This is a genomic window from Burkholderia sp. F1, from assembly GCF_050813845.1.
GTDB classification, from domain to species: domain Bacteria; phylum Pseudomonadota; class Gammaproteobacteria; order Burkholderiales; family Burkholderiaceae; genus Burkholderia; species Burkholderia ubonensis.
Map to the genome: position 1 here is coordinate 3,046,730 of NZ_CP172421.1, position 112,223 is coordinate 3,158,952.

At 67.4% G+C, this 112,223-nt stretch carries 103 protein-coding genes, 1 tRNA gene and 2 pseudogenes (2 of these 106 running past the window's edge); 58 read left to right on the top strand and 48 right to left on the bottom strand.

What is annotated here, in order from left to right; genetic code table 11:
- The 14 genes from upp to ACFIMZ_RS14395 form a co-directional block, all read left to right on the top strand.
- Positions 1-602: the 3' portion of a uracil phosphoribosyltransferase gene (upp, locus tag ACFIMZ_RS14330; protein WP_431820082.1), read on the top strand. The gene continues 49 nt to the left of window position 1, outside the view; 602 of the gene's 651 nt are visible here — the last part of the coding sequence; the start codon falls outside the window, past its left edge; the stop codon is at positions 600-602.
- 246 nt (positions 603-848) lie between these two features.
- The gene (locus ACFIMZ_RS14335) at positions 849-1,577 is read left to right on the top strand and encodes a YebC/PmpR family DNA-binding transcriptional regulator (protein WP_431820083.1); all 729 of its coding nucleotides are present in this window, start codon (positions 849-851) and stop codon (positions 1,575-1,577) included.
- Between the two features lie 105 nt (positions 1,578-1,682).
- Positions 1,683-2,960 (top strand): phosphoribosylamine--glycine ligase, encoded by a 1,278-nt coding sequence (gene purD / locus ACFIMZ_RS14340; protein ID WP_431820084.1) that lies wholly within the window; start codon positions 1,683-1,685, stop codon positions 2,958-2,960.
- A gap of 115 nt (positions 2,961-3,075) precedes the next feature.
- A complete protein-coding gene (hemF, locus tag ACFIMZ_RS14345; protein ID WP_431820085.1) occupies positions 3,076-3,999 on the top strand; it encodes an oxygen-dependent coproporphyrinogen oxidase in 924 nt (307 codons plus the stop codon).
- On the top strand, positions 3,990-4,745 hold the full coding sequence (locus ACFIMZ_RS14350; protein WP_431822499.1) for a nicotinate-nucleotide adenylyltransferase: 756 nt from the start codon (positions 3,990-3,992) through the stop codon (positions 4,743-4,745). The genes hemF and ACFIMZ_RS14350 overlap by 10 nt, the downstream gene beginning before the upstream one ends.
- A 4-nt stretch (positions 4,746-4,749) precedes the next feature.
- A complete protein-coding gene (gene rsfS / locus ACFIMZ_RS14355; RefSeq protein ID WP_431820086.1) occupies positions 4,750-5,193 on the top strand; it encodes a ribosome silencing factor in 444 nt (147 codons plus the stop codon).
- 9 nt (positions 5,194-5,202) lie between these two features.
- The gene (gene rlmH, locus ACFIMZ_RS14360) at positions 5,203-5,673 is read left to right on the top strand and encodes a 23S rRNA (pseudouridine(1915)-N(3))-methyltransferase RlmH (RefSeq protein WP_084904637.1); all 471 of its coding nucleotides are present in this window, start codon (positions 5,203-5,205) and stop codon (positions 5,671-5,673) included.
- A 51-nt stretch (positions 5,674-5,724) separates the two neighbouring features.
- Positions 5,725-6,357 carry a Maf family protein gene (locus ACFIMZ_RS14365; RefSeq protein ID WP_431820087.1) on the top strand — a complete coding sequence of 211 codons (633 nt, stop codon included), beginning with the start codon at positions 5,725-5,727 and terminating at the stop codon, positions 6,355-6,357.
- An 8-nt stretch (positions 6,358-6,365) separates the two neighbouring features.
- Entirely contained in the window at positions 6,366-7,835 is a 1,470-nt protein-coding gene (rng, locus tag ACFIMZ_RS14370; protein WP_431820088.1) for a ribonuclease G, read from the top strand.
- Between the two features lie 87 nt (positions 7,836-7,922).
- Positions 7,923-8,318 (top strand): hypothetical protein, encoded by a 396-nt coding sequence (locus ACFIMZ_RS14375; protein WP_431820089.1) that lies wholly within the window; start codon positions 7,923-7,925, stop codon positions 8,316-8,318.
- A gap of 62 nt (positions 8,319-8,380) precedes the next feature.
- Complete coding sequence (locus ACFIMZ_RS14380; protein WP_431820090.1) at positions 8,381-8,716, top strand: YggL family protein; 336 nt, start codon at positions 8,381-8,383, stop codon at positions 8,714-8,716.
- Between the two features lie 451 nt (positions 8,717-9,167).
- Positions 9,168-10,124, top strand: coding sequence for a PRC-barrel domain containing protein (locus tag ACFIMZ_RS14385; protein ID WP_431820091.1), 957 nt, complete (start codon positions 9,168-9,170; stop codon positions 10,122-10,124).
- Positions 10,121-11,383 carry an MFS transporter gene (locus tag ACFIMZ_RS14390; protein ID WP_431820092.1) on the top strand — a complete coding sequence of 421 codons (1,263 nt, stop codon included), beginning with the start codon at positions 10,121-10,123 and terminating at the stop codon, positions 11,381-11,383. Before ACFIMZ_RS14385 ends, ACFIMZ_RS14390 begins: the two co-directional genes overlap by 4 nt.
- A gap of 40 nt (positions 11,384-11,423) precedes the next feature.
- The gene (locus ACFIMZ_RS14395) at positions 11,424-11,987 is read left to right on the top strand and encodes an FUSC family protein (RefSeq protein ID WP_431820093.1); all 564 of its coding nucleotides are present in this window, start codon (positions 11,424-11,426) and stop codon (positions 11,985-11,987) included.
- Positions 11,988-12,057: 70 nt separating this feature from the next.
- Here ACFIMZ_RS14395 and ACFIMZ_RS14400 read toward each other — a convergent pair whose 3' ends face one another.
- Both ACFIMZ_RS14400 and msbA read right to left on the bottom strand, forming a co-directional pair.
- Positions 12,058-12,438 carry an RcnB family protein gene (locus ACFIMZ_RS14400; protein ID WP_431820094.1) on the bottom strand — a complete coding sequence of 127 codons (381 nt, stop codon included), beginning with the start codon at positions 12,436-12,438 and terminating at the stop codon, positions 12,058-12,060.
- Positions 12,439-12,543: 105 nt separating this feature from the next.
- Positions 12,544-14,325 (bottom strand): lipid A export permease/ATP-binding protein MsbA, encoded by a 1,782-nt coding sequence (msbA, locus tag ACFIMZ_RS14405; RefSeq protein ID WP_431820095.1) that lies wholly within the window; start codon positions 14,323-14,325, stop codon positions 12,544-12,546.
- A 178-nt stretch (positions 14,326-14,503) separates the two neighbouring features.
- Between msbA and ACFIMZ_RS14410 the strand changes: the two genes are divergently transcribed.
- From ACFIMZ_RS14410 to ACFIMZ_RS14420, 3 genes are all read left to right on the top strand, one after another.
- A complete protein-coding gene (locus ACFIMZ_RS14410; protein WP_431820096.1) occupies positions 14,504-15,256 on the top strand; it encodes a glycosyltransferase family 2 protein in 753 nt (250 codons plus the stop codon).
- 108 nt (positions 15,257-15,364) lie between these two features.
- Positions 15,365-16,207, top strand: a complete 843-nt coding sequence (locus tag ACFIMZ_RS14415; RefSeq protein WP_431820097.1) for a glycosyltransferase family 2 protein — start codon at positions 15,365-15,367, stop codon at positions 16,205-16,207.
- A gap of 134 nt (positions 16,208-16,341) precedes the next feature.
- The gene (locus ACFIMZ_RS14420) at positions 16,342-17,625 is read left to right on the top strand and encodes an O-antigen ligase family protein (RefSeq protein ID WP_431820098.1); all 1,284 of its coding nucleotides are present in this window, start codon (positions 16,342-16,344) and stop codon (positions 17,623-17,625) included.
- A gap of 164 nt (positions 17,626-17,789) precedes the next feature.
- Here the strand turns inward: ACFIMZ_RS14420 and ACFIMZ_RS14425 are convergent, their stop codons facing one another.
- Positions 17,790-18,965 (bottom strand): glycosyltransferase family 9 protein, encoded by a 1,176-nt coding sequence (locus ACFIMZ_RS14425; RefSeq protein WP_431820099.1) that lies wholly within the window; start codon positions 18,963-18,965, stop codon positions 17,790-17,792.
- A gap of 94 nt (positions 18,966-19,059) precedes the next feature.
- Positions 19,060-22,593 (bottom strand): DNA polymerase III subunit alpha, encoded by a 3,534-nt coding sequence (gene dnaE / locus ACFIMZ_RS14430; RefSeq protein WP_431820100.1) that lies wholly within the window; start codon positions 22,591-22,593, stop codon positions 19,060-19,062.
- 233 nt (positions 22,594-22,826) lie between these two features.
- On the opposite strand from dnaE, the gene ACFIMZ_RS14435 reads away from it, so the two are divergent.
- Both ACFIMZ_RS14435 and gluQRS read left to right on the top strand, forming a co-directional pair.
- On the top strand, positions 22,827-23,690 hold the full coding sequence (locus ACFIMZ_RS14435; RefSeq protein WP_431820101.1) for a sulfurtransferase: 864 nt from the start codon (positions 22,827-22,829) through the stop codon (positions 23,688-23,690).
- Between the two features lie 22 nt (positions 23,691-23,712).
- On the top strand, positions 23,713-24,609 hold the full coding sequence (gene gluQRS, locus ACFIMZ_RS14440; protein WP_431820102.1) for a tRNA glutamyl-Q(34) synthetase GluQRS: 897 nt from the start codon (positions 23,713-23,715) through the stop codon (positions 24,607-24,609).
- 201 nt (positions 24,610-24,810) lie between these two features.
- Here the strand turns inward: gluQRS and ACFIMZ_RS14445 are convergent, their stop codons facing one another.
- The 3 genes from ACFIMZ_RS14445 to purT all read right to left on the bottom strand — a co-directional run bounded on the left by ACFIMZ_RS14445 (position 24,811) and on the right by purT (position 28,335).
- Positions 24,811-26,307: a DEAD/DEAH box helicase gene (locus tag ACFIMZ_RS14445; RefSeq protein ID WP_431820103.1), complete on the bottom strand. Its 1,497-nt coding sequence runs from the start codon at positions 26,305-26,307 to the stop codon at positions 24,811-24,813.
- A gap of 351 nt (positions 26,308-26,658) precedes the next feature.
- A complete protein-coding gene (locus ACFIMZ_RS14450) occupies positions 26,659-27,039 on the bottom strand; it encodes an MliC family protein (RefSeq protein WP_431820104.1) in 381 nt (126 codons plus the stop codon).
- Between the two features lie 81 nt (positions 27,040-27,120).
- Positions 27,121-28,335, bottom strand: a complete 1,215-nt coding sequence (gene purT / locus ACFIMZ_RS14455; RefSeq protein ID WP_431820105.1) for a formate-dependent phosphoribosylglycinamide formyltransferase — start codon at positions 28,333-28,335, stop codon at positions 27,121-27,123.
- 217 nt (positions 28,336-28,552) lie between these two features.
- Between purT and ACFIMZ_RS14460 the strand changes: the two genes are divergently transcribed.
- Together ACFIMZ_RS14460 and ACFIMZ_RS14465 are read left to right on the top strand one after the other, a co-directional pair.
- A complete protein-coding gene (locus ACFIMZ_RS14460; protein WP_431820106.1) occupies positions 28,553-29,098 on the top strand; it encodes an META domain-containing protein in 546 nt (181 codons plus the stop codon).
- A 173-nt stretch (positions 29,099-29,271) separates the two neighbouring features.
- Positions 29,272-33,980 (top strand): annotated as a pseudogene (locus tag ACFIMZ_RS14465) (DNA translocase FtsK).
- Between the two features lie 80 nt (positions 33,981-34,060).
- On the opposite strand, the gene ACFIMZ_RS14470 reads toward ACFIMZ_RS14465, so the two are convergent.
- On the bottom strand, positions 34,061-35,236 hold the full coding sequence (locus ACFIMZ_RS14470; protein WP_431820107.1) for a lactonase family protein: 1,176 nt from the start codon (positions 35,234-35,236) through the stop codon (positions 34,061-34,063).
- Positions 35,237-35,480: 244 nt separating this feature from the next.
- On the opposite strand from ACFIMZ_RS14470, the gene ACFIMZ_RS14475 reads away from it, so the two are divergent.
- Positions 35,481-37,310: a glycoside hydrolase family 15 protein gene (locus tag ACFIMZ_RS14475; protein ID WP_431820108.1), complete on the top strand. Its 1,830-nt coding sequence runs from the start codon at positions 35,481-35,483 to the stop codon at positions 37,308-37,310.
- 213 nt (positions 37,311-37,523) lie between these two features.
- Positions 37,524-38,984, top strand: coding sequence for a polyhydroxyalkanoate depolymerase (locus ACFIMZ_RS14480; RefSeq protein ID WP_431820109.1), 1,461 nt, complete (start codon positions 37,524-37,526; stop codon positions 38,982-38,984).
- A gap of 78 nt (positions 38,985-39,062) precedes the next feature.
- Here the strand turns inward: ACFIMZ_RS14480 and ACFIMZ_RS14485 are convergent, their stop codons facing one another.
- On the bottom strand, positions 39,063-39,695 hold the full coding sequence (locus tag ACFIMZ_RS14485) for a TetR family transcriptional regulator (protein WP_059612959.1): 633 nt from the start codon (positions 39,693-39,695) through the stop codon (positions 39,063-39,065).
- A gap of 154 nt (positions 39,696-39,849) precedes the next feature.
- Between ACFIMZ_RS14485 and rsxB the strand changes: the two genes are divergently transcribed.
- Together rsxB and nth are read left to right on the top strand one after the other, a co-directional pair.
- A complete protein-coding gene (gene rsxB, locus ACFIMZ_RS14490; RefSeq protein ID WP_431822500.1) occupies positions 39,850-40,815 on the top strand; it encodes an electron transport complex subunit RsxB in 966 nt (321 codons plus the stop codon).
- Positions 40,812-41,456 (top strand): endonuclease III, encoded by a 645-nt coding sequence (gene nth / locus ACFIMZ_RS14495; protein WP_431820110.1) that lies wholly within the window; start codon positions 40,812-40,814, stop codon positions 41,454-41,456. The genes rsxB and nth overlap by 4 nt, the downstream gene beginning before the upstream one ends.
- A gap of 46 nt (positions 41,457-41,502) precedes the next feature.
- On the opposite strand, the gene ACFIMZ_RS14500 is transcribed toward nth, so the two are convergent.
- On the bottom strand, positions 41,503-42,429 hold the full coding sequence (locus ACFIMZ_RS14500) for a DMT family transporter (protein WP_431820111.1): 927 nt from the start codon (positions 42,427-42,429) through the stop codon (positions 41,503-41,505).
- A 205-nt stretch (positions 42,430-42,634) separates the two neighbouring features.
- Between ACFIMZ_RS14500 and ACFIMZ_RS14505 the strand changes: the two genes are divergently transcribed.
- The gene (locus tag ACFIMZ_RS14505; protein WP_431820112.1) at positions 42,635-43,069 is read left to right on the top strand and encodes a DUF1841 family protein; all 435 of its coding nucleotides are present in this window, start codon (positions 42,635-42,637) and stop codon (positions 43,067-43,069) included.
- A 90-nt stretch (positions 43,070-43,159) separates the two neighbouring features.
- Here ACFIMZ_RS14505 and ACFIMZ_RS14510 read toward each other — a convergent pair whose 3' ends face one another.
- Together ACFIMZ_RS14510 and ACFIMZ_RS14515 are read right to left on the bottom strand one after the other, a co-directional pair.
- The gene (locus tag ACFIMZ_RS14510; protein WP_084904731.1) at positions 43,160-43,519 is read right to left on the bottom strand and encodes a c-type cytochrome; all 360 of its coding nucleotides are present in this window, start codon (positions 43,517-43,519) and stop codon (positions 43,160-43,162) included.
- A 40-nt stretch (positions 43,520-43,559) separates the two neighbouring features.
- On the bottom strand, positions 43,560-43,919 hold the full coding sequence (locus ACFIMZ_RS14515; protein WP_010091098.1) for a c-type cytochrome: 360 nt from the start codon (positions 43,917-43,919) through the stop codon (positions 43,560-43,562).
- Positions 43,920-44,163: 244 nt separating this feature from the next.
- Between ACFIMZ_RS14515 and ACFIMZ_RS14520 the strand changes: the two genes are divergently transcribed.
- The 5 genes from ACFIMZ_RS14520 (at position 44,164) to ACFIMZ_RS14540 (ending at position 49,258) form a co-directional block, all read left to right on the top strand.
- Positions 44,164-45,006 carry an AAA family ATPase gene (locus ACFIMZ_RS14520; RefSeq protein ID WP_431820113.1) on the top strand — a complete coding sequence of 281 codons (843 nt, stop codon included), beginning with the start codon at positions 44,164-44,166 and terminating at the stop codon, positions 45,004-45,006.
- Between the two features lie 25 nt (positions 45,007-45,031).
- Positions 45,032-46,207: a vWA domain-containing protein gene (locus ACFIMZ_RS14525; RefSeq protein ID WP_431820114.1), complete on the top strand. Its 1,176-nt coding sequence runs from the start codon at positions 45,032-45,034 to the stop codon at positions 46,205-46,207.
- Between the two features lie 41 nt (positions 46,208-46,248).
- On the top strand, positions 46,249-47,457 hold the full coding sequence (locus ACFIMZ_RS14530; protein ID WP_431820115.1) for a benzoate/H(+) symporter BenE family transporter: 1,209 nt from the start codon (positions 46,249-46,251) through the stop codon (positions 47,455-47,457).
- 208 nt (positions 47,458-47,665) lie between these two features.
- The gene (gene tal / locus ACFIMZ_RS14535) at positions 47,666-48,619 is read left to right on the top strand and encodes a transaldolase (protein ID WP_431820116.1); all 954 of its coding nucleotides are present in this window, start codon (positions 47,666-47,668) and stop codon (positions 48,617-48,619) included.
- A 186-nt stretch (positions 48,620-48,805) separates the two neighbouring features.
- A complete protein-coding gene (locus tag ACFIMZ_RS14540; protein ID WP_431820117.1) occupies positions 48,806-49,258 on the top strand; it encodes a VOC family protein in 453 nt (150 codons plus the stop codon).
- 63 nt (positions 49,259-49,321) lie between these two features.
- Here the strand turns inward: ACFIMZ_RS14540 and mctP are convergent, their stop codons facing one another.
- The 3 genes from mctP to ACFIMZ_RS14555 form a co-directional block, all read right to left on the bottom strand.
- Positions 49,322-50,872, bottom strand: coding sequence for a monocarboxylate uptake permease MctP (mctP, locus tag ACFIMZ_RS14545; protein ID WP_431820118.1), 1,551 nt, complete (start codon positions 50,870-50,872; stop codon positions 49,322-49,324).
- Positions 50,869-51,111 (bottom strand): DUF3311 domain-containing protein, encoded by a 243-nt coding sequence (locus ACFIMZ_RS14550; RefSeq protein WP_431820119.1) that lies wholly within the window; start codon positions 51,109-51,111, stop codon positions 50,869-50,871. The genes mctP and ACFIMZ_RS14550 overlap by 4 nt, the downstream gene beginning before the upstream one ends.
- A 202-nt stretch (positions 51,112-51,313) precedes the next feature.
- Entirely contained in the window at positions 51,314-52,231 is a 918-nt protein-coding gene (locus ACFIMZ_RS14555; protein ID WP_431820120.1) for a spermidine synthase, read from the bottom strand.
- 157 nt (positions 52,232-52,388) lie between these two features.
- On the opposite strand from ACFIMZ_RS14555, the gene ACFIMZ_RS14560 reads away from it, so the two are divergent.
- Positions 52,389-52,643, top strand: a complete 255-nt coding sequence (locus ACFIMZ_RS14560; RefSeq protein WP_431820121.1) for a hypothetical protein — start codon at positions 52,389-52,391, stop codon at positions 52,641-52,643.
- 21 nt (positions 52,644-52,664) lie between these two features.
- Here the strand turns inward: ACFIMZ_RS14560 and ACFIMZ_RS14565 are convergent, their stop codons facing one another.
- The 3 genes from ACFIMZ_RS14565 to htpG are packed head-to-tail and all read right to left on the bottom strand — an operon-like array spanning position 52,665 to position 55,635.
- Positions 52,665-53,141, bottom strand: coding sequence for a DNA-deoxyinosine glycosylase (locus ACFIMZ_RS14565; RefSeq protein ID WP_431820122.1), 477 nt, complete (start codon positions 53,139-53,141; stop codon positions 52,665-52,667).
- On the bottom strand, positions 53,141-53,728 hold the full coding sequence (locus tag ACFIMZ_RS14570) for a chorismate--pyruvate lyase family protein (RefSeq protein ID WP_431820123.1): 588 nt from the start codon (positions 53,726-53,728) through the stop codon (positions 53,141-53,143). The genes ACFIMZ_RS14565 and ACFIMZ_RS14570 overlap by 1 nt, the downstream gene beginning before the upstream one ends.
- 8 nt (positions 53,729-53,736) lie before the next feature.
- Positions 53,737-55,635 carry a molecular chaperone HtpG gene (gene htpG, locus ACFIMZ_RS14575; protein ID WP_431820124.1) on the bottom strand — a complete coding sequence of 633 codons (1,899 nt, stop codon included), beginning with the start codon at positions 55,633-55,635 and terminating at the stop codon, positions 53,737-53,739.
- 273 nt (positions 55,636-55,908) lie between these two features.
- Here htpG and ACFIMZ_RS14580 point away from each other — a divergent pair, with 273 nt between their 5' ends.
- Positions 55,909-56,394, top strand: a complete 486-nt coding sequence (locus ACFIMZ_RS14580) for an AAA family ATPase (protein ID WP_431820125.1) — start codon at positions 55,909-55,911, stop codon at positions 56,392-56,394.
- Positions 56,395-56,509: 115 nt separating this feature from the next.
- Here the strand turns inward: ACFIMZ_RS14580 and ACFIMZ_RS14585 are convergent, their stop codons facing one another.
- Entirely contained in the window at positions 56,510-57,967 is a 1,458-nt protein-coding gene (locus ACFIMZ_RS14585) for a PLP-dependent aminotransferase family protein (RefSeq protein WP_431820126.1), read from the bottom strand.
- Positions 57,968-58,192: 225 nt separating this feature from the next.
- On the opposite strand from ACFIMZ_RS14585, the gene ACFIMZ_RS14590 reads away from it, so the two are divergent.
- From ACFIMZ_RS14590 to ACFIMZ_RS14620, 7 genes are all read left to right on the top strand, one after another.
- Positions 58,193-58,879: a VOC family protein gene (locus ACFIMZ_RS14590; protein ID WP_431820127.1), complete on the top strand. Its 687-nt coding sequence runs from the start codon at positions 58,193-58,195 to the stop codon at positions 58,877-58,879.
- Between the two features lie 33 nt (positions 58,880-58,912).
- Entirely contained in the window at positions 58,913-59,821 is a 909-nt protein-coding gene (locus ACFIMZ_RS14595) for a DMT family transporter (protein ID WP_431820128.1), read from the top strand.
- 153 nt (positions 59,822-59,974) lie between these two features.
- Positions 59,975-61,156, top strand: coding sequence for a PLP-dependent aminotransferase family protein (locus tag ACFIMZ_RS14600; protein WP_431820129.1), 1,182 nt, complete (start codon positions 59,975-59,977; stop codon positions 61,154-61,156).
- Between the two features lie 41 nt (positions 61,157-61,197).
- The gene (locus tag ACFIMZ_RS14605; protein WP_010091080.1) at positions 61,198-61,656 is read left to right on the top strand and encodes a RidA family protein; all 459 of its coding nucleotides are present in this window, start codon (positions 61,198-61,200) and stop codon (positions 61,654-61,656) included.
- Between the two features lie 10 nt (positions 61,657-61,666).
- Positions 61,667-62,548, top strand: coding sequence for a PhzF family phenazine biosynthesis protein (locus ACFIMZ_RS14610; RefSeq protein ID WP_431820130.1), 882 nt, complete (start codon positions 61,667-61,669; stop codon positions 62,546-62,548).
- 220 nt (positions 62,549-62,768) lie between these two features.
- Positions 62,769-65,108, top strand: a complete 2,340-nt coding sequence (locus ACFIMZ_RS14615) for a bifunctional diguanylate cyclase/phosphodiesterase (RefSeq protein WP_431820131.1) — start codon at positions 62,769-62,771, stop codon at positions 65,106-65,108.
- 182 nt (positions 65,109-65,290) lie between these two features.
- A complete protein-coding gene (locus ACFIMZ_RS14620) occupies positions 65,291-66,493 on the top strand; it encodes a chromate transporter (RefSeq protein ID WP_431820132.1) in 1,203 nt (400 codons plus the stop codon).
- A 7-nt stretch (positions 66,494-66,500) separates the two neighbouring features.
- Here the strand turns inward: ACFIMZ_RS14620 and ACFIMZ_RS14625 are convergent, their stop codons facing one another.
- A complete protein-coding gene (locus ACFIMZ_RS14625; RefSeq protein ID WP_431820133.1) occupies positions 66,501-66,938 on the bottom strand; it encodes a multidrug/biocide efflux PACE transporter in 438 nt (145 codons plus the stop codon).
- Positions 66,939-67,050: 112 nt separating this feature from the next.
- Between ACFIMZ_RS14625 and ACFIMZ_RS14630 the strand changes: the two genes are divergently transcribed.
- Positions 67,051-67,935 carry a LysR family transcriptional regulator gene (locus tag ACFIMZ_RS14630; protein ID WP_431820134.1) on the top strand — a complete coding sequence of 295 codons (885 nt, stop codon included), beginning with the start codon at positions 67,051-67,053 and terminating at the stop codon, positions 67,933-67,935.
- A gap of 12 nt (positions 67,936-67,947) precedes the next feature.
- On the opposite strand, the gene ACFIMZ_RS14635 is transcribed toward ACFIMZ_RS14630, so the two are convergent.
- From ACFIMZ_RS14635 to ACFIMZ_RS14655, 5 genes are all read right to left on the bottom strand, one after another.
- Positions 67,948-68,406, bottom strand: a complete 459-nt coding sequence (locus ACFIMZ_RS14635) for a CopD family protein (protein WP_431820135.1) — start codon at positions 68,404-68,406, stop codon at positions 67,948-67,950.
- Positions 68,407-68,656: 250 nt separating this feature from the next.
- Positions 68,657-70,978: a DNA topoisomerase IV subunit A gene (gene parC / locus ACFIMZ_RS14640; RefSeq protein ID WP_431820136.1), complete on the bottom strand. Its 2,322-nt coding sequence runs from the start codon at positions 70,976-70,978 to the stop codon at positions 68,657-68,659.
- Positions 70,979-71,036: 58 nt separating this feature from the next.
- Positions 71,037-73,019 carry a DNA topoisomerase IV subunit B gene (locus tag ACFIMZ_RS14645; RefSeq protein ID WP_431820137.1) on the bottom strand — a complete coding sequence of 661 codons (1,983 nt, stop codon included), beginning with the start codon at positions 73,017-73,019 and terminating at the stop codon, positions 71,037-71,039.
- A gap of 274 nt (positions 73,020-73,293) precedes the next feature.
- Entirely contained in the window at positions 73,294-75,240 is a 1,947-nt protein-coding gene (locus ACFIMZ_RS14650; protein ID WP_431820138.1) for an ATP-binding cassette domain-containing protein, read from the bottom strand.
- A gap of 210 nt (positions 75,241-75,450) precedes the next feature.
- Positions 75,451-75,858, bottom strand: a complete 408-nt coding sequence (locus ACFIMZ_RS14655; RefSeq protein WP_431820139.1) for a DUF4399 domain-containing protein — start codon at positions 75,856-75,858, stop codon at positions 75,451-75,453.
- Positions 75,859-76,057: 199 nt separating this feature from the next.
- On the opposite strand from ACFIMZ_RS14655, the gene ACFIMZ_RS14660 reads away from it, so the two are divergent.
- Both ACFIMZ_RS14660 and ACFIMZ_RS14665 read left to right on the top strand, forming a co-directional pair.
- Positions 76,058-76,240 (top strand): rubredoxin, encoded by a 183-nt coding sequence (locus tag ACFIMZ_RS14660; protein WP_006398668.1) that lies wholly within the window; start codon positions 76,058-76,060, stop codon positions 76,238-76,240.
- A gap of 126 nt (positions 76,241-76,366) precedes the next feature.
- A tRNA-Arg gene (locus tag ACFIMZ_RS14665) sits at positions 76,367-76,441 on the top strand.
- Between the two features lie 204 nt (positions 76,442-76,645).
- Here ACFIMZ_RS14665 and eco read toward each other — a convergent pair.
- Positions 76,646-77,146 carry a serine protease inhibitor ecotin gene (eco, locus tag ACFIMZ_RS14670; RefSeq protein ID WP_431820140.1) on the bottom strand — a complete coding sequence of 167 codons (501 nt, stop codon included), beginning with the start codon at positions 77,144-77,146 and terminating at the stop codon, positions 76,646-76,648.
- Between the two features lie 140 nt (positions 77,147-77,286).
- Between eco and ACFIMZ_RS14675 the strand changes: the two genes are divergently transcribed.
- Complete coding sequence (locus ACFIMZ_RS14675; RefSeq protein ID WP_431820141.1) at positions 77,287-77,679, top strand: hypothetical protein; 393 nt, start codon at positions 77,287-77,289, stop codon at positions 77,677-77,679.
- A 225-nt stretch (positions 77,680-77,904) separates the two neighbouring features.
- Here the strand turns inward: ACFIMZ_RS14675 and ACFIMZ_RS14680 are convergent, their stop codons facing one another.
- On the bottom strand, positions 77,905-78,327 hold the full coding sequence (locus ACFIMZ_RS14680; RefSeq protein ID WP_431822501.1) for a hypothetical protein: 423 nt from the start codon (positions 78,325-78,327) through the stop codon (positions 77,905-77,907).
- 116 nt (positions 78,328-78,443) lie between these two features.
- Between ACFIMZ_RS14680 and ACFIMZ_RS14685 the strand changes: the two genes are divergently transcribed.
- Together ACFIMZ_RS14685 and ACFIMZ_RS14690 are read left to right on the top strand one after the other, a co-directional pair.
- The gene (locus tag ACFIMZ_RS14685) at positions 78,444-78,824 is read left to right on the top strand and encodes a DUF5594 family protein (protein ID WP_431820142.1); all 381 of its coding nucleotides are present in this window, start codon (positions 78,444-78,446) and stop codon (positions 78,822-78,824) included.
- A 165-nt stretch (positions 78,825-78,989) separates the two neighbouring features.
- Positions 78,990-80,357: an MFS transporter gene (locus tag ACFIMZ_RS14690; RefSeq protein ID WP_431820143.1), complete on the top strand. Its 1,368-nt coding sequence runs from the start codon at positions 78,990-78,992 to the stop codon at positions 80,355-80,357.
- A 25-nt stretch (positions 80,358-80,382) separates the two neighbouring features.
- On the opposite strand, the gene ACFIMZ_RS14695 is transcribed toward ACFIMZ_RS14690, so the two are convergent.
- From ACFIMZ_RS14695 to ACFIMZ_RS14705, 3 genes are all read right to left on the bottom strand, one after another.
- Positions 80,383-80,976: an AAA family ATPase gene (locus tag ACFIMZ_RS14695; RefSeq protein ID WP_431820144.1), complete on the bottom strand. Its 594-nt coding sequence runs from the start codon at positions 80,974-80,976 to the stop codon at positions 80,383-80,385.
- Positions 80,969-82,387, bottom strand: coding sequence for an alpha,alpha-trehalose-phosphate synthase (UDP-forming) (otsA, locus tag ACFIMZ_RS14700; protein ID WP_431820145.1), 1,419 nt, complete (start codon positions 82,385-82,387; stop codon positions 80,969-80,971). The genes ACFIMZ_RS14695 and otsA overlap by 8 nt, the downstream gene beginning before the upstream one ends.
- A 163-nt stretch (positions 82,388-82,550) precedes the next feature.
- A complete protein-coding gene (locus tag ACFIMZ_RS14705) occupies positions 82,551-82,748 on the bottom strand; it encodes a hypothetical protein (protein ID WP_431820146.1) in 198 nt (65 codons plus the stop codon).
- Positions 82,749-83,035: 287 nt separating this feature from the next.
- Between ACFIMZ_RS14705 and ACFIMZ_RS14710 the strand changes: the two genes are divergently transcribed.
- On the top strand, positions 83,036-83,587 hold the full coding sequence (locus ACFIMZ_RS14710) for a hypothetical protein (protein ID WP_431820147.1): 552 nt from the start codon (positions 83,036-83,038) through the stop codon (positions 83,585-83,587).
- Positions 83,584-84,078, top strand: a complete 495-nt coding sequence (locus ACFIMZ_RS14715) for a hypothetical protein (RefSeq protein ID WP_060232119.1) — start codon at positions 83,584-83,586, stop codon at positions 84,076-84,078. Before ACFIMZ_RS14710 ends, ACFIMZ_RS14715 begins: the two co-directional genes overlap by 4 nt.
- 472 nt (positions 84,079-84,550) lie before the next feature.
- Here the strand turns inward: ACFIMZ_RS14715 and ACFIMZ_RS14720 are convergent, their stop codons facing one another.
- The 7 genes from ACFIMZ_RS14720 to ACFIMZ_RS14750 form a co-directional block, all read right to left on the bottom strand.
- Positions 84,551-85,555 carry a hypothetical protein gene (locus tag ACFIMZ_RS14720; protein WP_431820148.1) on the bottom strand — a complete coding sequence of 335 codons (1,005 nt, stop codon included), beginning with the start codon at positions 85,553-85,555 and terminating at the stop codon, positions 84,551-84,553.
- A gap of 63 nt (positions 85,556-85,618) precedes the next feature.
- Positions 85,619-86,074 carry a hypothetical protein gene (locus tag ACFIMZ_RS14725; protein ID WP_431820149.1) on the bottom strand — a complete coding sequence of 152 codons (456 nt, stop codon included), beginning with the start codon at positions 86,072-86,074 and terminating at the stop codon, positions 85,619-85,621.
- Positions 86,075-86,090: 16 nt separating this feature from the next.
- Positions 86,091-87,050 carry a hypothetical protein gene (locus ACFIMZ_RS14730; protein ID WP_431820150.1) on the bottom strand — a complete coding sequence of 320 codons (960 nt, stop codon included), beginning with the start codon at positions 87,048-87,050 and terminating at the stop codon, positions 86,091-86,093.
- Positions 87,051-87,122: 72 nt separating this feature from the next.
- Positions 87,123-87,575, bottom strand: coding sequence for a hypothetical protein (locus ACFIMZ_RS14735; protein WP_431820151.1), 453 nt, complete (start codon positions 87,573-87,575; stop codon positions 87,123-87,125).
- Positions 87,575-88,549, bottom strand: a complete 975-nt coding sequence (locus ACFIMZ_RS14740; RefSeq protein ID WP_431820152.1) for a DUF4150 domain-containing protein — start codon at positions 88,547-88,549, stop codon at positions 87,575-87,577. The genes ACFIMZ_RS14735 and ACFIMZ_RS14740 overlap by 1 nt, the downstream gene beginning before the upstream one ends.
- Positions 88,539-89,921: a DUF2169 family type VI secretion system accessory protein gene (locus ACFIMZ_RS14745; protein WP_431820153.1), complete on the bottom strand. Its 1,383-nt coding sequence runs from the start codon at positions 89,919-89,921 to the stop codon at positions 88,539-88,541. The genes ACFIMZ_RS14740 and ACFIMZ_RS14745 overlap by 11 nt, the downstream gene beginning before the upstream one ends.
- Before the next feature lie 7 nt (positions 89,922-89,928).
- Complete coding sequence (locus tag ACFIMZ_RS14750; RefSeq protein ID WP_431820154.1) at positions 89,929-92,064, bottom strand: type VI secretion system Vgr family protein; 2,136 nt, start codon at positions 92,062-92,064, stop codon at positions 89,929-89,931.
- 133 nt (positions 92,065-92,197) lie between these two features.
- Here ACFIMZ_RS14750 and tssF point away from each other — a divergent pair, with 133 nt between their 5' ends.
- Positions 92,198-94,075, top strand: coding sequence for a type VI secretion system baseplate subunit TssF (gene tssF, locus ACFIMZ_RS14755; RefSeq protein WP_431820155.1), 1,878 nt, complete (start codon positions 92,198-92,200; stop codon positions 94,073-94,075).
- Here the strand turns inward: tssF and ACFIMZ_RS14760 are convergent, their stop codons facing one another.
- The gene (locus tag ACFIMZ_RS14760; protein ID WP_431820156.1) at positions 94,076-94,648 is read right to left on the bottom strand and encodes a hypothetical protein; all 573 of its coding nucleotides are present in this window, start codon (positions 94,646-94,648) and stop codon (positions 94,076-94,078) included.
- A 22-nt stretch (positions 94,649-94,670) separates the two neighbouring features.
- Positions 94,671-95,048 (bottom strand): DUF3592 domain-containing protein, encoded by a 378-nt coding sequence (locus ACFIMZ_RS14765; protein WP_431820157.1) that lies wholly within the window; start codon positions 95,046-95,048, stop codon positions 94,671-94,673.
- 97 nt (positions 95,049-95,145) lie between these two features.
- On the opposite strand from ACFIMZ_RS14765, the pseudogene ACFIMZ_RS14770 reads away from it, so the two are divergent.
- A pseudogene (locus tag ACFIMZ_RS14770) lies at positions 95,146-95,291 on the top strand (transposase); the annotation flags it as partial.
- A 59-nt stretch (positions 95,292-95,350) separates the two neighbouring features.
- Here ACFIMZ_RS14770 and ACFIMZ_RS14775 read toward each other — a convergent pair.
- The 3 genes from ACFIMZ_RS14775 to ACFIMZ_RS14785 form a co-directional block, all read right to left on the bottom strand.
- Positions 95,351-95,728 carry a DUF3592 domain-containing protein gene (locus tag ACFIMZ_RS14775; protein WP_431820158.1) on the bottom strand — a complete coding sequence of 126 codons (378 nt, stop codon included), beginning with the start codon at positions 95,726-95,728 and terminating at the stop codon, positions 95,351-95,353.
- Positions 95,729-95,998: 270 nt separating this feature from the next.
- Positions 95,999-97,339: an ABC transporter ATP-binding protein gene (locus tag ACFIMZ_RS14780; RefSeq protein WP_010091057.1), complete on the bottom strand. Its 1,341-nt coding sequence runs from the start codon at positions 97,337-97,339 to the stop codon at positions 95,999-96,001.
- Positions 97,340-97,361: 22 nt separating this feature from the next.
- Entirely contained in the window at positions 97,362-99,116 is a 1,755-nt protein-coding gene (locus tag ACFIMZ_RS14785; RefSeq protein WP_431820159.1) for an ABC transporter permease, read from the bottom strand.
- Positions 99,117-99,605: 489 nt separating this feature from the next.
- Here ACFIMZ_RS14785 and ACFIMZ_RS14790 point away from each other — a divergent pair, with 489 nt between their 5' ends.
- Positions 99,606-99,872: a hypothetical protein gene (locus ACFIMZ_RS14790; RefSeq protein WP_431820160.1), complete on the top strand. Its 267-nt coding sequence runs from the start codon at positions 99,606-99,608 to the stop codon at positions 99,870-99,872.
- A 43-nt stretch (positions 99,873-99,915) separates the two neighbouring features.
- Here ACFIMZ_RS14790 and ACFIMZ_RS14795 read toward each other — a convergent pair whose 3' ends face one another.
- Together ACFIMZ_RS14795 and ACFIMZ_RS14800 are read right to left on the bottom strand one after the other, a co-directional pair.
- Positions 99,916-101,229, bottom strand: a complete 1,314-nt coding sequence (locus tag ACFIMZ_RS14795; protein WP_431820161.1) for an ATP-binding protein — start codon at positions 101,227-101,229, stop codon at positions 99,916-99,918.
- The gene (locus ACFIMZ_RS14800; RefSeq protein WP_431820162.1) at positions 101,213-101,938 is read right to left on the bottom strand and encodes a response regulator; all 726 of its coding nucleotides are present in this window, start codon (positions 101,936-101,938) and stop codon (positions 101,213-101,215) included. The genes ACFIMZ_RS14795 and ACFIMZ_RS14800 overlap by 17 nt, the downstream gene beginning before the upstream one ends.
- Positions 101,939-102,161: 223 nt before the next feature.
- Here ACFIMZ_RS14800 and ACFIMZ_RS14805 point away from each other — a divergent pair, with 223 nt between their 5' ends.
- The gene (locus ACFIMZ_RS14805; RefSeq protein WP_431820163.1) at positions 102,162-102,713 is read left to right on the top strand and encodes a periplasmic heavy metal sensor; all 552 of its coding nucleotides are present in this window, start codon (positions 102,162-102,164) and stop codon (positions 102,711-102,713) included.
- Between the two features lie 103 nt (positions 102,714-102,816).
- On the opposite strand, the gene ACFIMZ_RS14810 is transcribed toward ACFIMZ_RS14805, so the two are convergent.
- On the bottom strand, positions 102,817-103,515 hold the full coding sequence (locus ACFIMZ_RS14810; RefSeq protein WP_431820164.1) for a pirin family protein: 699 nt from the start codon (positions 103,513-103,515) through the stop codon (positions 102,817-102,819).
- A gap of 384 nt (positions 103,516-103,899) precedes the next feature.
- Here ACFIMZ_RS14810 and ACFIMZ_RS14815 point away from each other — a divergent pair, with 384 nt between their 5' ends.
- The 4 genes from ACFIMZ_RS14815 to ACFIMZ_RS14830 all read left to right on the top strand — a co-directional run bounded on the left by ACFIMZ_RS14815 (position 103,900) and on the right by ACFIMZ_RS14830 (position 107,081).
- A complete protein-coding gene (locus ACFIMZ_RS14815; protein WP_029226388.1) occupies positions 103,900-104,676 on the top strand; it encodes an ABC transporter substrate-binding protein in 777 nt (258 codons plus the stop codon).
- A 207-nt stretch (positions 104,677-104,883) separates the two neighbouring features.
- Complete coding sequence (locus ACFIMZ_RS14820) at positions 104,884-105,573, top strand: ABC transporter permease (protein WP_431820165.1); 690 nt, start codon at positions 104,884-104,886, stop codon at positions 105,571-105,573.
- Positions 105,570-106,283 carry an ABC transporter permease gene (locus ACFIMZ_RS14825; RefSeq protein WP_431820166.1) on the top strand — a complete coding sequence of 238 codons (714 nt, stop codon included), beginning with the start codon at positions 105,570-105,572 and terminating at the stop codon, positions 106,281-106,283. The genes ACFIMZ_RS14820 and ACFIMZ_RS14825 overlap by 4 nt, the downstream gene beginning before the upstream one ends.
- A gap of 18 nt (positions 106,284-106,301) precedes the next feature.
- Positions 106,302-107,081, top strand: a complete 780-nt coding sequence (locus tag ACFIMZ_RS14830; protein WP_060182791.1) for an ABC transporter ATP-binding protein — start codon at positions 106,302-106,304, stop codon at positions 107,079-107,081.
- Between the two features lie 78 nt (positions 107,082-107,159).
- Here ACFIMZ_RS14830 and ACFIMZ_RS14835 read toward each other — a convergent pair whose 3' ends face one another.
- Positions 107,160-107,672: an N-acetyltransferase family protein gene (locus ACFIMZ_RS14835; RefSeq protein ID WP_431820167.1), complete on the bottom strand. Its 513-nt coding sequence runs from the start codon at positions 107,670-107,672 to the stop codon at positions 107,160-107,162.
- Positions 107,673-107,801: 129 nt separating this feature from the next.
- On the opposite strand from ACFIMZ_RS14835, the gene ACFIMZ_RS14840 reads away from it, so the two are divergent.
- Entirely contained in the window at positions 107,802-108,746 is a 945-nt protein-coding gene (locus ACFIMZ_RS14840; protein ID WP_431820168.1) for a LysR family transcriptional regulator, read from the top strand.
- Positions 108,747-109,237: 491 nt separating this feature from the next.
- Positions 109,238-110,320, top strand: a complete 1,083-nt coding sequence (locus ACFIMZ_RS14845) for a porin (protein ID WP_431820169.1) — start codon at positions 109,238-109,240, stop codon at positions 110,318-110,320.
- 128 nt (positions 110,321-110,448) lie between these two features.
- On the opposite strand, the gene ACFIMZ_RS14850 is transcribed toward ACFIMZ_RS14845, so the two are convergent.
- Entirely contained in the window at positions 110,449-110,787 is a 339-nt protein-coding gene (locus tag ACFIMZ_RS14850; RefSeq protein WP_017333848.1) for a P-II family nitrogen regulator, read from the bottom strand.
- A gap of 65 nt (positions 110,788-110,852) precedes the next feature.
- Positions 110,853-112,223, bottom strand: partial view of an NAD+ synthase gene (locus ACFIMZ_RS14855; protein WP_431820170.1) — the 3' portion only. 315 nt of this gene lie beyond the right edge of the window; only the last 1,371 of its 1,686 coding nucleotides appear in the window; its start codon lies off the right edge, out of view; it ends in the stop codon at positions 110,853-110,855.

Here is a 112,223-nt window from a genome sequence, read left to right on the forward strand (position 1 = left end):
TGATCCAGCACAAGCTGACCCACATGCGCGACAAGGACACGTCGACGCGCACGTTCCGCGAGCTGCTGCGCGAAATCACGCTGCTGATGGGCTACGAGATCACCCGCAACCTGCCGATCACGACCAAGCGGGTCGAAACCCCGCTCGTCAAGATCGACGCGCCGGTGATCGCCGGCAAGAAGCTCGCGATCGTCCCCGTGCTGCGCGCGGGCGTCGGGATGTCGGACGGCCTGCTCGACCTGGTCCCGTCGGCGCGCGTCGGCCACATCGGCGTGTACCGCGCGGACGACCATCGCCCGGTCGAGTACCTCGTGCGCCTGCCGGACCTCGAGGACCGGATCTTCATCCTGTGCGACCCGATGGTCGCGACCGGCTACTCGGCCGTGCACGCGGTCGACGTGCTGAAGCGCCGCAACGTGCCGGCCGCGAACATCATGTTCGTCGCGCTCGTCGCCGCGCCGGAAGGCGTCCAGGTGTTCCAGGACGCGCATCCGGACGTGAAGCTGTACGTCGCGTCGCTCGACTCGCACCTGGACGAGCACGCGTACATCGTGCCGGGCCTCGGCGATGCGGGCGACCGGCTGTTCGGCACGAAGAACTGAAGGGACGGCCATCCGGGGCCGGTGATCCGGGGGCCGGCCGTCCGGCCCTCCGCCGGTTTCGCGGTGGGCAGGCCCCGGCCATTTGGCCATGCGCGACGGCCCCAAGCGGACGCCCGCCGCGTGATAAAATCTCGCTCCACTCGACACGCGCGGCCCCCGCGGCTTCACGCCCGCCCGAACGGCCGCCGATTCAACGACACATTGGCTTAAACGCCCGCGCAGAGCGCCCGGGCGACGGAGAAACGTATGGCTGGTCACTCGAAATGGGCCAACATCAAGCATAAGAAGGCAGCGGCCGACGCGAAGCGCGGCAAGATCTGGACCCGCCTGATCAAGGAAATTCAGGTCGCGGCGCGCCTCGGCGGCGGCGACGTCGGCTCGAACCCGCGCCTGCGTCTCGCGGTCGACAAGGCGGCCGACGCGAACATGCCGAAGGACAACGTGAAGCGCGCGATCGATCGCGGCGTCGGCGGCGCGGACGGCGCGAACTACGAGGAAATCCGCTACGAAGGCTACGGCATCAGCGGCGCGGCGATCATCGTCGACACGCTGACCGACAACCGCACCCGCACGGTCGCGGAAGTGCGCCACGCGTTCTCGAAGTTCGGCGGCAACATGGGCACCGACGGCTCGGTCGCGTTCATGTTCGATCACGTCGGCCAGTTCCTGTTCGCGCCGGGCACGTCGGAAGACGCGCTGATGGAAGCGGCGCTCGAGGCGGGCGCGAACGACGTCAGCACGAACGACGACGGCTCGATCGAAGTGCTGTGCGACTGGCAGGAATTCTCGAAGGTGAAGGACGCGCTCGAAGCCGCGGGCTTCAAGGCGGAACTCGCCGAAGTGACGATGAAGCCGCAGAACGAAGTCGAATTCACCGGCGACGATGCGGTGAAGATGCAGAAGCTCCTGGACGCGCTCGAGAACCTCGACGACGTGCAGGAGGTGTACACGAACGCCGTCGTCGTCGAGGAATGAGATGCCTGCCGCCGTGCCTCGTTCGCGGCGGCGGCCCGACCGATTATCGCGGCCGGCGCGCCTGAGCGTGCCGGCCGCCCTGTTTTCCAGTCTGCGGGGAATCCCATGAAACTACTCGTCGTCGGTTCCGGCGGCCGCGAACATGCGCTGGCGTGGAAGCTCGCGCAGTCGCCGCGCGTCCAGATGGTCTACGTCGCGCCCGGCAATGGCGGCACGGCGCAGGACGAGCGCCTGAAGAATGTCGACATCACGTCGCTCGACGCGCTCGCCGATTTCGCGGAAAGCGAAGGCGTCGCGTTCACGCTCGTCGGCCCGGAAGCACCGCTCGCGGCCGGCATCGTCAACCTGTTCCGCGCGCGCGGCCTGAAGGTCTTCGGCCCGACCCGCGAAGCGGCGCAGCTCGAAAGCTCGAAGGATTTCGCGAAGGCGTTCATGAAGCGCCACGGCATCCCGACCGCCGACTACGAGACCTTCTCCGACGCGGCCGCCGCGCACGCGTACATCGACGCGAAGGGTGCGCCGATCGTCGTCAAGGCCGACGGCCTCGCCGCGGGCAAGGGCGTCGTCGTCGCGATGACGCTGGACGAAGCGCATGCGGCCGTCGACATGATGCTGTCGGGCAACAAGCTCGGCGATGCGGGCGCGCGCGTCGTGATCGAGCAGTTCCTCGACGGCGAGGAAGCGAGCTTCATCGTGATGGTCGACGGCAAGCACGCGCTCGCGCTTGCATCGAGCCAGGACCACAAGCGCCTGCTCGACGAGGACCGCGGCCCGAACACGGGCGGCATGGGCGCGTATTCCCCTGCCCCGATCGTCACGCCGCAGATGCACGCGCGCGTGATGCGCGAGATCATCATGCCGACCGTGCGCGGGATGGAGAAGGACGGCATCCGCTTCACGGGCTTCCTGTACGCGGGCCTGATGATCGACAAGGACGGCAATCCGCGCACGCTCGAGTTCAACTGCCGGATGGGCGACCCGGAGACGCAGCCGATCATGGCGCGCCTGAAGAGCGATTTCTCGAAGGTCGTCGAGCAGGCGATCGCGGGCACGCTCGACACGGTCGAGCTCGACTGGGACCGCCGCACCGCGCTCGGCGTCGTGCTGGCCGCGCACGGCTATCCGGACGCGCCGCGCAAGGGCGACCGCATCAACGGCATCCCGGCCGAGACCGAGCAGGCGGTGACGTTCCACGCGGGCACGACGCTCGACGGCGACAAGCTGACGACGTCGGGCGGCCGCGTGCTGTGCGTGGTCGGCCTCGCTGACTCGGTGCGCGAGGCGCAGCAGCATGCGTACGAAACGATCAACCAGATCAATTTCGAAGGCATGCAGTACCGCCGCGACATCGGCTACCGCGCGCTGAGCCGCAAGAGCGCGTAACGTTGGCAACCGGCGCCCCGCTGACGCGGCCGCGCCCTCCTCTGCCGGGCTTCGATAGAATGCCCGGCAGATGCATTTATTACGCCCGCTTTTCCGAGGGGCATTCAGTCCAGACATGACCGATTCGACCTACGACGTGGAGCGCGTGCGCGCCTACCTTCAGGGCCTGCAGACCCGCATCGCCGACGCGCTCGGCGCGCTCGACGGCACGCCGCTCGCGACCGACGCGTGGCAGCGCGGCCCCGACGAACGCCTGCGCGGCGGCGGCTGCACGCGCATCCTCGAGGACGGCCACGTGTTCGAGCGCGCCGGCATCGGCTTTTCCGACGTGGCGGGCGACGCGCTGCCGCCGTCGGCAAGCGCGGCGCGCCCGCAGCTCGCGGGCCGCGGCTTCGAGGCGCTCGGCGTGTCGCTCGTGCTGCACCCGCGCAATCCGTACTGCCCGACCGTGCACATGAACGTGCGGATGCTGATCGCGACCAAGCCCGGCGAGGCGCCGGTGTTCTGGTTCGGCGGCGGCATGGATCTGACACCGATTTACGGCTTCGAGGACGACGCGCGGCATTTCCACCAGACCTGCAAGGACGCGCTCGATCCGTTCGGCGCGGACCTGTATCCGCGTTTCAAGAAGTGGTGCGACGAGTATTTCTTCCTCAAGCACCGCAATGAAGCGCGCGGCATCGGCGGGATCTTCTTCGACGATTACGCGGAGCCCGGTTTCGAACGCGCGTTCGAGATGATGCAAAGCGTCGGCGACGCGTTCCTCGCCGCGTACCTGCCGATCGTCGAGCGCCGCCGCGACACGCCGTACGGCGAGCGCGAGCGCGCGTTCCAGGGCTACCGCCGCGGCCGCTACGTCGAGTTCAACCTCGTGTTCGACCGGGGCACGCTGTTCGGCCTGCAAAGCGGCGGCCGGACCGAGTCGATCCTGATGTCGATGCCGCCCGTCGCGAACTGGCGCTACAACTGGCAGCCCGAGCCGGGTACGCCGGAAGCGCGCCTGACCAGCGACTTCATCGTGCCGCGCGACTGGGTCTGAGCCCCGCGCCACTGCAACGAAAGGGACCCGTTCTGGACCACACCACCCGCCCCGCCCCGCTGCCGCGCCCGCTCTTGCGTCGCATAGGCCTGCTGGGCGGCACGTTCGACCCGATCCACGATGGTCATCTCGCGCTCGCCGGCCGCTTCGCCGACGTGCTCGGCCTGACCGAGCTCGTGCTGCTGCCCGCCGGGCAGCCGTACCAGAAGCGCGACGTGTCGGCCGCCGAGCATCGCCTGGCGATGACGCGCGCCGCTGCGCAATCGCTCGTGCTGCCGGGCGCGACGGTCAGCGTCGCGACCGACGAGATCGAGCACGCGGGGCCGACCTATACCGTCGACACGCTCGCGCGCTGGCGCGCGCGCGTCGGCGCGGACGCGTCGCTGTCGCTCCTGATCGGCGCGGACCAGCTCGTGCGGCTCGACACCTGGCGCGACTGGCGCCGGCTGTTCGACTACGCGCACATTTGCGTGTCGACCCGCCCCGGCTTCGATCTCGCCGCGGCGCCGCAGGCGGTCGCGCAGGAAGTCGCCGCGCGGCTCGCCGGCGCCGACACGCTGATGGCCACGCCGGCCGGGCGCATCCTGATCGACACGACGCTCGCGTTCGACATCGCCGCGACCGACATCCGCGCGCACCTGCGCGAATGCATCGCGCGCCGCGCACAAATGCCCGACGCATCGGCCGAGCACGTGCCGGCCGCCGTCTGGGCCTATATTCTTCAACATCGTCTCTACCAATCCTGAATCCATGGATATCCGCAAACTGCAGCGCGTCATCGTCGACGCCCTCGAAGACATCAAGGCGCAAGACATCAAGGTCTTCAATACGAGCCACCTGACCGAGCTGTTCGATCGCGTAATCGTCGCGTCCGGCACGTCGAACCGCCAGACCAAGGCGCTCGCGTCGAACGTGCGCGACAAGGTCAAGGAAGCCGGCGGCGACGTCGTCAGCTCCGAAGGCGAGGACACCGGCGAATGGGTGCTCGTCGATTGCGGCGACGCGGTCGTGCACATCCTGCAGCCCGCGCTGCGCCAGTACTACAACCTCGAGGAAATCTGGGGCGACAAGCCGGTGCGCATGAAGCTCGGCGGCGGCAAGGCCCCGAACGGCGCGGCTGCAGAGGCCGAAGACGAAGAAGACGAGGAAGAAGTCGCCCGTCCGGCACGCAAGACGCCCGCCCGCCGCCGCTAAGCCGTTCCGATGAAGCTCTTCATCCTCGCGGTCGGCCACAAGATGCCCGGCTGGATCGCATCCGGCTTCGACGAGTACACGAAGCGGATGCCGCCCGAGCTGCGCATCGAGCTGCGCGAGATCAAGCCCGAGCTGCGCTCGGGCGGGCGCAGCGCCGAAAGCGTGATGGCCGCCGAGCGGCAGAAGATCGAGGCCGCACTGCCGAAGGGCGCGCGAATCGTCGCGCTCGACGAGCGCGGCCGCGACTGGACTACGATGCAGCTCGCGCAGGCGCTGCCCGGCTGGCAGCAGGACGGCCGCGACGTCGCGTTCATCATCGGCGGCGCCGACGGGCTCGATCCGGAGCTCAAGGCGCGCGCCGACCTGCTGCTGCGCATCTCCAGCATGACGCTGCCGCACGGGATGGTGCGGGTGCTGCTCGCCGAACAGCTTTACCGGGCGTGGAGCATCACGCAGAATCACCCCTATCACCGCGCATGACGCGTCGTCCTCGCGACGCGCGCGCCGCGCGCCCCACGAGATAACGACACCATGCCGTCCAGCGTTTCCCGCGAACTCTTCCCGACCCTTTACCTCGCTTCGCAAAGCCCGCGCCGCCAGGAGCTGCTGCAGCAGATCGGCGTGCGCTTCGAACTGCTGCTGCCCCGCCCCGACGAGGACGCCGAGTCGCTCGAAGCCGAGCTGCCCGGCGAGGCCGCCGACGACTACGTGCTGCGCGTGACCGTCGCGAAGGCCGATGCCGCGCGTGCGCGCCTCGTCGCGAGCGGCAAGCCCGCCGCGCCGGTGCTCGTCGCCGACACGACCGTGACGATCGACGGCGCGATCCTCGGCAAGCCCGCCGATCCCGCCGACGCGCTCGCGATGCTCACCCGCCTCGCGGGGCGCGAGCACGAAGTGCTGACCGCAGTCGCCGTGATCGACGCGGGCGGCGCGCTGCTGCCGCCCGCGCTGTCGCGCTCGTCGGTGCGCTTCGCCGCCGCGTCGCGCGACGCGTTCGCGCGCTACGTCGAGACCGGCGAGCCGTTCGGCAAGGCCGGCGCCTACGCGATCCAGGGGCGCGCGGCCGAGTTCGTCGAGCAAATCGCCGGTTCCCATTCAGGTATCATGGGTCTGCCCCTTTTTGAGACCGCGGCGCTGCTTCGCACCGCGCGCATCGACTTCTGAATCGCACCATGAACGAAGAAATCCTGATCAACATCACGCCGCAGGAAACGCGGGTCGCACTCGTCCAGCAAGGCGCGGTGCAGGAGCTTCACGTCGAGCGCACGCTGTCGCGCGGACGCGTCGGCAACATCTATCTCGGCAAGGTCGTGCGCGTGCTGCCCGGCATGCAGTCGGCGTTCATCGACATCGGGCTCGAGCGCGCGGCGTTCCTGCACGTTGCCGACATCTGGCAGCCGCGCCTGAACGGCGAACCGCACACGAGCGCGCCGCACCAGCCGATCGAAAAAACCGTGTTCGAGGGCCAGACGCTGATGGTCCAGGTCATCAAGGACCCGATCGGCACGAAGGGCGCGCGGCTGTCGACGCAGGTCAGCATCGCGGGCCGCACGCTCGTCTACCTGCCGCAGGAGCCGCACATCGGCATCTCGCAGAAGATCGAGAGCGAGGCCGAGCGCGAGGCGGTGCGCGCGCGCCTGACCGCGGTGATCCCGGCGGACGAGAAAGGCGGCTACATCGTGCGCACGATCGCCGAGGACGCGACCTCCGAAGAGCTGGCCGGCGACGTCACGTACCTGCGCAAGACCTGGGCGACGATCGTCGCCCAGGCGCAGCGGCTGCCGGCGACGAGCCTGCTGTACCAGGATCTCGACCTCGCGCAGCGCGTGCTGCGCGATTTCGCGAACGACGACACGTCGCGCATCCAGGTCGATTCGCGCGAGACGTACCAGCGGCTCGCCGAATTCGCGACCGAGTTCACGCCGGCCGTGAGCCCGAAGCTGCACCACTACACCGGCGAGCGGCCGCTGTTCGACCTGTACAACATCGAGACGGAGATCCAGCGGGCGCTGTCACGGCGGGTCGACCTGAAGTCGGGCGGCTACCTGATGATCGACCAGACCGAGGCGATGACGACGATCGACGTGAACACGGGCGGCTACGTCGGCGCGCGCAACTTCGACGACACGATCTTCAAGACCAACCTCGAGGCCGCGCACACCATCGCGCGGCAGCTGCGGCTGCGCAACCTCGGCGGGATCATCATCATCGACTTCATCGACATGGAGAACGCCGAGCATCGCGACGCGGTGCTCACCGAGCTGAAGAAGGCGCTCGCGCGCGACCGCACGCGCGTGACCGTCAACGGCTTCTCGCAGCTCGGGCTTGTCGAGATGACGAGGAAGCGGACGCGCGAATCGCTCGCGCACGTGCTGTGCGAGCCGTGCCCGACCTGCCAGGGCAAGGGCCAGGTGAAGACGTCGCGCACCGTGTGCTACGACATCCTGCGCGAGATCCTGCGCGAGTCGCGGCAGTTCAATCCGCGCGAGTTCCGCGTGATCGCCGCGCAGCAGGTGATCGACCTGTTCCTCGACGAGGAATCGCAGCATCTCGCGATGCTGATCGACTTCATCGGCAAGCCGGTGTCGCTGCAGGTCGAGTCGAATCTGAGTCAGGAGCAGTACGACATCGTGCTGATGTGACGCACGGCGCACGATGCCCTGTCGACACCCCTGCGCGCGAGGGTTGGTTACAATCCCGCGCTGAGTCCGCACACGGGTAACCGCGCCATGAAGTCCATCATCGCCTCAACCTTCGTCGCCGCGCTCGCGTTCACGAGCGTGCCGGCAACGGCCGAAACGTCGGCCGCCAGCGACGCGTCGCAGCAATCGTGCGCGATCGCGACCGTCACCGGCGTCGGCGGATCCGCGCAAAGCCTGCGCGAATATCTCGCGACCCCGGAAAAGTATCGCTACCTCGCCGACCATCCATTCGATTGCAAGGTCTCCGAGGACAGCCGCACGTCCGGCTGCACCGGCGTCACGTATCTTCGGCACGAGCGGGTCAGCGTGTACGACGACAGCGACGAGCAGACGCTGGTCGTGGTCGCGCGCGTGGAACTCGAGCGCGGAACATACCCGGTGATCATCTCCGTGCCCAGGAAGGATGTGCAGTGCGTGAAGTGAGCGCACGCACTCCCGCTGCACGAAGCCTCTTTTTCCATCCCTACAGGCATTTATCAAGCACCATGAGCAAGCAACACAACCGCCGCCAGCGCAAGAAACTCCACATCGGCGAATTCCAGGAGCTGGCCTTCTGCGCATCGGCCCAATACCGCACCGAGCTGAGCGACCTCCAGCGCGGCGAACTGATCGACGCATTCATCGACTTCGTCGAGGCGAACGGGCTGCTGACCGTCGCGTCCGCAGACGAAGGCGTCAGCGCCTACGTGATTTCCGGCGCGCCGCGCGGCACGACGACCGACGCGGACCGCGAGTCGGTTCGCGCGTGGCTCGAGGCCCGGCCCGAACTGGCCGACGTCGCCGTCAGCGACTTCTCGGACGCGTGGTATCCGGAGGCGTAAGCCTTCGCGCATGCGTCGCCCGGAGCGACGCACACGAATCTCGTCACGAGCATCGGCAACGCCGGCGCGGGCGCCGGCACGACGCTCGCGAAGACAGGCAGCGGGCGGCGCGCGCCCGTCACGACCGCGCCTGCGGGCCGGTCAAGTAACCCCTTCGCAGCCCGTGCGCAGTCGTTCGGCATGACGCAGGGGCTGCCGGCCGCTGCGACGCCATGTCGCACGGCCCGGTGCGCCGGCCTTCCGGCTCCGGTCGCCGCGATGCGGCGGCGCCGGCGCGTACGTCGCCGCACGCGGTTTTCACGCGCCGATTCACGTCGATCGCCCCCCGTTCTTCGGCCTTTCCCGCGAGACACGGTAAACTCTCCCCTCGCGTGGTGCGCCGCGCGCACCCGCCTTCCATCGCCAGCCGCGTGCCTCCGGGCCCGCCCCCGACCCTTGGAGTGAGTTTTCAATGAGCGGCGGATATCCGCTTCACGCGTCCCGCATGTCATTCCCGTCCACGACGTTCTTCCCGATCCTCGCCGCCGCGCTGCTGTCGGGCTGCGGGCTGCTGCCGACCCAAAACCCGCCCGCGCCGATCAGCGAGGCGCTCGTCGAGCCGGTCGAGGAAACCGCCGGCGAACCGTTGACGATGCCGCCCGTGCCCGCGCCGGTCCAGCCCGAAGCCGAGGCGCCGAAGAAGCCGCACCGCGAAGTCGCACGGCCGAAGCCGGTCCAGCGTCCGGAATCGCCGCCGCCGGCGCCGCCCGCGCCGGCTCCGCTCGTCGCGACGCGCACGCTCGACCGCAACGAGGTCCACGCGCTGCTCGACAGCGAGGTGCGGCGGCGCGGCGGCAAGGTGATCGGCCGCGCGGTCGACATGGTGACCGACCCGAGCGGCAAGCCGCGCGAGATGATCGTCAACCTGCAGGGCTTCATGGGCGTCGGCGACCGCAAGGTCAGCTTCCCGTGGAGCGTGTTCCGCTTCCTGCCGGGCGGCAAGCGCGAGCCGATCGTGCTCGACGTGCCGTCGGGCGAGCTGCCGCAGGCCGCCCGGCCGAAGGCGGTGCCGCTGTCCGGCTCGTCCGCCGCGTCGCCGGCCACGCGCCTGCCGATGCTCGACAGCGACGTCGAACGGCCGAACGGCACGAAGATCGGCCGCGTCGTCGACGTGCTGATCGACCGCGACGCTCAGCCGCAGGCGGTCGTGCTCGACCTCGGCGGGCTCGTCAACACGGATCGCCGCTCGATCGCCGCGAACTGGGCCGCGCTGCGCTTCGTCACGCGCGACAGGACGCTGCGCCCGCAGCTCGACCTCAACGACGCGCAGATCAAGGCGTCGCCGCCCTACGCGGCGGACAAGCCGCTCGTCGCCGTCTCGCCGCCGCCCGCCCCCGCGCCGGCCTCGTCTGCGAGTGCCACGCGATGACGATCCACCAGACCGTCAGCGTGCGCAGCCTCCGGGCGCTCGACTGGCTCAACTTCTTCGTGGCAAACGTTCAAACGGGCTTCGGTCCGTTCATCGCGTCGTACCTCGCGTCGCACAAGTGGACGCAGGGCGAAATCGGCATGGTGCTGTCGATCGGCACGATCAGCGCGATGGTGAGCCAGGTGCCGGGCGGCGCGGCCGTCGACGCGCTGAAGAACAAGAAAGGCGCGGCCGCGTGGGCGATCGCCGCGATCATCCTGTCCGCGGTGCTGCTGGCCGCCAGCCCGACGATCGTGCCGGTGATCGCGGCCGAGGTGTTCCACGGCTTCGCGAGCTGCATGCTGGTGCCGGCGATGGCGGCGATCTCGTTCTCGCTGGTCGGCCGCGCGGACCTCGGCGACCGGCTCGGCCGCAACGCGCGCTGGGCGTCGATCGGCAGCGCGGTCGCGGCGGGCCTGATGGGGCTCACCGGCGAATACTTCTCCGCACGCGCGGTTTTCTGGCTGACTGCGGTGCTCGCGCTGCCCGCCCTGTTCGCGCTCGCGATGATCCAGCCGACCCATACGGTGATCCCGCACGGCGGCGCCAAGCACGACGACAAGGACGACGGCGAGGAGCGCGAGACGCTGCTCGAGCTGCTGCGCGACCGGCGGATGCTGACCTTCGCCGCGTGCGTCGTGCTGTTCCACCTGTCGAACGCGGCGATGCTGAACCTCGCGGCCGGCGAAGTGACGGCCGGCATGGGCGAGAACGTGCAGCTCGTGATCGCCGCGTGCATCATCGTGCCGCAGGCGATCGTCGCGATGCTGTCGCCGTGGGTCGGCCGCTCCGCGCAGCGCTGGGGCCGCCGGCCGATCCTGCTGCTCGGCTTCTCGGCGCTGCCGGTGCGCGCGCTCCTGTTCGCCGGCGTGAGCAGCCCCTACCTGCTCGTGCCGGTGCAGATGCTCGACGGCATCAGCGCCGCCGTGTTCGGCGTGATGCTGCCGCTGATCGCCGCGGACGTCGCGGGCGGCAAGGGCCGCTACAACCTGTGCATCGGCCTGTTCGGCCTCGCGGCGGGGATCGGCGCGACCTTCAGCACGGCCGCGGCCGGCTATGTCGCCGATCATTTCGGCAATGCGGTCAGCTTCTTCGGGCTCGCCGCCGCAGGCGCGCTCGCGGTGCTGCTGGTCTGGCTCGGGATGCCCGAAACGCGCGTCGAGAACGGCGACGATCAGGCCGAGGCGTCCGCCCCCGCGTCGCCCGAACAGGCGCACTGACGCTCGGCGCCCGCGTCACCCGATTCATGGCAGCCAGACGATGAATACGCTCAGGACACTCAACGAAACCCGGCAGCAGATCCAGCAGTCGATCTTCGACCTGTTCAAGGGGCTGTCGCTGCGCCAGCGGCTCGCGCAAGGCGGGCTGATGGCGCTGCAGGCCGTCTGCGGCGCGTGCCTCGCATACGGCATCGGCCGCGCGCTGCACACCGAGCAGGCAGTCTGGGCCGCGATCACCGCGATCGCGGTCACCCAGCACAATTACGCGGACACGATGTCGCTGTCGCGCGACCAGTTCATCGGCGCGATGGTCGGTGGCGTGCTCGGCTTCGCGGGCGCTGCGCTCGGCGGCGGCGGCCACGACATGCTCGCCTATGCGATCGCGGTCGCGGTCGTGATCGTCTGCTGCTGGTGCGTGAACGTCGGCAGCGCGGCGCGGCTCGGCGGCGTCACCGCGACGATCGTGATGCTGTTTCCGGGCAGCGGCCCGCTGTGGGACATTCCGCTCGTGCGGCTCGGCGAGGTGACGCTCGGCACGGTGTGCGCGCTCGTTGTTTGCTGGGCGACGTCGAGGATCGAGCGGCGCTGGCTGGCGCGCCCGTAGCGCGGCAACGGGGAAGGAAGGGTTCGCCGGGCGCGGACGCGCCCGGCTGGCGCGAGCGGTTACGGGCCGGTTACGGGCCGACCCGCAGCACGACGCCCGAGCCGATCTGCACGAGCAGGTAGTCCCCGCCGATGCCGACCCAGTGATAGCCGCGCGGCGGCGCGCTCAGGCGATAGCCGCGCCAGTCGTCGACTACGTACTGGCGGTCGCGGAATTCGTCCGGCAGCCGGTCGCCCTTGTGCCATTCGCGGCGCGGCTCGTCCGCCCAGCGCGGCGGTGCATCGTCGCCGCGCCGCATCTGGCCGGGCGGCATGTGCTTCGGTCCATGACCATGCTGCATCCCGGGGCCGCCGTGGTGGCCGTTCTCTTGCTCGTCCTGGGCCATCGCGAGCGGCGCCGTGAAAGTCGCCGCGATCAATGCGACAAACATCATGCGGTGCGTCTTCTTCATGCGTTCCCTCCGTGTTGTTCGGGCGAATGAAACGACTGCGGACTGCGCAGTGAAGACTACCACGCCGGCATGACGGCAGACGCGCGGCCGCTCGCCGCGCGCCCGTCAGGCCGCCTGCTGCTGGTACTGGATGCGGTGCAGGTGCGCATACAGGCCGCCGTGCCGCAGCAGTTCGTCGTGGGTGCCCTCTTCGGAGATCTTGCCGGATTCGAGCACGAGGATGCGGTCGGCGCGCTCGATCGTCGACAACCGGTGCGCGATCACGAGCGTCGTGCGGCCTTCCATCAGCCGCTCGAGCGCCGCCTGCACGTGGCGTTCCGATTCGGAATCGAGCGCCGACGTGGCTTCGTCGAGGATCAGGATCGGCGCGTCCTTGTAGATCGCCCGCGCGATCGCGAGACGCTGGCGCTGGCCGCCGGACAAGCGCATCCCGTTGCCGCCGACGACCGTATCCAGCCCGTCGGGCATCGCGGCGACCGCGTCCGCGAGGTTCGCCGCCTCGAGCGCGGCCTGCACGCGCGCGCGATCCGGCGTGTGTCCATAGGCGACGTTCGCGGCGATCGTGTCGTTGAACAGCACGACGTCCTGGCTCACCATCGCCATCTGGCTGCGCAGCGCATGGATGTCGTAGTCGGCGATCGGCACGCCGTCGAGCAGAACCGAGCCGCCGGTCGGATCGAAGAAGCGCGGCAGCAGGTTCACGAGCGTCGTCTTGCCGCTGCCGGACGGCCCCGCAAGCGCGACCATCTCGCCCGGCGCGACCTTGAACGAGATCCGGTCGAGCGTCGGCCGCTCGGCCGCGCCGTAGTCGAACGTCACGCCGCGGAACTCGATCTCGCCGCGCGCGTTCGCGAGCGGCCGCCCGCCGCCGCTCGGCTCGGCCGGCTCGTCGATCAGGCCGAAAATCAGCTCGGCGGCCGTCATCCCGCGCTGCAGCGGCTGGTTCACGTCGATCAGGTGCTTGAGCGGCGAGATCACCAGCAGCATCGACGTCACGAACGCCACGAAGCCGCCGACCGTCGTCTGGTCGTTCGTCGATTGAAAGACCGCGATCGTGATCACGACCGCCAGCGCGATCGACGCGAGAAACTGCGTGATCGGCTGCGCGAGACCGCCCGAGACCGTCATCCGCATCGCATAGCCGCGCAGGCGCTTGCTCATCGCGGTAAAGCGGTCGATTTCGTACGGCTCGCCGTTATGCACCTTGACGACCTTGTAGCCCCCGACCGTCTCCTCGACGATGTACGACAGCTCGTTGGTGAGCGTCTGGTGCTCGCGGTTCAGGCGGCGCAGCCGGCGGTTGATCTTGCTGACGAGCCAGCCGATGCCCGGCAGGATCACCGCGACGATCAGCGTGAGCCGCCAGTTCAGGTAGAACAGGTAGCCGAGCAGGAAGATCACCGTCATCGAGTCGCGCACGAGCGTGACCATCACGCCCGTCAGCACGGAGAGAATCTGGTTGACCTCGAAGACGATCGCGTTGATCACCGTGCTCGCGGTCTCGCGCTGGAAGAACGACGCGCTCGTATGGATCATTCGCTGGAACATCTCCAGGCGCAGCTGCAGCAGGATGCGGTTCGATACGTAGCTGAGCAGGTAACCCGACGCGTACTGCGACACGCCGCGCACGAGCGCGAGGCCGATCACCGCGATCGGCACGTACCACTTCGCGCGGTCGCTGCCGTGCGCGCCAAAGCCGTGGTCGAGGAGCGGCTTGAGCAGCGCCGGAATCCCGGCTTCCGTCGCCGCGACGACGCCCATCGTGACGACGGCGAGCAGCACGATGCCGAGGAGCGGCTTGACGTACGGCCACAGGCGCTTGAAGACCGTGACCGGCGACGTGCCGCCGGCGTTCAGCGATTTGCGAAGAGTGTTCTGGGTTTCCAAGGCAATCCTTCTTGAGCCGCGGCGCGGCGCCCGGGCGGGTTTCGACCGGAACTCCGACCCCGCCGGGCGGGTGCCGAAAAGGCCCGATATTATAGCCGCACACCCTTGCCGGCACGGCCGGCCGCCGGGCCGCGGGTATACTGCCGCTCACCGTTCCACCCGCAAGTCCGACGATTTCATGGCAGAACCCACCCTCGGCGTCGCCCTCATCGCCCTCAACGCGTCCGCGCGGCTCGCGCAATGCCTCGATGCGCTGGCCTTCGCCGACGACATCGTCGTGATCGACGGCGGCAGCACCGACGACACCGTCGCGATCGCGCAGGCGCACGACGCGCGCGTGATCGTCGCGCGCGACTGGCCCGGCTTCGGCCCGCAGAAGAACCGCGCGCTCGACGCGCTGGCCACCGACTGGATCCTGTCGCTCGACACCGACGAGATCGTCAGCCCCGAACTCGCGCAATCGATCCGCACCGCGATCCGGACGCCGGCCGCGCGGGTCTACGCGCTCGACCGGCTGTCGAGCTTCTGCGGCCAGTGGGTCCACCACAGCGGCTGGTATCCGGACTGGGTGCCGCGCCTGTTCCGCCGCGGCAGCGCGCGCTTCTCTGACGATCTCGTGCACGAGCGGCTCGTGTTCGACACGCCCGCGCAGCGCCTGTCCGGCAAGCTGATGCACTACTCGTACGAGGATTTCGAGACCGTCGTGCGCAAGCTCGACGCATACTCGACGGCCGGCGCGCGCCAGCGCCGCGCGGCCGGCCAGCGCGGCGGCTTCGGCAAGGCGCTCGCGCGCGGCGCGTGGGCGTTCCTGCGCACCTACGTGCTCCGGCGCGGCTTTCTCGACGGGCGCGCGGGCTTCATGATCGCGATCTTCAACGCGGAGACCGTCTACTACCGCTTCCTGAAGCTCGGCCACGAGCCGGCGCGCTGACGCCGGCGGCGCCCGCCCCGCCGGGCGTTACAATGCCGGCCTGCCCGCGCGGCGCGCTTGCCGACGAGGCCGCGCCGCCCGACACGACGACCACCGAATCCGACCGCCATGTTCTCCATCATCATCCCGACCTGGAACAACCTGCCGTACCTCAAGCTTGTCGTCGACAGCCTGCGCCGCCACTCCGCGCACGAACACCAGATCATCGTGCACGTGAACGACGGCTCGGACGGCACGCTCGACTGGGTGCGCAGCGAAGGCATCGAGCATACGGCGTCGCCGGCGAACATCGGCATCTGCCATGCGGTGAACCTCGCCGCGGCGCGCGCGACGCGCGACTATGTCGTCTACATGAACGACGACATGTACTGCCTCCCCGGCTGGGATGCCGCGCTCGTGCGGCGCATCGAGCAGATGCCGACCGACCTGTTCATGCTGTCCGGCACGATGGTCGAGCCGGTCGACACGCGCAACCCGTGCGTCGTCGTCGGCGATTTCGGCCGGGACGCCGAGCATTTCGACGCGGCGGGCCTCGTCGCGGCCGCGCCGAAGCTCGCGCGCGCCGACTGGCTCGGCTCGACCTGGCCGCCCACGCTCGTGCACCGCGACTGGTGGAACCGCATCGGCGGCTACAGCAGCGAGCTGTCGCCCGGGATGAGCAGCGACAACGACTTCTCGATGAAATTCTGGGACGCCGGCTGCCGGATCTTCCTCGGCGCCGGCGACAGCCTCGTCTACCACTTCCAGCAGAAGAGCACCGGCAAGATCGTCAAGAACAACGGACGCCGCCAGTTCCTCAACAAATGGGGGATGACGCAGGCGACCTTCGACCGCTACTACCTGCATCGCGGCGAACCGGCCGGCACGCGCGTCGCGCTCGACACGCCGGCAGTCGTCGGCGGCCTGAAACGCGCGCTGCTGCGCTCGCGGATCAAGCGCGCGTTCAGCTGATCCGGCCCCGTCAACCGTCCGGAAACGCCCGGCGGTTCGCGTATACTTCGTGGTTTGGCCCGGCCCCCGCTGCCGGGACGCACGGCGGGCGGCACCGTGCTGCGTGCCGCCGCCGGCCCAACCGACAGGTTCCGATGCTATCGTTCTCCGCCCCCGCGTCGCGGCGCCTGGCCGCCGCCCGCGCATTCGCCGTCGCCGCGCTGTGCATGGTGCCCGTGTCGACCGCGCTGACCAACGTGTTCTGCGCGCTGTTCGCGGTCGCGCTCGTCGTCACGCCCGAGTTCTGGCGCAATCTGCGCTCGTTCGTCACCCACCCCGCATCGCTCGCGGCGCTGCTCGTGCTCGCCGCGCTGGCCGCGAGCGTCGCGTATACGGTCGCGCCGCACGACAAGGCGTGGAACTGGGTTGCGAAGTACGACAAGCTGCTGTTGCTGCCGCTTGCGGTGATCGCGTTCCGCCGTGCGGCGAACTGGGCGCCGATCGTGCGGCGCTGCTGGTTCGGCACGCTGTGCGCGATCCTCCTGCTGTCGACCACCAACTATCTCGGACTGACCGCGATCGGGCCCGCGCACGCGGCCGACTTGCCGATCTCGCGCGCGTGGGTGTTCAAGAACCACATCGCGGCCGGCATGTTCGGCGCGCTGCTGTTCTACCAGGCGGCCGATCTCGCGCTGTCGGCGCGCACGGCGCTGACGCGCGCCGCCTGCGCGGGCATCGCCGCGTGGTCGCTCGTCAACGTGTTCGTGATGCTGCAGGGACGCACGGGCCAGCTGATCGCACTGCTGCTGATCGGCGTCGTCGCCGTGCGCTTGCTGCTGGTGCTGCGCCGGCAGTCGCCGCTGCGCGCGGGCCTCGCCGCGGGCGCGCTCGTCGCGGCGGCGGCCGTGCTCGGCGTCGCCATAGGCACGACCCACGGCGGGCGACTCGCGCAGGTTGCGTCCGAGGTGCGGGAATACCGGCAGAACGACGCCGTCACGTCGACCGGGCTGCGGCTCGAGTGGTACAAGAAGGGGCTCGAGCTGTATCGCGCGCGGCCGGTGATCGGCTACGGCGCGGGCGGCCTCGAGTTCGAATTCCAGAAGCTGGCGGCCGGCAAGAGCGCCGCCGAAGGGCAGCTCACGTCGAATCCGCACAACGAATACCTGCTGATGGCCGTCCAGCTCGGCACGCTCGGCCTGCTGCTGTTCGTCAACCTGATCGCGCAGATCGCGCGCGGCAGCCTCGCGCTCGATCCGCGCTCGCGGCACCTGCTACTCGCGTGGCTCGCGATCTTCACAATCGGCAGCGTCGCGAATTCGCTGCTGCTCGACTTCGCCGAAGGCCACCTGATCGTGCTGCTCGCGGGCATCCTGCTCGGCTGTGCCGAGCGCGGCGAGTCGCTGCCGCGCGAGACGTCGGCGATCCGGCACAACACTTAGCGCCGGTTCACGTCGCGCGCGGGCTCGCGCCGCAGCCGCGCGATTCAGTTCGATTCAGTTCGATTCAGTTCGATTCAGTTCGATTCAGTTCGATTCAGTTCGATTCAGTTCGATTCAGTTCGATTCAGTTCGATTCAGTTCGATTCAGTTCGATTCAGTTCGATTCAGTTCGATTCGGCGCGCCGCAGCCGCGACGTGTCGACGACCGCCGCCGCATCCGGCCCGTTCAGCCCGAGCATCTCGGCCGCCGCGGCCTTCACGCGCTGCGCGCCCAGGTTGACGAGGCAGTCGCTGCGGCTGTCGACGTGGCGCTCGCATCCCTCGTGCCGGCATGGCACGCAATCGCCCTCTCCCTGCAGCAGCCAGACGTTCCCGTGCCGCCCCGAGCCGCGCAGCGGCCACGGGTTCTCGGTCGCGGGCCAGTGCTGCGGCCACGGCCCCCAGCGCACGGGATCGGACGGCCCGAACAGCGCGATCGTGTCGGTGCCGGTCGCCGCGGCGACGTGCGTTGCGCCCGTGTCGGGACCGATGAACAGCCGCGCGCGCCGCACGAGTTCCGCGCTTTCGCCGAAGGTCAGGCGGCCGACGAGATTCAGCACGTCGCCGCCCGCCTCGGCCGCGACCCGCGCCGCATACTCGCGCTCGCCGTCGGCCGGACCGCCCGACAGCGCAACCGCGAAGCCATGCCCGCGCAGCCAGTCGATCATCTCGACCCAGCCGTCGAGCCGCCATTGCTTGTAGCGGAACATCGGATACGGATGCAGGACGACGAGCGGCTTGCCGTCGCGCACCGCGGGCGACTCGGCGAGCAGCGCGTCGAAACGGGCGCGCCGCGCGGGGTCGTCGCCGATGCCGGGCGCGACGACCTCGGAAACCGGCTCGATGCCGATCACGGGGGCGAGCGCGAGCGTGCTGACGACGGTATGCGCGGACTGGTGATGGTTGATCGCGATCCCGTTCAGCATCATCCGCGTCAGCCACGTGACGCGCTCGGGATCGACGAGGCCGACGCGCTTGCGGCCCGCGAACCAGCTATAGAAGCGCGGCCGGTCGGAGCTCAGCGCCGCGCACGCGAGATCGTAGCGACGCCACATCGACAGCGCGTCGCGCAGTCGCTCGCGAAACCCGGCGCGCTGCGCGACCACGATCACGCGGCGCACGTCCGGATTGTGCTCGAGCACGCCCTCGGTGCCGCGAAACACCAGCATGTCGATCTGCGCGTCCGGCCAGCGGGCCTTCAGCGAGCGTACGAGCGGCGTCGTCAGCAGCACGTCGCCGATACGGCGCGGCGCGGCGACGAGGATGGTTCTGGGCGGGCGGGCGGAAGAAAACAGGGCCACGGCAATCGTTCCGTCTAGCTGGCAAACAAGGCTGGCAATGTACAGGATTTTGCAGCTGCCGGCGCGGGGTGGTAAGCAGCGGCCGGCGGCTCGCTCAGTAGGTGATTTCGACCACGCTGCCGCTGAACGCCGCGCGCAGCTCCGCGAGCAGCGTGTCGCTCGGCTTCACGCGCCACGCTTCGCCAAGGCGCATCTCGCCTTGCGCGCGCGCATTGCTGTAGTGGATCTGGACCGCGAGCCCGTTCGGCAGCGGCGCCTGCTGCCGGCGGCCGCCGTCGCGCCCGCCGCCGCGCGGCGCGGGTGCTTCCACGACGTTCGCCGCGGCCGGATCGGTCTTCGACACGTGCGGCTCGAGCACGCGGCGCAGCACGGCTGCGTCCGCACTGCCGTTCATCGTCAACCGCACGGCCTGCGCATAGCGGCTGCGCGCGCGCTCGAGATCCATCACGGTATCGGCCGTGAAGCGGATGCCGCCCGTGAACGCATCGTTGCGCGCCTGCCCCTGCACGATCAGCAGCTCGTCTTCCTTGAACAGCGCCTTGTTCGCCTCGAACTGCTCGTTGAAGATCGTGATCTCGCACTGGCCCGTGCCGTCGTCGAGCAGCGCGATCAGCATCTTGCCGCGCTGGGTCATCTGCGTGCGCAGCGACGCGATGATGCCGGCGACGACCTTGTCGCGCCCTTCCTTCAGCTCGCCGACCTTCTGGCGCACGAACCGGCGCACCTCGTCGCGATACGCATCGAACAGGTGTCCGGACAGGTAGAAGCCGAGCGCGCCCTTCTCCTCCTGCAGGCGGCGCTTGTCGTCCCAGGCCGGCTCGTCGACGAGCGCATGCGCATGCGGCGACTCGGCTCCCATGTCGAACAGGCCCGCCTGCATCGCATTCGCCGCGGCCTGATCGGCCGCTTCCATCGCGAGCGGCACCGACGCGAGCAGCTGCGCACGGTTCGCGCTCAGCGCATCGAACGCGCCGGCGCGAATCAGCGCCTCGATCGTGCGGCGGTTCACGACGCGCCGGTCGATCCGTTCGCAGAAATCGAACAGGTCGGCGAACGGCTTCTCCTCGCGCGCGCGCAGGATTTCCTCGATCGCGTTCTGGCCGCTGCCCTTCACCGCGCCAAGCCCGTAGCGGATCGTGCGCGAGCGCTTGCCGTCGGCTTCCGCGACCGGCTCGAACCGGTAATGCGACTGGTTGATGTCCGGCGGCAGCACGGCAAGGTTGTTCACGACGCAATCGTCGAACAGGATCTTCACCTTGTCGGTGTCGTCCATCGCGAGCGTCATGTTGGCCGCCATGAATTCGGCCGGATGGTGCGCCTTCAGCCACGCGGTGTAGTACGCGAGCAGCGCGTAGGCCGCCGCGTGCGACTTGTTGAAGCCGTAGCCCGCAAACTTCTCCATCAGGTCGAAGATCTCGTCCGACTTCTCGCGGGCCAGGCCGTTCTTCGCGGCGCCCGCGGCGAAGATCTCGCGATGCTCGGCCATCTCCTCGGCCTTCTTCTTGCCCATCGCGCGACGCAGCAAGTCCGCGCCGCCGAGCGAGTAGCCGCCGATGATCTGCGCCATCTGCATCACCTGCTCCTGATAGACCATGATGCCGTAGGTCTCTTTCAGGACGGGCTCGACGCGCGGATCCGGGTACTCGACCTTCTCTCGCCCGTGCTTGCGTGCGCAGAAGCTCGGGATCAGGTCCATCGGGCCCGGACGGTACAACGACACGAGCGCGATGATGTCCTCGAAGCGGTCCGGCTGCGCGTCCTTCAGCATGCCCTGCATGCCGCGGCTTTCCAGCTGGAACACGGCGACCGTGTTGGCCTTCTTGAGGATCTGGAACGACGTCGGATCGTCGAGCGGCACCTGCGCGAGCGACCAGTCGGCCTTCGACGGATCGAGCCGGCGGATGTAGCGCTCGGCCCAGTCGAGGATCGTCAGCGTGGTCAGGCCCAGAAAGTCGAACTTCACGAGGCCGACCGCTTCGACGTCGTCCTTGTCGTACTGGCTGACGACGCCGCCGTCGTCACCCTGCGTGTAGAGCGGGCAGAAGTCGGTCAGCTTGCCGGGCGCGATCAGCACGCCGCCCGCGTGCATCCCGACGTTGCGCGTCAGGCCCTCGACGCGCTGCGCGAGGTCGAGCAGCTGGTGGACTTCGTCCTCGTGGTCGTAGCGCTCCTGGAGCTGCGGCTCCTCCTTCATCGCGTCGGCGATCGTCACGTGCTTGCCCGGCTTGAACGGGATCAGCTTCGCGACGCCGTCGGTGAACATGTAGCCGAGATCGAGCACGCGGCCGATGTCGCGCACGGCCGCCTTCGCGGCCATCGTGCCGAACGTGGCGATCTGCGACACCGCGTCCGCGCCGTACTTCTCCTTCACGTACTGGATCACGCGATCGCGGCCGTGCTGGCAGAAATCGATGTCGAAGTCGGGCATCGACACCCGCTCCGGGTTCAGGAAGCGCTCGAACAGCAGGTTGTAGCGCAGCGGATCGAGGTCGGTAATGCCGAGCGCGTAGGCGACGAGCGAACCCGCGCCCGAACCCCGCCCGGGGCCGACCGGCACGCCGTTGTTCTTGGCCCAGTTGATGAAGTCGGCAACGATCAGGAAGTAGCCCGGGAAGCCCATCTTCGTGATGGTCCCGCACTCGAATTCGAGCCGCTTGTAGTACGTGTCGCGTTGCGCGTCGCGTTCGGCTTCAACCGGATACAGCTGCACGAGGCGCTTCTCGAGCCCCTCCTTCGACAGCTGGATCAGGTAGTCGTCGAGCGACATGCCGTCCGGCGTCGGGAACAGCGGCAGCTTCGGCTTGCCGAGCTCGAGCGTCAGGTTGCAGCGCTTCGCGAGCTCGACGGTGTTCGCGACCGCGGACGGCAGGTCGGCGAACAGCGCGACCATGTCGTCCTGCGTGCGAAAGAACTGGTCGGTCGTGAAGCGCTTCTGGCGCCGCGGATTCGCGAGGATGTCGCCTTCCGAAATGCACACGCGCGCCTCGTGCGCGGTGAAATCGTCGTCGGTCATGAACTGCGTCGGATGCGTCGCGACGACCGGCAGCTTCAGCTCCGCGGCGAGCGTCGCCGCCTGCTGGATGTACGTCTCGGCGCCCGGCTGGCCGTAGCGCTGCAGTTCGATGTAGAAACCGCCCGGGAACACCTTCGCCCAGCGCTGCGCGTGACGGCGCGCGGCCTCCTCGTTGCCGGCCGCGAGCGCGAGGCCGATGTCGCCTTGTTGCGCGCCCGAAAGAGCGAGGAGCCCTTCGGCAAGTTCGGTCTCGAGCCACTGCGCGTCGAGTTCGGCGCGGCCGCGGTACTGGTTCGTGAGCCACGCCTTCGACAGCAGCTCGCAGAGATTCAGGTAGCCGCGCTTGTCCTTCACGAGCAGCAGCAGGCGCGACGGCTTGTCGCGATCGTCCGGATTGGCGATCCAGACGTCGCAGCCGGCGATCGGCTTGATGCCCTTGCCGCGGGCTTCCTTGTAGAAACGGACGAGGCCGAACGCGTTGCCGAGATCGGTGAGGGCGAGCGCGCCCTGGCCGTCCGCGGCCGCCGCCTTGACGATGTCGTCGAGACGCACGATGCCGTCGGCAATCGAGAATTCGGAGTGAACGCGAAGATGGACGAAGCGGGGATCTGACATGGGCGCTATTGTAGCCGCCCCGCCGCGCAGGCTGCCCAAAAAAACCCCGCGCCGGCCGTTCGGCCGATGCCCGCGACCGTGCGCCGCGCCGTTGGCCGTACGGCAGAATGCCGGCCGGCGCGCGGTTTGCGGGATAATACGGGTTTTCGCATCCGCCGCCCGGCTTCGCACCCTTTTTTGCGAGCCTCCGTGCGACCGTCGCACGGCCGCGGCCGCTCTCTCGTTCGACCACCATGAGTATCGTCAATCTCGCCGCCTACCACTTCGCATCACTCGACGCGATCGAACAATGGCGCCCGCTCGTCACCGCCCGCTGCAACGAACTCGGCCTGCGCGGCACGATCCTGCTCGCGCCGGAAGGCATCAACCTGTTCATCGCCGGCCCGCGCGAAGCGGCCGACGCGTTCATCGCGTACATCCGCCACGACCCGCTGTTCGAAGGCAAGTTCGCGACGCTGCAGTTCAAGGAAAGCGTGTCCGACTCGCAGCCGTTCCGCCGCATGCTCGTGCGCCTGAAGCGCGAGATCATCACGATGAAGAAGCCGGCGATCAAGCCGGAACTCGGCCGCGCGCCGTTCGTCGACGCGCGCACGCTGAAGGGCTGGCTCGACCGCGGCCACGACGACGCGGGCCGCCCGGTCGTGATGCTCGACACGCGCAATGCATTCGAGGTCGACGTCGGCACGTTCGACAACGCGCTCGACTACCGGATCGCCAAGTTCAGCGAGTTCCCGGAAGTCATCGAGGCGAACCGCGCGGACCTCGAAGGCAAGACGATCGTGTCGTTCTGCACGGGCGGCATCCGCTGCGAAAAGGCGGCGATCCACATGAAGGACGTCGGCATCGACAACGTGTACCAGCTCGAAGGCGGCATCCTCAAGTATTTCGAGGAAGTCGGCGGCGCGCACTATCACGGCGACTGCTTCGTGTTCGACTATCGCACCGCGCTGAACCCGCAGCTCGAACCGACCGCGAACGTCACCTGCTTCGCGTGCCGCGCAGTCGTCACGCCCGAACAGCAGCAATCGCCGGCCTACGTGGCAGGCCAGTCCTGCCCGGCCTGCCTGAACGCCGTCGGCGCCGCCAGCGCGGCGTAAGCGCATTCCGGCCCGCCCATCGATGAACGGCTATCGCGGCCGCTTTGCGCCGTCGCCGACCGGGCCGCTGCATTTCGGCTCGCTCGTCGGCGCGCTCGCGAGCTGGCTCGACGCGCGCGCGCACGGCGGCGCATGGCTCGTGCGCGTGGAGGACATCGACGGGCCGCGCACGGTGCCCGGCGCGGCCGAGGACATCCTCGCGACGCTCGCGCATTTCGGAATGACGCCGGACGAGCCGCCCGTCTGGCAGAGCGCGCGCGAGGCCGATTACGCGGCCGCGCTCGAGCGGCTCAAGGCGGCGGGGCTCGTCTACCCGTGCGGCTGCACGCGCAAGGAAATCGCCGACTCGCTGCGCGCCGCGCACGAACGCCACACGACGCTCGCCTACCCGGGCACCTGCCGATCGGGCCTGCACGGCAAGCCCGCGCGCGCATGGCGGCTGCGCGTGCCGGACGGCGACGCCGCGATCGTCACGTTCGACGATCGCTGGCAGCACATGCAATCGCAGAATCTCGCCACCGAGGTCGGCGACTTCGTGCTGAAACGCGCGGACGGCCAGTGGGCCTATCAGCTCGCGGTCGTCGTCGACGATGCCGATGCGGGCATCACGCACGTCGTGCGCGGCGCCGACCTGCTCGACTCGACCGCGCGGCAGATCTACCTGCAGCGCTGCCTCGGCGCGCCGACGCCGTCGTACCTGCACGTGCCGGTCGTCGTCGACGCGAACGGCGAGAAACTCAGCAAGCAGACCGGCGCGATCGCGCTCGAACGCGACGATCCGCTGCCCGCACTGCAAGCCGCGGCCGCCCATCTCGGCCTGGCGCCGGACCACGGCGAGCTGCCGGGCGCAACGCTCGACGCGTTCCACGCAGCGGCAACGGCCGCATGGGCGCGGCGCTTCGGGCCGCAGGCGGGCTAGCGTACCGCCATCGTCCGCGCGCCAACGCGGGCGCGGCCCGATCGCCGGAATCGATCCGGCACCGTTTCTCTGCGACTCAGGGACGACCACGCGCCGCCGTACCGCACCCCATCCGCCCCCGCAAATGAAAAACGGGCGCACGCTGCTTGCATGCGCCCGTCTTGCCGCGACCTTTCGATCGCGGCCGACCGCTTGTTACGCTTACGCCGACGGCTTGCGCGGCATCCCGAACCCGCCGAGCAGCGCGGCCACCTGACGCTTCGGGCCCTTTTTCTCGTGCTGCGCGTGCTTCGCCTCTTCCGGCTGCTTCGCCGGCGCCGACGGCTCGTACGGCTTCAGGAAGAAATCGTCGATCGGCGCCTCGTGGCGGCGATGATGGCCGCGCTCGGCGCCGGCCGAGCGACGCCCCGCTGCGCCGCGATGCTCGTCGCGCTCGCGCCGGCCACCACGCTCGCCACCGCGTTCGCCACCGCGTTCGCCACCGCGTTCGCCGCGTTCACCGCCGCGCTCGTCGTGACGGTGCCGCGCCGGCTTGTCGAGCGCCAGCGTCTGCACCTCGAGCGGACGCTTGATCAGCTTTTCGATGTCGGCGAGCTGCTTGCGCTCGTTCGGGCTGCACAGCGACAGTGCATCGCCGGTCGCACCCGCGCGGCCGGTACGGCCGATCCGGTGCACGTAGTCTTCGGCACTGAACGGCAAGTCGAAGTTGATCACGGCCGGCAGCTCGGCGATGTCGAGGCCGCGCGCGGCCACGTCGGTCGCGACGAGCGCCTCGATTTCGCCGCGCTTGAACGCGTCGAGCGCCTGCATCCGCTCGATCTGCGTCTTGTCGCCGTGGATCGCCGACGCGACCACGCCGTCGCGCTCGAGGTTGCGCGCGAGTCGGCTCGCGCCGATCTTGCTGTTGCAGAACACAATCACCTGCTTGAGCCCGCGATCGCGCAGCAGCTGCACGACGGCCGCCTGCTTGTCGCCCTCGGCGACGTCGTAGACGATCTGCGTGACGTTCGCGTTCGTCGAGTTGCTGCGCGCGACCTCGATCGTCTGCGGGTTGCGCAGGTAGGTCGACGCGAGCTTCTTGATTTCCTGCGAGAACGTCGCCGAGAACAGCAGCGTCTGGCGCTCCTTCGGCAGCAGGTTCAGGATGCGCTGCAGGTCCGGCAGGAAGCCCATGTCGAGCATCCGGTCGGCCTCGTCGAGCACGAGGATCTGCACCTGCCCGAGGTTCGCGGTCTTCTGCTGCACGTGGTCGAGCAGGCGGCCCGGCGTCGCGATCAGGATCTCGACGCCGCGGCGCAGCTCGGCCATCTGCGGGTTCATGTCGACACCGCCGAACACGACCGCGCTGCGCAGCGGCGTGTGCTTTGCATACGCATGCACGTTCGCGGCGACCTGGTCGGCGAGCTCGCGGGTCGGCGTGAGGATCAGCGCGCGCACCGGGTGGCGCGCGGGCGATGCGCTCGTGTTGGCCTGCGGCAGCAGGCGCTGGATGATCGGCAGCGAGAAGCTCGCGGTCTTGCCGGTGCCCGTTTGCGCGGCGCCCATGACGTCGCGGCCGGCGAGCACGACCGGAATCGCCTGCGCCTGGATCGGCGTCGGCGTCGTGTAGCCCTGCTCCGCAATGGCTTTCAGGATGTCGGCGGCAAGGCCGAATTGATCGAAGGTTGCGTCGACTGGCTTGGCGACAGAATCGGACATGGTGGCGTTTCGCTCAAAAGGCGCGGCGGGGACATCACGCGTCAGCTCGGCCCGACGGGCCGCTGCGCAAATCACATTTCGGAAGTAGACGGAGCCGCGGCGCGCCGCGCGGCGCCGCTCTGGCGCTTTGGACCGTAAGGGCCCAGGGCCGTGCGGACTCCGTCCGGCGCGAATGCCGGCGGAAAGGGTCGTATTGTAGCACTGCACGGCGACGTGTCCGTGACAGCCCGCGCAGCGGCCGAACCGGGCGTTCAAATCCGGCGTTCGAGCGCCGCGGTCGGCGCAACGGTCCGCAAGCAGGTTCAGTCCGAATTCAGCCGGGAATCCTTCCCGGCAAACTGCCCCTGCGCATCACCCCTTCTTCTTTTTCTTCTCGACCTGCACGCAGCCGGACAGCAGCGGCGGCGCCTTCTCGTCGGCAATCTCGTCGCGCAGCGTCGCCTCCTTGCCCTTGGTCCACCACGTATAGCGTCCGGCCTGGTAGCGCACGCCGGACGCCGACACGGTGTCGACAAACAGCAGCCGCTGGCCGTTGACCGGCACGAGCGCGAAGCTCTGGCCGTTGCCGGCGAGCCAGTACGACACGCGCACCGGCTGCTTCTGGTTCGCGCACTGGTAGACGACGTTCTGGCGCGCGTCCGCGTCGATCTCCTCGACGGTCAGCTGCGCCGCATGCGCGGCGGAAACGGACAGTCCGGCCAGCGCGAGCGCGGCGAGGGTTTGACGAATCATGCAGGTCCTCTCACGAGACGGTGTTGTGCGCAAGCGCGCCCGCGCGGGCGCGCCGGTGTTCGTTATGCGGGATCGACGGCGTCAGCGCGAGGAAACGGGCTTGACGGCCGCGGCGGCGCGCTTCGCGCGGTCGCGGGCTTCGTCGATGTCGGCGCCGGTCGCGAGCGCGACGCCCATGCGCCGCTTCGCGAAGCTCTCCGGCTTGCCGAACAGGCGCAGGTCGGCGCCCGGCACCGCCAGCGCGTCGCGCACGCCCTCGAACGCGATGCCGCGCTCGTCGAGCCCGCCGTAGATCACCGCCGATGCTGCGGCCGAGCCGAGCGTCGGATCGACCGGCAGGCCGAGGATCGCGCGCGCGTGCAGCTCGAATTCCGACTGGCGCTGCGACGCGAGCGTGACAAGGCCCGTGTCGTGCGGCCGCGGGCTCACTTCGGAGAACCAGACCTCGTCGCCGCGCACGAACAGCTCGACGCCGAACAGTCCGCGCCCGCCGAGCGCCTCGGTGACCTTGTGCGCGATCTCGCGCGAGCGCGCGAGCGCCGCCGCGGACATCGGCTGCGGCTGCCACGACTCGACGTAGTCGCCCGCGACCTGCACGTGGCCGACCGGCTCGCAGAAATAGGTTCGCGTGTCGCCGCTGGCCGGCTCGATCGCGCGCACCGTGAGCTGCGTGATCTCGTAGTCGAAATCCACGAAGCCTTCGACGATCACGCGCCCGTGATTCACGCGCCCGCCCGCCAGCGCGTACTGCCACGCGGGCTCGACGTCCGCCTCGCTGCGCACGACCGACTGGCCCTTGCCCGACGACGACATCACCGGCTTCACGACGCACGGCATGCCGATCTCCGCGACGGCGCCCCTGAACTCGTCGAACGACTGCGCGAACGCGTACGGCGACGTCGGCAGGCCCAGTTCCTCGGCGGCGAGCCGGCGGATGCCCTCGCGGTTCATCGTGAGCTGGGTCGCGCGCGCGGTCGGGATCACCGTGGCGACACCCGCTGCTTCGATCGCCGCGAGCGCATCGGTCGCGATCGCCTCGATCTCGGGGACGATCAGGTGCGGACGCTCGGCCTCGACGAGCGCGCGCAGCGCGTCGGCGTCGGTCATGTCGATCACGTGCGCGCGGTGCGCGACCTGGTGCCCGGGCGCGCCCGGATAGCGGTCGACTGCGATCACCTCGATGCCGAGCCGCTGCAACGCGATGATGACTTCCTTGCCGAGCTCGCCCGCGCCGAGCAGCATGACGCGCGTGGCCGAGGGTGAAAGCGGCGTACCGAGCCGCTGACCGATCTGCATGTGATTTCCCGCTTCTGGTTGGAGGTCGAAAACGACTGCGATGCTAACACGCGCCTCGGCACCGGTCCGGCCGCGCTCCGGCCGATTTCGCGCCGCCGCGCGCGACGCGCCGGCGGGTCGAGAACGTTTTCGTGCACGCACGGTCGCCTCGCCTGACGCGACGCGAGTGCGTTACTCTTACGCCTTGTTCAGAACCCGATGATGAGGAACGAGGCTCATGTCCCAACCGATCGCAGCCGCACGCACGCGCACCCGCCTGTTTCGCCCGTTGCGCGCGCCGCTCTGCGCTTTGACGCTTGCCACGCTTCTCGCTGCCTGCTCGATGCCGACGCACCCCGACGACGCCGCCGCCGCGCCCGATCCGTTCAATCCCGCCGCCGTCCAGTTGCTCGACGACACGAGCTGGGAGCTCACCGGCTGGCAGAACGCCGACGGCACGCCGCGCACGGTCCCGCACGGCGACAACGGCGAACCGATCAAGCTCGCGCTGTCCGCCGAATCCGGCGTGCGACGCGCGAGCGGCTTTTCCGGCTGCAACCGCTACATGGGCACCTACGACGTGAAGAACGGCGTGCTGAGCTTCGGCCCGCTCGCCGGCACGCGGATGGCCTGCGCCGGCACGCTCGGCGGCCAGCTCGAACGCGCGTATCTCGACGCGCTCGCGCACGTCGCCAAGGCCGGCGTGCAGATGCGCGCGCCGCAGCAGCTGCTGCTCGTGACCGACGGCGGCGCGACGCTGACCTTCACGCGCCGCGGCCCGTAATGCTGCGACCCGCGTGGGAGGCGTCCGGCTGACCGCGTCCCGCCGCGTGATCGCCGCGCACGCGCGTCCCGCGGCGGGCGCGTCTGATCGTCTTTTAAAGTCTTCTGCATCGTCAGCCGGTTAAACTCGGCGGGTCGCGCACCGCGCTCCCTGCTCCACTCCTGTTTCAAAGCATGCACACGGTTGTCCTCGGCTGGTTCGGCGTCTCCGCCGTCTGGTTCATCCCTCTCATCTGGCGCCTCGCGAAAGCGATGCTGCCCGGCAGCGGCGGGCTCGCCGGTCACGGCTCGATCCGGCTCTGGCTCGGCTTCGCGTGCGTATTCGTCGCGAGCTGCACGCTGACGAGCCCGCTGTCCGGCGCCGACGCCAACCTGCTCGGCCATGCGCTGTCGGCCGGCTTCGAGCGCGTGCTCGGCCACATCGGCACGCCGCTCGCGATGGTCGTGCTGTTCCTTGCGGGGCTGCCCTGGCTGACCGGCATCGGCTGGCAGCGCGTCGCCGCGTGGCTCGACACGTCGTTCGGGCTCCGGCTCTCGCGCAACGGCGACGACGATGCGCGCGGCGTCGCCGACCTGCCGCGCAGCGCGCTGCATCGCGACGACGAGCGCCGCGTGCGCCGCGCCGGCGATGTGCAGCCGACCACCGCGCATACCGTCAACTCGATGGCGCCCCGGCAGAACGGCCGGTTTTCCCGCCCGACGCTCTGGAAGCCCGATCCGCAAGCGCGCCCGAAACCGCGCGGCCAGACGGCGCCCCGGCCGCATACCGAGCCGGTTGCGCCCACCGGCTGGCTGAAGCCCGCGCCGACGAGCCGGCCGGCCGCGACGCCCGCGGCGGGCGCTGCAAGCCCCGCCACGGCCGCCGGCACGGTTGGCGCGGCGGCTCCCGCGCGCCCCGCTCCGGCTCCGATCAAGTTCGAACCGGCCCACCCGCGACCGGCACCGGCGACGCCCGCACGTCCTGCCGTGGCGCCCCGGCAGCCGGTCGCGCCGCGCGCAACCGTCGCGCCCCGCCCGACCGGCGCGGCGCCGGCACGGCCGCTGTCGCGCCCGCCCGCCGCGACGACGACCGCCCCGTGCCGCCCGCCGCGCCGCGCCAGCGACCGGCCGCGCCTGCGCGCGCGCCGCTTTACGCATGGACCGAAAAGCCCGCGACGCCGATTACCCCCGCGCCGAGCGTCCACGAGACGCTGCGTTCGATCGAGGCCAGCACCGCTCAATGGGCGTCGCTGGCCAATGCGACGCCGGCTGAAGCCGCACGCGCGGCTGCGCCGCTGGCTGGCGCAGCCGCGGCGGCAAGCGGCGCTGCGTCGATGTGGCCGGCGGCGCCTGCCGGGCCGGTTTCCATGCCGCCCGCCGTGGAGGCGGACGAAACCGCCCGCATTGCCGACGCCCCCGCGGCGGGCATCGGCCACGACGATGCAATCGTGCTGCCTGCGTTCGCGCCGGCCGATGCCACCGTTCCGGAGATCTGGCCTGAAGCGCACACGATCGTGACAGCCGGCGCGGAAGCACCGGCGCCCGAAGCGTCGGTCGACGAAGCGCCGGGCGCAATTGCTGCAGCGACCGATGCCGCTGCCGATACGCCGGTCATTGCGGGCGCCGACGACGCCGTTCAGGATATCGAAGCCGGCTTCGCGACGACTTCCGATACGCGATCCGTGCCGCATACCGATGCCCCGATCGATCTCGCCCCGTGGGAAGACATCGCCGGGATACAAACCGCCACCACGGTGTCTGCCGACGCACCCGCGACCTGGACGCCGCCGCTTGCGCCGCAAGCCGACGCCGCCGCCACGCCGGCCGGGGAAATCGACGCGTACCTTCAGCCGGCCGAGTTGGCCAAGGCCGCGCAGCCGGCAATCGAGGCCGCTCCCGCCGTCCTGCTCGAAACCGCCGCCGTCGCGCACCATGCCGATGCCACCGGGGCCGAACCGTTCGCGACGGTCGGCATGGCGGACGACGTCCCCGAGGTCACGGGGAACGTCGCCGCCAGCCCAGCCGCGGACGTATCGCCGCTGGGCGTTCCGCCGCTCGACGCTGTGGCGTCGGATGCCACCCAAACCACACCGCTCCCGACGTCGGCAACTGTCGAAGCGAGCAACGTGACGCCTGCGTCGGCTGCAAACGTCATCGCACCGTCGATTGCCGAAGCGTCGCGTGCCGAATCCATCGCTGCACCGAATGCCTTCGCATACGTTGCAACGACGCCTGCGACAGAAACGACTACGCCGTCGCACGCGTCCGGCACGACCGAGCAACCGACCAGTGCTCCCGCCTCGGCCGCTCCGTCGCCTGTCGCGACGGATGACGCGTCCGCCATCGAACCGGCCACGCTCGCGGCCACTGCGGCTGCAATGACCACGGGCCCGGACGATACCGATAGCGCGGCGAAGTCCGCGACTGCCGACACGGGTCGCCCCTCTTCCGTCGCGATCGAACCTGCCGTGACGCCGTCGCCGTCGTTCGCTTCACCGGCTGAGGAACCGGCGCCCTCTTCGACGGCCGCGCCCGCTTGGTCAACCGTGACGAATTCGCCCGCCGCAGGTGCAACGGTGCTGTCCGGCGCAACCATGCAGCCGTCCATCGCGAGCGAGTGGACCGTCGTGCCCGCCGTCCCGCCGACGACCGCAGTACCCTCGGCGATTGCCCCGGTCGTTTCGACCGCACCAGTGCTTTCGTCCCCGACGCCAGCCACGCCGTCGCAGTACGGCCTGTCCGCGACATCGGGCACGGCTGCGCCCGCGACGCCTGCGGCGACACCTTCCGCTCAGGCAACCCCGACGGCGACGGTTGCCGCCGCCGCACCCGCAACGATCACCATCCCGGCGCCCGTCGCGGTACCTGCCGTCGCAATCGTCGGCACGTCGACACTCGTGACGCCCGCTGCAGCACCCAACGCCGCTGCCACGACAACCCCGACTCCCGCGCAGCCGGCAGCAACGGCTGCCGCTCCGGCGTCTGTTGCCACGCCTGCAGCTGGAAGCGGCGGCGTGTCGGCACTGACGATGTCCGCGGCGACGACCGCCGCTCCGACGCAGGTCGCGGTGCCCGCCGCGACAATCGCCGCCCCGGCGGTGCCGACGGCAACCACTGCCGCTCCGACAGTTTCTGCTACACCTGCCGCCGCAATCGTCGGCGCGACACTGACGACACCCACTGCGGCGACGGCCGCTCCGACGCACGTTGCAGCGCCTGCCGCCACGGCAATCACCGCGCCTGCAGCGCCGGCGGCAACCGCTGCCGTTCCGATCGCCGCTGCTGCGCCTGCCGCTGCAATCGTCGGTGCGTCAATGCTCGGAGCGCCCACGGCAACGATCGCCGCCCCGACGCCCGATGCCGCCCCTGCCGCGCCGCCCCCGCCGCGGCCGAACGCATTCGAATTCCACGCGCCGGCTACGTTCAGCGTCGAGCTGCCGACGCTCGACCTGCTCGAACCGGCATCGGACGACGTCCAGACGATCTCCGAAGAACACCTCGCCCAGACCGGCCAGGTGATCGAGCAGCGCCTGCAGGAATTCAAGGTGCCGGTGACGGTCGTCGGCGCGTCGGCCGGCCCGGTGATCACGCGCTTCGAGATCGAACCCGCGCTCGGCGTGCGCGGCAGCCAGATCGTGGGCCTGATGAAGGACCTGTCGCGCGGGCTCGGCCTCACGTCGATCCGCGTCGTCGAGACGATCCCCGGCAAGACCTGCATGGGCCTCGAGCTGCCGAACGCGAAACGCCAGATGATCCGCCTGTCGGAAATCCTCGCGTCGCGCCAGTACCAGCATTCGACGTCGCAGCTCACGATCGCGATGGGCAAGGACATCACCGGCCATCCGGTCGTCACCGATCTCGCGAAGGCGCCGCACATGCTCGTCGCGGGCACGACGGGCTCCGGCAAATCGGTCGCGATCAACGCGATGATCCTGTCGCTGCTGTACAAGGCGACGCCCGAGGACGTGCGGCTCATCATGATCGACCCGAAGATGCTCGAGCTGTCGGTCTACGAAGGCATCCCGCACCTGCTCGCGCCGGTCGTCACCGACATGAAGCTCGCCGCGAACGCGCTCACCTGGTGCGTCGGCGAGATGGAGAAGCGCTACCGGCTGATGTCGGCCGTCGGCGTGCGCAACCTCGCCGGCTTCAACCAGAAGATCCGCGACGCCGAGGCGAAGGAAAAGAAGATCGGCAACCCGTTCTCGCTGACGCCGGAAGATCCCGAGCCGCTGTCGACGCTGCCGCTGATCGTCGTCGTGATCGACGAGCTCGCCGACCTGATGATGGTCGCCGGCAAGAAGATCGAGGAGCTGATCGCCCGCCTCGCGCAGAAGGCGCGCGCGGCCGGCATCCACCTGATCCTCGCGACGCAGCGTCCGTCGGTCGACGTGATCACCGGCCTCATCAAGGCGAACATCCCGACCCGGGTCGCGTTCCAGGTGTCGTCGAAGATCGACTCGCGCACGATCCTCGACCAGATGGGCGCCGAGTCGCTGCTCGGCCAGGGCGACATGCTGTTCCTGCCGCCGGGCACCGGCTACCCGCAGCGCGTGCACGGCGCGTTCGTCGCCGACGAGGAAGTGCACCGGATCGTCGAATACCTGAAGCAGTTCGGCGAGCCGCAGTACGAGGAAGGGATTCTCGACGGGCCGACGTCGGAAGGCGCGGCGCAGGACCTGTTCGGCGACGCGCCGGACGCGGAGGCGGACCCGCTGTACGACGAGGCGGTCGCGTTCGTCGTGCGCACGCGCCGCGCGTCGATCTCGTCGGTGCAGCGGCAGCTGCGCATCGGCTACAACCGCGCCGCGCGCCTCGTCGAGCAGATGGAAGCGGCAGGGCTCGTGTCGCCGATGGGCATCAACGGCAGCCGCGAGGTGCTGGTGCCGGCCGCCGCGGAGTAAGCGAGGCGCTCCGCCACCCGCACAAACACGAAGGGCGCTGCATCGGCAGCGCCCTTCGTGCATCTACGGCGCAAAGCGTCTTACAGCACCGGAACGAGCTTGAAGTCGACCGGCTTGCCGACCGCGACCTTCTGCGGGTTCGCGTCGAGCTTGCCGGTTTCGGCGTCGCGCCGGAACACGTAGAACGTGTCGCTGTCCTGGTTGCCGACGATCAGCCACTTGCCGGTCGGATCGATCACGAACTCGCGCGGCGTCCTGCCGAGGCTCGACTGCCGGCCGACCGTCGTCAGGCGGCCGTCGGCCGGGTTCACCGCGTAGATGACGATCTCGTTCGCGTCGCCGCGATTGCTCGCGTACAGGAAGCGGCCGTCCGGCGACAGGTGGATCGCCGCGCCGCCGACCTTGCCCTTGAAGCCGGGCGCGGCCATCGGCACGGTCTGGACCGGCGTCAGCTTGCCGTCCTGGTAGCCGAACACCTCGACCGCGGCATTCAGCTCGCTCGTCACGTACGCGTAGCGGCCGTTCGCGCCGAACACCATGTGGCGCGGGCCCGAGCCCGCCTTCACGGGCGTGTAGCGCGTGTCGGTCGGGCTGATCAGGCCGCGGCTGCCGTCGACCGTGTAGCGATAGCCGAAGATCTTGTCCGCGCCGAGATCCTGCACGAACAGATAGCGGCCGTCCGGCGAGAACACCGTCGAATGCACGTGCGCGCCGTCCTGGCGCCCCTTCACGGGCCCGGTGCCTTCGTGATGCACGGTCAGCGCGGCCTGGCCCACCGCGCCGTCCTCGCGCAGCGGAAACACCGCGAAGCTGCCGCCCGGGTTGGCGGCGACCGAGTAGTTCGCGGTCACGAGGTACTTGCCGTCCGGCGACAGGCTCAGGTAGCAGGGATCGTTCCCTTCCGCCGACACGCGGTCGATGAACGTCAGCGCGCCGGTCTTCGCGTCGAAGCGGAACGCGCTGATGCCGCCGCGCTGGCCGGCCGGACCGTTGTCGCCGGGCAGCTCGTTGACCGCGTACACGGTGCGGCCGTCGCGGCTCGGCAACAGGTACGACGGATTGACGGTCTTCGTCGACGACACCGGCGCGACGCTGCCCGTCTTCGTGTCGAAGCGGTACACGTAGATCCCGTCGCTGCCGCCGTCCGTGTAGGTGCCGACCAGCAGGTTGTAGACGCCGTCCGCGGGCGCCGTCGCGGGCTGTTGCGCGAACGCGTGGGTCGCGGACAAGGAAAGCACGATCGCGAAACCTTTCATCCAGTGAGCGAGCCTGAGCGGAAACCCTCGGGTCGAAGCGCGCGCGTCACGTGCGCTTAAACGAGGGCATGAGCGGTTGGGCATTGAATCCTCCTTGCATCGAGCCGCTTCAAGTGTTGATATGTGACGAAACGCCGGCCGTTGCGCGCTCCGCCGCCCGGTCGAGTATACGGGGCGCGAAGCCGGGACGTGAAGCCCGGCTGCCGCCGTCCGGATAGTGAACGCGTAACAAGGATCGCCGCCCATGCCCGCCCTGATCGAAGACTACGCCCTCGTCGGCGACGGCCACACGGCCGCGCTGATCGCGAAAGACGGCTCCGTCGACTGGCTGTGCTGGCCCCGCTTCGATTCGGGCGCCTGTTTCGCGGCCCTCGTCGGCACCCCCGAGCACGGCCGCTGGCTGCTCGCGCCGGCAGCCGACGCCGCGATCACGCACACGACGCGCCGCTATCGCGGCGACACGCTGATACTCGAAACCGATTACGAGAGCGCCGACGGCGCCGTCACCGTGATCGATTTCATGCCGCCCGGCAACGGCTGGTCGGAGCTGGTGCGGATCGTCGTCGGCCGGCACGGCGCGATGAAGATGCGCATGGAGCTCGTGTTGCGCTTCGACTACGGCTTCTCGATCCCGTGGGTCACGCAGCTGTCGCGCGAGGACGGCGTGAAGGCGATCGCGGGACCCGACACCGTCGTGCTGCGCACGAGCGTGCCGCTCACCGGCAAGAACCTGCACACGCTCGCCGAATTCACGGTGAGCGCCGACGAACGCGTGCCGTTCTCGCTCGGCTACGCGCCGTCGCACCTGCGGCTGCCGCCCGCGCGCGACCCGCTGTCGATGCTCGCGCGCACCGAGAACTACTGGCTCGAATGGTCGGGGCGCTGCCAGGTGCACGGCCGCTACGAGGCCGCGGTGCGCCGCTCGCTGATCACGCTGAAGGCGCTCGCGTACGAGCCGACGGGCGGCATCGTCGCGGCGCCGACCACGTCGCTGCCCGAGAAGATCGGCGGCAACCGCAACTGGGACTACCGCTTCTGCTGGCTGCGCGACGCGACGATCACGCTGCTCGCGCTGATGCGCGGCGGCCACTACGACGAGGCGCGCGCGTGGCGCTCGTGGCTTGGCCGCGTGATGGCCGGCTCGCCCGAGCAGATCCAGATCATGTACGGGATCGCGGGCGAGCGCCGGCTGCCGGAAATGGAGCTCGACTGGCTGCCCGGATACCAGGATTCGAAACCCGTGCGGGTCGGCAACGGTGCCGCGAACCAGTTGCAGCTCGACGTATTCGGCGAAGTGATGGCGGCGCTGCACCTCGCGCGCGTGGGCGGCCTGCAGGCCGACGACACCGTATGGTCGGTGCAGTGCACGCTGCTCGACCATCTCGAGAAAATCTGGCGGCAGCCCGACGAAGGCATCTGGGAAACGCGCGGCGGCCGCCGCCACTTCACGTTCTCGAAGGTGATGGCATGGGTCGCGTTCGACCGCGCGATCAAGTCTGCGGAAATGTTCCGCCTGCCCGGCGCGCTCGAGCGCTGGCGCGACCTGCGCGACCAGATCCACGCGGACGTCTGCGCGAATGCGTGGCATGCGGACAAGCAGGCATTCACGCAGAGCTACGGCAGCGACGAGCTCGACGCGAGCGTGCTGCTGCTGCCGCAGCTCGGCTTCCTGCCGCCGGACGACCCGCGCGTCGTCGGCACCGTCGACGCGATCGAGCGCGAATTGCTGCACGACGGCCTCGTGCTGCGCTACCGCACGAGCGAATACGACGACGGCCTGCCGCCCGGCGAAGGCACGTTTCTCGCGTGCAGTTTCTGGCTCGTCGACGCGTACGCGCTGCTCGGCCGGATCGACGAAGCGCATCGCCTGTTCAGCCGGCTGCTGTCGCTGTCGAACGACCTCGGGCTGCTCGCCGAGGAGTACGATCCGGTCGCGGGCCGCCTCGTCGGCAACTTCCCGCAGGCGTTCTCGCACGTTGCGCTCGTGCATACGGCGATGAACCTGATGCACCATGAGGAGGCAATGGCGCGCGCGGCCGGCCAGCCCGAGCCGGCGGTCGCCGCAGGGCGTTGAACGCAGGCCGCGGCGGCTGTTTCAGGGAACGTCAAATCGCAACAAATTCATGAAAAATCAGGGAAATGTTGCATTGCACCACCCCACGTTGTCCGATATGATCGACGGCGATTGACCGGCCGCAGTGCAACCTGGCCGATCGCTGACCCACACGGCGCGCCGCGATGCATGACGCCGCACTCGCGCACCGTCCCCCAAGCGGGAGTTGTCTGCATGCTTTACCAATTGCATGAATTCCAGCGGGCGATGCTGAGCCCGCTCACGGCCTGGGCCCAGGCCGCGTCGAAATCGTTCGCCAATCCGTCCAGCCCGCTCTCGCTGATGCCCGGCGCGACGCGGATGGCCGCCGCGTACGAATTGCTGTATCGGCTCGGCAAGGACTACGAGAAGCCCGAATTCAACCTCCATCAGATCGTCAAGGACGGCCACAACATCCCGATCGTCGAGCAGACGATCGTCGAGAAGCCGTTCTGCCGCCTGCTGCGCTTCAAGCGCTACTCGGACGACGCGGGCGCGGTCACCCAGTTGAAGGACGAGCCGGTCGTGCTGGTCTGCGCGCCGCTGTCCGGCCACCACTCGACGCTGCTGCGCGACACCGTGCGCACGCTGCTGCAGGATCACAAGGTCTACATCACCGACTGGATCGACGCGCGGATGGTGCCGGTCGAGACCGGCCCGTTCCGCCTGGACGACTACGTCGCGTACATCCAGGAGTTCATCCGCCACATCGGCGCGCGCAACCTGCACGTGATCTCGGTGTGCCAGCCGACGGTGCCGGTGCTCGCGGCGATCTCGCTGATGGCGAGCCGCGGCGAGGACACGCCGCTCACGATGACGATGATGGGCGGGCCGATCGACGCGCGCCTCAGCCCGACGTCGGTGAACTCGCTGGCGACGCAGCACTCGATCTCCTGGTTCGAGAACAACGTGATTCACACGGTGCCCGCGAACTATCCGGGCGAAGGCCGCCACGTGTATCCGGGCTTCCTGCAGCACGCGGGCTTCGTCGCGATGAATCCGGAGCGGCACGCGGCATCGCACTGGGACTTCTACCAGAGCCTGCTGCGCGGCGACGAAGACGACGCGGAAGCGCATCGCAACTTCTACGACGAATACAACGCGGTGCTCGACATGGCCGCCGAGTATTACCTCGAGACGATCCGCATCGTGTTCCAGGAGTTCCGCCTTGCCGAAGGCACGTGGGAGATCGACGGCGAACTCGTGCGCCCGCAGGACATCCGGCACACCGCGCTGATGACGATCGAGGGCGAGCTCGACGACATCTCCGGCAGCGGCCAGACCCACGTCGCGCACGAGCTGTGCACCGGCATCCCGCCGGACCAGCGCCGCAACCTGACCGCGGAAAAGTGCGGGCACTACGGGATCTTCTCGGGCCGACGCTGGCGCACGATCATTTACCCGCAGTTGCGCGACTTCATCCGCGAACACGCGCCGGAGCCGAAGCACGGCGCCACGAAGGATCGCCCGGATGCGCAACCGGCCGCGCCGCTCGCCGCCGTACCGGCCGCGAATGCGCCGGCCGGGTCCGCGAAGACCGCCGCCGCGAAACGCGCGCGCGCGAAGACGTCCGATGCGGCCGCCCCGGCGAAAGCCCCCGCCGCGAAGCGCATCGGCGCGCGCGCGAAGCCCGCCCGCACCCGCAAGGCGGCCTGACGCCGGCGCGCCAGACGAAAAACGCCGCCGTGCGCTGGCACGGCGGCGTTTTTTTATCCGGCGGCCGAAAGCCGTTCGTCAGCGCCGCAGCAGATAGGCGAGCAGCAGCTCGGTGTTCATCCTGACCATCTCGTCGCGCTCGTCGGGCGTGCTGAAGTCGCGGCCGAGCGTCGCGGCGAGCGTGAAGCGGTTCGACACGATGTAGTAGCCGAGCCCCGACAGGGTCACGTAGAAGCGCAGCGGATCGACGTCGCTGCGGAACAGTCCGGCCTTCTGGCCGCGCATCAGCACGTTGCCGAGCATCGTGACGATCGGCGAGATCATTTCGCGGATCCGCGTCGACTTGTGCAGATAGCGGGCTTCGTGCAGGTTTTCGTTGTTGATCAGCCGCAGCAGTTCGGGATGGTCGCGGTAGTAGTCCCACACGAAGTGCGCGAGCCGCGTGACCGCCTCGACCGGCGCGACGCCGTCCAGGTCGAGCACGCGTTCGGCGTCGGTCAGCGCGGAAAACGCATGCTCGAGCACGGCAGTAAACAGCTGCTCCTTGCTGCCGAAGTAGTAATAGAGCATGCGCTCGTTGGTTTCCGCCCGCCGCGCGATCTGGTCGACGCGCGCGCCGAACAGGCCCCCACTCGCGAATTCCTCGGCCGCCGCCATCAGGATGCGACGGCGGGTGCCTTCAGGATCTCTTTTGATTTTTGGCTGATTCATGGTGGCGTTTTGCTATGTGAGCCGCGTGATCCGGATCAGTCGCCCCACCTTGTCGGCACCGGCGACACTGGAACAAGCACGCCTTGCGGCGTCCCCCCTGCTGCGCCCCTGCAAAAATGCGCTTCGATTATGCGCACAGACTGCGTCAAGCGCAATGCGGGAAATCGGCGATAATCGTGCTTTGGCAAACCTTGCCGGCCGCACCCGCCGTGGCCGGCAGACATTCGGCGCACCGGCGCCCGCTGTCCCCGTGACCGACTCCAAGACACTCGCGGATCGCATCGAAGATCTGCTGCCCCAGACCCAATGCACGAAGTGCGGCTATGACGGCTGCCGCCCGTACGCCGAGGCCATCGCCGCCGGCGACGCGAACTACAACCAGTGCCCGCCGGGCGGCGCCGAAGGCGTCGCGCGCCTCGCCCGCCTGCTCGGCAAGCCCGTGATTCCGCTGAATCCGGTCAACGGCGACGAGCGCGCGCGCCCCGTCGCGGTGATCGACGAAAACCTCTGCATCGGCTGCACGCTCTGCATGCAGGCCTGCCCGGTCGATGCAATCGCCGGCGCGCCCAAGCAGATGCACACGGTGATCGCGTCGCTCTGCACGGGCTGCGACCTGTGCGTGCCGCCCTGCCCGGTCGACTGCATCGCGATGGTGCCCGTCACCGGCGAGCACACCGGCTGGGATGCATGGACGCAGGCGCAGGCCGACGCCGCGCGCGAACGTCACGACCGCCGGCTCGCGCGCCAGCGCCGCGAGCGCGAGGCCGCCGAAGCGCGCGCGGCCGCGCGCCGCTCGGCGAGCGCTACCGCCCCGGCTGCGCCGGCCGCGACGCAGCCCGCGGCGGCCGACGCGGCCACGGACGCCGACGCGAAGAAACGCGCGATCATCGCGGCCGCGCTCGAACGCGCGCGCAAGAAGAAGGACGAGCTGGCCGCGCAAGGCAGCGCGCCGATGAACACCGAAGGCGTGAGCCCCGCGGTCCAGGCCCAGATCGATGCGGCCGAAGCGCGCCGCAAGCGGCTCGCCGAGCAGCAGGCGCAGGAGGCCCGGGAAGGCGACGAAGGCTCGACCGAACCGGAAGACGGCCCGTCCGCGCCGCCCGACCAGAAACCACAATGAACGCCAGCAAACGACGCGCGATCTTCGAAACGCTGCAGAGCCTCAATCCGCATCCGACCACCGAGCTCGAATACTCGACGCCGTTCGAACTGCTGATCGCCGTGATGCTGTCCGCGCAGGCGACCGACGTGTCGGTCAACAAGGCGATGCGCAAGATGTTCCCGGTCGCGAACACGCCGCGACAAATTGTCGCGCTCGGCGAGGAAGGCGTCACCGGGTACATCAAGACGATCGGGCTATACCGGACCAAGGCGAAGAACGTGGTCGCCGCGTGCCGGATCCTGCTCGAGCAATACGGCGGCGAAGTGCCGGCCGATCGCGAGGCGCTCGAGAGCCTGCCGGGCGTCGGCCGCAAGACCGCCAACGTCGTGCTCAACACCGCGTTCGGCCATCCGACGATCGCGGTCGACACGCACATCTTCCGCGTCGCGAACCGCACCGGCCTCGCGCCCGGCAAGGACGTGCGGGCCGTCGAGGCCGCGCTCGAGAAATTCACGCCGAAGGAATTCCTGCAGGACGCGCATCACTGGCTGATCCTGCACGGCCGCTACGTGTGCAAGGCGCGCAAGCCCGAATGCTGGCACTGCGCGATCGAGCCGCTGTGCGAGTACCGGCCGAAGACCCCGCCGCCCACTGAATGAACCGCCGCGCGCAGCCGCGGCCCCGGGTCCACGCGACCCGCCCCGATCAGGCGTTGGAGGTCGCTGTCGCATCATCGGCGGCGGCGCCACCCGCCCGCACGAGCGCCAGCACCGCCGCGAGAATCGCGACGCCGCCCGCCCACTGCATCGGCGACAACGCCTCGCCGAACAGCAGCGCCGCGAGCGCGACGGTCACGACCGGCTCCAGTGTCGACAGCATCGACGTGCGCGCCGCGCCGAGCCGCTCGAGCCCCGCGAAGAACGCGATCATCGCGGCGACCGTCGACACGAGCGCGATCGCCAGCATCGCCGCCCAGCCGCCCGCCGTCGCGGGCCAGTGCGGCGGCGCGCCGAGCGCCACGCCGCGCACGACGGCGATCAGCACGAGCGTCGCGGTCGCCGACACGCAGATGACGGCGGTCGTCGCGAGCGGATCGATGCCGCGCGTCGCCCTGGTGCCCGCAACGATATACAGCGAATAGATCACCCCGGAGGCGAGCGCCAGCGCGATGCCGAGGGGCTCCCCGTGACCGCCGCCGACCATCAGCGCCGAGCCCGCGACGCACAGCACGAGCGCGACGACCTTGGCGCGCGTGAGCCGCTCGCCGAGCCACCATGCGGCCAGCAGCGTGACGAACGCCGGATACAGGTACAGCAGCAGCGCGACGAGGCTCGCCTGCGCGTGCTGCAACGCGCTGAAATAGCAGAACGACTGACCGACGTAGCCCAACGCACCCATTGCGACGAGCGGCGCGAGCGCGCGGCCGCGAGGCCACACGATGCCGCGGCGTATCCCGATCGCGGCAAGCACCGCGCCGCCGATTGCGAAGCGCACGATCAGGAGCCCGAGCACGTCGACGCCGCCCGCATACGCATAACGGCCGAAGATCGCCATCGCGCCGAACGCGGCGGCGGACAAGGCGACATAGAGCGCGCCCTGCAGCGCGGCGGATGGTGGACGGGCGGAGGACATGACGACGGAATGCGGACGAAAGACCGAAATCGTCAGAGTGTATCGGCGGCGCGGCGCGCCGCCCAGCCCGCGCTTACCCGCAAGCCGGGCGGGGCCCGCACGCCCGCCCCGCTTCCAGTCGCACCCGCCGCCAGCACCGCTCGCCGACCCGGCGTACAATGCGCGACGCGGCATCACGCCGATGCGAATCACGACGTTCCCCACCATGTTCAATCCGAGTCGCGACGAAGTGCGTCGCTTTTTCATCGACACCTGGCGCAAGCAGCGCGCCGGTGAAATCCTCACGCCGCTCGAAGCGATCGCGGCCGACTGGATCGTCGAACACCCCGAATACCACGACGACCTCGCGGACGCCGACGGCGCCGCCGAGCGCAACTACACGCCCGAGGAAGGCCGCACGAATCCGTTCCTGCACCTGTCGATGCATCTCGCGATCAGCGAGCAGCTGTCGATCGACCAGCCGCCCGGGATTCGCGCCGCGCACGACAAGCTCGCGGCGAAGCTCGACTCGACGCACGACGCGCAGCACGCGATCATGGAGTGCCTCGGCGAGACGATCTGGGAAGCGCAGCGCACGAACACGCCGCCCGATTCCGACGCGTACCTGCAGCGCATCCTGCGCCGCGCGTCGCGCGACTGAGCCCGCCGGACGCGGACCGAAACGCGGGCAAAAAAAATACCCCGCCTCGGCGGGGTATCTTCTGCGGCACGGGCCCGACCGGGCCGGCGCTTACTTCTTGAACACCAGGTCGCCCTTCAGCGACTCGATGTAGGCCGCGATGTCCTTCATGTCGCTGACCGACAGGTTCTGCACCTGCGCCTGCATGATCGCGTTGTTGCGGCCGAGCAGCGGGTTCGAGAGGCCCATCTGGTACTGGCGCATCGCCCAGACAAGGTAGTCGGCGTGCTGGCCGGCGAGACGCGGATACTCCGCGTTGATCGGCTGGTTCATCTTCGCGCCGTGGCAGGCTGCGCAGTTGTGCGATTCGACCAGGTCCTTGCCCTTCGACAGGTCGGCCGCGTGCGCGCTGCCGATCGCGAGGCCGGCCGCGAACGCGATCGCCGCCGCCGTCTTGAATGCGTTGTTCATGAATGCTCCTATCCCGCGTATGAGGTCAGCAAGCGCGCGCTTACTTGTAGGGATTGTCCTTCGAGTCGGGTTTCTGCGCGGCATAGTAGGCCGCCAGATCGGCGATGTCCTGGTCCGTCAGCGAACCGGCGATCGCGTTCATCGACGGGAAACGGCGGTCCTTCTTGCGGTAGGCCTGCAGCGCGTTCGCGAGGTATTGCTCGTTCTGGCCGCCGAGAACCGGTACCCGGTAGACCTCCGGGTAGGCGGTGCGGTAATCCTGGATGCCGTGACAGCCGATGCACATGGCGGCCTTGCTTGCCCCGTCCTTCGGGTTGCCGACCACACCGGCCGCCTGCGCGCTGCCCGCGAGCGCCACGAGCGCTGCGACAACAACGTGTTTGCCGACGAATTTGTTCATAGCTCTTGTAACCTAGCTTGAGGGGAAACTGGCGCCGAAGCGGCAACGGCCCGCGCCGTTTTGCTTATCGGGTCGCCACGCAGGCCAAAAAAACGGCCAGATTGTACCGCGTCGGCGGGGAACGCGTCCATACGGCCTCCCGGCCCGTCCCGCCGCAGCCCCGCAACGATACGCGGGCACGGTCCGACCGGACAGCCCTTCTGACTTATACTGGGTTTTTTTCCCGACAAAGAAGAGCGCCGCCATGCGTTTCGAAGGGTCCTCGCACTACGTCGCCACCGACGATCTGAAGCTCGCGGTCAACGCCGCACTGACGCTGCAACGCCCGCTGCTGATCAAGGGCGAGCCCGGCACCGGCAAGACCATGCTCGCCGAGGAAGTCGCCGCGGCGCTCGACATGCCGCTGCTGCAGTGGCACATCAAGTCGACCACGAAGGCGCAGCAGGGCCTGTACGAATACGACGCCGTCTCGCGGCTGCGCGACTCGCAGCTCGGCGACGAGCGCGTGAAGGACATCGCGAACTACATCGTCAAGGGCGTGCTGTGGCAGGCGTTCGATGCCGAGCACCCGAGCGTGCTGCTGATCGACGAGATCGACAAGGCCGACATCGAATTCCCGAACGACCTGCTGCGCGAGCTCGACCGGATGGAGTTCCACGTGTACGAGACGCGCGAGACCGTGCGCGCGAAGCACCGTCCGCTCGTCATCATCACGTCGAACAACGAGAAGGAGCTGCCCGACGCGTTCCTGCGCCGCTGCTTCTTCCACTACATCCAGTTCCCCGACGCGTCGACGATGCAGAAGATCGTCGCGGTCCACTACCCGAACATCCGCGAGGAGCTGCTGCATGCCGCGCTCGAGAGCTTCTTCGAGCTGCGCGGCGTGTCGGGCCTGAAGAAGAAGCCGTCGACGTCCGAGCTGCTCGACTGGCTGAAGCTGCTGCTCGCCGAGAACATCCCGCCGGACGCGCTGCGCGGCCCCGATCGCAAGCAGATCGTGCCGCCGCTCGCCGGCGCGCTCCTGAAGAACGAGCAGGACCTGAGCCTGTTCGAGCGGCTCGTCTACATGAACCGGCACAACCGGTAAGCCCCCAACCCGCGAAGGCCCGGCCATGTTGCTCAATTTCTTCTACGCGCTGCGCGCAGCGAAGCTGCCCGTCTCGGTGAAGGAATACCTGACGCTGCTCGAATCGCTGAAGGCCGGACTCATCGCGCCGTCGATCGACGCGTTCTATTACCTCGCGCGCATGACGCTCGTGAAGGACGAGCAGTACTTCGACAAGTTCGACCAGGCGTTCGGCGCGTACTTCCACGGCGTGTCCGCGCTGCCGTCCGACGCGTTCGACATCCCGCTCGACTGGCTCGAGAAGCGCCTCGAGCGCGAACTGTCGCCCGACGAGAAGGCGCAGATCGAAGCGATGGGCGGGCTCGACAAGCTGATGGAGCGCCTGAAGCAGTTGCTCGACGAGCAGAAGGAGCGGCACGAAGGCGGCAACAAGTGGATCGGCACCGGCGGCACGTCGCCGTTCGGTCACGGCGGCTACAACCCGGAAGGCGTGCGCATCGGCGGACCGTCGAACGGCAACCGCACCGCCGTCAAGGTGTGGGAAGCGCGCGCGTTCCGCGACTACGACGATTCGGTCGAGATCGGCACGCGCAACATCAAGGTCGCGCTGCGGCGGCTGCGCCGCTTCGCGCGCGACGGCGCGGCCGAGGAGCTCGACCTGCCCGGCACGATCCGCAGCACCGCGGCGAACGCGGGCTGGCTCGACCTGCGGATGGTGCCCGAGCGCCACAACAACGTGAAGGTGCTGATGCTGCTCGACGTCGGCGGCTCGATGGACGATCACATCAAGCGCACCGAAGAGCTGTTCTCCGCCGCGAAGGCGGAATTCAAGCACCTCGAGTTCTACTACTTCCACAACTGCGTGTACGACCACCTGTGGAAGCACAACCGGCGGCGCCACGCGGAACGCACCGCGACGTGGGACGTGCTGCACAAGTTCACGCCCGACTACAAGCTGATCTTCGTCGGCGACGCGACGATGAGCCCGTACGAAGTGCTGCAGCCCGGCGGCTCGGTCGAATACAACAACCCCGAGGCCGGCTCGGTGTGGCTGCGACGGCTCGCCGACCAGTTCCCGCACCATGCGTGGCTGAACCCCGAGCCCGAGCGGCTATGGGAATACCGGCAATCGGTCGCGATCATCCGCGACCTGCTCGGCCAGCGCATGTATCCACTCACGCTCGCGGGGCTCGAAACCGCGATGCGCGCACTCAGCAAGTAACGGCGGCCGCGCCCACGCGGCCCGCTCCTCCGGAGTCACCCATGAATCAGCCGCCCACCGCGGACGCGGGCCGCGTGAGCGGTCGTTTCTTCTCGGACACGTCGGTCTCGGCGCTCGTCGCCGGCTTCGTCGCGATGATGACCGGCTATACGAGCTCGCTCGTGCTGATGTTCCAGGCCGGCCGCGCCGCGCACCTGAGCGACGCGCAGATCTCGTCGTGGATCTGGGCGCTGTCGATCGGCATGGCGCTCACGACGATCGGCCTGTCGCTGCGCTTTCGCGCGCCCGTCGTCGTCGCGTGGTCGACGCCCGGCGCGGCGCTGCTGGTCGCATCGCTGCCCGGCGTGCCGTACCCCGACGCGATCGGCGCGTTCATCGTGTGCGCGCTGCTGCTGACCGCGGTCGGCGTGAGCGGCCTGTTCGACACGCTGATGCGCAAGATTCCGGCCGGCATCGCCGCCGCGCTGCTCGCGGGCATCCTGTTCGAGATCGGCATCGAGATCTTCCGCGCCGCGCAATACCGGACCGCGCTGGTGCTCGCGATGTTCTTCACATACCTGATCGTCAAGCGGCTCGCGCCGCGTTATGCGATCGTGACGACGCTGATCGTCGGCACGGCGGTCGCGGGCGGCCTCGGCCTGCTCGACTTCAGCCGGTTCCACATCGCGCTCGCGAAACCCGTGTTCACGATGCCCGCGTTCTCGCTCGCGTCGATCGTCAGCATCGGCATTCCGCTGTTCGTGGTCGCGATGGCGTCGCAGAACGTGCCGGGCATCGCGGTGCTGCGCGCGGACGGCTACCCGACGCCGTCGTCGCCGCTGATCGCGACGACGGGCCTCGCGTCGCTCGCGCTCGCGCCGTTCGGCTCGCACGGCGTGAACCTCGCCGCGATCACCGCGGCGATCTGCACCGGCCCCGAGGCGCACGAGGACCGCGCGAAACGCTACACGGCCGCGGTGTGGTGCGGCACCTTCTACCTGATCGCCGGCATCTTCGGCGCGACGATCGCGGCGCTGTTCGCCGCGCTGCCGAAGGCCCTCGTCGTGTCGGTCGCCGCGCTCGCGCTGTTCGGCTCGATCATGAGCGGCATGGCTAACGCGATGCAGGACGCGCGGCAGCGCGAAGCGGCGCTCGTCACGTTCATGGTCACCGCGTCGGGCCTCACGCTGCTGTCGATCGGCCCGGCGTTCTGGGGGCTCGTCGCCGGGGTCGTCACGCAGGCGATCCTCAACGCGCGTCGCCCCGCGTAGGGGACGTTCGCGCCGGCGGCGCAACCGGCCCCGGCGCGCTCGTCTGCGGTGCGAAACATGTACGACGCGATGTACGAGCCGATGTGCGACACGAATCGGGCCTAAAATAGCGGATCGGAAGCGGCGCCCCGTGCGCCGCTTCGCTTCGCCGCCGCGTTCGCGCGGCCCGTGAGAACCCCGGCGCATCGCGCCCTCTTCTCGAATCGCCATGACTACCGCACTCGACCAGCTGAAGCAGTACACCACCGTCGTCGCCGACACGGGCGATTTCCAGCAGCTCGCGCAATACCAGCCGCGGGACGCGACCACGAACCCGTCGCTGATCCTGAAAGCGGTCCAGAAGGATGCGTACAAGCCGATCCTCGAAAAAACCGTCCGCGATCACCGCAACGAAAGCACCGACTTCATCATCGACCGCCTGCTGATCGCATTCGGCACCGAAATCCTGAAGCTGATCCCGGGCCGCGTGTCGACCGAAGTCGACGCGCGCCTGTCGTTCGACGCGAAGCGCTCCGTCGACAAGGCGCACGAGCTCATCAAGCTCTACGAAGCCGCCGGCATCGGCCGCGAGCGCATCCTGATCAAGCTCGCGTCGACCTGGGAAGGCATCCGCGCGGCCGAGGTGCTGCAGAAGGAAGGGATCAAGTGCAACATGACCCTGCTTTTCTCGCTGGTGCAGGCCGCCGCGTGCGCCGAAGCCGGCGCGCAGCTGATCTCGCCGTTCGTCGGCCGCATCTACGACTGGTACAAGAAGCAGGCCGGCGCCGCATGGGATGAAGTGAAGAACGGCGGCGCGAACGATCCGGGCGTACAGTCGGTGCGCCGCATCTACACGTACTACAAGACCTTCGACTACCACACCGAGGTGATGGGCGCGAGCTTCCGCACGACGAGCCAGATCGTCGAGCTCGCAGGCTGCGACCTGCTGACCATCAGTCCCGATTTGCTGCAGAAGCTGCAGGACAGCAACGAGACGGTCACGCGCAAGCTGTCGCCGGACGCGCTCACGGATGTGCCCGCCGCGCGGGTCGCGATAGACGAGGCGTCGTTCCGCTTCCAGCTGAACGACGACGCGATGGCGACCGAGAAGCTCGCCGAAGGCATCCGCACGTTCGCCGCCGACGCGGTGAAGCTCGAGAAGCTGATCGACGCGCTGCGCTGAACCGTGCCGAACGTCAGCAGGCGGCAGTCACGCTGACAACAGTTGTCAGCAGTCGTGCCGGAAACGGCCGCGAACCTCGTGTTCGCGGCCGTTTTTTTCATCGCTCTGTCAGCCCCACGCACTACAATCCACGTCACGGGCGCACCGGCCGCTTCCCGGACGCTCATCCCGGAACAGGAGACAACGATGCAAGTTCAACCGTACCTGACCTTCTACGGCCAGGCCGAAGCTGCCCTTCAGTTCTACGAAAAGGCGCTCGGCGCGAAGACGATGTTCAAGATGCACTTCAAGGACGCGCCGCCGAACCCCGACCAGCCGATCACGCCCGAGATGGCGGACAAGATCATGCATGCGAGCTTCACGATCGGCGATTCGATGCTCATGTGCTCGGACGGCGACTGCCGCAATACGGGCGGCACGCACACCGGTTATTCGCTGTCGCTGAACCCGGCGAGCGTCGACGAAGGCAAGAAGCTGTTCGATGCGCTCGCCGACGGTGGCGAAGTGACGATGCCCTTTCAGAAGACTTTCTGGGCGCTCGGCTTCGGAATGCTGAAGGACCGTTTCGGCGTGCAGTGGATGATCAACGTCGAGGATCTGTCGCAGCGCGAGGATCTCGCGAAGCGCGCGGAGGGCTGACGCGAAAAAACGCCCGCCACCTTCCGGTGGCGGGCGTTTGCGTTTCTGCGCGTTCGACGCGCGTCAGCTCTCGACGACGTCGAGATAATCCTCCGGCCGCGTGCGGTCTTCCGCATGCGCCATTCCCGTCACCCGCACGAGCACGCTCGCGACGATCGCGACCACGAGGTTCACGACCAGCGACCACACCGCCGCATAGCCGGGAATCGCATAGCCGAACAGGTGGATCGTGAAGATCGAGCTCGCGAGCTTCAGCGAGATCGCCATCCACGTGCCGCACACGATGCCGGCCGCCCAGCCGAGCAGCAGGCCGCGATAGTCGAGCACGCGCGTGTAGAGGCCGAGCACGATCGCGGGCAGCGTCTGGATGATCCAGATCCCGCCGAGCAGTTGCAGCTGGATCGCGTAGGTCAGCGGCAAGCCGAGGACGAACGCGACCGCCCCGACCTTCACGATCAGCGACACCAGCTTCGCGACGTGGGTCTCCTGGTCGTGCGTCATGTTGCGGTTGACGAACTCGCGGTGGATGTTGCGCGTGTACAGGTTCGCGGCCGCAATCGACATGATCGCCGCCGGCACCAGTGCGCCGATGCCGATCGCCGCGAACGCGACGCCGACGAACCACGACGGAAAGTACTCGAGGAACAGCGCGGGCACCGCGAAGTTCGGGCCGAACGCCTTGAAGTACGACGCATACTGCGGCATGTCCTTCACGCCCGACGCGAGCGCCATGTAGCCGAGCAGCGCAAGCAGGCCGAGCACGAACGAGTATGCGGGCAGCATCGCCATGTTGCGGCGGATCGAGTTGCCGGATGACGACGACAGGATCGCCGTGACCGAATGCGGATACAGGAACAGCGCGAGCGCCGAGCCGATCGCGAGCGTTGCGTACGCGCTGTAGCCGTTCAGGCTCGTCGCATCCGGCGCCTTCAGCAGCAGCTTCGCGGGCGGCACGTGGGCGAAGATCTGCCCGAAGCCGCCGAGCTTCGCCGGGATCACGATGACTGCCGCCGCGATCGTGATGTAGATCAGCACGTCCTTCACGATCGCGATCATCGCGGGTGCGCGCAGGCCCGACGTGTACGTGTATGCGGCGAGGATCGCGAACGCGATGATGAGCGGCAGGTCGCCGACGAAGCCGGTCGTGTCGAAGCCGAGTGCGCCGATCACGACCTCGATGCCGACCAGCTGCAGCGCGATGTACGGCATCGTCGCGACGATGCCCGTCACCGCGATCGCGAGCGCGAGCATCCGGCTGCCGTAGCGCGCATTGACGAAGTCGGCGGCGGTCACGTAGCCGTGCCGCTTCGCGATGCTCCACAGCTTCGGGAACACGACGAACGCGAACGGATAGATGACGATCGTGTACGGCAGCGCAAAGAAGCCCATCGCGCCCGCGCCGAACACGAGCGCCGGCACCGCGACGAACGTGTATGCGGTATAGAGGTCGCCGCCGAGCAGGAACCACGTGACGATCGTGCCGAAGCGGCGGCCGCCCAGGCCCCACTCGTCGAGATGCGCGAGGTCGCCGCGCCGCCAGTTCGCGGCGAGGAAGCCGATGATCGTGACGCCGATGAAGAGCAGGACGAAAACGAAGGTCGCGGCAAGATTCATCGACGGCCTCCTTGCGTGCTGCCCCCCGTCCACGCGTTCTTGGTCTTGAGGTAGACGAACGCGGTGATCACCGCGCTAATGAGGACCCACAGAAGCTGGTACCAGTAGAAGAACGGAAAGCCGAACCATGGCGGATCGACCTTGTTGTATGACGGCACCCAGACCATCGCGATCAGCGGCAGCACCAGCAGCCAGAGCCAGCGCTTCGCGGCCCGGTTGGCGTCGGCATTGTGAGCCATGACGTCTCCTCATCATTCCCGGTTATCGATGTTCTTGTCTTGAACGGGTACGGCGGCGAGAGGAGCGGCGAAACGGGTAGGCTGCGGCTCCCCTGGCTTCGCGCCAGTATAGGAGCCACATCAGCGCGGTCAAGCGGGGACGAACCCGGACGATCCGTCCCTGTCGCGCGGGCGCGCCGGCATCCGGCCGGCGCATGAAACGTCAGATCGAGAACGACGCCGCGTTCGGCGCGACCGACGCTTTCAAAGCTTTCACCCACTTGCGCGCGGGCAGGTTGACGGCCGCCTCGATCACCTTCGCGCGCGCGTCGAGCTCAGCGAACGTCACGTCGAGCGCGGGCCCCGAGAACGCGAGCGCGATCCGGTTGCCGTCGTGCACTTCCGGCAGCGCGATCACGCGATTGTCGAACGCCGCGTTCAGGTGCTTCATGTTGCGCACGAAGCTCGGATGATCGCCGAACAGGTTGATCGTCGCGATGCCCGCGTCGGCGAGGCAGCCGCGCACCGCGCGGTAGAACGCGACGCTGTCGAGCACCGGGCCGCGCGCGGTCGCATCGTACAGGTCGATCTGGATCGCGCCGGTGGTGCCGCGGTTGGCCGCGTCGTTGACGAAGTCCCACGCGTCCGCTTCGTGGACGGCGAGGCGCGCGTCGTCGGGCGGCAGCGCGAACATCGTGCGCGCGGCGACGATCACGGCCGGGTTCAGCTCGACCGCCTCGACCTTCGCGTGCGGCAGGAAGCGGTGCGCGAACTTGGTCAAGGCGCCCGTGCCGAGCCCGAGCTGCACGATGCGCGCGGGCGTTTCGAGGAACAGCAGCCAGGCCATCATCTGCTGCGCATACTCGAGCTCGATATGGAGCGGCTTCGAGATTCGCATCGCACCCTGCACCCATTCGGTGCCGAAGTGCAGGTAGCGCACGCCGCGCTCCTCGGAGAACGTCACCGGCGCGAAGCGCGGCTTGCGCGGCGCTTCGAGGACGGGCACGTCGTCGTGTTCGTCGATGTCCGCACGGCGCTTCACGCGCGGCGGCTTGAGTTTCGAGGAGCCGTTGTACGCGGACGGCTCGTCGCGCTTGAATGCGCGCGCCTCGGCGGACGCGCGCTTGATCAGTCGGGTCATGAATGAATCTCGCAGGGGTGAAGCGGGTTTTGCGGACGAGAGGATAGCATTGGCGGCGGGGGACGACCCTGGACAGCGCCGTAGCGAGGCGCTTCGATCGCGCATGACTTCGCGGCCTGTTGGCGCTAGGCTGCATCCATTGACGGCCGGAGGTCACATGGCATCGAGCGACAGGAAAATCTGGTTTCCGGCCAAACGCTATGGGCTGGGATGGGGCTTGCCGGTCACCTGGCAAGGCTGGGTGGCGCTGCTTCTGTATATGCTCGGACTCGTCGCGAGCGTGTGGCTTCTGCCGCCGCACAAGGCGCCATTCGCATTCGGCTCGTGCGTTGCGGTGCTGTCCGCGGCGCTGGTTGTCGTGTGCTGGCTGAAGGGCGAAAAGCCGAAATGGCGATGGGGCGACGACGATTGAATCCAGCGCGTCGGGCACGAATCAGGAGTGAATCCCTCGCCAAAGCGCCAGCTTCTGCTCGAACGACAGCATCGCATTCGCCGGGCTCGACGAAGGCAGCACGAGCGTCTCATAGCCCGCGGCCCCGATCACTTCCGCGAACCGCCCTGCCGTCTTGCCGTTGAAGCAGACCTTCTTCAACAACGGCGCATGCTCGCGCAATGAATCGAAATCGTTGGGCTTGGCATTCCGAATCGCCGAATCGAGACTCCCATCGCGGTGGCACGCGGCGAGTACATCCCAGATGCCGATGCCGTGCGTCAGCACGCGTTCGAGACGCGCTTCGTAAGCGAGTTCGTGCAACTCCGGTTCGCCAAGTACGGCACCTAACAACCGCCAGAACTGGTTGCGCGGATGCGCGTAGTACTGCGTGGCGTCCAGCGACGCCTCACCCGGAAAGCTGCCGAGGATCATCGTATGGGTGGCCGGCCCGACGACCGGCGGAAAACCTTGCAGCATCACGCGGCCCCAGACAGGCGCGGCCCGTCGCCATACGCTTGGACATGCCGCCACAGCGCGGGCAGCATGCATTCGGTCACCATCAGCGGCGCACCGTGCCGCTGGAACACCGAGCGCCGCGCGGCGAACGCGTGCGGCGCACGCGCGCCGCCGAGCGCATGGCTCGCGAGCGCATACAGCGGATGACCGGCGATCACGCGCCGGCTGACGAGCGCCGAGCGCTCGACCTGCGGATCGCTGTACAAAAGCTCCGCGAGCGGCCGCGTGCGCAGCCGCCGCATCGCCTGCCAGATGCCCTTGCTCGCGGCGAGCGGCGCAATGCTGTGCGCGGCGACGTACGGCGTGCCGTCGACCGACAGGATCACCTCGCGCACCCACATCGGCGCGCGCGGCACGCACGCGAGCGCCGCGTGCTCGTCGAACCACGGCCCGTCGACCGCCTCGCGCGTCACGCGCACGCTCACGCGGCCGAGCCGCGCGAGATGCGCGGTCAGCGAGCCGCCGCGCGTCAGCCAGTCCCGCTGGTCGAGCGTGCAGCCGGGCCGCGGCGTCTCGCGCCAGCCCGACTGCCCGCCGTCGAACCGCATTCGCGCGCTCACGCAGCGCGCGACAGCAGGAGCGCGTTGGTCCGCTTCACGAAGCTCGCCGGATCGTCCAGCATGCCGCCCTCTGCAAGCAGCGCCTGGTCGAACAGCAGGTGGCACCAGTCGCCGAAATCGGCGCTGTCGGCGTTCAGCTGCCTGACGAGCGCGTGCTCGGGATTGATCTCGAGGATCGGCTGGAACGACGGGGCCGACTGGCCGGCCGCCTTCAGCATCCGCTGCAGGTAGCCGCTCATGTCGTTGTCGTCCGCGACGAGGCACGACGGCGAATCGGTCAGGCGGAACGTGACGCGCACGTCCTTCACCTTGTCGCCGAGCGCTTCCTTCATCTTGTCGACGACCGGCTTGATCGCGTCGCCTGCCTGCTCCTGCGCCTTCTTCTCGTCGTCGTTCAGCTCGCCGAGATCGAGGTCGCCGCGCGCAACGCTCGCGAGCGGCTTGCCGTCGAATTCATGCAGGAACGACAGCATCCACTCGTCGACGCGGTCGGTCAGCAGCAGCACCTCGACGCCCTTCTTGCGGAACACCTCGAGATGCGGGCTGTTCTTCGCGGCCTGCCACGTATCGGCCGTCACGTAGTAGATCTTGCTCTGCTCGGGCTTCATCCGCGCGACGTAGTCGGCGAGCGCCACGTCCTGCTCGTCGGTATCGCCGTGCGTCGACGCGAAGCGCAGCAGCTTCGCGATGCGCTCGCGGTTCGCCTGATCCTCGCCGAGCCCTTCCTTCAGCACCTGGCCGAACGCGCGCCAGAACGTCGTGAACTTCTCCTTGCCCGCATCGTCCTCGGCGTTCGCGAGCTCCTCGAGCATCGACAGCGCGCGCTTCGTCACGCCTTCGCGGATCGCCTTCACATCGCGGCTTTCCTGCAGGATCTCGCGCGACACGTTGAGCGGCAGGTCCGCCGAATCGACGACGCCCTTCACGAAGCGCAGGTATTGCGGCAGCAGCTGCTCGGCGTCGTCCATGATGAACACGCGCTTCACGTACAGCTTCAGGCCGCCGCGGTAGTCGCGATTCCACAGGTCGAACGGCGCGTGCGCCGGCACGAACAAGAGCTGCGTGTATTCGCTGCGGCCCTCGACGCGGTTGTGCGTCCACGTGAGCGGATCCTGGTGGTCGTGCGCGACGTGCTGGTAGAACTGCTTGTACTGCTCGTCGGTGACGTCGCTCTTCGAGCGGGTCCACAGCGCGCTGGCCTGGTTGACGGTCTCGTCCTCGTCCTTCAGGACCATCTCGCCCTTTTCCTGATCCCATTCTTCCTTCTGCATCAGGATCGGCAGCGCGATGTGGTCCGAGTACTTCTGGATGATCGACTTCAGGCGGTACGACGACAGCAGCTCGTCCTCGCCTTCGCGCAGATGCAGCGTGATCGTCGTGCCGCGCTGCGCGCGCTCGATCGCGTCGACCGTGAAGTCGCCCTCGCCCGCGCTTTCCCAGCGCACGCCTTCCGAGGCCGGCAGGCCGGCGCGGCGGGTCTCGACGCTGATCTTGTCCGCGACGATGAAGCCCGAGTAGAAGCCGACGCCGAACTGGCCGATCAGCGCGGCGTCCTTCTGCTGGTCGCCGGACAGCTTCGAGAAGAATTCCTTGGTGCCCGAGCGCGCAATCGTGCCGAGGTTCGCGATCGCCTCGTCGCGGCTCATGCCGATGCCGTTGTCTTCAATGGTGATCGTGCGCGCGGCCTTGTCGTAGCCGATGCGGATGCGCAGGTTCGGATCGTTCTCGTAGAGCGCGTTGTTCGCGAGCGCCTCGAAGCGCAGCTTGTCGGCGGCGTCGGACGCGTTCGACACCAGTTCGCGCAGGAAGATTTCCTTGTTGCTGTAAAGCGAATGAATCATCAGGTGGAGGAGTTGCTTGACCTCTGCCTGAAAGCTCATCGTTTCGTGTGCCATGGATTCAGTGTCCTCTTACTTGAATGGTGTGTCCCCGTTGCGCGGCGCGCGATGCCGGGCGGCCAGCGGGTCTGGCGGGTGTGCGCACCTATCTGGGGACGGGTGGCGGGATTTCAAGGGTGTTGCGCGGCGCCCGCGTTCGGCGGGAATTTGCCAGGTGCGTCCCTCTTGCCGGTCGGGATGCCGGCCTCCGGTTTCGAAGAAATGGCTCGCCGCTCATTCTCCTATATATTCAGGCGATTAAATTCAGGCCGGAATATGAGAGTTTGCATCGTGGGCCCCTCCGGGGCGGGAAAATCGACAATTGCCGGAAGACTCGCACATGAGTTCAACCTTGCCGCATTTGAGTTCGACAGCATCTATTGGGACCTGAGCGGAGCCGATTTCGTCAAGCATTCGGAGGAATCGATGGCGGCCGCCATCGGTGAAATTGTCGCGAGGGACAGCTGGATCGTCGAGGGCGCTTACGACAAGCGCATGGCTCCGTTTCTTGCCGAATGCTCGCTCATTCTCAAGGTGGACGTCCCGTTCTGGTTGAGAGCCGTGAGGTTGATCAGACGGTATCTCAGGTCGTCGGCAGAGGGAAAACGGCCGAGGGAGACGTTATGGAACACCATCCATCTGGTCCGCTTTTCATACAGCTTTGATCAGCGACTGGACAGGTTTCTCGCCGGAGATTCCAAGCTCGCCGCCAAGGTTGTTTCCGTCCGCGGCGCCTCATCGTGTATCGGAGCGATGCGCGCGATGCATGCCCGCTGAATCCGCCGACACACTCCGATGCCCATTCACGTCCGCATCGAGCCCCTGGCTTGCATCCCATTCGACAATTCGGCCGGCCGGTCACATGACCGCCTGCCCGCCCATGGCATCCGGCTCATGACGCGCGCCGTGCGGCCGAGTCGATATACCGCGACAAGAACCCCGGCAACGCCGGATCGCCGCAGTTCGCGATATTGAACCGGGTCCACGTCGACGGCGACTGCTGCGGCGAGAACAGGCTGCCCGGCGTCAGCAGGAAGCCCTCCTCGTGCGCGGCAGCCGCGAGCGCGTCCGAATCGACGCCCGTGTCGGCCCACAGGAACATGCCCGACGCCGGCATCGTGAACAGGCGCAGGCCCGTGCGCTCGAGCATCCGCGCAGTCTTGTCGCGCACGCCGTCGAGCCGCGCGCGCAGCCGCTCGACGTGGCGGCGGTAATGCCCTTCGGTCAGGATCTTGTACAGCACGCGCTCGTTGAGCTCGGGCGTCGTCATGCCGACCAGCATCTTCTGGTCGGTCACCGCCTTCGCGATCTCCGGCGCGCAGGCGACATAGCCGACCCGCAGGTTCGCGGCGAGCGTCTTCGAATAACTGCCGAGATAGATCACGCGCTTCAACTGGTCGAGGCTCGCGAGCCGCGTCGCCGGATAGCTCGGCGGGCACAGGTCGCCGTAGACGTCGTCCTCGACGACGAGGAAGTCGTACGCCTCCGCAAGCTTCAGGATCCGAAACGCCTGCGCGGCGGACAACGACGTGCCGGTCGGGTTCTGCAGCACCGAGTTGATCACGAACATCTTCGGCCGCCACATCTGCACGAGCGTCTCGAGCGCGTCGAGATCGGGGCCGTCCGGCGTATACGGCACGCCGACGAGCTGCGCACCCTGCGCGGCGAAGCGACCGAACATCTGGAACCAGGCCGGATCGCCGACGATCACCGCATCGCCCGGCCGCACGTAGATCCGCGCGATCAGGTCGATCGCCTGCGTGATGCCCGACACGAGCACGAGCTGGTCGGGCGTCGCGCCGATCTCGACTTCCGCGAGCCGCGTCTGCAGCTGCTGGCGCAGCGGCAGGAAGCCTTGCGCGGTGCCGAAGCCGAGCATGTGCGCGCCGGCCTGCCGCCCGAGCGCGCGCAGCGCGCCGGTGATCAGCTCGCCGTCGAGCCAGCGGCTCGGCAGGTAGCCGAGCCCCGGCCCCTTTTCCGGGCTGACGGTGTGCAGCATGTTGCGCAGCAGCCAGACGACATCGATCGTATTGTGGACGGGCGCCGCCTCGGCGCCGCGCGACACCGGATCGAGCGGCTGCGGGCCGGCGACCCGCTCGCGCACGTAGAAGCCCGAGCCGCGCCGCGAATCCAGGTAGCCCTGCGCGACGAGCCGCTCGTACGCCTCGACGACGGTGAAACGCGACACGCTCTTGTCGAGCGCGAGCTTGCGGATCGACGGCATCCGCATGCCGGGCCGGAACACCCGCTCGTCGATGCGCCGCCGCGCCCACTGGACGAGCTGCTCGACAAGCGTGAGGGTGGCGGTGTCGTGCGGGACAGGGATCTGATCGAGCGGGACGGTCGACATGGCAAGGCTCCAACTGTACCGAAGGGTATCGCGGCGATTGTACCGTTACTGTGCCGGTCGGCACGATTACAGTTGGTCGGATCATGCGGCGCGCGGCCGCCGCTTCCGGCGGCGGCGCCTGCCGGACAGGGCCGCCCGCCGGCGCCAAGCAAGCTTGATGCGCCGGCCGGCAGAGCGCCCTTCCACCGTGACGCCTTGGCTTTCCGACCTGCTTTTCCGACCTTCATGGCAGCCCATTCCCTGACACTCGACCATCTGGTCGTCGCCGCGCGCACGCTCGACGAAGGCGTGCGCCACGTCGCCGACGCGCTCGGCATCGAACCGGCCGGCGGCGGCCGGCATCCGCTGATGCGCACCCACAACGCGCTGTTCGGCGTCTGGGGCGGCCTTTATCTGGAAGTGATCGCGATCGATCCCGACGCGCCGGCCGACACCGGCGCACCGCCGCGCCCGCGCCTGTTCGCGCTCGACGATCCGGCGCTGCAGGCGCGGCTCGCGCACGGCCCGTTCCTCGCGCACTGGGTCGCGCGGGTCGACCGGCCGCGCCAGCTCGCGCTGTGGCAGCGCCAGTACCCGGCCCGCATCCCGCCCGTCGTCGCGATGCGGCGCGGCAACCTGGGCTGGGGCCTGACGGTGCCCGACGATGGCGCGTTCCCCGCGTGGCAAGGCGCCGGCGACGGCCTCGTGCCGTCGCTGATCCAGTGGGACAGCCCGCGCCATCCGTCCGACGCGCTGCCGCACGACGGCGTCGCGCTGAAGGCGCTCAGGGGCATCCATCCGCACGCGGATACGGTGCGCGACCAGCTCGACTGGCTCGGCGCCGCCCACCTGCTCGACCTCGAAGCCGGCGCCGGCGCGCCCGTGCTCGTCGCCGAGTTCGACACCCGCCAAGGCGCACGCACGCTGCGCTGAGCCGCTCACACGACGTAAGGAAACACTCCCGACATGAATTCGCGCGAAACCCGGGGCATGCTGCTCGGCCTCATCGGCGTGATGATCTTCAGCCTGACGCTGCCGATGACGCGCATCGTCGTCGCCGAACTGCACCCGCTCCTCAACGGGCTCGGCCGCGCGCTCGCCGCCGCGGTGCCGGCCGGCCTGCTGCTGTGGTGGCGGCGCGAGCCGCTGCCGACGCGCGCGCAGCTGAAAAGCCTCGCGATCGTGTCGTCCGGCGTGATCGTCGGGTATCCGGTGTTCTCCGCGTGGGCGATGAAGACGGTGCCCGCGTCGCACGGCGCGGTGGTCAACGGGCTGCAGTCGCTGCTGGTCGCGCTGTACGCGGCCTGGCTGTCGCACGAACGGCCGTCGAAGGCGTTCTGGATCAGCGCGGTGACGGGCAGCGCGCTCGTGATCGCGTTCGCGCTGCGCGACGGCGGCGGCACGCTGCAGGCGGGCGACGCGCTGATGCTCGCCGCGGTCGGCATCGGCGCGCTCGGCTACGCGGAAGGCGCGCGCCTCGCGCGCCAGATCGGCGGCTGGCAGGTGATCTGCTGGGCGCTCGTCGTCTCCGCGCCGTTCCTCGTGCTGCCGGTCGGCTGGCTCGCGTGGATGCAGCACGCGGCGCACCCGGGCCCGCTCGCGCCGCGCACGTGGCTCGCGTTCGGCTACGTGACGCTGTTCTCGCAGTTCATCGGCTTCTTCGCGTGGTACGCGGGCCTCGCGATGGGCGGCACTGCGCGCGTCGGCCAGGTGCAGCTGCTGCAGATCTTCTTCACGATCGCGTTTTCGGCGCTGCTGTTCGGCGAGACCGTCGCACCGTCGACGTGGCTGTTCGCGGCCGCCGTGATCGCGACCGTGATGCTCGGCCGGCGGGCCGCGGTGACCGCCGCTCCGCAACCCGCTCGCGCTGGCTGAATTGGTGCGCCATAATGGCCGTTTTGCCTGACCGGTTTTGCCCACCCGGCCGCGCCTGACCGCTCGTCCATCGACCCAGCCTACCCGGCTTCGTCGAGTCGAACGGCCCGGCCGACCATCATGACTGACCCTGATATCCGAACGAGGAGACATATGAATCCGAGCGACCTGCATCCGCCGCACTGGCAGCTTTCCGAACGCGCCCGCAAGCTGACGAGCTCTGCGATCCGCGAGATCCTGAAGGTCACGGAGCGCCCCGAAGTCATCTCGTTCGCAGGCGGCCTGCCCGCCCCCTCCACGTTCCCGGCCGAGCGCATGCGCGCCGCCGCGGACCGCGTGCTGCGCGATGCGCCGGCCGCGGCGCTGCAGTACAGCGCGACCGAAGGCTACCTGCCGCTGCGCGAGTGGATCGCCGAGCGCTACAGCGTGCGCGTGTCTCAGGTGCTGATCACGACCGGCTCGCAGCAGGCGCTCGACCTGCTCGGCAAGGCGCTCGTCGACCCGGGCAGCCCGGTCCTCGTCGAAACCCCGACCTACCTTGGCGCGCTGCAATCGTTCTCGCTGTACGAGCCGCGCTACGTGCAGGTGCCGACCGACGAGCAGGGCCTGCTGCCCGAGGGCCTCACGCCCGACCTGACGCAAGGCGCGCGCCTGCTCTACGCCCAGCCGAACTTCCAGAACCCGACCGGCCGCCGCCTGCCCGTCGAGCGCCGCCGCGCGCTCGCCGCGTTCGCGCAGACGAGCCCGTTCCCGGTGCTGGAGGACGATCCGTACGGCGCGCTCAACTACCAGGGCGAGCCGCTGCCGACGATGCTGTCGATGGCGCCCGACCACATCGTGCACCTCGGCACGTTCTCGAAGGTGCTCGCGCCGGGCCTGCGGATCGGCTACATCATTGCCCCCGAGGAACTCCACTTCAAGCTCGTGCAGGCAAAGCAGGCGACCGACCTGCATACGCCGACGCTCACGCAGCGCATCGCGCACGAAGTGATCAAGGACGGCTTCCTCGACGAGCACATCCCGACGATCCGCCAGCTGTACGGCGCGCAATGCGAGGCGATGCTCGGCGCGCTCGCGCGTCACATGCCGGAAGGCGTGAGCTGGAACCGTCCGGAAGGCGGGATGTTCATCTGGGTGAAGCTGCCGCAGCAGATCGACAGCATGAAGCTGCTCGACGCGGCCGTGGCCAACCACGTCGCGTTCGTGCCCGGCGCGCCGTTCTTCGCGGACGACGCGCAGCAGAACACGCTGCGCCTGTCGTTCGTCACGGTGCCGCCCGAGAAGATCGAGGAAGGCGTCGCGCGGCTCGGCAAGCTGCTGCGCGAACGTCTCTGATCCCCCTTTCCTTTCACGACTCGCAACGAGGAATCGAACAGATGGCAAACGTCTACGACAAACTGAAGTCGCTCGGCATCGAGCTCCCGACCGCCGGCGCCCCGGCTGCCGCCTACGTGATGAGCGCGCAAAGCGGCAACACGGTCTACCTGTCCGGCCACATCGCGAAGAAGGACGGCAAGGTCTGGGCCGGCAAGCTCGGCGCCGACCTCACGACCGAGGACGGCAAGGCGGCCGCGCGATCGATCGCGATCGACCTGCTCGCAACGCTGCACGCGCACACGGGCGACCTGAACAAGGTCACGCGCATCGTCAAGCTGATGAGCCTCGTCAACTCGACGCTCGACTTCACCGAGCAGCACCTCGTGACGAACGGCGCGTCCGAGCTGATCGCCGACGTGTTCGGCGACGCGGGCAAGCACGCGCGCTCGGCGTTCGGCGTCGCGCAGATCCCGCTCGGCGCGTGCGTCGAGATCGAGCTGATCGCCGAAGTCGCATAACGGCGCCACGATGCCCGGCCGTCTCGTCCGGTTCAAGCAGGTCGACGTCTTCACGTCGGTGCCGTTCAAGGGCAACCCGCTCGCCGTGGTGTTCGACGCCGACGCGCTCGGCGACGACGACATGCTTGCGATCGCCCGCTGGACCAACCTGTCGGAGACGACGTTCCTGTGCTCCCCGACCGACCCGGACGCCGACTACCGCTTGCGGATCTTCACGCCGGGCGGCGAGCTGCCGTTCGCCGGCCACCCGACGCTCGGCACCGCCCACGCGTTTCTCGAAAGCGGCGCCGTGCCGCGCACGCCGGGCCGGCTGATCCAGCAATGCGGGGTCGGCCGGGTGGCGCTGCGCCGGCAGGGCGACTGCTGGGCGTTCGCGGCGCCGCCCGCGCGGTTCACGCCGCTCGAGCGCGCGGACTACCCGGCGCTCGAGGCGGCCCTGCGCAGCCCGGACGTCGATCTGGACGCCGAGCCGTGCGCGGTCGACAACGGCGCGCCGTGGCTCGTCGTGCGGATGAAGTCGGCCGACGCCTGCCTCGGCCTGGCGCCGGACCTGGCGGCGCTCGACGCACTCACGCGTCGCTACGGCACGCACGGCGTCGCGGCCTACGCGCCGCATCCGCCGGGCGGCCCCGCGACGTTCGAGATTCGCTGCCTGATGACGGGCGGCGGCTTCGCCACCGGCGAAGACCCCGCCACCGGCAGCGCGAACGCCGCGCTGGCCGGCGTGCTGACCCGCCAGCAGCGCCGCCCCGGACCGTCGTATACCGCCCGCCAGGGCACGGCCATCGGCCGCGACGGCCGCATTTCCGTCGCCTACGACGACGGCGGCACGACGTGGATCGGCGGCAGCGTCGTCACGATCGTCGACGGCAGTTTCCGGCTTTCCGTCTGATCGTCAGATATTTCGCGGCGCGCCATGCGCACCGCGACTGCCGGCGCTATGCTTACCCAGCTATCGCAAAAACGATCCAGCCAGTAATATCGGGCCTAATCCGTCGCTTGGGGGTCTGTCCACAGATGCGCTTTCCGCAGATGAACAGCCGCTGACGCGACCCCATATTCAGCCATCCTGCGGGATGGCGCACGCGCGCCAGGACGCCGCCCCTTTTTCGATGAGCTCCGCCCGGTCATCCCATACTCCGCCGACCCGACCGCTGCGCGCGCCGCGCAAGTCGCGCCGCCGGGCGCTGTTCGCGATCCCGCTGCTCGGGATGCTCGCGCTTGCGCTGCTGTGGGCGGTCATCGTCGTGCGGATGTCCGTCGAAAAGGACAGCGCGTACAAGGAAGCGGCGGCTTCCGCGGCGATCCTGTCGTCCGCGCTCGAGCAGCACACCGTCAAGGCGATCCACCAGGTCGACCAGATCACCCGCTTCGTCAAGTTCGAATTCGAGAAGTCGCCCGCGAACTTCAATCTCGCGAGCACCGTCGAGAAGGGCGTCGTGCCGAGCGACACGCTGATCCAGGTGTCGCTCGTCAACGCGAAGGGCATCCTGTTCGCGAACACCACCGAACGCCATCCGCAGCCGATCGACCTGTCCGACCGCGAGCACTTCAAGGTGCACGTGAATCGCAACGACGACCAGCTCTACATCAGCAGGCCCGTGCTCGGCCGCGTGTCGAGCCACTGGACGCTGCAGATGACGCGCCGACTGAACAATCCCGACGGCAGTTTCGCGGGCGTGGTGGTCGTGTCCGAGGATCCGAGCTACTTCACGAACGATTTCTACAACAACGCGGCGATCGGCAAGGAAGGCGTGATCGCGGTCGTCTCCGACACCGGCGCCGTGCTCGCGCGCCGCACCGGCCTGCTCAACAACGCGCCGGGCGCGTTCTCGGCATCGGGCGTGTACCCGCTCGCCGAGCGGGTCTCGGGCACGATCGTCGATCCGATCGACAACGTGACGCGCATCGTGTCGTACCGCCATCTCGACGGTTATCCGCTCGCGGTGATGGTCGGCCTGTCGCAGGCCGAGGAATTCGCCGACTACAACCATACGCGCAACGTCTACCTGCTGATGACGAGCTTCATCACGCTCGCGATGCTCGCGTTCTTCGGCGTCGCGACGGGGCTCATCGGCAAGCTGCTCGGCCGCGAGCGCGAGATGACCCAGCTCGCCGAATACGATCTGCTCACCGGCCTCGCGAACCGCTACGCGACGCTGCGCGGGCTGCGCAACGACGTGTCGATGCCGTCGAGCCTGTCGCGGCTCGGCTTGCTGTTCATCGACCTCGATAATTTCAAGACGGTCAACGATACGCTCGGCCACAACGCCGGCGACATCGTGCTGCAGATGACGGCGTCGCGCCTCGCCGACGCGGTCGGCGACGAAGGCGCGCTGTCGCGCATCGGCGGCGACGAGTTCGTCGTCGTGATGAAGGGCGACGACGTCGAGCGGCGCGCGGTGCGGCTCGCCGAGGCGATCATCCGGATGTTCGGCGAGCCGTTCGACGTGCGCGGCAGCTCGTTCGTGCTGCACGCGAGCATCGGCATCGCGCTGCACACGGTCGCGAACGAGAGCGAGATCGACCTGCTGAAGAAGGCCGACCTCGCGATGTACAGCGCGAAGGACGCGGGCAAGAACTGCTACCAGTTCTACGCGCCGCACCTGTCGCACCGCGCCGATCACCTGATGCGCTGGGAACAGCAGCTGCGCGTCGCGCTCGCCGAAGGGCAGCTGTTCCTCGCATACCAGCCGAAGATCGACCTCACCCACCGCCACATCACCGGCTTCGAGGCGCTCGCGCGCTGGGACCACCCGGAACACGGGATCATCTCCGCGAACGAATTCATCTCGATTGCCGAATCGACGGGCCTCATCGTTCCGATCGGCGATTTCGTGATCCGCACCGCGTGCGAGCAGATCGCGCGCTGGCGCGACGAAGGGCACGACACGCTGACGCTCGCCGTCAACATTTCGCCCGTGCAGTTCTGGCGCGGCGACCTGATCGAGACGATCTCGCGCACGCTGCAGGAAACCGGCATCGACGCCGGCCGCCTCGAACTCGAGATTACCGAGACCGCGATGATGGAATATCCGGAGCTCGTCTCCGAGAAGATCGTCGCGCTCAAGAAGCTCGGCATCCGCATCGCGCTCGACGATTTCGGCACCGGCTACTCGTCGCTGTCGTACCTGCACCGTTTTTCGGTCGACACGCTGAAGGTCGACCGCTCGTTCGTGCAGGCGATCCCGAACGACCGCAGCGTATGCGTGATGGTGTCGTCGATCGTGCATCTCGCGCGCTCGCTCGGCCTGACGGTCGTCGTCGAAGGCACGGAGACCGAGGAACAGGTCGCGTGGCTGTCGGCGCTCGGCGAGATCGAAGCGCAGGGGTTCCTGTTCTCGCGTCCGGTGCCGGCCGACGCGATCCCGGCGCTGCTCGCCCGCTACGGCGTGCGCGGCGACCGCGCGAAAGTCGTCCCGCATCGCGCGACAGGCAGCACCGGCGCCTGAACAAGGCCCCCGGACACACGTTGTTTCGTTGTCCGGCCCACTTGTTTACCTAGCGTTTTCGCGCATGGCCGCCGCGCGCCATCGGTCAGACAATGCCTGAGGCAGGTACGTCCATGGCCACACGTCCTATATTCAGGGCCCGTTCGCGCGAGTGACGACGGGTCCGCGCCTCCATACACGCCATGATGAGCGTCGAAGTCGAAGCCGCCCAGCACGTGGAGCAGGAATCCCTGTGGGCCTTTTTCAAGGTCGTCATGGGCATTTCCGCCATGTCCTGGGGTGGGCTCGCGATGATGGCACAGCTCGAGCGCCACTATGTCGAACGCCTGCGGCGCATCGAGCCGCCCGCGTTCGGCGACATCGTGTCGCTGGCCTGGCTCATGCCCGGCCCCGTCGGCTGCAACGTCGCGATCCAGGTCGGCCAGACGCTGCACGGCCGCATCGGCGCGTGGATCGCCGGCTTCGCGAGCGTGCTGCCGTTCTTCGTGATGATGACGCTGTTCGCGGTCTTCTACCGCACGCCGCTCGTGCGCACGCTCGCCGCGCCCGTGATGCTCAACCACTTCAGCATGGTGCTCGCCGCGCTGATCGGGGTCACGTGGGTCAAGCAGCTGCGCACGCTGGTGCGCGCGCGGCTCGAGCAGGCGATCGCGGCGGTGTCGACGCTTCTGCTCGCGTTCGCGCACAGCCCCGCGTCGTTCGTCGTGATCCTGTTCGCCGCGTTTGCCTCGGGCTGGCTGACCGGGCCGTCGCAGGACGGCCGGGTCAACTTCACGCTGGCGAAGCGCGACCGCAAGCTGCTCGTCGTGCTCGCGGCGTTCGTCGCGCTGTTCGCGCTGCCGATTTCCGGCGACTACCAGGCGACGCTGCTGTGGCCGCGGCTCGCGGGCGCCGGCATGACGCTGTTCGGCGGGGGCTTTTCCGCGCTGCCGGTGCTGAAGGCGCTGTTCGTCACGCCCGAGACAGGCATCTCCGATCACGACTTCACGCTCGCATTCGCGCTGTCGCCGGTGTCGCCGGGGCCGCTGCTGAACGTCGTGCCGTTTCTCGGCTACCTGACCGACGGCTGGCGCGGCGCGCTCCTCGCGACCGCCGCCCTGTTCATCCCGTCCGGCTGCCTCGTCGTGTTCGCGCAGCGCCACCTGTTCCGCCTCAGGCGCCATTCCCGCTTCGAGCACGGGATGCGGCTGCTGCGCGCGGCGACGACCGGGTTTCTCGTCGTCGCCGTCGTGAAGATCCTGCACCGCGAACCGGCCGACCCCGTCTACTGGCTCACCGGCGCGTTCGCGACGCTGTGCTTCGCGCGCTTCAAGGTGCCCGTGTACGCGGTGTACGCCGCGGTCGCGATCGCGTGCGGCGCGTGGCTCTGGGCGGCCGCGCACTGACCGCGGCTCACGCGGCGACGCGCCGCGCGAGCCGGCGCGCCCGCAGGCTGTCGTACGCAAGGTTGAAGCAGAACGTGTAAGGCAGGAAGAACAGCACGATGCCGAGGTCGAGCAGCAGCGCCTCGACGAGACCGATGCCGAGCCACCATGCGGCGAGCGGCACGACCATCGCGACGAGCCCCAGCTCGAACGCGACCGCGTGCACGATCCGCAGGCCCACGTTGCGCACCCAGCCGAAGCGCCGCTCGAGCCGGTCGAACAGCGTGTTGAACGTCATGTTCCATGCCATCGCGATCAGCGAAACCATTACCGTCAGCGCGCCGACGTGCGCCACCGGCATGTCGAGCAGCCACGCGCCGAGCGGCGCGCACAGCGCGATCGCAACCAGTTCGAACGTCAGCGCGTGCACGAGCCGTTCCATCAACGTTTTATTCGTATGCTTCATCGCAAACCTCGGGTCCTGTGTCATCCATGCCCGCCATTCTGATCGGCCTGACCGGATGATTCCAATTGGTTATCATCGGTTTTTCCGATAGAACGATGCGAGGAGACCCCGTATGCGCCACGCCCCCGAAGCGTTGCTCGCGTTCGCCGAAGCCGCGCTGCTCGGCTCCTTCACCGCCGCCGCGCGCAAGCTCGGCAAGCGCCAGTCGACGGTCTCGGAGGCGATCGCGAACCTCGAGATCGATCTCGGCGTGCCGCTGTTCGACCGCTCGACGCGCACGCCGACGCTGACCGACGCCGGGCGCGCGCTGCTGCCGCAGGTGCAGCGCGCGCTGGAGGCCGGCGCGGCGATCGACCGCACCGCCGCGCGGCTCGCGCGCGGCGAGGAGGCGCGGCTGACGCTGGTGGTGTCCGACACCTACCAGTCGAAGCGCTACGAGGAGACGCTGACCGCGCTCGAACGGCGCTTCCCGGCGCTGGAGCTCGAATGCCAGATCGCGGAGCACGAGGACGTGCTGGACCTGATCCAGCAGGGCCGCGCGCAACTCGGGCTGATGGCCGCGCGCGCGGCCTACCCCGCCGACATCGGCGCGGCGACGATCGCGGAGGAGTCCGAGTTCGGCCTGTTCGTCGGGCGCACGCACCCGCTCGCGGCGTCCGGCGACGCCGAGGTGCCGCATCTCGCGCTGCGCGATGCGCGCGAGCTGCGGCTCAACACGTATGCGATGCCGGACGGGCGCGGCGAAGACGGCCGGATCGTCGCCGGCACCCACCGCTGGTCGGCGCCGAGCTACCTGATGCTGCTGGAGATGGCGGTGCTGGGATTCGGATGGGCGGAATTGCCCCGCTGGATGGTCGAGCATTTCGCGCGCGACCGGCTGTGCGAGTTGCGCGCCCGCGGCTGGCCGCGCCGGGTGCGGGTCGATGCGGTGTGGTCGCGCAGCCGGCCGCTCGGCCCCGCCGGCGCGTGGCTGCTCGACGCGATGCTCACCGACTGAGCGGCGCGGCCGTCAGAAACCGCGCGACAGCACGGCCGCGCCGATCGTCACGACGCCGAGCACGATATTGACGACGACGAGCAGGCGCACCGCGTTCACCGCGCGCGCGCCGTCCGGCCAGTTCTGCGCCTGCACCGCGCGGCGGATGCGCGGAAACAGCGCGAACCGCACGTGGCCGAAGATCAGCATCATCACGACGCCGAGCCCCGCCATCGCGTGCAGCGCCCAGGTCGCGTGCGCGCCGCCGAACTGCATCAGCAGGAAGCCGCCGGTGAGCAGGATCACGATCACCGACCCCGCGACCCAGTTGAAGAAGCGGCCGAACACGCCCTCGATCAGCGGCAGCCGCAACTGCGGCGACAGGTCGGACAGCGCCGGGCGCAGGCAGAAGTTGGAGAACACCATCCCGCCCACCCACACGGCGACGGCCAGCAGGTGAAGAAACAGCGCGACGGCGATTGCGTGGGACATGACGAGCATCCTGTTATGAGTTGAATACGGCGGACCGGCCGGGCACGCGGCGGGCCTGCGCGATGCGCGAATGCGTTGCGCGCCGGATGGCACGCGCGACATCGAGCGACGTTCGACAGGCACGGCCTCGCGCGGTTCAGGCTTGCCGTCAGATTTCACAATATTTTGCAAGTGTCGCGCACCGCGCATGAAAAAGGCCGCACGCCCGCCGAAGCGGCCGTGCGGCCTGTCATGCCGCCGGAACGCGTGCTCAGCCGAGCAGCGGACGCAGCTCGCTGACGACCTTGAGCTTCGTGTCCGGCGCGCGGCCCTTGCGCGCGCGCTTGCCGACGTGCGGCGCCAGCGCCGCGTACGACAGCGTCTCGTCCATCGCCTTGCCGCCGCGGCCCGTGCCGATCAGCACGACGCCGGCCGGATCGATCGCGAGCGCCTGCACGAGCGTTTCCTTGTCGTCGAGCGCCATCAGGATCACGCCGCGGCCGCCGCCCGACAGCGTCTTCATCTCGTCCATGCCGAACACCAGCAGCCGGCCGCCGCTCGACAGGCACGCGACCTGCTTCGCGTTCGGCAGCACCGGCATCGGCGCGAGCGGCGCCGCGCCTTCGTCGATGGTCATGAACGCCTTGCCGGCCTTCACCCGGCTCACCATGTCGCCGACCTTCGCGAGGAAGCCGAAGCCGTTGCTCGACGCGAGCAGCAGTTGCTGGTCGGCCGATGCGGCGAAGTAATGCATCAGGTGCGTGCCGGATTCGAGCTCGATCAGCGACGTGACGGGGACGCCGTCACCCCGCCCGCCCGGCAGCACCGACACGTCGACCGAATACACGCGGCCGCGGCTGCCCCACGCGATCAGGCGGTCCGGCGTGCGGCACTGGAACGCCGCGTACAGGCTGTCGCCGGCCTTGAACGAGAAGCCGGCCGGATCGAGGCCGTGGCCCTTCAGCGCACGCACCCAGCCCTTCTGCGACACGACGACCGTCACCGGCTCGTCGACAACCTTCGCCTCGAACGTCGCGCGCTTTTCCTGCTGGATCAGCGTGCGGCGATCGTCGCCGTACTGCTTCGCATCGGCCTCGATCTCCTTGATCATCAGCCGCTTCATCGCGCTTTCGTTCGCGAGCAGCTCCTCGAGCTTCGCCTTCTCGTCGCGCAGCGACTCGAGCTCCTTCTCGATCTTGATCTTCTCGAGCCGCGCGAGCTGACGCAGGCGGATTTCGAGGATGTCCTCGGCCTGGCGCTCGGAGAGGCCGAACGCGCTCATCAGCGCGGCCTTCGGCTCGTCCGACTCGCGGATGATGCGGATCACCTCGTCGATGTTGAGGAAGACGATCATCCGGCCTTCGAGGATGTGGATCCGGTCGTCGACCTTGCCGAGACGGTGGCGGCAGCGGCGCGTCATCGTCAGCTGGCGGAACTTCACCCACTCGGCGAGGATCGTCAGCAGCCCCTTCTGGCCCGGCCGGCCGTCGGCGCCGATCATCACGAGGTTCAGCGTCGCGTTCGACTCGAGGCTCGTGTACGCGAGCAGCGTGTTCACGAACTCGGTCTGGTCGATCGTGCGCGACTTCGGCTCGAACACGAGCCGCACCGGCGCGTCCTTGCCCGACTCGTCGCGCACCGCGTCGAGCAGGTCGAGCATCGCCTTCTTCGTGTTGAGCTGCTCGGGCGTCAGCGTCTTCTTGCCGAGCTTCAGCTTCGGGTTGGTCAGCTCCTCGATTTCCTCGAGCACCTTCTGGCACGACGTGTTCGGCGGCAGCTCGGTGACGACGAGCTGCCACTGGCCGCGCGCGAGGTCCTCGATCTTCCAGCGCGCGCGCACCTTCAGGCTGCCGCGGCCACTCTCGTAGGCCGTCGAGATTTCCGCGTCGCTCGAGATGATCTGGCCGCCGCCCGGGAAGTCGGGCCCGGGAATCAGCCCCATCAGCTCCGCGTGCGTGAGGTGCGGATGGCGGATCAGCGTGACCGCCGCCGCCGCGACTTCGCGCAGGTTGTGCGACGGGATTTCCGTCGCGAGACCGACCGCGATGCCCGACGCGCCGTTCAGCAGCACGAACGGCAGGCGGCCCGGCAGCAGCTTCGGCTCCTCGAACGAGCCGTCGTAGTTCGGCATGAAGTCGACCGTGCCCTGGTCGATCTCGTCGAGCAGCAGCTTCGAGATCGGCGTGAGCCGCGCTTCGGTGTAGCGCATCGCCGCCGCGCCGTCGCCGTCGCGCGAGCCGAAGTTGCCCTGCCCGTCGATCAGCGGGTAGCGCAGCGAAAAGTCCTGCGCGAGACGCACGAGCGCGTCGTACGCGGACTGGTCGCCGTGCGGGTGGTATTTACCGAGCACGTCGCCGACCACGCGCGCCGACTTCACCGGCTTCGCGTCGGGGCCGAGGCCCATTTCGTTCATCGCGAACAGGATGCGGCGCTGCACCGGCTTCTGGCCGTCGCAGACGTCCGGCAGCGCGCGGCCCTTCACGACGCTGACCGCGTAGCTGAGGTACGCCTGCTCCGCGTAGTTGCCGAGCGTCAGCGCGTCGCCCGCAGGCGCGTCCGACCCGGTAAAGAGATCGGGAGTGTTGTCGTCCATCTGAAATCCGTATTCGTAGGTGGCGCGAGCCAGGACCGGGCGTCATGCCCGGCCGCGCTCAAATATCCGCTTCGACCTCGTTGCCCTTTTCCTCGAGCCAGCCGCGCCGTGCGGCCGCCTCGCCCTTGCCCATCAGCATCGTCATCCGCGCGACCGTCGACTCGTAGTCGAGCTCGCCGAGCTTCACCGGCATCAGGCGACGGGTGTCGGGGTTCATCGTCGTGTCCCACAGCTGCTCGGCGCTCATTTCGCCGAGACCCTTGAAGCGGCTGATGCTCCACTGGGTGTCGCGCACGCCGTCCTTGCGCAGCTTGTCGAGGATCGCTTCGAGCTCGCCTTCATCGAGCGCGTACAGCTTCTGCGCGGGCTTCTTGCCGCGCGCCGGCGCGTCGACGCGGAACAGCGGCGGACGCGCGACGAACACGTTGCCGCGCTCGATCAGTTGCGGGAAGTGCTTGAAGAACAGCGTGAGCAGCAGCACCTGGATGTGCGAGCCGTCGACGTCCGCGTCCGACAGGATGCAGATCTTGCCGTAGCGCAGGTTCGACAGGTCGACGCTGTCGTCGGGGCTGTGCGGATCGACGCCGATCGCGACCGAGATGTCGTGCACCTCGTTGTTCGCGAACAGGCGGTCGCGCTCGGTTTCCCACGTGTTCAGCACCTTGCCGCGCAGCGGCAGGATCGCCTGGTATTCCTTGTCGCGGCCCATCTTCGCGGAGCCGCCCGCCGAGTCGCCCTCGACGAGGAACAGCTCGTTGCGCGCGATGTCCTCGGTCTCGCAGTCGGTCAGCTTGCCGGGCAGCACCGCGACGCCGGAGCTCTTGCGCTTCTCGACCTTCTGGCCCGCGCGGGTGCGCGCCTGCGCCTGCTTGATCACCAGTTCGGCGAGCTTCTTGCCGTGCTCGACGTGCTGGTTCAGCCACAGCTCGAGCGCCGGGCGCGAGAACGACGACACGAGCTTGACCGCGTCGCGGCTGTTCAGGCGCTCCTTGATCTGGCCTTGGAACTGCGGATCGAGCACCTTCGCGGACAGCACGAACGACACGCGCGCGAACACGTCTTCCGCGAGCAGCTTCACGCCCTTCGGCTGCAGGTTGTGCAGCTCGACGAAGCTCTTCACCGCCTGGTAGAGGCCGTCGCGCAGGCCGGATTCGTGCGTGCCGCCGGCCGGCGTCGGGATCAGGTTCACGTACGACTCGCGCACGAGCGAGCCTTCCTCGCTCCACGCGACGACCCACGACGCGCCCTCGCCTTCGGCGAACGTGTCGTCGCCCGAACGCGAATCGGCGAAGCGCTCGCCCTCGAACAGCGGGATCAGCAGCTCGCTGCCGTTCATCTCGTCGAGCAGGTAGCCGCGCAGGCCGTCCTCGTACTTCCAGGTCTGGCGCTCGCCCGACTTCTCGTTGACGAGCACGACCTCGACGCCCGGCAGCAGCACGGCCTTCGAGCGCAACAGGCGCTGCAGCTCGCCGAGCGGCAGGTTCGGCGAATCGAAGTATTTCGGATTGGGCCAGACCTGCACGCGCGTGCCGGACTTCTTCTCGCCGCGGCCCGCGGCCTGCGTGGACAGCGGCTTCACGACGTCGCCCTCCGCGAAGCCGAGCCCGGCGATCTTGCCGTCGCGCCAGACGGTCACGTCGAGGCGCGTCGCGAGCGCGTTCGTCACCGACACGCCGACGCCGTGCAGGCCGCCCGAGAACGTATACGCGCCGCCCGCGGCCTTGTCGAACTTGCCGCCCGCGTGCAGGCGCGTGAACACGATCTCGACGACCGGCACGCCTTCTTCCGGGTGCAGGCCGAACGGAATGCCGCGGCCGTCGTCCTCGACGGACACCGAATGATCGGCGTGCAGCGTCACGGTGATCTGCTTGCCGTAGCCGCCGAGCGCCTCGTCCGATGCGTTGTCGATGACTTCCTGGATGATGTGCAGCGGATTCTCGGTACGGGTGTACATGCCGGGCCGCTGCTTGACCGGCTCGAGACCCTTGAGCACCTTGATCGATGCTTCGCTATAGGCCGCGCTGGGCTTCTTCGTTGACATAGGCGCTGAATTTCGTCATTCATCGGGACGTTGTCCACACCTCGTGTGGATAACGTCGTGGACAAAACGTTGAGTTCCGTAAAAAAGCGAATCGAAACAACGGTGTGCTTGGACTGCTCCGAAAGCGGGCGCGCGGCGAGAGCCGCGAGAGCCCGAAACGCGCCGTATTCTACTGGTTCCGCGCGGCGCGCCATCGGACGAAAAGCGCGGCGGGGCGGCACGGCGGCGCGGCGCCGGTGGCGCACGCACGCGCGACTGGCCGTCCCGCCCCGCGTCACGGCTTGCGTTTCGCCTCGAGCGTCTCCCAGCGTTCGAGCGCGGCGAGCAGCTCGTCGTCGATCGCCGCGAACCGCTCGGTCAGGCGCGTGCCTTCCTGCGGATCCTTCGCGAAGATCGAGCCGTCCTCGAGCTGTGCGCCGATCGTCTTCTGTTCTTCCTCGAGCATCGCGATCCGGTCGGGCAGCGACTCGAGCTCGCGCTGCTCGTTGAACGACAGCTTCACGGTGCGCTGCGCGTTGCGGCCGGCCGCGCTCTTCGCCGGCTCCTCCTTGACGGGCGCCGCGTCCTTCGCGGCCCGTTTCGCGGCGTCCTGCTGAGCGAGCTGCTGCGCGCGCTCGCTCTGGATCTGCCAGTCGGTGAAGCCGCCGACGTATTCGCGCCACTTGCCTTCGCCCTCCACCGCGATCACCGACGTCACGACGTTGTCGAGGAACGCGCGGTCGTGGCTGACGAGCAGCACCGTGCCGTCGTAGTCGGCCAGCAGTTCCTCGAGCAGTTCGAGCGTCGGGATGTCGAGGTCGTTGGTCGGTTCGTCGAGCACCAGCACGTTGGCGGGCCGCGCGAACAGGCGCGCAAGCAGCAGCCGGTTGCGCTCGCCGCCCGACAGCGACTTCACCGGCGAGCGCGCGCGCTCCGGCGCGAACAGGAAATCGCCGAGATAGCTCATCACGTGCTTGCGGGTGCCGCCGATCTCGACCCATTCGCTGCCTGGGCTGATCGTGTCCGCGAGGCTCTTTTCCTGGTCGAGCTGCGCGCGCATCTGGTCGAAGTACGCGACCTGCAGGTTCGTGCCCGTGCGCACCGTGCCTTCGTCCGGCTTGAGCTCGCCGAGGATCAGCTTGAGCAGCGTGGTCTTGCCCGCGCCGTTCGGGCCGACGAAGCCGATCTTGTCGCCGCGCATCACCGTGGTCGAGAAGCGGTCGACCACCGTGCGGCCGTCGTAGCGCTTCGTCACGTCGGTCAGCTCCGCGACGATCTTGCCGGACTTCTCGCCCTGCGCGACGTCGAGCTTCACGTTGCCCTGCGCGTTGCGGCGCTCCGCGCGTTCGCTGCGCATCTGCACGAGCCGCGCGATGCGGCCGACGCTGCGCGTGCGGCGTGCCTCGACGCCCTTGCGAATCCACACTTCTTCCTGCGCGAGCAGCTTGTCGAACTTCTCGTTCTCGACGCGCTCGACTTCGAGCTGCTGCGCCTTGCGCGTCTGGTACGCGGAGAAATTGCCCGGATACGACAGCAGGCGGCCGCGATCGAGCTCGACGATGCGGGTCGCGACGCGGTCGAGGAACGCACGGTCGTGGGTGATGAACAAGAGGCCCGCGCGCTGCGTGACGAGCAGCTCCTCGAGCCAGCGGATGCCGTCGAAATCGAGGTGGTTGGTCGGTTCGTCGAGCAGCAGCACGTCGGGCTGCAGGACGAGCGCGCGGGCCAGCGCCACGCGCTTCTGCATCCCGCCCGACAGCGCGTCGACGCGTGCGTCGACGTCCGCGAGGCCGATCTGCGCGAGCGTCATCGACACGCGCGTGCGCCAGCTCCACGCATCGTGTGCGTCGAGCGACGACTGCAGCGCGTTCATCCGCGCGAGCAGCGCGTCGTGCTCGGTGCCTTCGGGGGTTTCCGCGAGGCGATGCACGATCGCGTCGTATTCCTCGAGCAGCTCGCGCGTGTGCGTCAGCCCCGACGCGACGGCGTCGAACACGGTCGCGCCGGGCTCGAATTCGGGTTCCTGCGGCACGTAGACGGTCACGAGCTCCTGCTGGCGCGTGACGAGGCCGTCATCGGGCCGCGCGAGATCGGCGACGATCTTCAGCAGCGACGACTTGCCTGCGCCGTTGCGGCCGATCAGGCCGACGCGCTCGCCGGCCTCGAGCGAAAAATCCGCGTGGTCGAGCAACGCGACGTGACCGAACGCGAGCTGCGCGCCGGTAATGGAATAAAGCGACATGGGGAAGACGGCGAAGAGAAATCGGAAGCGCTCATTGTACCGGTGGCGGACGCCGCCACCGGTCTGGCCGAACGGATGATGCCGCAAGACCCGCCGTGCGGGCCGGTTGCCGGCCGCCGCGCGCGGGCGGCGGGTGCCGGACGGCCGGTTGCAGCGGGTCGGTGCGGGCCCCTCGCGCGGACGGCCAGGCCACCCGCGCGGGTTCGCCGCTTACTGTGCGTTGACGATGATGGTCTGGCTCAGTTCGGGACCATAAGACCGGTGGATGCCGTCGCCAAACTGCAGCGTCAGCGTATGCCGGCCCGGCGGCAGCCTGATGTCGGTTTCGGTCTGGGCCTTGCCGTAGTGCAGCGCGTGTTCGCCCATGGGAATCACGTCGCCCTTCGTAATCGGCCGGCCGTCGATCAGCAGATGATGATGACCGGTATCCGGCGTCATGTCGCCGGCCGGCCGGAGCTGCATGTCGCCCTCGAGACCGAACTTCACGTGCACGGGGGTCCGCACCGTCGCGCCTTCCGCCGGCTCGACGAAATACACGCGCGACTCGGCCCGCGCGATCGTCGACACGGCCATCGCCGCCACGCACACGGCACCCGCGATCCACTTTCTGTTGCGCATCGTTTTCTCCTGATGATTGGACAGCCCGGGAAGCATACACCGCACGCATGGCGCGCGTGCCTCGGTCGCGCTGTTCGCGATGCGCACGTTTAAAACGACGTTGCGGCCGAGTTCGGCGAAATTCCGGTACCATTGCGCGTTTCGTCCGCCGGCCGGGCCGCGGACGGCATCACCCTGATTTCAATATCGTGAGCGCAACATGAGCGAAGTGACCGAATATCAAAGCTGGGTCTGCCTGATTTGCGGGTGGGTCTACAACGAGGCGGAAGGGCTGCCCGACGAGGGCATCGCGCCCGGCACCCGCTTCGCCGACATTCCCGCCGACTGGCGCTGCCCGCTGTGCGACGTGGGCAAGGAAGACTTCGTCGTCGTCGATTTCTGATCGCGCGGCGCGTTCGCGCGGGCACGGATTCCGTGTGCCGGTGCGAACGCGCGTTTGCTATACTCTGCGCGCTGTCCATACCGCTGTCCGGTTCGCGCCGCGCGCGACACGCCGGAATTGCAGGCTCTCCCCGTAGTTCAATGGATAGAACAAGCGCCTCCTAAGCGCTAGATACAGGTTCGATTCCTGTCGGGGGGACCAGACATCGGCCAGCTGTCCGCCATCGGCCTCTCCCGCTTCCCCGAATTCCGTTGAACGACGCCCGCTGCGCAAGTCGCACGTGCGACGGCGTGCGTCCCGAACCTGCCACGCACCAGCGGTCACCTCTGCGCGCGCCGCCGATACACATGAGCCGCGCAGGCATCGCCGTTCCGCGACACCCACGCGGCCCATCACTCCAACGCGTTACTGCACGACCGCGCGCTTCACGTCATCCGACGCGCGCCACACGCGATACCGCACCTCGAACCCGTCCGGCACGTACACGACGATCGGCAGCCGGCTGTTGTAGCGCAGCAGCTGATCGTCGCCGCGCACCTGCACGAACCGTTCGCGCGGCGCCTGTCCGGGGCACGCCATCAGCGTCGACGCCGGCCCCTTCACGCCGGACAGCCGGTAATACGTATAGCCCCAGCCCTGTACGGTCTCGGCGCTCAGCTCGCCGCCGAACCACTGCTGGTTGCAGTCGGTCTGCAGCGTCTTGCCGATCATCAGCTCGACGCGCGCGCCGGCTTCATCGGCGAGCGCGGGCAGCGCGATCACCGCGCGCTGCTGGCCAGCCGCAGCCTGCGGGAACATCTTGATCGACTCGGCCGTCACAGCGGCCTCCGACGCCGGCCCCGCCGCGCACGCGGCGGCGGTCGTCACGCAAATGGCGGCCAGTGCGGCCCGGATCGCGAATTTCATCGATGTGCTCCTGGAAAAACAATGAGTTCCAGATGCTAGCACTTTCGCGCGCCGACCTTACTTCGCTGTAATTTTGAGACACAATTGGTGGCAGATGCGTGGCGTTCCGCCACTTATGATTCGCGCCAAGGGAGAACGCCATGATCAAACTCATCGCCACCACCGCCGCCGTCGCCACGCTGCTGACCGGCTGCGTCGTCGCGCCGGACGCCGGCTACGGCTACGGACAAACCTATTACTCGGACCCCGGCTACGCGTACGGCCCCGCGTATGCGCCTGTGTACGGCACGGTCAACGTCTGGGGCGGCGACCGAGACTGGGATCGCCGCGATTACCGGCGCGACGACCGCGACTGGCGACGCGACCGTGGCTGGGGCGATCGCAACTGGGGCGATCGCGGCAATGGCAACGGCGGCTGGAATCGCGGTAACGGCGGCAACCGCCCGACCGAAGGCAATCGCGCAAGCGGCGGCGCCCGGGATTGGCGCGGCGGCCAGGGTGACAACGATCGCGGCAACGGCCGCTGGCACTGACGCAATTGCAACCGTTTGTATCCTGCGCGGGCGCCGTGCAGCGGCGCGAATGACGCGGCATGCGCGCCATGACCGCCCAGTTCCCACGACACCCGCGCTCCACCAACGAACAAGGCCCTCGCTCGATGCGAGGGCCTTCCGCTTTTCAGCGCGGCCCACACCTGCGTCGGCCGCGCCGCCCTTCACGAAGCGAGCGCGATCGCGACACCGCGTCGCGCCTGCCGCTCACCATCCGCCCGGCTGCGCATAGCCGTAACCGCCCGACGCTGGCGCGCCGCACACGTACGCGCGCTGGTAGCGGTCGTAGCAATAGCGCGGCTGGCCGCCATAGCCGTCATCGTCCTGGTACTGCGCCTGCTGATAATCCGGCGCATAGGCCGGCGGTTGATACGCCGGCGCCTGGTAATACGTCGGCGGCTGATAGGCGGGCGCCTGATACACAGGCGCGGCATACGCGACCGGCGGATTCAGCGCGGAGGTCACGATGGCGCCCAGCACCGCGCCGCCGATCAGCGCGCCGATGACGGCGCCGCCGCGGTCATGCGCGGACGCGGGTCCGGCGACGGCGAGCGAACCGGCAAGAACACACACTGCAGCGATCTTTTTCATGTTGCACTCCCACGCGAAGTGGTACGGGATGCGATGCATTGTGGGCACGGCCCGCGGTAATAGATGCAGCAAGTGGTAACGCACGATTACGCCGGACCCGCGAGCCAAAACGCACAAGCGCCGTGCTACATTTTCGGGACCAAGGAGACGCCTGCATGCAGCCCGAGACCGCCCGCCGTTTCGATACCGAGTTCGCGCCGCGCATTGCGCACGCGATCGCCGCCTTCTTCGCCGATCATGTGCAGACCGAAGTCGTCCCGTATGGCGGCCACGGCCACCCGTCTCAGGTCCGCGTCCGCAGCGCGCCGCACGAACACGTGAGCGGCTTCGTGCATCCGTTGAACCTCGAGCTCACCTGGGATACCGACGAGATCGAACGGCTGATGGCGCCGGAAGGCGAAGCGCGCTTCGAGCACTACCTGGCCGCGCTGCCGAGAAAGCTGTCCGCCTGGCAGGGCGCGCGCGACGTCGATCTCGCATCGCGCACGCAGGCCGATCCGGTCGTGCGGCTCGGCGGCCTCGACTTCGAGGGATGACCGCGCAAGCCCGCCGGCCGGCGTCGACGACGCGTTGCGCGGCCCGGTGATACACTCGGCCGGCTCGTACCCGCAGGTGTCCGCGCCACCCAAGCCTTCCCGCCGTCGAACCCCACAAGGACGCCCCATCGCCACATCCCGGTCCGGGGCCGACACGTTCCCGCCATGAATCCCGATACCGGCCTGCCCCTTCCGCAACGCTACTGGGCGATCGTCTGCGTCGCGCTGGGCATCACGCTCGCCGTGCTCGACGGCGCGATCGCCAACGTCGCGCTGCCGACCATCGCGCATGACCTGCGCGCGTCCGACGCCGCATCGATCTGGATCGTCAACGCGTACCAGCTCGCGGTCACGATCACGCTGCTGCCGCTCGCGTCGCTCGGCGAGCGCATCGGCTACCGGCGCGTCTACATCGCGGGCCTCGCGCTGTTCACCGCCGCGTCACTCGGCTGCGCGCTCGCCGGTTCGCTGCCGACGCTCGCGGTGATGCGCGTGATCCAGGGATTCGGCGCGGCGGGCATCATGAGCGTCAACGCCGCGCTCGTACGGATGATCTATCCGACGTCGATGCTCGGACGCGGCCTGTCGATCAACGCGATGGTGGTCGCGCTGTCGTCGGCCGTAGGTCCGACCATCGCGTCGGCGGTGCTGTCGGTCGCGCCATGGCCGTGGCTGTTCGCGATCAACGTGCCGATCGGCATCGCCGCGGTGCTCGGCAGCATGCGCGCACTCCCCGCCAATCCGCTGCACAACGCGCCATACGACATCCCGAGCGCGCTGATGAACGCGTGCGTGTTCGGGCTGCTGATCATGGCCGTCGACGGGCTCGGCCACGGCGAGCGCGGCGCGTACGTCGCGGCGGAGCTGACGGTCGCGCTCGTCGTCGGCTGGTTCTTCGTGAAGCGGCAGCTGTCGCAGCCGGCGCCGCTGCTGCCGGTCGACCTGATGCGCATCCCGCTGTTCGCGTTGTCGATCTGCACGTCGATCGCGTCGTTTACGTCGCAGATGCTCGCGTTCGTCGCACTGCCGTTCTGGCTGCAGCATTCGCTCGGCTTCTCGCAGGTGCAGACCGGCCTCTACATGACGCCGTGGCCGCTCGTGATCGTCGTGGCCGCGCCGCTCTCCGGCGTGCTGTCCGACCGCTACTCGGCCGGCATGCTGGGCGGGATCGGGCTCGCGCTGTTCGCGGCGGGCCTGCTGTCGCTCGCGACGATCGGCGCGCATCCGGACAGCGTCGACATCGCGTGGCGGATGGCGCTGTGCGGCGCGGGCTTCGGCCTGTTCCAGTCGCCGAACAACCGCGCGATCCTGTCGTCGGCGCCGCGCTCGCGCGCCGGCGGCGCGGGCGGCATGCTCAGCACCGCGCGGCTGACCGGCCAGACGCTCGGCGCCGCGCTCGTCGCGCTGATCTTCGGGATCGCGCCCGCGCACGGGCCGACCGTCGCGCTCTACGTCGCCGCCGCGTTCGCGGCCGCAGCCGCCGTCGTCAGCACGCTGCGCATCGCGGCGCCGCAGCCGAACGCATCGGCCTGACCGGGCCGGCGCGCGTCAGGCAGCATCAGTCCGCGTCGAGCGCATCCAGCACGAAACGCACGCGCGCCTTCACGCTCGCGCGCGGCAGCTCGATCAGCCGATAGCCATACGACGCATAGCATTCGACCATCGCGTCGCAAGTGCGCACCGCTTCGGCGAAATCCTGCCGGCGCTCGGCGTCCTGCGTGTAGATGTCGGGCCACGGCGGCGCGATGAACACGCGCCGGTGATAACGGAAGCGTCGCGCCGCGGCATCCGCGTGCGCGGGCACGGCAAGCCCCGACAGGCGCAGGTAGCCGATCACGTCCGGCATGCCGCGATCGAAGAACACGGGCCCGCGCGCCTGCCGCGCGAGATGGTGCGAACGCATCTCCCAGCCCAGCATCAGCTCCGCGAACGCGCTCCGGTCGCGCCACGGCAGCGCGGGGCCGTCGACCGCCACCTGGTCCTGGATCACCCCGCGCCCCGCTTCCTGCGAACGCGCGAAGCCGGCGCGCTCGAGCGCGTCGATCAGCGTGCTCTTGCCCGAGCCGGGCCCGCCCGTCACGACGAAGAAGCGCCGGGCGGCCTCGTCTGCCCCGGCGTCCGCGCCGCCAGCCACCAGCGCGCGCTCAGACATGCGCGACCCGCCGGCCGGCCCGCCGCGTCACCGACACGGCCGTCGCGACGCTGCGCAGATCCGCGACGAACGTGTCACGCCAGACCGACAGGTCGTTCGCGCGCAGCCGCGCGAGGTTCTCGTCGTGACGCGCCTGCCGCTCGGCAAGCGGCATCGACAGCGCGCGCTCGAGCGCCTCGGCCATCTGCGACAGGTCGTACGGATTGACGAGCAGCGCGCCCGGCAGCTCGGCCGCCGCGCCCGCGAACTCGGACAGCACGAGCACGCCCGGATCGGCCGCGTCCTGCGATGCGACGTACTCCTTCGCGACGAGATTCATCCCGTCGCGCAGCGGCGTCACGTAGCCGACCTGCGACATCCGGAAGAACGCCATCAGCAGGTTGCGCTCGTACTTGCGGTTCAGATACTGGATCGGCGTCCAGTCGAGCTGCGAGAAGCGCCCGTTGATGCGGCCCGCCTCGCCTTCGAGCGTCTCGCGGATGCGCTGGTAGGTCTGCACGTCGGCGCGCGTCGGCGGCGCGATCTGCACGAGCGACACGCGGCCCTGCCAGCCGGGCGCGTTCGCGAGCATCCGCTCGAACGCCTGAAAGCGCTCGACGAGCCCCTTCGAGTAATCGAGCCGGTCGACGCTCATCACCAGCTTGCGGCCGTCGAGCGCTTCGCGCAGCATCTTCACCGGCTTGCGCGCGCCGTACTGCACCGCCGCCTGCGCGATCGCGTCCGGATACACGCCGATCGGATACGCGGCGACCTTCACGACCCGCCCGTGCGCATGCAGCATCCCGTCGTCGCTCGACGCGCCGATGCCGCGCCGTTCGATGTAGTCGACGAACGCCTGCTTGTCGGTGTCGGTCTGGAAGCCGGCGACGTCGTACGCGCACATGAATTTCACGAGCTCGTCGTGCGGCGGCACCATGCGCAGCACGTCGGGCGACGGAAACGGGATGTGCAGGAAGAAGCCGATCGGGTTCTTCACGCCGAGCTCGCGCAGGCAATGCGCGAACGGCAGCAGGTGGTAGTCGTGCACCCAGATCAGGTCGTCGGGCTTCAGCAGCGCGGCGAGCTGTTTCGCGAGCGCGGCGTTCACGCGCAGATAGCCCGCGTATTCCTGGCGGTCGAAGCGCGCGAGGTCGCCGCGATAATGGAACACCGGCCACAGCGTCGCGTTCGAGAAGCCTCGGTAGTACTGATCGTAGTCGCGGCGGGTCAGGCCAACCGTCGCGTAGGTTACGTTGCCGTCGCGCCGGATCGCGGGCGCATCGGGCGCGCCGACGATCTCGCCGCTCCAGCCGAACCACATGCCGCCGGTTTCCTTCAGTGCGTCCATCACGCCGACCGCGAGGCCGCCCGCGCTCGGGCGCGCGTCCTCGCCGATGGCGACACGGTTCGATACCACGATCAATCTGCTCATGCGGCTTCCCCTCCTAGGGTCTGTTTGCATGTGGAACGCGCATGCGAATGCCCGGCGCGCACAGCGCGCGCCGTGACGGGCGCGGCAACCCGAAGGCTGCCGCGCGGCGGTTCAGACGTGAGAAATGCAACGAATGCGGCGAAGGATTGCAACGAGAAGGACGTCACGCGTCCTGGTCGACGCCGAGGTCGCGTTGATAGTCGAGCCCTTCCGGGCGGGCCCCACCCTGGTTGTGATCGCCGTCGGACGGCGTCGTGGCGGGCGCGCCGGCAGGCGGCGCGGATGGCGCATCGGTGCGCGGCCGCGTGCGGCCGGCGCCCGTGTCGGGCGATTGCTGCGAAGGCCGTCTGGAACGGCGCATGGCTGGGTGTCTCATGGGCGGAACGGCGCACGGCCGTCGTCGAAACATTCCATATCAAAACAGTCTAGGCGCGAAGCTTGCACCCCAGCGTAACAATTACCTTCAATTTGTAACGTTTCGACCCCTCGCCCACTATCTGCCAGACAATAGCGCCGCGCGCGTGCGCGAGGCCGGCCGCCGGCGATTTTTCAAAGCTTTGCAGTTTCCCTATGACAATTGCGAAACAATGGCACGGCATGGGCGCGCGCATGCTTCGCCGCCCACCCAGACAGGACTCGCACTCAGGGATGAACTTACGTTTCGAACCGCCGCGCCGGGCCATGCCGGCGCGCGTCGTGCTGGCCGCGGCCGCCGCGGCGGCACTGCTGTCCGGCTGCAACTCGCTCTACAGCGAAGGCGCGACGGCCGGTGCCGGCATCGCCGGCGCCGCGATCGCGTCCAAGGTCACCAACAACGCCGCTGTCGCGACGGGCATCGGCCTCGGCGCGGTCGCCGGTGCACGCGCGGGCGTCCAGTACACGCAGCGCGTCGCACACCGCTACACGCAGCAGCAGATCGCCACTGCGGCGGGGCCGCTCGATGTCGGCGGCGTCGCGCCGTGGTCGACGAACCACGCGTTTCCGATCGAGGACGACGAGCGCGGCCGCGTGACGGTCAGCCGGATGATCAGCGTCGGTCCGCTCGACTGCAAGGAAATCGTGTTCTCCGTCGATGCGCCGGCGAAACCCGATGCCGCCGCGCAATCCGCGTTCTTCGTCGCGACCATCTGCCGTGACGGCCCGGTGTGGAAGTGGGCGTCGGCCGAACCGGCGACCGACCGCTGGGGTGCGCTGCAATGAGCGTCGCGATTCGCGTCGCGTGGCTCGGCGCGCTGTGCGCGGCCGGCGCCGCGCTGTCGGGCTGCGGTTCGGTCGGCGCGGCGAGCGGCGCGCTCGCGGGCGCGGCGACGGGCCTCGTGACCGCCAACCCGGCCGTCGGCGTCGGCGTCGGCATCGCCGTGCAGGCCGCGACCGACGAGGCCGTGAAGCGCACGATGAAGCAGCTCCACCAGAACCAGCAGGATGCGATCGCGCAGGCGGTCGGCAGCCTCGCGGTCGGCGAAGTGAAGCCGTGGAAGGTGAAGAATACGCTTCCGCTCGAGAACGGCGAAGGCGAGGTGCGCGTCACGCGCGCCTATTCGACGTCGCTCGCGCTGTGCAAGGAATTCGCGTTTTCGGTGAAGGACGGCGCGAAGGCGGACTGGTATTTTGCGAGCGCGTGCCAGCAAGGCGCGCGCTGGAAGTGGGCCGCGGCCGAACCGGCTGTCGACCGATGGGGTAATCTGCAGTGATGTGCGGCGCCGGTCAAGACTCGACGTCCTGGCGCCTGCAGAATAAAATAGAAAAACTAGTCCATTGAACCAATGAAATTGCACTAATCTAAAGACGCATGGGCTAAGTGAATCTTAGTGAAGCCGAGCGGGAAGCATTGCGCGGCCGCGACGTTCGGCTCGATACGCCCTTCTTCCGGCCAGGCATGCATTGGTTCGGAACGGGGAATCTTCGGCCGCTCCGGATGCTGTTTCATCTCTAAGAAACAATGCGAGACAAACAATCCGTAGCAGATTGATTATCTGTTCTGAGCCACCTTGTCCAACACGGGCGATCATCAAAGCATAGCCGTTTTCCAACGACAGCGACCGAGTCTTTCCTGTCGGTACGACCAACAGCTTCTCTTTTGTCAGCTCAGCGCATCCCCCGTGCCGTATCGCACATCTTCCTACTAGCGGTCCTTTCCACTTATACGACTTACCTCAACTCGACTCAAATCACTTTTTCTATATCAGACCAATACCCCGGCGCCATCAGAGTCACACGTAGTAGATGATTGTCAAAATTGCTATAGAGAACGTGCAGACTTGCCTCTTCAAGATGCCACACTGCGAAGCCAGTAACACGACCTTCCTTGCGCACGTCTGCCGGTCGGCTGAGTTTTAAGGCAAGTGAGTCGGGAGCATCATCGAACGACAAGCCATAGGGAAGCTCTCCCGACCATTGGCGGGCTTCGCGATCGCGTGCGCGAAAAAACTTCACAGCGCCGAGTACAAGCCCTCTAGTTTTCTTTTCGGGAGACAGTCGAAGCTTGTCGGCATCTTCGAAGTGCAATTCGAGCCCACATTCGCGAACGAAATCAGCCTCTCGATCCTGCTCATCTTCCTCAATTCGACTGACAACATCGAGCGGCGCAACCGCCGCCCCGAGCCGCGCAGATCCAGGCTGTTCGCCGAAAAGCGCTGGCCATTTCACCACGGCAACGTTCGGCCCGACACGTCCGTCTTCCGGCCAGGCATGTATTGGCAACGCGATCGTTACGCATTCGACGGATGCGTCTGCCTGCGCATAGCGTACATGCAACTTATAGGTGTCCGTGTCCCATCTGTCTGTATGCCTCGAACTCCAACGTTTCCATTGATGTAATTTTGAGCGCGTTACATCGCGCGAATCGGAAAATTCGAGACCAAACGGCAGTATTCCAGCATAACCGCGAATGTCATCCCGGTTATTGAACCCCGCAGCATAAAAGTAGATCTGATAGCAAAGCAGGGGACCACGTGCCCATTCGAATTCGGGACGCGCCTCAAAATACGACTGCCTTACGAAACCAAACTCGACGCCATGACGCTTCACGAGGACCCAATCGTGCCATCGATCTCCGTCGTCGTCCTCAAGATCAGGTCGCCGCAGCGTCCCGAAGAGCTTAAAAGTTTGCTCCATCTCCGACGAGTCAGCAGTCTTTCCCAATAAACCAGGCAGATCCGGCGCACTCATTCCATGACCTCACTCAATCGTATTCCCTCGAATGACGGATATTGCGAGAAACTTTTGGCAACGTCACGCAACGGGCAATTGCATGCTAAAGATGATCATGCCGTCCTTCTCGCCGAATTTCGCGAACACACAATAGGCGTCGAAATCCCAACGCACTTGCCGCAACGCGAGATTGTCACGTGCAGGTACTCCAAGTCGATCGATCAATGTTTGCTTCGCGCTACCGAACAACACACCCAGCGGCAAATCACCGACATAGGGTGCGAAGTCGCCAGTCTTGATGCCATAAAATCGGACGTTGGACAGTACGAGTGCACCCTCGGGATACTCTCGCGCCTTGACATCCAGCGCATCTGAATCTCGGAATGTCACTTCGACACCCAACGCCTCATTGGCAACGATCGCAGTACTATCGCCGCGCCTTAGCTTCGGGACATCAGCAATACCAAGATCCGATAGAAATTCAGCAATCTCTGGCTCGCCAAAATAGTGGCCGAGCGGGCTCGTTAGATCATTCATGCCTGTCATAAGTGCCTCACTGCACCTTTTCCATAATTTTAATCAATGCATCGTCGAACGCTTTGTTATCCATACGCATAATTTTTGCGGCTGCCTTTTTGTAGGCCCTCTTGCAACCACCGTCGGCGTCGTACTCTTCAATCTTCCCGAGCATTGCCTCGACATCGCGACGTGCGGCGCTGGCCAGGTTCTTCGCATCCTTCGCGGCCTCAGCAGTTGTCTGGCCATAGGTCGGGCTAACGTCGATATGTGCCTGGCGCGGGATCGCAATGGCCTCACCCCAGTCGTCAATCGCCTTCTTCTGCGCTGCACTGAGGTCCTGACCGTCGTTCAAGAACTTCGCCCGCTCCTTCAATGCCGCCTTGGACGGAATATGGTCGCGATCAAATTTATTTTCGCCAGTCTTCTGCTTGAGTTTACCGTAGCGGCCATACTCACCGCACTTCATCTTCTTCTTTTTCTTGGCCTTGTTTCGCTCCCGCCCCTTCGACGGTTCAGAGCCTGCGCCGGCTTCGTGCTCTGTTTCCTTTGCGCCCTGCTTCTCGGACCCTTCAACTGCTTCCTTTTCGCCCTTCGCGGCAACCTTCTCCGTCTCCTTGGCGGTGACTTTTTCCCCTTCTTTCACCGCCAGCCGCTCGCCTTCCTTCGCGAGCAACCTGCCACCCTTGGCGGCATACTTCCCCGCAAGTGCTGCATCGCCCACCACCGGTATCGCTGCCACCGCCGAAATCCCGGCGTTCACATAGTCCCCTTCCGCTGCGTAGATGCCCGCATTGAGCAGATCAGGAATGGCGCCCAAACCCGGAATCAAGCCGACCGCGTCGAGGCCACCGTGGACCCAGCCGCTTACCGAACCCCAAACCCCCTTCTCGGCCGCCGTCTCCGCCTTCACCGCCGGATTGGCCGCCGTGACCTCGATCGCCGGCAATTCGTCGGCGGCCACGACTCTGCCCAGTGTGTTTCCAGCACCACTCATGTTTTTCTCTCAGGCTAACGGGTCGAAACAGGCTAATCGTTACTGCCTCTTCTTATTCGTCGTACGGCGGCGCTAGCGAGCCCCAGTCACGCGCTCATCACTGATACCGGCTACCGACCACTGGCCATCGTCATACGAAAATCTGACCACAATAAATCGCATGACCGGGGCACGCGGTGGATTCATAACCAACACCACTTGGCGGTTGCGGTTCTCAAACAACCATCTGCCCACTCGAACCACGCCATCCATACTCCACAAATGCGATCGTTCGAGATCTGGCGCAAATTCACGGTACCGCTCGCTTTTCGTGAGGCTCTCCAAAGCCAACAATCTCAACGCCTCGAACTGCGCCTGGCCCAATGTCAGCTCTTTGTCGCCCACCTCGAACGTTGCCGTCATCGATACCTTTTCCATCTGATTTGAACTCTCCGCTTGCGTAGCGATGCCGTCACCCGACGCGGCGATTGCATTGTCGAAAATAATGCAGCTCACACAAATCACTATGGCGATCGACGATCTCATTACGGGCACTTCCAGTCCGACGTATCGACCTCATGCTCGCCCTTGACTATTCGCGGGCCCGACACAATGTCCCCCACCTTGGGTGGCCTGACCGTTCCGTCCGTCAATCGGACCTTGCCTTTATCCGGCCCGGAGGAAATGATCTCCTGCACTCCTACCGGATATTCCTGATGAACAAACTCGTTGATTTTCTCCGCATTCGGTACAAAATCCCCGTTTGCGTCCTTTGTGCGAAACCCCGGGAACGTCTCCGGAAACCCCTTGGAGATCGCCCACTGCTCGCTCCTGGTATAAGCGTCCAGTTCCGCCTCTGCCCATGACATGCTTTCAGGCTGCTGCTGATGGGTCAGCTCGTGAAAGAAAGTCCCCGCGACGCCCTGACAGCTGTCACCGTCCAAGACGCCAATGGTGCCGCTCGACGCGTCCGAGGTGCCGCCTGCCGGGAAGGGTTTTGACCTCCAGTTTTTCCCATCGAATTCTCTATCCATGAACGTAATGGACTTCGCGGTCGTGAGCGTGATTTCTGAAAGAAGCTTGACCTTGTCCTTGTCTGTCGGACAAAGAATCTTCAAGACGCACTCCTTGGTCCACCCCCTAGGCTGACTCGGGCCACCGGCTTGACGCCCGTTCATCCAGAACTGATCGTCCTGCCGCACGATGTGGCGACTCTCGACACGCACAGTCCCGCTGCGCTCGATCGGCCAACAGTCGCCGCCCACGGTGCCGCTTTTCACGCCATCCGCAACCCCTGCTTCGTCGCCATAGGTTTTAGGCGTCTTGCTCGAGTTGTACAGCACGATCGGTTCGCCGTTGACGCGTGTGGTCTTGGCCGGAAACGCCGCCTCCTTCAACTCGGCAACAACAGGATACGGCACGGGCGGCGTCGACCCGCCCATCGGGGTCTTGCACACGTCCGGCACGATGCTCACCACGCGCCAATCGGATGCCTTGCGCGCGATCGTCTTATCCGCCATGCTTGATGACCTCCTGTTCATCGCGATCCGTTTCCTGCTCTGGCACCTGGACAAGCGGCGCGGACGGATCCGTTTCATAGCGTGCCTCGGCAACCCGAATCGGCGCATCGATCGGAATACGAAGCCGGTAGGTTGCGATCAGCAACAACTCGTCGGTGTCCACGATCAAGGTGTCGAGCACCATGCGAAACGGCAGCATGTAACCGTTTTCGAAACGCAGCAGAACGAATGGCCGGTGTCCGGGTAGATCAGCCTGCATGTACCCGGTCGGCGTCCGTTCCGGGTTCGTCAGATTCCACATTTCGATCCGGGCATCGGGCGGCAAGTAGGGCGTTTGCTGATCGGCCGGGGCGCCGTTCCAGTAGCCGAAATCAAAATCTCTCGGCAAGTATGGCCAGCGTTTTTCAAGCCACGCGTCGTCATACGTTCCCGCCAACGGCAGGCGTGGGGCCCAGGCCCGACCGATGAATCCGAACCCCGCCGGCTTCGCCCCGTATTTTCCGGCGACCTTCGTCATCGTCCGTGCAGTCAGTTCTCCTGTCGGATGCTTGGCAACATGCAGTCGATCGATTCCATCCACCGTTTCGATTTGAGGGGCGGAAAGCCGATCGGGAATCGATTGCCCTGCGCGCTTTCGAGATTTGAGGTCGCCGTGATGTATCCAGCCGCAGCCAAGCGGATTGCTGAAGCAAACCTCGTTGATCAAATATGCAGGTGCGTTGGACTCGGTCTTATGATCAGGATTCTCGACGACACTGCGGCCACCGAACGCGCGCTCCCAGCCCACATTCACGTTGCTGGCAGGTTCGGGGGACGTGAGACGCCAGCCTCTCCAAAGCGTCAAGATATCTCGCGCAAAATACCGGGGCCCCGTAATCGCAAGCGCCTTGTCCAAGACCGGCTGCCACCGGGATGCTTCGGCCTGTTTTTGCTTCGCTTCCTGTCTGGTCCGCTCCCAATCCTCGCGCTGAGATTCGTTGAGCGCCATCCCGGGCGAAAGCGGCAACGGCCGCTCCGCATCAATTTCGGGAGGCGATGTCGGTATGCTGACCCGGATGCGTACCGGCCAGCGCTCGACTGGTACTCCATGCGGTGCGTATGCCTTGCCTCGGACAACGAAATCGCAGCGTGGCTTATGGGGCGCTAGATCACTCTCTTCACGCACGCTCGACTCACCAACCTTGCCGGTGTATTGATCGGCCATGCAGAGCGGATAGGGTTCATCGTCGACGACCACAGCGACAAACTGACGGTCGTCGACAGCGACGAGTCGATAAGCGACCTTCATCGCGATCACGCGGTACTCGCGATCATCGGTATCGAGTGCGCTAAACGCCAGTGCGTGAAACGGCGTGAGATTGCGGAATTCCATAGGGACGTCAGTTGATGTCAACGTCCTTGCCGTTGATCTGGACGGGACCATCGGCACTGATATTGATGCTGTGTCCAGTAATCAAGATAGACCCATCCGCCGACATGGCGAAATGGGACTTCCCGACCCGCACCTCGAAACGATCACCGACCTGGATAATAAAGTTCTTGCCAACCAGCACGCTTTTGCTGAGCCCGACCTCTTCCGCTTGAGCAAGGCCCACGCTGGTGTTCATCGCACCGAGCACCGTTACCTGATACCCGGCTCCGATCGACAGCGCCTTGGCAAGACCGATCGATTCGGCTTTTGCCAAGACCACTGTCTCCTCGCGAAACCCGTCGATTGTTACTGCATCGTTGCCGCCAACCTTCTCTGTACGGTTCTCGCCGATTGAAATGTCTTCGTTCTGATCCACGCGCTCGGTCCGGTTCTGGTGAATCGTGATCGTTTCATTCCCGTCGACCGTCTCGGTCCGGTTTCGATGCACTTGGGTCGTCTCATCCCGGTCAACGGTCTTGCTGCGATCGTTCCCGACCCAATGCGACTCATCGTGCTCGACCTCGATCCGCTGATCCTTCTCCGCGTGCAACCAGACCTCTTCCGCACCCTTCTTGTCCTCGAAGCGGATCGCATTGGCCGTATTGACGTTGCCGGTCTTGGTCGAGCGCGTCAGGATCCCGCTTTGCGTCGCGTTCCCCGGCAGGACCCACGGCGGCATGTTGGCCGAGTTGTAGACGCTCGAGATGATCAAGGGCCGGTCAGGGTCTCCATCCAGGAAAATGATGACCACCTCGTCGCCGATTCGCGGAATCTGAATCATCCCGAACCCACGCCCGGCCCACGGCTGCCCGACGCGCACCCAGCACGAACTGCCCTGATTGCGCTTGCCCAGGCGGTCCCAATGGAACTGCACCTTCACGCGACCGAGGTTGTCCGTATAGATCTCCTCGCCCTCCGGACCCACGACGATCGCGGTCTGCGGCCCGATGATCGACGGCCGCTCGATCGTGAAGGCCGGGCGATACGGGATCTTCTTGCGGATGCAGGTGAAATTGCATTGATAGGTCGCCGCGCCTTCACCGGCCTGATAGTTGTTCGTGCCGCTATGCGTTACCGTCGTCAGCAGAAACTGCCGGTCCTCCGGTTTGGCATTGCCGTGATCGTAGTGATCGTCCAGCTCGAAGTATCGGCACGGCGTCAATCGGCGGCTGGTCGTCGTCCCGACAAAGACCTTGCTGTGCGCTGCCAGCGCCTGGGTCCTGAAACGCGCAAGCTCCTCTCCGCGGTCGCTGTCGGCAAAGCCGTGTTCGCCCAGGTAGTCGTAGACTTCGTACGACGGCACCTCGCCCTGCTTGACCTCCGTTCCTCCGGACACGAAGCGGCGCGCATGCGGCGCCTTGTAGTCGAACGTCTTCAACCCGACGCTGCCGGACTCCAGCTGCCGGCTCGCCTGGAATGACGTCACGACCGCCAGATCGTCGAATGCCTCGCCCTTGGAGTACTGCAACACCGGACTACGACCGTCGATCGCCTTCGCGGCAATGGAGTTATCCGTGATGATCAGCTTGTGGCCGTCTTTCGCATGCTCGAAGAAGAAGAACAAGCCATCTTCCTGCATCAGCCGCTCGACGAACTCCAGATCGGTTTCCCGATACTGCGTGCAGTAGCTGCGATTCTGCGTTGCCTTCGACAACCGGAATTCGAACGACGCGATCTGCCCGTATTCCCGAAAGACTTTCGAAAGAATGGCTTCGGTATTTTCTTCCTGAAAAATCCGGATGTCGCGGCGGCGTGACAGCATCCAGAGCCACGGCAGGATCGTCGCGCTATAGAGCGTGAAGCCCCCGTCGTTGTCGAGATGCGTGAAACCGGCGACGTAGCCGTGGAAATACCGCTCTTCCGAACTCGCCAATGCATCGGTCAGCTGTAACGTAATCGTCACAGGTTGGCCGATCAGCTTCTTCAGCTCGATATTCGCGTCCTGAGAGGCCAGGCGCGTATGAATCTCGAAATTTTGAGATAACCCTTCAGTGCAGTGAAAATCGACGAGTACCAAGTCGGAACGCCCTTTCAGCGGGGTCTCGATGGTAAACAGCCGGTTGCTCTGAAGCCCAAAAAAGCTCGCAATATCTGACATTTGCATGACAGCCTCGGAACCCCGAATCGGAGGGGCAGGATATTATTCGTCGGTGGATTTTAAACCGCCTGCCCCCGGAAGAACCAAGTTTTGCGATTCTTGTATCTTGAATAAGGGGACAGAGCTGCACGGATGGTGCATGGAAAACCTGCTGCCCCACTACGAATACGAGATTGGCCTGCTGCTACGCGGCTTGACGGAGTTTGCCCGGCGCTATCCGAAAATCGGCGCGCGGCTCGGGATTGCGAATGGTCAAGGCGATCTGCACGTCGACCGGATGATCCAGACCTTTGCGTTGCTGGCCGCGCGCATTGACGCGAAGCTCGAGGACCACTACCCCGAATTCACCGAATCGTTGCTCGACGTGCTGCACCCGCAGTACCTGCGCACTGTGCCCGCCTGCGCGATCGCGCAATTCGATCCGACTACCCTGTTCGGCCAATTGACGGCACCGTTCACGATGTCGCGCGGCACATCGCTCGACGCCAATGCCGCACCGTGCCGGTTTCGGACCGTCTACGACATCACGCTATCGCCGCTGCGCATTCATTTGGCGCGCTATGCACCCGCCACGCTGGCTCCCGCAGCCGTCCGGCTGCCGACCGACGTCACCGGCATCCTGTCGATCGCGTTCGCCAGCGCAACGGCATCGGAAACCTTCGATGCCGCGATCCCGTCCGGCCCGGTCCGCGTTCACTTGTCCGGCGACCGGCCGCGCGTCGCCGCGCTCACCGACGCTTTGCTGTTGCGCGCATGCGCCGCATTCGTCGAGGTCGACCAAAGCGGCCAATGGACCGCGTTGTCCAACGTACCGATCAAGGCTGCGGGCTTTGACGAGAACGAGCGCCTACTGCCGGATGAACCGACCGCCGCTTCGGCTGCATTCCAGTACCTGATCGAGTATTTCGCGTTTCCGGAGAAATTCGATTTCGTCGACATCGATCTGGGACGGATTCGACGTACAGCGCGAGCGCCGCATGCACGGCTTCTGACGCTGCACATCGCCATCCGCGGCACGCCCGCGGAATCGATCGCCGCCCAGGCACTGGACGGCCTGGACGTCGCGGCCTTCAAACTGTTCTGTACGCCAGTCATCAATCTGTTCAAGCGGTCTGCCGCGCCGATCCAGTTGACGGGCACCGACGCGGCCTACCCCGTGACGCCCGTCCCGCTGCAAACCGGCTCCCCGCTCGACGTGTATTCGATCGATGCCGTCTATCTGGGAGATCGAACGCAATCCGACCAAGAAAAAACGGCACCAACGGCCGGCCACACCCCGCGAACCACCGTGTTGCCCTATCGAGCATTCAGTCACGGTCGTCCGCCCGATCCGGCGATCGCGTACTGGACAGCCTTTCGAGATTCCTGCACGGCGGGCGGCACATCGCGTCCGCCACTCCTGCTGTCGCTGGTCGGCCTGGCGGGAGAAGCCGCACACCCGAAGCGCCCGCAAGTCGATGTCGATGTCACTGCAACCAACGGTGACTTACCCTCCCGGTTGCCCATCGGCGCGCCGGACAGCGATCTGCTGCATGAAGGCGCAGCATTGGCCTGTCCCATCCGGTTGCTCACACGACCGACCTTGCCGAGCGCGCTGCCACGCGGGCACGACGCCTTGTGGCGCGTCCTGTCGGGGATGTCGCTGCACCCGTTCGATCTGACTCAAGCGGGCTTGAAGGCGTTCAAGGACTTTCTCAGGCTGCATGCGCCTCGCGCGAACGTACTCGCCCAACGCTGTATCGACGCGATCACCGACCTGGACAATCAACCTGCGATCAAGTGGATGTCGCTCGACAGCCCGTTTCCGTCGTTCGTGCGCGGCGTGGAAATCTTCGTGTCTCTCGACGAGGGCGTGCTGCGCGACGTTACGCTGGGCCTGTTCGCACAGGTGCTCGATCGATTCTTCGCGCCTTACGCGCCGACGAACAGCTACGTGCAAGTAATCGTCCGCTCGTCGCAGACCGGTCGCGAACTGCGACGTTGCCCGCCACAGCCGGGAACGCGCCCGCTGATCTAGTCAATGCAGATAGCCGACCAAAATGCCGGCGCCCCAACCCGCGATCAGCCCAACGGTGGTTCCATACATGACCAAAACCGCAGGAGCCTGAGCGATGGCCTCCTCTGCGAGCCACGCCATCGCGGGGGTCGATAAACCAAGTGCGAGTTTGGCAGGGTTGATACCGAGAATCATCGCCGAGCCCGCTTTGCCATACCCCAAACCGCCCCCGGCATCGATATAGACCGTGGCTCCATGGAAGTCCGACTTTGAAAGTTCGGCGCCACGAAACGCCGATGTCATAAAGACGAATCCGCCACTATCGAAGGACTCAAGGGAACCTGCGCCGCCCATTTCACGACCGGCAATCTTCGGCATCTTGATGTCGGGCAACGCGAACTTCGGAACTTTGATTTTCGACAGGCGAATGCCACCTCCGATTCCCACTCCGATACCACCATAGTAGAAATCAACCCGATGGCCACCGGGATCTTTCAAAGCAATATCACCGCCCGAGGCGATGACGAATTCGATACTCACACCGCCCGTGGAGCCAGTCTGATAGTTCCATTTGCTGCTTCTCAGAATTGACATTGTCGAATCCCCATAAGCTCTGTCATTTTCGGGACGGCAGGTTTGTTAGTGCAGCCACGATGCCGACAACGCCTATAAACAGCATCGTCAAGGTCACGTCCCACACTGCACCGAATCGATCGATAGTCGGTTTAATAGAGGGTGCGTCCGGTCGATAAAGGACCGTCACCTTGTCCCCCACCTTCATACCGGAGATGATGCCCCCCTGCGGGTATGAAATCCGTTCTCCGGCTTTGGTCACAAACTCGATCTGGGGATGGCTGCCGCCGGCATTGAGCGCAACCACTTCGCCAGGAACGGCGATCGCTGTCCGTAGAAATTCCCGAGTCGACAGCCCGGTGAAACCCGCCACAACGAGAAAAACGATCCCGAACACAAAGCCCGCGATGACCTTGTACATGAGCCCTCACTATTTTCTTTCTTAGGCGGGGTGCCACCGGATTACAGTTGAGCACCTCGCAACAAACTGAATTCTAAGGGAAAAGTTTCAGAGAATCGAACTAACCCACCACCTGGGCTACGAGAAAGGCGAAGCCAAGCCGGCGGGCAGCACGAACCACCGCAACGGCACGAGCCGCAAACGCATCACGACCGACGACGACACGTTCGATGTCGAGATCCCACGCGATCGCGATCTCAACGCTCAGGCCACCACCATTTGCTCAGTCGCAGAAGCGACATGCGCTCGCCCCAGTGTCTCGATTATTGTCGCGACGGCAAGTTCAACAGCCCGCACACGATGAAACCCATTCCCAGCGCAGCGAAAATGACCGTATTGCCCCAGATCGCGTCGAAGCGATCGATGGTCGCTGTCGGGAGCGGGTTTTCGGGCAAATAGCGTACCTCGGCTCGGTCGCCCACTTTCATCCTGGACGTAATCCCGCCTTGCGGATACGAGAAGTGTTCGCCCGCCTTGGTCACGAACTCGATTTCCGGATGGTATCCGCCGAACTTCAGCTTGGTTACCTGGCCGGGAACCACGATCGACTCGCGCAAGAATGCCCGCGTCGACTGCGCGGTGAAAGCCGTGGCGATAAGAAATCCGACACCCGTCACGATAGCGGCGACAGCCTTGAACATGCATGCCCTCGCATTCTTCTTTTTCGCGCGACGCTCCGTCAGATGGCGGACGTTTGCCGTGCAACGACCTGAATTCAAAGACAAAATCCGCTCAGGCTCGATTCACACCGAGGTACCTCGTCGCACCACAAATTCGCCCGCCTCGGCCGCTGCCGGGTGTCATGCATTTCCGCCAGTTGGCGCATGGCGGCGATGTCTTTGGCACACCCCGCGCCAATTCAATGTTTTCGTTTTTATGGACGTCGATCCACCTGCATCGACCTTCAGTCTTCAGGACTCGACGTCCTCGAGACTGAAAATCTCGGTCTGGTCGTTATACGAGAAGATCTCGCCGTAACGGCCCCAGTCGATCACCGCGTCGAGCGTCTCCTCCGCGGCGCCGTCGGACAGGAAGTCCTCCAGTTCCTGCTCGAAGCGCACGCGCGGCGCGCGATGGCCCGGCCGCTCGTTGAGCACCTTCTTGATCCGCGCGGCGAGCGGCACGTGCTTCAGCAGATGATCCGCGAACATCAGCTTGCGCTCCTGCGTGCCGAACTCGGCGAACACGCGCCCCGGCGGCGTCAGGAACACGTCCCCTTCCCGCACGTCCGCAAAGCCGAGGTATTGGAGCACTTCGGCGATCGGGAACAGGTCGTCGACCTCCAGATGCAGCGTGCGCGCGATTTCCGGCATGTCCGCGCGGCCGTGGTACGGCGGCGCGGCGAGCGTCTCGATCAGACCCGCCATCAGGTTGGTCGACACCTGCGGCAGCCAGCTGCCGAGCTCGAGCCCCTTCTTCGTCGCCTCGCCGATCTGGCGAGCCGTCATCTTCGCGTAGATGTCGTCGACCAGCCGGCGGAACGCCGGGTCGAGACGGTTGCGCGGGTGCTTGAACGGCACCTTGATCTCGGCGATCACGCGGCCCGGGTTCGACGACAGCACGAGGATCCGGTCGCACATGAACACCGCTTCCTCGATGTTGTGCGTGACGATCAGCACCGACTTGATCGGCATGCGGCCCTGCGTCCACAGATCGAGCAGGTCGGTACGCAGCGTCTCGGCGGTCAGCACGTCGAGCGCCGAGAACGGCTCGTCCATCAGCAGGATCGTCGGGTCGACGACGAGCGCGCGCGCGAAGCCGACGCGCTGGCGCATGCCGCCCGACAGCTCGCGCGGATACGCGTTCTCGAAGCCGTCGAGACCGATCAGGTCGATCGCCGCGAGCGCGCGTTCGCGCCGCTCGCGCGCGCCGACGCCGAGCGCCTCGAGGCCCGCTTCCACGTTCTGCAGCACGGTGAGCCACGGGAACAGCGCGAAGGTCTGGAACACCATCGCGACGCCTTCGGCCGGGCCGCGCAGCGGCTTGCCGAGGTAGCTGACCTCGCCGCCCGTCGGCTCGATCAGGCCGGCGATGATGCGCAAGAGCGTCGACTTGCCCGAGCCGGAGCGGCCGAGCAGCCCGACGATCTCGCCCTCGCGCAGCGACAGGTTCGCGCCGTCGAGCACGAGCAGCTCGCCCTGGGTCTTGTTGAAGCCGCGGCTGACGTCGGCGACGCGCAGGATCTCGTCACCGAGCTTCGGCGGCGCCGGCTGCGTCTGAACGGGGGCGTTTACAGCATTCGGATTGTGCATCGCGTTTCGCTCTCAATCAGTTTCAGTCAAGTCGCAGCTTCGATTCGGCATAGGCATACAGCGGACGCCACAGCAGGCGGTTGAACAGGGTCACGAACAGGGACATCACCGTGATGCCCAGGATGATCTTCGGGAAATCGCCGGCGGCCGTCGTCTGGGCGATATACGCGCCGAGGCCGTGCGCCTCGATCTTGGTATTGCCCCACTGCACCGCTTCCGACACGATGCTCGCGTTCCATGCACCGCCCGACGCGGTGATCGCGCCCGTCACGTAATACGGGAAGATGCCCGGCAGGATCGCCTGGCGCCACCACTGCCAGCCGCGGATGCGGAAGTTCGTCGCCGCCTCGCGGTAGTCGTTCGGATAGGACGTCGCGCCGGCAATCACGTTGAACAGGATATACCACTGGGTGCCGAGCACGATCAGCGGCGACAGCCAGATGTCGGGGTTCAGGTGGAAATGCGCGATCACGATCACGAACGCCGGGAACAGCAGGTTCGCGGGGAACGCGGCCAGGAACTGCGCGAGCGGCTGCATCTTTTCGGCGAGCGCCGGGCGCAGCCCGATCCACACGCCGATCGGCACCCAGATCACCGACGCGATCGCGATCAGCACGATCACGCGCAGCAGCGTGATGAGCCCCAGCGTGAAGACGTGGCCGACTTCGGCCATCGTCACGCCGGTCGCCACGAAACTGACGACGCGCCAGACGACGTAGGCCGTGCCGGCCAGCACGAGGATCGCCCACGCGATGTCGGCGGCGAACGACGCCTTCTTCTCGACGCGCGGCAGCGTGAAGCGCACCGCGCCCGACAGCGGCAGGCGCAACGGGAACCGCGCGGCCTTCGCGAACAACCAGCCGGCCGGCACCAGCAGCTGGTGGATCAGGCGCGTGCGGCGCACGAGGTCGAGCAGCCACGACTCGGGCGCGTTGCCGGAGCTCGTGGTTTCCATCCGGAACTTGTCGGCCCACGCGACGAGCGGGCGGAACAAGAGCTGGTCGTACGCGAGGATCACGACGGTCATCGCGAGGATCACCCAGCCGATCGCGCCGAGGTTCTTGTCGCCGATCGCCTGCGCGAGATACGCGCCAATGCCCGGCAGCGTGATCGTGTGGTTGCCGACCGTGATCGCCTCCGACGCGACGACGAAGAACCAGCCGCCCGACATCGACATCATCATGTTCCAGATCAGGCCCGGCATCGAGAACGGCACCTCGAGCTTCCAGAAGCGCTGCCACGACGTCAGGTGGAAGCCGCGCGACACTTCGTCGAGATCGCGCGGCACCGTGCGCAGCGACTGGTAGAAGCTGAACGTCATGTTCCACGCCTGGCTCGTGAAGATCGCGAAGATCGCGGCCAGCTCGGCGCCGAGCACGCGGCTCGGGAACAGCGCGAGGAAGAACGTCACCGTAAACGAGATATAGCCGAGCACCGGCACCGACTGCAGGATGTCGAGGATCGGCACGAGCACCATGCCGGCGCGGCGGCTCTTCGCGGCGAGCGTGCCGTACACGAGCGTGAACGCGAGCGACGCGACCATCGCCGCGAGCATCCGCAGCGTCGTGCGCAGCGCGTATTCGGGCAGGTTCGACGGATCCAGCGAGATCTTCTGCGTATTGAGGGTCGTGATCGGCGCCATCGTTTCATGGAACCCGACGACCGCCATCGCGATCAGGCAGATGATCAGCGGAAAGGCAATGAAATCCCAGCGGTTCGGCAGGACGCGCCATGCCGATGCATTGGCGATCCGGTTCGGATCGAATCCGAGATCCATCAGGCGCTCTCCCCGGTAAGGCCGATCGAATCGAAGGATGTGACCGGCAGACGATGTTGATTCATGGCAAAGCGCGCGGGCGCGGTAATTCGTATTGACTCACGATGTAAGGCAGACGCAATGCGCCGCATCCGTGCCGACGGCATCACCGCGCAGGTCCCGGCCGAGTCGGTCCGCAAACGGCACGACACTACTACAACCTGTATTTCAGGCACAACCTTCCGGATCGAGACGGTGGAATCCGCCGCAGCGCGGGCGAATCGGGCCCGGAACGGGCCGGCGGCTGACGGATCGGCGCGGGACGCAGCGGCGCGCAACGCGCCGGCCGGCATGCAGGCCCCAATTATGCCGTGATCCGGCCCGCCCGTGAACCCGCCCGCCGCGCGCGGCGGGCAAAACCGTGTGCCCCGTCAGGAGCGGGACACGGCGAAGCAGGTATGATCGGGGCTGGCCCCCCACGGGGATCGATCGACGAGCGGGAGGAAAGGAATGGCAGGAAACTTGGTGATCGTCTGCCGCGATCAGGATGCCGATGCGTTCTACGAGCTGATGCAGGAGTACGGTTCGTTCCAGACGCGGCTGTCGTCGACGGCCTGGTACCTGAACATGAACATCGTGCCGGAATCGCTGCAGGAAGAGATTCTCGAGCGCCTCGGCCGGTACACGACCGTGTACATCTTCGAGGCCACCAGCGTGACCTACAACACGATCGACAGCAACGCCGCCGAGACGCTCGGCTCGCTGTTCGGCGAATGACGCGCCGCGCGGCGCCCGGCCAGGCCGGCGCCGCGCGCGGCGCTCACGCGGCCTGCGCGTGCGGTTCGGGCTTCGGCACCGCGTCGAACGGGAACTGCATCGCGACGCGCAGGCCCCCTTCCGGCCGGTTGCCGATCTCGCACGTCCCGCCCAGCCGCAGCACCAGCCGCTCGACGATCGCGAGCCCGAGGCCGCTGTGCCCGTTGCCGCCGCGCGCGGGGTCGAGCCGGACGAACGGCCGCGTCGCGGCCGCGAGATCGCGCGGCGCGATGCCGCCGCCGTGGTCACTTACCGCCAGCAGGTAGCCGGTCGCGGTGCGTTCGGTTTCGACGACCACCGGCGGCGCGCCGTACGCATGCGCGTTGTCGAGCAGGTTTGACAGGATCCGGTCGAGCGTCGCGGTCGGCAGGCGGAAGCCCGGATCGGCGGCGAGCCGGGTCTGGACCGTCGGCGCGTTGGGCGCGACCGCGCGATAGGTGCGCGCGATCCGCTCGCAGGCCTGGTCGACCGCCACCGGCTCGCTGCGGTCATGGCCGCCGTGCGCGAACACGAGGAACTGGTCGACGATGTGCGACATCGAGTCCACGTCGCGCACGACGCCGTCGCGCAGGCGCGCGTCGTCCATCATCTCGGCGCGCAGGCGCATCCGCGCGAGCGGCGTGCGCAGGTCGTGCGCGACGCCGGCCAGCATCACCGCGCGGTCGTTCTCCGCGCGCGACACCTGTTCCACCATCTGGTTGAAGCCGTGCGTGAGCTGGCGCAGCTCGCGCGGGCCGCGCTCGCGCAGCGGCGGCACCGGCTGGCCGCGGCCGAAGCGGGCGACCGCGCGCGCGAGCGAGCGCAGCGGCTGCTGCAGCTGCCAGGCCGCGAACAGCGCGGCGACCACGCCCGCGGAGAAGATCGTCCCGAGCCAGATCAGCATCCGGTCCAGCGAGCGCGGCGGCCGCAGCGGCTGCACCGGCACGACGATCCAGTTGCGGTCGGCCGGCTCCTTGACCCACAGCACGGGCGGATGGCCGGGCGTGCCGATCTCGACGCGCGTGCCGGCCGGCATGCGGTCGCTCACATCGTCGCGGAAACGCTTGAGCGCCGGCGGCAGGCCCGCGTGCCCCTGCGGCACGTCGGGGCTGTCGGGCGGGACGAGCCGCACGCGCGACGGCAGCGGCTGGTCCGGCGTGCGGGCGACGTGCTGGCGCACCGCATCGACGAGGAACGACACTTCCTCGACCGCATAGCGCGTCTGCATCTGGTTGCGCTCGAGCCGCATCGCGAAATACCACGCGAAGTGCGACAGCAGCAGCACGCCGATGACGAGCAGCGCCAGCCGGCCGAACAGCGAATCAATGGGTTTGCGCATGGGCCTCGCCGTCGGGCACGAACACGTAGCCGCGCCCCCGCACCGTCTGGATGAAGCGCGGCGACGACGGATCCGACTCGAGAATGCGGCGCAGGCGCCACACCTGGACGTCGATGCCGCGGTCGGTGCCGTCGTATTCCGGGCCGTGCAGCAGCTCGAGCAGCCGTTCGCGCGTGAGCGTGCGCAGCGCGTGGTTGACGAAGATCTTCAGCAGCGCGAATTCGCTGCTCGACAGCGTGGCCGGCTTGCCGTCGACCGACAGCGTGCGGGCCTGGAAATCGAGCAGGAAGCGGCCGAACGCGTAAGGCTCGCGCTGTTCGGGCGCCGCGGCCGACGGCGTCGCGCGGCGCCGCCGCAGCACCGCCTGCACGCGCGCGAGCAGCTCGCGCGGGTTGAACGGCTTGCCAAGGTAGTCATCCGCGCCGAGCTCGAGCCCGACGATGCGGTCGACGTCGTCGGCGCGCGCGGTCAGCATGATCACGGGGATGTCGTCGCCCGCCGCGCGCAACTGCCGCAGCGCGGTGAGGCCGTCAACGCCCGGCATCATCAGGTCCAGCACGATCAGGTCGGGGCGCTCGCGCTCGAGGCGCTTCTCGAGCGTCGCCGCGTCGTGCAGCACGGACACTTCCATGCCCTGGCGTACGAGGTAGTCGCGCAACAGGTCGCGCAGTTCTTGGTCGTCGTCGACGATGAGGATCTGGGTAGTCATGGCTCGAAGTTTACCGCGCGAGGGCGGCCGCAAAGAACGATACAAAGGGACGAAAGGGTTACTGCGGATTACCGCGCAAGCGAACTGTAATGCGCGGTAACCCGGCCGCCGGCCGCCGTAACACCCGCCGCCGGACGCGCCGCTAACCTGCTTCTTACCGGATGTGGCCCCGCGGTCTCGCCCGCCGCCGCGTCGCCGGACCTTTCGAACAGGAGTTTCTGAAATGTATAAGAAGACGTCCCGGGTGGCCATTGCGGCCGCCACCATGCTCGCTCTCGCTTTCGGCGCCGCGCATGCCGCGCCCCCGGCCGACGCGCCGCCGCCGGGCGGCCCGGGCATGCACCAGATGCACGGCCACGACGGCGGCCCGTTCGGCGCGATCCTGCGCCTGCACGACCAGCTGAAGCTCACGGCCGCGCAGGAGCAGCAGTGGCAGACCGCGGTCGGCACGATGAAGCAGAACCGCGACGCGATGCGCAAGAGCCACGAGCAGATGCGCGAGCAGTTCAAGGCGCAGCAGAACCAGCCGATCCTCGACCTGAACGCGATGCATGCCGCACGCCAGCAGGCCGAGCAGCAGAACGCGCAGCTGCGGGAGCAGACGTCGGCCGCGTGGCTCGCGTTCTACAACGGCCTGAACGACCAGCAGAAGACGACGGTCAGCACTGCGATCAAGCAGCAGTACGCGCGGATGGAGCAGCGCCACGAGAAGATGAAGGAGCGCTGGGAACAGCACCGCCAGGCGGGCAAGGCCGCTTCGGCGCCGGCGCAGTAAGCCGGCCTGAGCCGGCCGCGCCGCCCTCCCCGGCGCGGCGGCACGACGGAGATGGACGCGGGCGCCCGGCCCGCGTTCCGCATCGCGTCCACGTCCTGCCCGTTCAGGCGAGATCGAACAGCAGCACCTCGGCGTCCCGGCCGCTCGCCAGCGCGACCGACGCCACCCCGCCGATCCCCGCGCCGTCGCCGCTCTCCAGCGGCTCGCCGTTGACCTCCAGCGCGCCGCGCGCGACGTGCACGTATACCCGTCGCCCCGCCGGCACGTCGAACACCGCCGCTTCGCCGCCATCGAACAGCCCCGCATGGATCCGCGCGTCCGCGCGCATCGACACCGAGCCGTCCCGCCCGTCCGGCGACGCGATGAGCCGCAGCCGGCCGCGCTTCTCGTCCTCGCCGAAGCGCCGCTCCTCGTAGCCCGGCCGGCCGCCCCGCTCGGTCGGCAGCAGCCAGATCTGCAGCAGATGCAGCGGCCGGTCGCGCGACGCGTTGGTTACGCTGTGCACGACCCCGGTGCCGGCGCTCATCCGCTGCACGTCCCCGGGCCGGATGATCGACCCGTTGCCCATGCTGTCGCGGTGCGCGAGCGCGCCTTCCAGCACGTAGGTGACGATCTCCTGGTCGCGGTGCGGATGCATGCCGAAGCCGCGCGTCGGCGCGATCCGGTCGTCGTTCAGCACGCGCAGCGCGCCGAATGGCGGATGCGCGCCGTCGCAAACGTCGGCGATCGGGAAGCTTTGACGGGACTCGAGCCAACCGTGGTTGGCATAGCCTCGGTCGGCGGCGCGGCGGATCTGGAACATGGGCGGTCCGTGGGGCGGTGTGTCGAAATGCCGCCAATGTAGGGGCTCGCCGAGCCCGCAACAATCCACGGGCGCGCACCGGATCGTTGCATCCACGAACCCAATTCGTGCAATATTCGTTGCGCCTGCAGCGGATGCCGCAACAGCGGCGCCGATCCGGGCCGCCGGCGTCGCTCACCGCCAACGGATCCCGCTGGAAGCATGCTTGTGCGCTGCCCGGGTAGCGCGTTCGGGTAAAATACCGCGCTTTTGGTGCCCGCCTGTCCGGCGGTTGCCGCCGCCAGGCCGCCGAACACGAATTTTGGCTATCTAGAATACAGCGCGGCGCACGGCCCGACAGGCCCAGCGCGCCGCCACGGAATCTCAGTATTAAAAAGGATGGAAATGAAGAAGGCCGCCCTGTGCGCCGCCCTCGCCCTTGTGGCGGGCAGCGCCTTCGCGAAGGAGTGGAAGACCGTGCGGATCGGCGTCGACGCCAGCTACCCGCCGTTCGAGTCGACCGCGCCGAGCGGCGAGATCGTCGGTTTCGACGTCGATCTCACCAAGGAAATCTGCAAGCGGATCAACGTCAAATGCGTGTGGGTGGCGCAGGATCTCGACGGGATCATCCCGGCGCTGAAGGCGAAGAAATACGACGTGATCGTGTCGTCGCTGACGGTGACGGACAAGCGCCGCGAACAGATCGACTTCTCCGACAAGGTGTACGACGCGCCGGCGCGGATGATCGCGAAGACCGGCTCGCCGCTGCTGCCGACGGTCGCGTCGCTGAAGGGCAAGCGCGTCGGCGTCGAGCAGGGTTCGACCCAGGAGACCTACGCGAAGGCGTACTGGGAGCCGCAGGGCGTGACCGTCATTCCGTACCAGAACCAGGACCAGGTCTACGCCGACCTCGGCTCGGGCCGCCTCGACGCGACGCTGCAGGACGAACTGCAGGCCGACTACGGCTTCCTGCGCACGCCGCGCGGCAAGGGCTTCGCGTTCGCGGGGCCGGAAGTGAAGGATCCGAAGACGATCGGCGACGGCACCGCGATCGGCCTGCGCAAGGAGGACACCGACCTGAAGCTGAAGATCAACCAGGCGCTGGCCGACATGCACAAGGACGGCACGTACGACCGCCTGTCGCACAAGTATTTCGCGTTCAGCGTCTACTCGGCCCGCTGAGCGCCGGGTACGGATGCGGGGCGCGCCCCGCGTTCGCGCAGTACAGGCAGTCAAACCACGCGCCGCCCGCCCCTCGCCCGCCGCCCACCGCGGCAGGCAGGTCCGGCGCCCTCGCCGGGCGGACGGTCATGATACGCACGGGGCGTTCCGCGCAACATGCGGAGCGCGTCTTTCGCGGCGCACCCGGTACGCCGTCAAGGACCACATATGTTTCTTCAAGGTTACGGCCCGCTGATCTTCGCAGGCACCTGGCAAACCGTCAAACTGGCGGTGCTCTCGCTCGCGCTGTCGTTCCTGCTGGGGCTCCTCGGCGCGGCCGCGAAGCTGTCCCGCAACCGCATCACGAACGGCGTCGGCACCGTCTACACGACGCTGATCCGCGGCGTGCCCGACCTCGTGCTGATGCTGCTGCTGTTCTACAGCCTGCAGATCTGGCTGAACCAGCTGACCGACCTCGCGGGCTGGGACCAGATCGACATCGATCCGTTCCTCGCCGGCGTGCTCGTGCTCGGCTTCATCTACGGCGCGTATTTCACCGAGACGTTCCGCGGCGCGTTCCTGTCGGTGCCGCGCGGCCAGCTCGAGGCCGGCAGCGCGTACGGGATGACGAGCTGGCAGGTGTTCTCGCGCATCATGTTCCCGCAGATGATGCGCTTCGCGCTGCCGGGCATCGGCAACAACTGGCAGGTGCTCGTGAAATCGACCGCGCTCGTGTCGATCATCGGCCTCGCCGACGTCGTCAAGGCGTCGCAGGACGCCGGCAAGGGCACGCTGCGGTTCTTCTTCTTCACGCTGATCGCGGGAGCGATCTACCTGGCCATCACGACGATCTCGAACTTCGTGCTGATGTGGCTTGAAAAGCGCTATTCGACCGGCGTCCGCAAGGCAGACCTATGATCGACCTCATCCAAGAATACTGGCGCAACTATCTCTACACCGACGGCTACCGCCTCACCGGCGTCGCGATCACGCTGTGGCTGCTCGTCGTGTCGATCGGGCTCGGCTTCTGCCTGTCGGTGCCGCTCGCGGTCGCGCGCGTGTCGAAGAAGAAGTGGCTGTCGGGCGCGGTGTGGCTCTACACGTACGTGTTCCGCGGCACGCCGCTCTACGTGCAGCTGCTGCTTTGCTACACGGGCCTCTACAGCCTGCAGGTCGTGCGCGGCACGCCGATGCTCGACGCGTTCTTCCGCGAAGGGATGAACTGCACGCTGCTCGCGTTCACGCTGAACACCTGCGCTTACACGACCGAGATCTTCGCGGGCGCGATCAAGGCGACCTCCTACGGCGAGATCGAGGCCGCGCGCGCGTACGGGATGTCGACCTTCACGATGTACCGCCGCGTGATCCTGCCGTCGGCGCTGCGCCGCGCGCTGCCGCTGTACAGCAACGAGGTGATCCTGATGCTGCACGCGACGACGGTCGCGTTCACGGCGACGGTGCCGGACATCCTGAAGATCGCCCGCGACGTCAACTCGGCGACCTACATGTCGTTCCACGCGTTCGGCATCGCCGCACTGCTCTATCTCGCGATCTCGTTCACGCTCGTCTGGCTGTTCCGCCAGGCCGAGCGCCGCTGGCTCGCGTATCTGCGCCCGCAGGGCAAGTAAGTTTCCGCAGGATTATTGATGAATTCCCAGACTCAAAAGCTTTTCGTCGACGACCTCCACAAGCGGTACGGCAGCAACGAAGTGCTCAAGGGCGTGTCGCTGAAGGCGAACGCGGGCGACGTGATCAGCGTGATCGGCTCGTCCGGCTCCGGCAAGAGCACGATGCTCCGCTGCATCAACTTCCTCGAGCAGCCGAACGCGGGCCGCATCTTCGTCGACGGCGAGGAAGTGCGCACCGCGCTCGACAAGACGGGCGCGCTGCGCGCCGCCGAGCCGAAGCAGCTGCAACGCGTGCGCACCAAGCTCGCGATGGTGTTCCAGCACTTCAACCTGTGGTCGCACATGAACGTGCTGGAGAACGTGATCGAAGCGCCGGTCAACGTGCTGAAGCTCGGCAAGCGCGAAGCCGAGGAGCGCGCGCGAGAGTATCTGGAGAAGGTCGGGCTGGCGCCGCGGGTCGAGAAGCAGTATCCGTCGCACCTGTCGGGCGGCCAGCAGCAGCGCGTCGCGATCGCGCGCGCGCTGGCGATGCATCCGGACGTGATGCTGTTCGACGAGCCGACCTCCGCGCTGGACCCTGAACTCGTCGGCGAAGTGCTGAAGGTGATGCAGAAGCTGGCCGAGGAAGGCCGGACGATGGTCGTCGTCACGCACGAGATGGGCTTCGCGCGCAACGTGTCGAACCACGTGATGTTCCTGCACCAGGGGCGCGTCGAGGAAGAAGGCGTGCCCGCCGAGGTCTTCGCGAACCCGAAGAGCGAGCGCCTGCGCCAGTTCCTGTCGGGCAGCCTCAAGTAAGCCCGAATCAGCCCAAATAAGCTTGAGTGCCCCCGACGCCGGGCGCCCCGCGGTTCGCCGCGCGGCGCCCGGCTGCGTTTACGCGCGGCCGGACGGCGCGGCGTCCACTGGCGCCGCATCGGCGAATGCGCGCAGCGCATCGCCCGCGAGCCGGTAGCGCACCCATTCGCTCTGCGGCTCCGCGCCGACGCTCTCGTAGAAGCGGATCGCCGGTTCGTTCCAGTCGAGCACGCTCCACTCGAAGCGCCCGCAGCCGGCATCGACCGCGAGCCGCGCGAGCGCCTTCAGGAGCCGCAGGCCGGCCCCCGCGCCGCGAAAGCGCGGCGACACGTACAGGTCCTCGAGATACAGCCCCTGCCGGCCGAGCCACGTCGAATACGAAAGGAAGTACACGGCGAAGCCCGCCGGCTCGCCGTCGACCTCGCAGATCAGCGCGCGCGCGGGCGACGCGTCGCCGAACAGGCTGCGCTCGAGCGACGCGACGGTCGCGACCACCTGGTCCTCGGCTTTCTCGTAGATCGCCAGCTCGGTGATGAAGCGCAGGATCAGCGGCGCGTCGGCGACGGTGGCGGAACGGATGTCGATGTGCACGGAAATGGCCCTCCCCGGCCGAATGATGCAGGCTGCGACGCCGCGCACTCGCGCTGGCGCCGATGAAGACGTCATGCTACGTTCGCCGTGCCACTGCAGGAAGTGCAGTTTCTTCATCCTGAACTGAACATGATGCATCCCGATCTGCGCCGCCTCGACCTGAACCTGCTGCTCGTGTTCGACGCGCTGTACCGCCACCGGTCGGTCGCCGCGGCAGCGAACGAGCTGGCGACGAGCCCGTCCGCGCTGAGCCACGCGCTCGCGCGGCTGCGCACGGCGATCGGTGACGCGCTGTTCGTGCGGCTCGGCAACGAGATGCAGCCGACCGTGCGCGCCGACGACATCGCGACCTGGGCCGGCGACGCGCTGGACGCGATGTCGAAGGGGCTCGCGCGCGCGCGCCGCTTCGACCCGGCGGAAAGCGAACGCACCTTCGTGTTCGCCGCGACCGACTACACCGCGTTTGCGGTGCTGCCCGCGCTGATCGCGCGAATCCAGCATGTCGCGCCGCAGTTGCGGTTGCGCGTCGTCCACTCCGACCGCAAGATCTCGACCGACGAACTCGCGGCCGGCCGCATCGACTTCGCGCTCGGCTATCACGAGGACACCGCGGCCGACACGCCGGGCATCGAGGAATTCGACTGGTTCTCCGACGACTACGTCGTGATCGCGAGTGCCAGCCATCCGCAAATCCGCCGGCATCTCACGCTCGAGCAGTACCTCGCGGCGCGGCATGTCGTGGTCACGCCGTGGAACGAGACGCGCGGCGTCGTCGACTACGTGCTCGACCGGCTCGGCCTCGCGCGGCAGGTCGCGGTGCAGTTGCCGAGCGTGCTCGCCGCGCCGTTCATCATCGCCGAATCGGGACTCCTGATGACCGTGCCGAACCGCGCCGCGCAGGCGCTGCGGCACGCGGCGCCGATCCGGATCTTTCCGGCGCCGTTCGAGATTCCGCGCTACACGCTGAAGGTCTACTCGCACGCGAAGCATGCGCGCACCGACGCGCACCGCTGGATTCGCGCCCGATTGCTGGAGGCGCGGCCGGATTCCGCGGGCGTCGCGGACGTCGGGTAAGCGCGCCGATCATTACGTAATGCCTTCACATTCGGCGCATCGGGCGCTTACGTCTCCGTTTCTCCTGCGTCAATAGTGGCAATCCTTGACGCAACTTCCCGCAAACCGTGTCTCCCTTGCCGCACAAGACGTTGCCGGCGATCCGCCGGCCCGCGCCACGGTGTCGCGCGCCGTGTTGCATGGCAATTTCGACACACGTGTTAGTCAAACAACGATTTCCGTCGCCACAAAAGTGTATTTTTGCTAAATTAGTAACCAAAGTAGCAAAACGAAGTTCATGAAATGTAGTTTAGTTTCATGACAACAAGGAGACCCCGCCAGGCCGACCCGGCCACGCGGGCCCGCTCAACGGCCACCCCGTCTGTTCGCCCGCGTGCTGCGCCCGACCGGCCTCGCACGAGGTCTCCGTAGTTACCCGCTTTTGCCCGGCGCTCGCGGCGTCGGGCATCTCGTGCAGTTCTGGGTTGACTTTTTGACAGGGTATGGAGGAGATGATGAAGAAAGCTTTGGTCGCCGCAGCGCTGATGGCTGCTGGAGTCGCAGCTCACGCGCAAAGCAGCGTCACGCTGTACGGCCGTCTGGACGCCGGTATCGAATACTTGAACGGGATGCAGAACGGCTCCCGCTGGCGCGCGGAAAGCGGCGACTGGGGCACGAGCCTGTGGGGCCTGAAGGGTTCCGAGGACATCGGCGCCGGCAACAAGGTGGTCTTCCAGCTGGAAGGCAGCTTCGACACGATGAGCGGCGCGGGCCCGGGCGGCGGCGGCCTCTGGAATCGCTGGGCGACGGTCGGTATTGCGAACAATACGTACGGTACGCTGCTGCTCGGCCGCGAACTCGCGATCGCGAACGGCGTGTGGGACTTCGACCCGTTCGGTCAGTCGGCGTGGTCGACGGCGTCGCTGGTGCGCGGCCGTAACTGGAACAAGACCAGCAACAACATTTCGTATCAGTCGCCGAAGTACTACGGTTTCGATTTCTACGGCCAGTTCTCGTTCTCGAACTCGACGAGCTTCAACGGCAACACGACGGCCGGCCAGCCGGGCCGTGCGGCCGGTGCGCAGATCACCTACACGACGTCGCTGTTCCAGCTGCGCGGCATCTACGACGAAACGCGCGACAGCAACGGCAGGTTCTCCGACGTGTACAACTTCTCGCGCGAATACTTCGCGGGCGCGAACGTGTTCCTCGGGCCGTTCAAGCTGCAGGCGGCCTACCAGGCGTCGCGCGCCGACAGCGCCGGCACGCCGACCGGCAATGTCGGCGTAACGGCCACCGATCAGGTCTGGGGCGGCGTGACGTGGCAAGCCACGCCGGCTGCCGCACTGATCGCGGCCGTGTATCACGTGAACACGAACCACGGCGGCGGCAACGCGAACATCTACACGCTGGGCGGCACGTACAACCTGTCGAAGCGCACGCTGCTCGACTTCCAGGTCGCGACGGCCCGCAACAGCAAGACTGCGAACTTCGGCCTGAACGCCAACGACGCAGGCACCGACGTGAAGACCGGCAACCCGAAACTGGGCGGCAGCCAGACCGGCTTCTACGCCGGCATCCAGCACCTGTTCTGATCAGGGCACGATTCAAGGAATCGATTCGAAGACGTTTTCCACGCTGCTGCGAGAGGCGCGTATCGGTGCGGTACCCGACAGGGTATCGCACCGTTTTTTATTGGCGCGGGCGCCTCGCGCCTGCGGCGTCAGACGGCCGCTTCGTTCTCCTCGCCGGTGCGGATGCGGATCACGCGCTCGACGTCCGACACGAAGATCTTGCCGTCGCCGATCTTGCCGGTGCGCGCGGCGCCGATCACCGCGTCGATCACCTGGTCGACCTGCCCTTCCGCGACAACCACCTCGATCTTCATCTTCGGCAGGAAGTCGACCACGTACTCGGCGCCGCGGTACAGCTCGGTGTGCCCCTTCTGGCGGCCGAAGCCCTTCACCTCGGTCACGGTCAGGCCCGTCAGGCCGACTTCGGCGAGCGCCTCGCGGACTTCGTCCAGCTTGAACGGCTTGATGATGGCGGTGATGCGTTTCATGATGGTTGTCCCTCAATGCTCGTTTGGATGAAAAGACGTGAGCCCGATTCTACGCCGCGCGCGGCTCAATCAAGGCGCTCGGCAAAGCGCGACGTGATCGGGTAGCGCCAGTCGCGGCCGAACGCGCGATGCGTGACGCGGATGCCGATCGGCGCCTGGCGCCGCTTGTATTCGTTGATCTTGATGAGCCGCGTGACGCGCTGCACGTCCGCCTCGGCATAGCCCGCCGCGACGATCTCGGCGAGCGGGCGGTCTTCCTCCATGTACATCCGCATGATCGCGTCGAGCACGTCGTACGGCGGCAGGCTGTCCTGGTCGGTCTGGTTCTCGCGCAGCTCCGCGGACGGCGCGCGCGTCAGGATCCGCTCCGGAATGATGTCGCGCGTCGCGTATTCGGCCGCCGCGTTGCGGTAATGGCAGAGCCGGTAGACGAGCGTCTTCGCGATGTCCTTGATCACCGCGAAGCCGCCCGCCATGTCGCCGTACAGCGTGCAGTAGCCGACCGCCATCTCGCTCTTGTTGCCGGTCGTCAGCACGATCGAGCCGAACTTGTTCGACAGCGCCATCAGCAGCGTGCCGCGGATGCGCGCCTGGATGTTCTCCTCGGTCGCGTCTTCCGCGCGGCCCGCGAATTCTCCCGCGAGCGACGCGCGGAACGCATCGAACATCGGCGCGATCGCGATCTCGTCGTAGCGCACGCCGACGCGCCGCGCCATGTCGGCCGCGTCGGTCGTCGAGATGTCGGCGGTATAGCGCGACGGCATCATCACCGCGCGCACGCGCTCGGGCCCGAGCGCGTCGCATGCGATCGCGAGCACCAGCGCGGAATCGACGCCGCCCGACAGGCCGATGATCGCGCCCGGGAAGCCGTTCTTGCCGATGTAGTCGCGCACGCCCAGCACGAGCGCGCGGTACACCTGCGCCTCCAGCGACAGTTCCGGCGCGATCGCGCCGGGCAGCGGCCGCGCGCCGTCGAATTCGACGATCGCATGCCCTTCGTCGAACTGCGGCATCTTCGCGACCAGCTCGCCCGCCGCGTCGAGCACGAACGAGCCGCCGTCGAACACGAGCTCGTCCTGCGCGCCGACGAGGTTCACGTACACCATCGGCAGCCCGGTCTCGCGGATCCGCGCGCGCAGGATGTCCATGCGCACCGCTTCCTTGTTCATGTGGAACGGGGAGCCGTTCGGGATCAGCAGCACCTGCGCGCCGGCCGCCTTCGCGATCTGGGCGGCCGACGCGTGCCACGCGTCCTCGCAGATGATCACGCCGTACTTGACGCCGTTCAGGTCGAACACGAGCGGCTCGGCGTCGGTCGCGAAGTAGCGCTTCTCGTCGAACACCTCGGCGTTCGGCAGGTCCTGCTTGCGGTAGGTGCCGACGATCTCGCCGCCGACGATCAGCGACACCGCGTTGTAGGTATCCGACGGCGGCAC

Coding starts and splice junctions, on each gene's coding strand:
- ACFIMZ_RS14335 (WP_431820083.1), top strand. CDS start 849: ATGGCTGGTCACTCGAAATGGGCCAACATCAAGCATAAGAAGGCAGCG.
- purD (WP_431820084.1), top strand. CDS start 1,683: ATGAAACTACTCGTCGTCGGTTCCGGCGGCCGCGAACATGCGCTGGCG.
- hemF (WP_431820085.1), top strand. CDS start 3,076: ATGACCGATTCGACCTACGACGTGGAGCGCGTGCGCGCCTACCTTCAG.
- rsfS (WP_431820086.1), top strand. CDS start 4,750: ATGGATATCCGCAAACTGCAGCGCGTCATCGTCGACGCCCTCGAAGAC.
- rlmH (WP_084904637.1), top strand. CDS start 5,203: ATGAAGCTCTTCATCCTCGCGGTCGGCCACAAGATGCCCGGCTGGATC.
- ACFIMZ_RS14365 (WP_431820087.1), top strand. CDS start 5,725: ATGCCGTCCAGCGTTTCCCGCGAACTCTTCCCGACCCTTTACCTCGCT.
- rng (WP_431820088.1), top strand. CDS start 6,366: ATGAACGAAGAAATCCTGATCAACATCACGCCGCAGGAAACGCGGGTC.
- ACFIMZ_RS14375 (WP_431820089.1), top strand. CDS start 7,923: ATGAAGTCCATCATCGCCTCAACCTTCGTCGCCGCGCTCGCGTTCACG.
- ACFIMZ_RS14380 (WP_431820090.1), top strand. CDS start 8,381: ATGAGCAAGCAACACAACCGCCGCCAGCGCAAGAAACTCCACATCGGC.
- ACFIMZ_RS14385 (WP_431820091.1), top strand. CDS start 9,168: ATGAGCGGCGGATATCCGCTTCACGCGTCCCGCATGTCATTCCCGTCC.
- ACFIMZ_RS14390 (WP_431820092.1), top strand. CDS start 10,121: ATGACGATCCACCAGACCGTCAGCGTGCGCAGCCTCCGGGCGCTCGAC.
- ACFIMZ_RS14395 (WP_431820093.1), top strand. CDS start 11,424: ATGAATACGCTCAGGACACTCAACGAAACCCGGCAGCAGATCCAGCAG.
- ACFIMZ_RS14400 (WP_431820094.1), bottom strand. CDS start 12,438: ATGAAGAAGACGCACCGCATGATGTTTGTCGCATTGATCGCGGCGACT.
- ACFIMZ_RS14410 (WP_431820096.1), top strand. CDS start 14,504: ATGGCAGAACCCACCCTCGGCGTCGCCCTCATCGCCCTCAACGCGTCC.
- ACFIMZ_RS14415 (WP_431820097.1), top strand. CDS start 15,365: ATGTTCTCCATCATCATCCCGACCTGGAACAACCTGCCGTACCTCAAG.
- ACFIMZ_RS14420 (WP_431820098.1), top strand. CDS start 16,342: ATGCTATCGTTCTCCGCCCCCGCGTCGCGGCGCCTGGCCGCCGCCCGC.
- dnaE (WP_431820100.1), bottom strand. CDS start 22,593: ATGTCAGATCCCCGCTTCGTCCATCTTCGCGTTCACTCCGAATTCTCG.
- ACFIMZ_RS14435 (WP_431820101.1), top strand. CDS start 22,827: ATGAGTATCGTCAATCTCGCCGCCTACCACTTCGCATCACTCGACGCG.
- gluQRS (WP_431820102.1), top strand. CDS start 23,713: ATGAACGGCTATCGCGGCCGCTTTGCGCCGTCGCCGACCGGGCCGCTG.
- ACFIMZ_RS14445 (WP_431820103.1), bottom strand. CDS start 26,307: ATGTCCGATTCTGTCGCCAAGCCAGTCGACGCAACCTTCGATCAATTC.
- ACFIMZ_RS14450 (WP_431820104.1), bottom strand. CDS start 27,039: ATGATTCGTCAAACCCTCGCCGCGCTCGCGCTGGCCGGACTGTCCGTT.
- purT (WP_431820105.1), bottom strand. CDS start 28,335: ATGCAGATCGGTCAGCGGCTCGGTACGCCGCTTTCACCCTCGGCCACG.
- ACFIMZ_RS14460 (WP_431820106.1), top strand. CDS start 28,553: ATGTCCCAACCGATCGCAGCCGCACGCACGCGCACCCGCCTGTTTCGC.
- ACFIMZ_RS14470 (WP_431820107.1), bottom strand. CDS start 35,236: ATGAAAGGTTTCGCGATCGTGCTTTCCTTGTCCGCGACCCACGCGTTC.
- ACFIMZ_RS14475 (WP_431820108.1), top strand. CDS start 35,481: ATGCCCGCCCTGATCGAAGACTACGCCCTCGTCGGCGACGGCCACACG.
- ACFIMZ_RS14480 (WP_431820109.1), top strand. CDS start 37,524: ATGCTTTACCAATTGCATGAATTCCAGCGGGCGATGCTGAGCCCGCTC.
- ACFIMZ_RS14485 (WP_059612959.1), bottom strand. CDS start 39,695: ATGAATCAGCCAAAAATCAAAAGAGATCCTGAAGGCACCCGCCGTCGC.
- rsxB (WP_431822500.1), top strand. CDS start 39,850: ATGCGGGAAATCGGCGATAATCGTGCTTTGGCAAACCTTGCCGGCCGC.
- nth (WP_431820110.1), top strand. CDS start 40,812: ATGAACGCCAGCAAACGACGCGCGATCTTCGAAACGCTGCAGAGCCTC.
- ACFIMZ_RS14500 (WP_431820111.1), bottom strand. CDS start 42,429: ATGTCCTCCGCCCGTCCACCATCCGCCGCGCTGCAGGGCGCGCTCTAT.
- ACFIMZ_RS14505 (WP_431820112.1), top strand. CDS start 42,635: ATGTTCAATCCGAGTCGCGACGAAGTGCGTCGCTTTTTCATCGACACC.
- ACFIMZ_RS14510 (WP_084904731.1), bottom strand. CDS start 43,519: ATGAACAACGCATTCAAGACGGCGGCGGCGATCGCGTTCGCGGCCGGC.
- ACFIMZ_RS14515 (WP_010091098.1), bottom strand. CDS start 43,919: ATGAACAAATTCGTCGGCAAACACGTTGTTGTCGCAGCGCTCGTGGCG.
- ACFIMZ_RS14520 (WP_431820113.1), top strand. CDS start 44,164: ATGCGTTTCGAAGGGTCCTCGCACTACGTCGCCACCGACGATCTGAAG.
- ACFIMZ_RS14525 (WP_431820114.1), top strand. CDS start 45,032: ATGTTGCTCAATTTCTTCTACGCGCTGCGCGCAGCGAAGCTGCCCGTC.
- ACFIMZ_RS14530 (WP_431820115.1), top strand. CDS start 46,249: ATGAATCAGCCGCCCACCGCGGACGCGGGCCGCGTGAGCGGTCGTTTC.
- tal (WP_431820116.1), top strand. CDS start 47,666: ATGACTACCGCACTCGACCAGCTGAAGCAGTACACCACCGTCGTCGCC.
- ACFIMZ_RS14540 (WP_431820117.1), top strand. CDS start 48,806: ATGCAAGTTCAACCGTACCTGACCTTCTACGGCCAGGCCGAAGCTGCC.
- mctP (WP_431820118.1), bottom strand. CDS start 50,872: ATGAATCTTGCCGCGACCTTCGTTTTCGTCCTGCTCTTCATCGGCGTC.
- ACFIMZ_RS14550 (WP_431820119.1), bottom strand. CDS start 51,111: ATGGCTCACAATGCCGACGCCAACCGGGCCGCGAAGCGCTGGCTCTGG.
- ACFIMZ_RS14555 (WP_431820120.1), bottom strand. CDS start 52,231: ATGACCCGACTGATCAAGCGCGCGTCCGCCGAGGCGCGCGCATTCAAG.
- ACFIMZ_RS14560 (WP_431820121.1), top strand. CDS start 52,389: ATGGCATCGAGCGACAGGAAAATCTGGTTTCCGGCCAAACGCTATGGG.
- ACFIMZ_RS14565 (WP_431820122.1), bottom strand. CDS start 53,141: ATGCTGCAAGGTTTTCCGCCGGTCGTCGGGCCGGCCACCCATACGATG.
- ACFIMZ_RS14570 (WP_431820123.1), bottom strand. CDS start 53,728: ATGCGGTTCGACGGCGGGCAGTCGGGCTGGCGCGAGACGCCGCGGCCC.
- htpG (WP_431820124.1), bottom strand. CDS start 55,635: ATGGCACACGAAACGATGAGCTTTCAGGCAGAGGTCAAGCAACTCCTC.
- ACFIMZ_RS14585 (WP_431820126.1), bottom strand. CDS start 57,967: ATGTCGACCGTCCCGCTCGATCAGATCCCTGTCCCGCACGACACCGCC.
- ACFIMZ_RS14590 (WP_431820127.1), top strand. CDS start 58,193: ATGGCAGCCCATTCCCTGACACTCGACCATCTGGTCGTCGCCGCGCGC.
- ACFIMZ_RS14595 (WP_431820128.1), top strand. CDS start 58,913: ATGAATTCGCGCGAAACCCGGGGCATGCTGCTCGGCCTCATCGGCGTG.
- ACFIMZ_RS14600 (WP_431820129.1), top strand. CDS start 59,975: ATGAATCCGAGCGACCTGCATCCGCCGCACTGGCAGCTTTCCGAACGC.
- ACFIMZ_RS14605 (WP_010091080.1), top strand. CDS start 61,198: ATGGCAAACGTCTACGACAAACTGAAGTCGCTCGGCATCGAGCTCCCG.
- ACFIMZ_RS14610 (WP_431820130.1), top strand. CDS start 61,667: ATGCCCGGCCGTCTCGTCCGGTTCAAGCAGGTCGACGTCTTCACGTCG.
- ACFIMZ_RS14615 (WP_431820131.1), top strand. CDS start 62,769: ATGAGCTCCGCCCGGTCATCCCATACTCCGCCGACCCGACCGCTGCGC.
- ACFIMZ_RS14620 (WP_431820132.1), top strand. CDS start 65,291: ATGATGAGCGTCGAAGTCGAAGCCGCCCAGCACGTGGAGCAGGAATCC.
- ACFIMZ_RS14625 (WP_431820133.1), bottom strand. CDS start 66,938: ATGAAGCATACGAATAAAACGTTGATGGAACGGCTCGTGCACGCGCTG.
- ACFIMZ_RS14630 (WP_431820134.1), top strand. CDS start 67,051: ATGCGCCACGCCCCCGAAGCGTTGCTCGCGTTCGCCGAAGCCGCGCTG.
- ACFIMZ_RS14635 (WP_431820135.1), bottom strand. CDS start 68,406: ATGTCCCACGCAATCGCCGTCGCGCTGTTTCTTCACCTGCTGGCCGTC.
- parC (WP_431820136.1), bottom strand. CDS start 70,978: ATGGACGACAACACTCCCGATCTCTTTACCGGGTCGGACGCGCCTGCG.
- ACFIMZ_RS14645 (WP_431820137.1), bottom strand. CDS start 73,019: ATGTCAACGAAGAAGCCCAGCGCGGCCTATAGCGAAGCATCGATCAAG.
- ACFIMZ_RS14650 (WP_431820138.1), bottom strand. CDS start 75,240: ATGTCGCTTTATTCCATTACCGGCGCGCAGCTCGCGTTCGGTCACGTC.
- ACFIMZ_RS14655 (WP_431820139.1), bottom strand. CDS start 75,858: ATGCGCAACAGAAAGTGGATCGCGGGTGCCGTGTGCGTGGCGGCGATG.
- ACFIMZ_RS14660 (WP_006398668.1), top strand. CDS start 76,058: ATGAGCGAAGTGACCGAATATCAAAGCTGGGTCTGCCTGATTTGCGGG.
- eco (WP_431820140.1), bottom strand. CDS start 77,146: ATGAAATTCGCGATCCGGGCCGCACTGGCCGCCATTTGCGTGACGACC.
- ACFIMZ_RS14675 (WP_431820141.1), top strand. CDS start 77,287: ATGATCAAACTCATCGCCACCACCGCCGCCGTCGCCACGCTGCTGACC.
- ACFIMZ_RS14680 (WP_431822501.1), bottom strand. CDS start 78,327: ATGCATCGCATCCCGTACCACTTCGCGTGGGAGTGCAACATGAAAAAG.
- ACFIMZ_RS14685 (WP_431820142.1), top strand. CDS start 78,444: ATGCAGCCCGAGACCGCCCGCCGTTTCGATACCGAGTTCGCGCCGCGC.
- ACFIMZ_RS14690 (WP_431820143.1), top strand. CDS start 78,990: ATGAATCCCGATACCGGCCTGCCCCTTCCGCAACGCTACTGGGCGATC.
- ACFIMZ_RS14695 (WP_431820144.1), bottom strand. CDS start 80,976: ATGTCTGAGCGCGCGCTGGTGGCTGGCGGCGCGGACGCCGGGGCAGAC.
- otsA (WP_431820145.1), bottom strand. CDS start 82,387: ATGAGCAGATTGATCGTGGTATCGAACCGTGTCGCCATCGGCGAGGAC.
- ACFIMZ_RS14705 (WP_431820146.1), bottom strand. CDS start 82,748: ATGCGCCGTTCCAGACGGCCTTCGCAGCAATCGCCCGACACGGGCGCC.
- ACFIMZ_RS14710 (WP_431820147.1), top strand. CDS start 83,036: ATGAACTTACGTTTCGAACCGCCGCGCCGGGCCATGCCGGCGCGCGTC.
- ACFIMZ_RS14715 (WP_060232119.1), top strand. CDS start 83,584: ATGAGCGTCGCGATTCGCGTCGCGTGGCTCGGCGCGCTGTGCGCGGCC.
- ACFIMZ_RS14720 (WP_431820148.1), bottom strand. CDS start 85,555: ATGAGTGCGCCGGATCTGCCTGGTTTATTGGGAAAGACTGCTGACTCG.
- ACFIMZ_RS14725 (WP_431820149.1), bottom strand. CDS start 86,074: ATGAATGATCTAACGAGCCCGCTCGGCCACTATTTTGGCGAGCCAGAG.
- ACFIMZ_RS14730 (WP_431820150.1), bottom strand. CDS start 87,050: ATGAGTGGTGCTGGAAACACACTGGGCAGAGTCGTGGCCGCCGACGAA.
- ACFIMZ_RS14735 (WP_431820151.1), bottom strand. CDS start 87,575: ATGAGATCGTCGATCGCCATAGTGATTTGTGTGAGCTGCATTATTTTC.
- ACFIMZ_RS14740 (WP_431820152.1), bottom strand. CDS start 88,549: ATGGCGGATAAGACGATCGCGCGCAAGGCATCCGATTGGCGCGTGGTG.
- ACFIMZ_RS14745 (WP_431820153.1), bottom strand. CDS start 89,921: ATGGAATTCCGCAATCTCACGCCGTTTCACGCACTGGCGTTTAGCGCA.
- ACFIMZ_RS14750 (WP_431820154.1), bottom strand. CDS start 92,064: ATGCAAATGTCAGATATTGCGAGCTTTTTTGGGCTTCAGAGCAACCGG.
- tssF (WP_431820155.1), top strand. CDS start 92,198: ATGGAAAACCTGCTGCCCCACTACGAATACGAGATTGGCCTGCTGCTA.
- ACFIMZ_RS14760 (WP_431820156.1), bottom strand. CDS start 94,648: ATGTCAATTCTGAGAAGCAGCAAATGGAACTATCAGACTGGCTCCACG.
- ACFIMZ_RS14765 (WP_431820157.1), bottom strand. CDS start 95,048: ATGTACAAGGTCATCGCGGGCTTTGTGTTCGGGATCGTTTTTCTCGTT.
- ACFIMZ_RS14775 (WP_431820158.1), bottom strand. CDS start 95,728: ATGTTCAAGGCTGTCGCCGCTATCGTGACGGGTGTCGGATTTCTTATC.
- ACFIMZ_RS14780 (WP_010091057.1), bottom strand. CDS start 97,339: ATGCACAATCCGAATGCTGTAAACGCCCCCGTTCAGACGCAGCCGGCG.
- ACFIMZ_RS14785 (WP_431820159.1), bottom strand. CDS start 99,116: ATGGATCTCGGATTCGATCCGAACCGGATCGCCAATGCATCGGCATGG.
- ACFIMZ_RS14790 (WP_431820160.1), top strand. CDS start 99,606: ATGGCAGGAAACTTGGTGATCGTCTGCCGCGATCAGGATGCCGATGCG.
- ACFIMZ_RS14795 (WP_431820161.1), bottom strand. CDS start 101,229: ATGCGCAAACCCATTGATTCGCTGTTCGGCCGGCTGGCGCTGCTCGTC.
- ACFIMZ_RS14800 (WP_431820162.1), bottom strand. CDS start 101,938: ATGACTACCCAGATCCTCATCGTCGACGACGACCAAGAACTGCGCGAC.
- ACFIMZ_RS14805 (WP_431820163.1), top strand. CDS start 102,162: ATGTATAAGAAGACGTCCCGGGTGGCCATTGCGGCCGCCACCATGCTC.
- ACFIMZ_RS14810 (WP_431820164.1), bottom strand. CDS start 103,515: ATGTTCCAGATCCGCCGCGCCGCCGACCGAGGCTATGCCAACCACGGT.
- ACFIMZ_RS14815 (WP_029226388.1), top strand. CDS start 103,900: ATGAAGAAGGCCGCCCTGTGCGCCGCCCTCGCCCTTGTGGCGGGCAGC.
- ACFIMZ_RS14820 (WP_431820165.1), top strand. CDS start 104,884: ATGTTTCTTCAAGGTTACGGCCCGCTGATCTTCGCAGGCACCTGGCAA.
- ACFIMZ_RS14825 (WP_431820166.1), top strand. CDS start 105,570: ATGATCGACCTCATCCAAGAATACTGGCGCAACTATCTCTACACCGAC.
- ACFIMZ_RS14830 (WP_060182791.1), top strand. CDS start 106,302: ATGAATTCCCAGACTCAAAAGCTTTTCGTCGACGACCTCCACAAGCGG.
- ACFIMZ_RS14840 (WP_431820168.1), top strand. CDS start 107,802: ATGATGCATCCCGATCTGCGCCGCCTCGACCTGAACCTGCTGCTCGTG.
- ACFIMZ_RS14845 (WP_431820169.1), top strand. CDS start 109,238: ATGATGAAGAAAGCTTTGGTCGCCGCAGCGCTGATGGCTGCTGGAGTC.
- ACFIMZ_RS14850 (WP_017333848.1), bottom strand. CDS start 110,787: ATGAAACGCATCACCGCCATCATCAAGCCGTTCAAGCTGGACGAAGTC.